General features: G+C 64.3%; 113 protein-coding genes, 2 tRNA genes and 3 pseudogenes. 68 read left to right on the top strand and 50 right to left on the bottom strand.

The features are described 5' to 3' along the window. Window positions 1-43 precede the first annotated feature (43 nt). On the bottom strand, window positions 44-2002 hold the full coding sequence (locus IVA88_RS12075) for an alpha/beta hydrolase domain-containing protein (protein ID WP_247497506.1): 1959 nt from the start codon (window positions 2000-2002) through the stop codon (window positions 44-46). 104 nt (window positions 2003-2106) lie between these two features. Between IVA88_RS12075 and IVA88_RS12070 the strand changes: the two genes are divergently transcribed. Continuing rightward, entirely contained in the window at window positions 2107-2421 is a 315-nt protein-coding gene (locus IVA88_RS12070) for a hypothetical protein (RefSeq protein WP_247497505.1), read from the top strand. A 128-nt stretch (window positions 2422-2549) separates the two neighbouring features. Continuing rightward, window positions 2550-2828 (top strand): twin-arginine translocation signal domain-containing protein, encoded by a 279-nt coding sequence (locus IVA88_RS12065; protein WP_247497504.1) that lies wholly within the window; start codon window positions 2550-2552, stop codon window positions 2826-2828. 146 nt (window positions 2829-2974) lie between these two features. Here the strand turns inward: IVA88_RS12065 and IVA88_RS12060 are convergent, their stop codons facing one another. From IVA88_RS12060 to IVA88_RS12050, 3 genes are all read right to left on the bottom strand, one after another. Beyond that, window positions 2975-3226: a hypothetical protein gene (locus tag IVA88_RS12060; RefSeq protein ID WP_247497503.1), complete on the bottom strand. Its 252-nt coding sequence runs from the start codon at window positions 3224-3226 to the stop codon at window positions 2975-2977. A 223-nt stretch (window positions 3227-3449) separates the two neighbouring features. Beyond that, on the bottom strand, window positions 3450-4460 hold the full coding sequence (locus IVA88_RS12055) for an alpha/beta hydrolase (protein WP_247497502.1): 1011 nt from the start codon (window positions 4458-4460) through the stop codon (window positions 3450-3452). A gap of 118 nt (window positions 4461-4578) precedes the next feature. Beyond that, entirely contained in the window at window positions 4579-5277 is a 699-nt protein-coding gene (locus IVA88_RS12050) for an ArsR family transcriptional regulator (protein WP_247497501.1), read from the bottom strand. Window positions 5278-5442: 165 nt separating this feature from the next. On the opposite strand from IVA88_RS12050, the gene IVA88_RS12045 reads away from it, so the two are divergent. Genes IVA88_RS12045 through IVA88_RS12035 form a run of 3 tightly spaced genes read left to right on the top strand, consistent with a single transcriptional unit; the run spans window position 5443 to window position 6999 of the window. Next, window positions 5443-5751 (top strand): NIPSNAP family protein, encoded by a 309-nt coding sequence (locus IVA88_RS12045; RefSeq protein ID WP_007603076.1) that lies wholly within the window; start codon window positions 5443-5445, stop codon window positions 5749-5751. A 36-nt stretch (window positions 5752-5787) separates the two neighbouring features. Then, a complete protein-coding gene (locus tag IVA88_RS12040; RefSeq protein ID WP_247497500.1) occupies window positions 5788-6138 on the top strand; it encodes an antibiotic biosynthesis monooxygenase in 351 nt (116 codons plus the stop codon). Window positions 6139-6189: 51 nt separating this feature from the next. Beyond that, window positions 6190-6999 carry an isocitrate lyase/phosphoenolpyruvate mutase family protein gene (locus IVA88_RS12035; protein WP_247497499.1) on the top strand — a complete coding sequence of 270 codons (810 nt, stop codon included), beginning with the start codon at window positions 6190-6192 and terminating at the stop codon, window positions 6997-6999. 59 nt (window positions 7000-7058) lie between these two features. On the opposite strand, the gene IVA88_RS12030 is transcribed toward IVA88_RS12035, so the two are convergent. Next, window positions 7059-7451 (bottom strand): hypothetical protein, encoded by a 393-nt coding sequence (locus IVA88_RS12030; protein WP_247497498.1) that lies wholly within the window; start codon window positions 7449-7451, stop codon window positions 7059-7061. Between the two features lie 164 nt (window positions 7452-7615). Between IVA88_RS12030 and IVA88_RS12025 the strand changes: the two genes are divergently transcribed. Further along, window positions 7616-8266, top strand: coding sequence for a trimeric intracellular cation channel family protein (locus IVA88_RS12025; RefSeq protein WP_247497497.1), 651 nt, complete (start codon window positions 7616-7618; stop codon window positions 8264-8266). Window position 8267: 1 nt separating this feature from the next. On the opposite strand, the gene IVA88_RS12020 is transcribed toward IVA88_RS12025, so the two are convergent. Further along, window positions 8268-9494 (bottom strand): c-type cytochrome, encoded by a 1227-nt coding sequence (locus IVA88_RS12020; RefSeq protein ID WP_247497496.1) that lies wholly within the window; start codon window positions 9492-9494, stop codon window positions 8268-8270. A 279-nt stretch (window positions 9495-9773) separates the two neighbouring features. Between IVA88_RS12020 and IVA88_RS12015 the strand changes: the two genes are divergently transcribed. Beyond that, complete coding sequence (locus IVA88_RS12015) at window positions 9774-13265, top strand: indolepyruvate ferredoxin oxidoreductase family protein (protein ID WP_247497495.1); 3492 nt, start codon at window positions 9774-9776, stop codon at window positions 13263-13265. A 219-nt stretch (window positions 13266-13484) separates the two neighbouring features. Then, a complete protein-coding gene (locus tag IVA88_RS12010; protein WP_249811182.1) occupies window positions 13485-14402 on the top strand; it encodes a putative nucleotide-diphospho-sugar transferase in 918 nt (305 codons plus the stop codon). Window positions 14403-14410: 8 nt separating this feature from the next. Here IVA88_RS12010 and IVA88_RS12005 read toward each other — a convergent pair whose 3' ends face one another. Further along, window positions 14411-15283 (bottom strand): radical SAM protein, encoded by an 873-nt coding sequence (locus IVA88_RS12005; protein ID WP_247497493.1) that lies wholly within the window; start codon window positions 15281-15283, stop codon window positions 14411-14413. A gap of 431 nt (window positions 15284-15714) precedes the next feature. Here IVA88_RS12005 and IVA88_RS12000 point away from each other — a divergent pair, with 431 nt between their 5' ends. The 8 genes from IVA88_RS12000 to IVA88_RS11965 all read left to right on the top strand — a co-directional run bounded on the left by IVA88_RS12000 (window position 15715) and on the right by IVA88_RS11965 (window position 25100). Then, window positions 15715-16872, top strand: a complete 1158-nt coding sequence (locus tag IVA88_RS12000) for a thiolase domain-containing protein (RefSeq protein WP_247497492.1) — start codon at window positions 15715-15717, stop codon at window positions 16870-16872. Beyond that, window positions 16872-17261, top strand: a complete 390-nt coding sequence (locus IVA88_RS11995) for an OB-fold domain-containing protein (protein WP_247497491.1) — start codon at window positions 16872-16874, stop codon at window positions 17259-17261. Before IVA88_RS12000 ends, IVA88_RS11995 begins: the two co-directional genes overlap by 1 nt. A 212-nt stretch (window positions 17262-17473) precedes the next feature. Further along, window positions 17474-18334, top strand: a complete 861-nt coding sequence (locus IVA88_RS11990) for a MaoC family dehydratase (protein WP_247497490.1) — start codon at window positions 17474-17476, stop codon at window positions 18332-18334. 178 nt (window positions 18335-18512) lie between these two features. Then, window positions 18513-19391, top strand: coding sequence for an SDR family oxidoreductase (locus IVA88_RS11985; RefSeq protein ID WP_247497489.1), 879 nt, complete (start codon window positions 18513-18515; stop codon window positions 19389-19391). A 129-nt stretch (window positions 19392-19520) separates the two neighbouring features. After that, window positions 19521-20474: a dihydrodipicolinate synthase family protein gene (locus IVA88_RS11980; RefSeq protein ID WP_247497488.1), complete on the top strand. Its 954-nt coding sequence runs from the start codon at window positions 19521-19523 to the stop codon at window positions 20472-20474. Window positions 20475-20478: 4 nt separating this feature from the next. After that, on the top strand, window positions 20479-21294 hold the full coding sequence (locus IVA88_RS11975) for an NUDIX hydrolase (protein WP_247497487.1): 816 nt from the start codon (window positions 20479-20481) through the stop codon (window positions 21292-21294). An 81-nt stretch (window positions 21295-21375) separates the two neighbouring features. Then, window positions 21376-22290: a DMT family transporter gene (locus tag IVA88_RS11970; protein ID WP_247497486.1), complete on the top strand. Its 915-nt coding sequence runs from the start codon at window positions 21376-21378 to the stop codon at window positions 22288-22290. A gap of 122 nt (window positions 22291-22412) precedes the next feature. Further along, the gene (locus IVA88_RS11965; RefSeq protein WP_247497485.1) at window positions 22413-25100 is read left to right on the top strand and encodes a PAS domain S-box protein; all 2688 of its coding nucleotides are present in this window, start codon (window positions 22413-22415) and stop codon (window positions 25098-25100) included. A 21-nt stretch (window positions 25101-25121) separates the two neighbouring features. Here IVA88_RS11965 and IVA88_RS11960 read toward each other — a convergent pair whose 3' ends face one another. After that, window positions 25122-25472: a GrlR family regulatory protein gene (locus IVA88_RS11960; protein ID WP_018455289.1), complete on the bottom strand. Its 351-nt coding sequence runs from the start codon at window positions 25470-25472 to the stop codon at window positions 25122-25124. Between the two features lie 257 nt (window positions 25473-25729). Here IVA88_RS11960 and IVA88_RS11955 point away from each other — a divergent pair, with 257 nt between their 5' ends. Continuing rightward, window positions 25730-26242 (top strand): hypothetical protein, encoded by a 513-nt coding sequence (locus IVA88_RS11955; RefSeq protein WP_247497484.1) that lies wholly within the window; start codon window positions 25730-25732, stop codon window positions 26240-26242. A gap of 46 nt (window positions 26243-26288) precedes the next feature. On the opposite strand, the gene IVA88_RS11950 is transcribed toward IVA88_RS11955, so the two are convergent. Then, window positions 26289-26672: a VOC family protein gene (locus IVA88_RS11950; protein WP_247497483.1), complete on the bottom strand. Its 384-nt coding sequence runs from the start codon at window positions 26670-26672 to the stop codon at window positions 26289-26291. A 179-nt stretch (window positions 26673-26851) separates the two neighbouring features. On the opposite strand from IVA88_RS11950, the gene IVA88_RS11945 reads away from it, so the two are divergent. The 3 genes from IVA88_RS11945 to IVA88_RS11935 all read left to right on the top strand — a co-directional run bounded on the left by IVA88_RS11945 (window position 26852) and on the right by IVA88_RS11935 (window position 28359). Then, window positions 26852-27421 carry a hypothetical protein gene (locus IVA88_RS11945; RefSeq protein ID WP_247497482.1) on the top strand — a complete coding sequence of 190 codons (570 nt, stop codon included), beginning with the start codon at window positions 26852-26854 and terminating at the stop codon, window positions 27419-27421. Window positions 27422-27580: 159 nt separating this feature from the next. Then, complete coding sequence (locus IVA88_RS11940; RefSeq protein ID WP_247497481.1) at window positions 27581-28129, top strand: hypothetical protein; 549 nt, start codon at window positions 27581-27583, stop codon at window positions 28127-28129. 153 nt (window positions 28130-28282) lie between these two features. Continuing rightward, a tRNA-Arg gene (locus tag IVA88_RS11935) sits at window positions 28283-28359 on the top strand. A 61-nt stretch (window positions 28360-28420) separates the two neighbouring features. Here the strand turns inward: IVA88_RS11935 and IVA88_RS11930 are convergent. After that, window positions 28421-29374: an AraC family transcriptional regulator gene (locus IVA88_RS11930; RefSeq protein ID WP_247497480.1), complete on the bottom strand. Its 954-nt coding sequence runs from the start codon at window positions 29372-29374 to the stop codon at window positions 28421-28423. Between the two features lie 435 nt (window positions 29375-29809). Continuing rightward, window positions 29810-30097 carry a hypothetical protein gene (locus IVA88_RS11925; RefSeq protein WP_247497479.1) on the bottom strand — a complete coding sequence of 96 codons (288 nt, stop codon included), beginning with the start codon at window positions 30095-30097 and terminating at the stop codon, window positions 29810-29812. On the opposite strand from IVA88_RS11925, the gene IVA88_RS11920 reads away from it, so the two are divergent. After that, a complete protein-coding gene (locus tag IVA88_RS11920) occupies window positions 30006-30212 on the top strand; it encodes a hypothetical protein (RefSeq protein WP_247498023.1) in 207 nt (68 codons plus the stop codon). The two genes, IVA88_RS11925 and IVA88_RS11920, sit on opposite strands and share 92 nt — an antisense overlap. Window positions 30213-30410: 198 nt before the next feature. Beyond that, window positions 30411-30886 (top strand): annotated as a pseudogene (locus IVA88_RS11915) (host attachment protein). A gap of 30 nt (window positions 30887-30916) precedes the next feature. Here IVA88_RS11915 and IVA88_RS11910 read toward each other — a convergent pair. Continuing rightward, the gene (locus IVA88_RS11910; protein ID WP_247497478.1) at window positions 30917-31180 is read right to left on the bottom strand and encodes a hypothetical protein; all 264 of its coding nucleotides are present in this window, start codon (window positions 31178-31180) and stop codon (window positions 30917-30919) included. Between the two features lie 302 nt (window positions 31181-31482). On the opposite strand from IVA88_RS11910, the gene IVA88_RS11905 reads away from it, so the two are divergent. The 3 genes from IVA88_RS11905 (at window position 31483) to IVA88_RS11895 (ending at window position 33748) form a co-directional block, all read left to right on the top strand. Beyond that, window positions 31483-31929 (top strand): hypothetical protein, encoded by a 447-nt coding sequence (locus IVA88_RS11905; protein WP_247497477.1) that lies wholly within the window; start codon window positions 31483-31485, stop codon window positions 31927-31929. A gap of 103 nt (window positions 31930-32032) precedes the next feature. Next, entirely contained in the window at window positions 32033-32905 is an 873-nt protein-coding gene (locus IVA88_RS11900; RefSeq protein ID WP_247497476.1) for a DMT family transporter, read from the top strand. A 96-nt stretch (window positions 32906-33001) separates the two neighbouring features. Beyond that, a complete protein-coding gene (locus IVA88_RS11895) occupies window positions 33002-33748 on the top strand; it encodes a hypothetical protein (protein ID WP_247497475.1) in 747 nt (248 codons plus the stop codon). A 56-nt stretch (window positions 33749-33804) separates the two neighbouring features. Here the strand turns inward: IVA88_RS11895 and IVA88_RS11890 are convergent, their stop codons facing one another. After that, window positions 33805-34125, bottom strand: coding sequence for a histone (locus tag IVA88_RS11890; protein ID WP_247497474.1), 321 nt, complete (start codon window positions 34123-34125; stop codon window positions 33805-33807). 68 nt (window positions 34126-34193) lie between these two features. Further along, window positions 34194-34349, bottom strand: a pseudogene (locus IVA88_RS11885) (FAD-binding domain-containing protein); the annotation flags it as partial. Between the two features lie 219 nt (window positions 34350-34568). Here IVA88_RS11885 and IVA88_RS11880 point away from each other — a divergent pair. Then, the gene (locus IVA88_RS11880; RefSeq protein ID WP_247497473.1) at window positions 34569-36299 is read left to right on the top strand and encodes a Cache 3/Cache 2 fusion domain-containing protein; all 1731 of its coding nucleotides are present in this window, start codon (window positions 34569-34571) and stop codon (window positions 36297-36299) included. Between the two features lie 56 nt (window positions 36300-36355). Here IVA88_RS11880 and IVA88_RS11875 read toward each other — a convergent pair whose 3' ends face one another. Further along, window positions 36356-37015, bottom strand: a complete 660-nt coding sequence (locus IVA88_RS11875) for a peroxiredoxin (protein WP_247497472.1) — start codon at window positions 37013-37015, stop codon at window positions 36356-36358. Between the two features lie 393 nt (window positions 37016-37408). On the opposite strand from IVA88_RS11875, the gene IVA88_RS11870 reads away from it, so the two are divergent. Further along, entirely contained in the window at window positions 37409-37981 is a 573-nt protein-coding gene (locus IVA88_RS11870; RefSeq protein ID WP_247497471.1) for a hypothetical protein, read from the top strand. Window positions 37982-38032: 51 nt separating this feature from the next. Here the strand turns inward: IVA88_RS11870 and IVA88_RS11865 are convergent, their stop codons facing one another. From IVA88_RS11865 to IVA88_RS11845, 5 genes are all read right to left on the bottom strand, one after another. Then, on the bottom strand, window positions 38033-39898 hold the full coding sequence (locus tag IVA88_RS11865; protein ID WP_247497470.1) for an alkaline phosphatase family protein: 1866 nt from the start codon (window positions 39896-39898) through the stop codon (window positions 38033-38035). A gap of 753 nt (window positions 39899-40651) precedes the next feature. After that, complete coding sequence (locus IVA88_RS11860; RefSeq protein WP_247497469.1) at window positions 40652-40969, bottom strand: LuxR C-terminal-related transcriptional regulator; 318 nt, start codon at window positions 40967-40969, stop codon at window positions 40652-40654. Window positions 40970-41018: 49 nt separating this feature from the next. Beyond that, window positions 41019-42242 (bottom strand): ABC transporter permease, encoded by a 1224-nt coding sequence (locus IVA88_RS11855; protein ID WP_247497468.1) that lies wholly within the window; start codon window positions 42240-42242, stop codon window positions 41019-41021. Beyond that, window positions 42239-42964 (bottom strand): ABC transporter ATP-binding protein, encoded by a 726-nt coding sequence (locus IVA88_RS11850; protein WP_247497467.1) that lies wholly within the window; start codon window positions 42962-42964, stop codon window positions 42239-42241. Before IVA88_RS11850 ends, IVA88_RS11855 begins: the two co-directional genes overlap by 4 nt. After that, on the bottom strand, window positions 42961-44388 hold the full coding sequence (locus IVA88_RS11845) for an efflux RND transporter periplasmic adaptor subunit (RefSeq protein ID WP_247497466.1): 1428 nt from the start codon (window positions 44386-44388) through the stop codon (window positions 42961-42963). The genes IVA88_RS11850 and IVA88_RS11845 overlap by 4 nt, the downstream gene beginning before the upstream one ends. A 601-nt stretch (window positions 44389-44989) precedes the next feature. On the opposite strand from IVA88_RS11845, the gene IVA88_RS11840 reads away from it, so the two are divergent. The 6 genes from IVA88_RS11840 (at window position 44990) to IVA88_RS11815 (ending at window position 47934) form a co-directional block, all read left to right on the top strand. Next, window positions 44990-45643, top strand: a complete 654-nt coding sequence (locus IVA88_RS11840) for a response regulator (protein WP_247497465.1) — start codon at window positions 44990-44992, stop codon at window positions 45641-45643. Between the two features lie 167 nt (window positions 45644-45810). Beyond that, window positions 45811-46209, top strand: coding sequence for a curlin subunit CsgB (locus IVA88_RS11835; protein ID WP_247497464.1), 399 nt, complete (start codon window positions 45811-45813; stop codon window positions 46207-46209). Window positions 46210-46327: 118 nt separating this feature from the next. Further along, entirely contained in the window at window positions 46328-46720 is a 393-nt protein-coding gene (locus tag IVA88_RS11830; RefSeq protein ID WP_247497463.1) for a curlin, read from the top strand. Window positions 46721-46752: 32 nt separating this feature from the next. Next, on the top strand, window positions 46753-47130 hold the full coding sequence (locus IVA88_RS11825; protein WP_247497462.1) for a curlin: 378 nt from the start codon (window positions 46753-46755) through the stop codon (window positions 47128-47130). A gap of 73 nt (window positions 47131-47203) precedes the next feature. Beyond that, a complete protein-coding gene (locus IVA88_RS11820; protein ID WP_247497461.1) occupies window positions 47204-47626 on the top strand; it encodes a curlin in 423 nt (140 codons plus the stop codon). Between the two features lie 20 nt (window positions 47627-47646). After that, window positions 47647-47934 (top strand): hypothetical protein, encoded by a 288-nt coding sequence (locus IVA88_RS11815; RefSeq protein WP_247497460.1) that lies wholly within the window; start codon window positions 47647-47649, stop codon window positions 47932-47934. 53 nt (window positions 47935-47987) lie between these two features. Here IVA88_RS11815 and IVA88_RS11810 read toward each other — a convergent pair whose 3' ends face one another. Continuing rightward, window positions 47988-48269 carry a hypothetical protein gene (locus IVA88_RS11810; RefSeq protein WP_247497459.1) on the bottom strand — a complete coding sequence of 94 codons (282 nt, stop codon included), beginning with the start codon at window positions 48267-48269 and terminating at the stop codon, window positions 47988-47990. 283 nt (window positions 48270-48552) lie between these two features. Between IVA88_RS11810 and IVA88_RS11805 the strand changes: the two genes are divergently transcribed. Beyond that, window positions 48553-49011, top strand: a complete 459-nt coding sequence (locus tag IVA88_RS11805; RefSeq protein WP_247497458.1) for a hypothetical protein — start codon at window positions 48553-48555, stop codon at window positions 49009-49011. Window positions 49012-49029: 18 nt separating this feature from the next. On the opposite strand, the gene IVA88_RS11800 is transcribed toward IVA88_RS11805, so the two are convergent. Further along, complete coding sequence (locus tag IVA88_RS11800; protein WP_247497457.1) at window positions 49030-49872, bottom strand: GNAT family N-acetyltransferase; 843 nt, start codon at window positions 49870-49872, stop codon at window positions 49030-49032. 109 nt (window positions 49873-49981) lie between these two features. Between IVA88_RS11800 and IVA88_RS11795 the strand changes: the two genes are divergently transcribed. Further along, window positions 49982-50686 carry an SDR family oxidoreductase gene (locus IVA88_RS11795; protein ID WP_247497456.1) on the top strand — a complete coding sequence of 235 codons (705 nt, stop codon included), beginning with the start codon at window positions 49982-49984 and terminating at the stop codon, window positions 50684-50686. A gap of 271 nt (window positions 50687-50957) precedes the next feature. Continuing rightward, window positions 50958-51791 (top strand): outer membrane protein, encoded by an 834-nt coding sequence (locus tag IVA88_RS11790; RefSeq protein ID WP_247497455.1) that lies wholly within the window; start codon window positions 50958-50960, stop codon window positions 51789-51791. Between the two features lie 71 nt (window positions 51792-51862). On the opposite strand, the gene IVA88_RS11785 is transcribed toward IVA88_RS11790, so the two are convergent. After that, entirely contained in the window at window positions 51863-52918 is a 1056-nt protein-coding gene (locus tag IVA88_RS11785) for a serine hydrolase (protein ID WP_247498004.1), read from the bottom strand. A 296-nt stretch (window positions 52919-53214) separates the two neighbouring features. Between IVA88_RS11785 and IVA88_RS11780 the strand changes: the two genes are divergently transcribed. Next, window positions 53215-53631: a metalloregulator ArsR/SmtB family transcription factor gene (locus IVA88_RS11780; protein WP_247497454.1), complete on the top strand. Its 417-nt coding sequence runs from the start codon at window positions 53215-53217 to the stop codon at window positions 53629-53631. Between the two features lie 2 nt (window positions 53632-53633). After that, window positions 53634-54125, top strand: a complete 492-nt coding sequence (locus tag IVA88_RS11775; protein WP_247497453.1) for an SRPBCC family protein — start codon at window positions 53634-53636, stop codon at window positions 54123-54125. 126 nt (window positions 54126-54251) lie between these two features. On the opposite strand, the gene IVA88_RS11770 is transcribed toward IVA88_RS11775, so the two are convergent. The 3 genes from IVA88_RS11770 to IVA88_RS11760 are packed head-to-tail and all read right to left on the bottom strand — an operon-like array spanning window position 54252 to window position 57383. Next, complete coding sequence (locus IVA88_RS11770) at window positions 54252-55472, bottom strand: ABC transporter substrate-binding protein (RefSeq protein WP_247497452.1); 1221 nt, start codon at window positions 55470-55472, stop codon at window positions 54252-54254. 21 nt (window positions 55473-55493) lie between these two features. Continuing rightward, window positions 55494-56468 (bottom strand): tripartite tricarboxylate transporter substrate binding protein, encoded by a 975-nt coding sequence (locus IVA88_RS11765; protein ID WP_247497451.1) that lies wholly within the window; start codon window positions 56466-56468, stop codon window positions 55494-55496. Window positions 56469-56504: 36 nt separating this feature from the next. Next, window positions 56505-57383, bottom strand: a complete 879-nt coding sequence (locus tag IVA88_RS11760; RefSeq protein WP_247497450.1) for an IclR family transcriptional regulator — start codon at window positions 57381-57383, stop codon at window positions 56505-56507. A gap of 201 nt (window positions 57384-57584) precedes the next feature. On the opposite strand from IVA88_RS11760, the gene IVA88_RS11755 reads away from it, so the two are divergent. After that, entirely contained in the window at window positions 57585-58427 is an 843-nt protein-coding gene (locus IVA88_RS11755; protein WP_247497449.1) for a hypothetical protein, read from the top strand. Between the two features lie 4 nt (window positions 58428-58431). On the opposite strand, the gene IVA88_RS11750 is transcribed toward IVA88_RS11755, so the two are convergent. Next, entirely contained in the window at window positions 58432-59094 is a 663-nt protein-coding gene (locus IVA88_RS11750; RefSeq protein WP_247497448.1) for a response regulator transcription factor, read from the bottom strand. Continuing rightward, on the bottom strand, window positions 59091-60476 hold the full coding sequence (locus IVA88_RS11745; protein ID WP_247497447.1) for a HAMP domain-containing sensor histidine kinase: 1386 nt from the start codon (window positions 60474-60476) through the stop codon (window positions 59091-59093). Before IVA88_RS11745 ends, IVA88_RS11750 begins: the two co-directional genes overlap by 4 nt. 191 nt (window positions 60477-60667) lie before the next feature. Here IVA88_RS11745 and IVA88_RS11740 point away from each other — a divergent pair, with 191 nt between their 5' ends. After that, on the top strand, window positions 60668-61543 hold the full coding sequence (locus tag IVA88_RS11740) for a DUF3280 domain-containing protein (protein ID WP_247497446.1): 876 nt from the start codon (window positions 60668-60670) through the stop codon (window positions 61541-61543). A 30-nt stretch (window positions 61544-61573) separates the two neighbouring features. Here the strand turns inward: IVA88_RS11740 and IVA88_RS11735 are convergent, their stop codons facing one another. From IVA88_RS11735 to IVA88_RS11725, 3 genes are read right to left on the bottom strand one after another with little or no spacing between them, the layout of a single operon-like run. Further along, the gene (locus IVA88_RS11735) at window positions 61574-62605 is read right to left on the bottom strand and encodes an L-idonate 5-dehydrogenase (protein WP_247497445.1); all 1032 of its coding nucleotides are present in this window, start codon (window positions 62603-62605) and stop codon (window positions 61574-61576) included. Between the two features lie 24 nt (window positions 62606-62629). Continuing rightward, window positions 62630-63397: an SDR family oxidoreductase gene (locus tag IVA88_RS11730; RefSeq protein WP_247497444.1), complete on the bottom strand. Its 768-nt coding sequence runs from the start codon at window positions 63395-63397 to the stop codon at window positions 62630-62632. Window positions 63398-63409: 12 nt separating this feature from the next. Next, on the bottom strand, window positions 63410-64609 hold the full coding sequence (locus IVA88_RS11725; RefSeq protein ID WP_247498003.1) for a mandelate racemase/muconate lactonizing enzyme family protein: 1200 nt from the start codon (window positions 64607-64609) through the stop codon (window positions 63410-63412). A gap of 180 nt (window positions 64610-64789) precedes the next feature. Here IVA88_RS11725 and IVA88_RS11720 point away from each other — a divergent pair, with 180 nt between their 5' ends. After that, window positions 64790-65554: a GntR family transcriptional regulator gene (locus tag IVA88_RS11720; RefSeq protein WP_247497443.1), complete on the top strand. Its 765-nt coding sequence runs from the start codon at window positions 64790-64792 to the stop codon at window positions 65552-65554. Window positions 65555-65578: 24 nt separating this feature from the next. After that, complete coding sequence (locus IVA88_RS11715; RefSeq protein WP_247497442.1) at window positions 65579-66943, top strand: MFS transporter; 1365 nt, start codon at window positions 65579-65581, stop codon at window positions 66941-66943. Window positions 66944-66952: 9 nt separating this feature from the next. Here the strand turns inward: IVA88_RS11715 and IVA88_RS11710 are convergent, their stop codons facing one another. From IVA88_RS11710 to IVA88_RS11695, 4 genes and pseudogenes are all read right to left on the bottom strand, one after another. Next, window positions 66953-68203: an arsenic transporter gene (locus tag IVA88_RS11710; RefSeq protein ID WP_247497441.1), complete on the bottom strand. Its 1251-nt coding sequence runs from the start codon at window positions 68201-68203 to the stop codon at window positions 66953-66955. Between the two features lie 24 nt (window positions 68204-68227). Further along, window positions 68228-69522, bottom strand: a pseudogene (locus IVA88_RS11705) (MFS transporter). Window positions 69523-69602: 80 nt separating this feature from the next. After that, window positions 69603-70043, bottom strand: a complete 441-nt coding sequence (locus IVA88_RS11700) for an EamA family transporter (RefSeq protein ID WP_247497440.1) — start codon at window positions 70041-70043, stop codon at window positions 69603-69605. A 10-nt stretch (window positions 70044-70053) separates the two neighbouring features. Beyond that, the gene (locus IVA88_RS11695) at window positions 70054-72531 is read right to left on the bottom strand and encodes a PAS domain S-box protein (protein ID WP_247497439.1); all 2478 of its coding nucleotides are present in this window, start codon (window positions 72529-72531) and stop codon (window positions 70054-70056) included. Between the two features lie 215 nt (window positions 72532-72746). Between IVA88_RS11695 and IVA88_RS11690 the strand changes: the two genes are divergently transcribed. The 4 genes from IVA88_RS11690 (at window position 72747) to IVA88_RS11675 (ending at window position 77344) form a co-directional block, all read left to right on the top strand. After that, window positions 72747-73841 carry a putative zinc-binding peptidase gene (locus tag IVA88_RS11690; RefSeq protein WP_247497438.1) on the top strand — a complete coding sequence of 365 codons (1095 nt, stop codon included), beginning with the start codon at window positions 72747-72749 and terminating at the stop codon, window positions 73839-73841. A gap of 171 nt (window positions 73842-74012) precedes the next feature. Continuing rightward, window positions 74013-76028: an acetyl/propionyl/methylcrotonyl-CoA carboxylase subunit alpha gene (locus tag IVA88_RS11685; protein WP_247497437.1), complete on the top strand. Its 2016-nt coding sequence runs from the start codon at window positions 74013-74015 to the stop codon at window positions 76026-76028. 153 nt (window positions 76029-76181) lie between these two features. Next, on the top strand, window positions 76182-77048 hold the full coding sequence (locus IVA88_RS11680; protein ID WP_247497436.1) for an isocitrate lyase/PEP mutase family protein: 867 nt from the start codon (window positions 76182-76184) through the stop codon (window positions 77046-77048). Next, window positions 77045-77344, top strand: a complete 300-nt coding sequence (locus IVA88_RS11675; protein WP_247497435.1) for an acylphosphatase — start codon at window positions 77045-77047, stop codon at window positions 77342-77344. The genes IVA88_RS11680 and IVA88_RS11675 overlap by 4 nt, the downstream gene beginning before the upstream one ends. Before the next feature lie 23 nt (window positions 77345-77367). Here IVA88_RS11675 and IVA88_RS11670 read toward each other — a convergent pair whose 3' ends face one another. Then, a complete protein-coding gene (locus IVA88_RS11670) occupies window positions 77368-78888 on the bottom strand; it encodes a PAS domain-containing sensor histidine kinase (protein WP_247497434.1) in 1521 nt (506 codons plus the stop codon). 155 nt (window positions 78889-79043) lie between these two features. Then, window positions 79044-79898 (bottom strand): LysR substrate-binding domain-containing protein, encoded by an 855-nt coding sequence (locus IVA88_RS11665; protein WP_247497433.1) that lies wholly within the window; start codon window positions 79896-79898, stop codon window positions 79044-79046. A gap of 113 nt (window positions 79899-80011) precedes the next feature. Here IVA88_RS11665 and IVA88_RS11660 point away from each other — a divergent pair, with 113 nt between their 5' ends. Then, a complete protein-coding gene (locus IVA88_RS11660; protein WP_247497432.1) occupies window positions 80012-80434 on the top strand; it encodes a 4-oxalocrotonate tautomerase family protein in 423 nt (140 codons plus the stop codon). Window positions 80435-80485: 51 nt separating this feature from the next. On the opposite strand, the gene IVA88_RS11655 is transcribed toward IVA88_RS11660, so the two are convergent. After that, window positions 80486-80902: a tautomerase family protein gene (locus IVA88_RS11655; RefSeq protein ID WP_247497431.1), complete on the bottom strand. Its 417-nt coding sequence runs from the start codon at window positions 80900-80902 to the stop codon at window positions 80486-80488. A 37-nt stretch (window positions 80903-80939) separates the two neighbouring features. Here IVA88_RS11655 and IVA88_RS11650 point away from each other — a divergent pair, with 37 nt between their 5' ends. After that, a complete protein-coding gene (locus IVA88_RS11650; RefSeq protein WP_247497430.1) occupies window positions 80940-81887 on the top strand; it encodes a LysR family transcriptional regulator in 948 nt (315 codons plus the stop codon). Between the two features lie 183 nt (window positions 81888-82070). Here IVA88_RS11650 and IVA88_RS11645 read toward each other — a convergent pair whose 3' ends face one another. Then, window positions 82071-82784 carry a DNA helicase gene (locus IVA88_RS11645; RefSeq protein WP_247497429.1) on the bottom strand — a complete coding sequence of 238 codons (714 nt, stop codon included), beginning with the start codon at window positions 82782-82784 and terminating at the stop codon, window positions 82071-82073. Window positions 82785-82981: 197 nt separating this feature from the next. Continuing rightward, a complete protein-coding gene (lipB, locus tag IVA88_RS11640; RefSeq protein WP_247497428.1) occupies window positions 82982-83728 on the bottom strand; it encodes a lipoyl(octanoyl) transferase LipB in 747 nt (248 codons plus the stop codon). An 80-nt stretch (window positions 83729-83808) separates the two neighbouring features. Here lipB and IVA88_RS11635 point away from each other — a divergent pair, with 80 nt between their 5' ends. From IVA88_RS11635 to IVA88_RS11625, 3 genes are all read left to right on the top strand, one after another. After that, a complete protein-coding gene (locus IVA88_RS11635; protein WP_085351347.1) occupies window positions 83809-84051 on the top strand; it encodes a FliM/FliN family flagellar motor switch protein in 243 nt (80 codons plus the stop codon). Window positions 84052-84234: 183 nt separating this feature from the next. Then, window positions 84235-84319: transfer RNA gene (locus IVA88_RS11630), tRNA-Leu, on the top strand. 305 nt (window positions 84320-84624) lie between these two features. Then, on the top strand, window positions 84625-85233 hold the full coding sequence (locus tag IVA88_RS11625; RefSeq protein WP_247497427.1) for a cysteine hydrolase: 609 nt from the start codon (window positions 84625-84627) through the stop codon (window positions 85231-85233). Between the two features lie 12 nt (window positions 85234-85245). Here IVA88_RS11625 and IVA88_RS11620 read toward each other — a convergent pair whose 3' ends face one another. The 5 genes from IVA88_RS11620 to IVA88_RS11600 form a co-directional block, all read right to left on the bottom strand. Then, complete coding sequence (locus IVA88_RS11620; RefSeq protein WP_247497426.1) at window positions 85246-86406, bottom strand: DUF305 domain-containing protein; 1161 nt, start codon at window positions 86404-86406, stop codon at window positions 85246-85248. After that, on the bottom strand, window positions 86403-86582 hold the full coding sequence (locus tag IVA88_RS11615; protein ID WP_247497425.1) for a CsbD family protein: 180 nt from the start codon (window positions 86580-86582) through the stop codon (window positions 86403-86405). The genes IVA88_RS11620 and IVA88_RS11615 overlap by 4 nt, the downstream gene beginning before the upstream one ends. 143 nt (window positions 86583-86725) lie before the next feature. Further along, complete coding sequence (locus tag IVA88_RS11610) at window positions 86726-88330, bottom strand: alpha-amylase family glycosyl hydrolase (protein ID WP_247497424.1); 1605 nt, start codon at window positions 88328-88330, stop codon at window positions 86726-86728. A gap of 27 nt (window positions 88331-88357) precedes the next feature. Then, window positions 88358-88897, bottom strand: a complete 540-nt coding sequence (locus tag IVA88_RS11605; RefSeq protein WP_247497423.1) for a hypothetical protein — start codon at window positions 88895-88897, stop codon at window positions 88358-88360. Between the two features lie 12 nt (window positions 88898-88909). After that, on the bottom strand, window positions 88910-90085 hold the full coding sequence (locus IVA88_RS11600; RefSeq protein ID WP_247497422.1) for a zinc-dependent alcohol dehydrogenase: 1176 nt from the start codon (window positions 90083-90085) through the stop codon (window positions 88910-88912). Between the two features lie 173 nt (window positions 90086-90258). Between IVA88_RS11600 and IVA88_RS11595 the strand changes: the two genes are divergently transcribed. Further along, the gene (locus tag IVA88_RS11595) at window positions 90259-91041 is read left to right on the top strand and encodes an SDR family NAD(P)-dependent oxidoreductase (RefSeq protein ID WP_247497421.1); all 783 of its coding nucleotides are present in this window, start codon (window positions 90259-90261) and stop codon (window positions 91039-91041) included. 343 nt (window positions 91042-91384) lie between these two features. On the opposite strand, the gene IVA88_RS11590 is transcribed toward IVA88_RS11595, so the two are convergent. Next, the gene (locus IVA88_RS11590) at window positions 91385-91789 is read right to left on the bottom strand and encodes a response regulator (protein WP_247497420.1); all 405 of its coding nucleotides are present in this window, start codon (window positions 91787-91789) and stop codon (window positions 91385-91387) included. An 87-nt stretch (window positions 91790-91876) separates the two neighbouring features. On the opposite strand from IVA88_RS11590, the gene IVA88_RS11585 reads away from it, so the two are divergent. The 4 genes from IVA88_RS11585 (at window position 91877) to IVA88_RS11570 (ending at window position 97417) form a co-directional block, all read left to right on the top strand. Continuing rightward, complete coding sequence (locus tag IVA88_RS11585) at window positions 91877-92884, top strand: chemotaxis protein CheB (protein ID WP_247497419.1); 1008 nt, start codon at window positions 91877-91879, stop codon at window positions 92882-92884. Between the two features lie 8 nt (window positions 92885-92892). Next, window positions 92893-93159, top strand: coding sequence for a hypothetical protein (locus IVA88_RS11580; protein WP_247497418.1), 267 nt, complete (start codon window positions 92893-92895; stop codon window positions 93157-93159). A 344-nt stretch (window positions 93160-93503) separates the two neighbouring features. Next, on the top strand, window positions 93504-96671 hold the full coding sequence (locus IVA88_RS11575) for a CheR family methyltransferase (RefSeq protein WP_247497417.1): 3168 nt from the start codon (window positions 93504-93506) through the stop codon (window positions 96669-96671). Next, entirely contained in the window at window positions 96671-97417 is a 747-nt protein-coding gene (locus tag IVA88_RS11570; protein ID WP_247497416.1) for a Crp/Fnr family transcriptional regulator, read from the top strand. Before IVA88_RS11575 ends, IVA88_RS11570 begins: the two co-directional genes overlap by 1 nt. A gap of 161 nt (window positions 97418-97578) precedes the next feature. Here IVA88_RS11570 and IVA88_RS11565 read toward each other — a convergent pair whose 3' ends face one another. Further along, on the bottom strand, window positions 97579-97902 hold the full coding sequence (locus tag IVA88_RS11565; protein WP_247497415.1) for a hypothetical protein: 324 nt from the start codon (window positions 97900-97902) through the stop codon (window positions 97579-97581). Between the two features lie 162 nt (window positions 97903-98064). On the opposite strand from IVA88_RS11565, the gene IVA88_RS11560 reads away from it, so the two are divergent. The 7 genes from IVA88_RS11560 to IVA88_RS11530 all read left to right on the top strand — a co-directional run bounded on the left by IVA88_RS11560 (window position 98065) and on the right by IVA88_RS11530 (window position 102131). Further along, a complete protein-coding gene (locus IVA88_RS11560) occupies window positions 98065-98271 on the top strand; it encodes a hypothetical protein (RefSeq protein ID WP_247497414.1) in 207 nt (68 codons plus the stop codon). A gap of 1 nt (window position 98272) precedes the next feature. Then, window positions 98273-98473, top strand: a complete 201-nt coding sequence (locus tag IVA88_RS11555) for a hypothetical protein (protein WP_247497413.1) — start codon at window positions 98273-98275, stop codon at window positions 98471-98473. A gap of 65 nt (window positions 98474-98538) precedes the next feature. Then, window positions 98539-99615 (top strand): flavodoxin family protein, encoded by a 1077-nt coding sequence (locus IVA88_RS11550; RefSeq protein ID WP_247497412.1) that lies wholly within the window; start codon window positions 98539-98541, stop codon window positions 99613-99615. Beyond that, window positions 99612-100517 (top strand): NAD(P)/FAD-dependent oxidoreductase, encoded by a 906-nt coding sequence (locus tag IVA88_RS11545; RefSeq protein WP_247497411.1) that lies wholly within the window; start codon window positions 99612-99614, stop codon window positions 100515-100517. The genes IVA88_RS11550 and IVA88_RS11545 overlap by 4 nt, the downstream gene beginning before the upstream one ends. 28 nt (window positions 100518-100545) lie before the next feature. Continuing rightward, the gene (locus IVA88_RS11540; RefSeq protein ID WP_247498002.1) at window positions 100546-101490 is read left to right on the top strand and encodes a cation diffusion facilitator family transporter; all 945 of its coding nucleotides are present in this window, start codon (window positions 100546-100548) and stop codon (window positions 101488-101490) included. Window positions 101491-101602: 112 nt separating this feature from the next. Next, the gene (locus tag IVA88_RS11535) at window positions 101603-101932 is read left to right on the top strand and encodes a four-helix bundle copper-binding protein (protein WP_247497410.1); all 330 of its coding nucleotides are present in this window, start codon (window positions 101603-101605) and stop codon (window positions 101930-101932) included. 10 nt (window positions 101933-101942) lie between these two features. Continuing rightward, the gene (locus IVA88_RS11530) at window positions 101943-102131 is read left to right on the top strand and encodes a hypothetical protein (protein ID WP_247497409.1); all 189 of its coding nucleotides are present in this window, start codon (window positions 101943-101945) and stop codon (window positions 102129-102131) included. A gap of 21 nt (window positions 102132-102152) precedes the next feature. Here the strand turns inward: IVA88_RS11530 and IVA88_RS11525 are convergent, their stop codons facing one another. After that, window positions 102153-102410 (bottom strand): hypothetical protein, encoded by a 258-nt coding sequence (locus tag IVA88_RS11525; RefSeq protein ID WP_247497408.1) that lies wholly within the window; start codon window positions 102408-102410, stop codon window positions 102153-102155. A 276-nt stretch (window positions 102411-102686) separates the two neighbouring features. Between IVA88_RS11525 and IVA88_RS11520 the strand changes: the two genes are divergently transcribed. Then, complete coding sequence (locus IVA88_RS11520) at window positions 102687-103061, top strand: hypothetical protein (RefSeq protein ID WP_247497407.1); 375 nt, start codon at window positions 102687-102689, stop codon at window positions 103059-103061. Between the two features lie 4 nt (window positions 103062-103065). Here IVA88_RS11520 and IVA88_RS11515 read toward each other — a convergent pair whose 3' ends face one another. Both IVA88_RS11515 and IVA88_RS11510 read right to left on the bottom strand, forming a co-directional pair. Continuing rightward, window positions 103066-104373, bottom strand: a complete 1308-nt coding sequence (locus IVA88_RS11515; RefSeq protein WP_247498001.1) for a polysaccharide deacetylase family protein — start codon at window positions 104371-104373, stop codon at window positions 103066-103068. A 179-nt stretch (window positions 104374-104552) separates the two neighbouring features. Then, window positions 104553-105326: a polysaccharide deacetylase family protein gene (locus IVA88_RS11510; protein WP_247497406.1), complete on the bottom strand. Its 774-nt coding sequence runs from the start codon at window positions 105324-105326 to the stop codon at window positions 104553-104555. A 116-nt stretch (window positions 105327-105442) separates the two neighbouring features. On the opposite strand from IVA88_RS11510, the gene mgtE reads away from it, so the two are divergent. From mgtE to IVA88_RS11490, 4 genes are all read left to right on the top strand, one after another. Next, the gene (gene mgtE / locus IVA88_RS11505; protein WP_247497405.1) at window positions 105443-106864 is read left to right on the top strand and encodes a magnesium transporter; all 1422 of its coding nucleotides are present in this window, start codon (window positions 105443-105445) and stop codon (window positions 106862-106864) included. A 96-nt stretch (window positions 106865-106960) separates the two neighbouring features. Further along, on the top strand, window positions 106961-107263 hold the full coding sequence (locus IVA88_RS11500; protein WP_247497404.1) for a helix-turn-helix domain-containing protein: 303 nt from the start codon (window positions 106961-106963) through the stop codon (window positions 107261-107263). Between the two features lie 188 nt (window positions 107264-107451). Continuing rightward, window positions 107452-108270, top strand: coding sequence for an aldo/keto reductase (locus IVA88_RS11495; RefSeq protein WP_247497403.1), 819 nt, complete (start codon window positions 107452-107454; stop codon window positions 108268-108270). Window positions 108271-108319: 49 nt separating this feature from the next. Then, on the top strand, window positions 108320-109306 hold the full coding sequence (locus IVA88_RS11490) for a hypothetical protein (RefSeq protein WP_247497402.1): 987 nt from the start codon (window positions 108320-108322) through the stop codon (window positions 109304-109306). Window positions 109307-109734 lie beyond the last annotated feature (428 nt).

The following is a 109734-nucleotide window of genomic DNA, read 5'->3' as shown; positions in this document are numbered from 1 at the left end:
AACCGCATCGTGAGCATTTAAACCGCGGTTGCCGTCGGCTCTCTCACTGCCCGAGCTTCGCCAGCTTGCCTTGCTTTGCCGCCTCGACCGCGCGCTCCGCATCCTCCGGCAGCAGCAATCGCTCCGCGACCTGCCGCGCGGCCTCGCGCCGCACCGCAGCGACATACGCGCCGTCATCCGCATATCGCTCTGCGATCGATAGCCGCGGGTCATGCACTTCCTTGCGCGCGGCCTCGGTTGGTGCGAACGGCACGACTGCGCCTTGCAGCGGATAGAGCGCTGTCGGGCCAAATCCCTGCGCCCGCGGATTCCACGCCGTGTAGGTCGCGCGCGGCACCGCCAATGCGAGCTGGCGGATCCCCGCAATCGCCATGCCGTCAGTGTCCGCCTTCGGCACGAACACGGGATAGCGGCCGATCTCCTTCGGTGGCAGCACGCTCTGGTCGGAGAAGGCGGCGAGCGTGTGGATGCCGGCGTAGGGCAGGCCGGGGATATCCGTCGGCACCGCACCTTGCGCGGTGACCAGCGTGCCGTGGGCGCGCATCGGAACGCGACTAGCGGGCGGCTTTGTACCGTCGCTGATCCAGGCGTTGAGGTCGGTGAGCAGGGCGCGCATCGGCCCGCCCGCATGCATCGGGTTTTGCGGCAGCGACATCGCCGGCAAGGCCCTGCGCATCACGTCGGAGGCTTCGGCGAAATGCGGCGTGCCCGCGATCATGTAGGCGCGGAGGTTGTCGGGGAGGTCGAGATGATTGCCGGCGAGATCGGTCACGAGCAGCGAGGCGTGCGAAGCCCACCATTCGTGCTCACTGTCGGTCTGCATCACCTTCGGACACGTCGCCGAGAGCGCGCAGCGGCGAAGCAGGCCGTCGGTCTTGCCGGAGTAGGGGTCGCTGAGGCTCGCATAGGTGAAGGGGAAGAGATCGGCTTGCCACGCCGGATCCTGCGGATGGCGCGGGTTGCGGCCGGGCTGGCCGAATCGAACGTTGGTCGCCATCCGCCGCGTGCCCGCGACATGCGGCATCAATCCGTCGAACACGGTGCGTCCCGAGAGATCCTCGTTGAAGCCGAGATAGAGGTAGTCGCGCAGGAAGCGGCCGGATTGCGAGACGCCGAAGCCGATGGCGCGGCTGACGGACGCATGCAGGCCGCTCAGCAGCGGGTTCGCCGACGTCTCGTCGTGGCGGAGGAAGCTGATGACGTCGCGCACGGCGGCATAGCCCATGCCGAGCGGCACCGGATCGCGTGCAGTGTAGGTGATCTCGTAGAGCGCGCCCGCGTCAAAACCGTCGGGCCTGGCAATCTCCACCGTCGCGGGATCGATCAGTTTCGCGGAGAGACCGGACGGTGTCTGCCGGGCGTCGGCCCAGGCGGCGCGCACCGTGATGTTGAGATTGGCGGGGTCAGCGGCGGGCCAAATCAGCGTCGCGCGCGCAGGATTGGTCGTGTTGTCGAAGACGAATTCTTCGCGCGCGGGTCCCGTGACGCTCTTGAGCACCGGCGCCGTCATCGCGAGCTGTCCCGGCCTGGAGGCGATGTCGCCCTGCCAGCCGACCCAGACCATCGTAAAACCCTGGCGGTGCAGGAAGCCGATGCCGGCGTCCTCGGCCTTGTCCGCATTGTTGGCGCCGGGCTGGGCGGAATCGTCGAACAGTTGCGGCGCCAGCTTGCGGCCGCGGTTGGGCACTTCCAGCAGCAGCGTGCCGTTGCCATGTGTGGGATCGCTGGGCCGGAGGATCACGACGTCGGCGGCGGCCTCGACCTTTCCGTTCGCATTGCGCGGCGCGAGCGCGAGATCGGTGATGACGGCGTTGCGGTCGTCGGCGGGGTTGAGTGCGATGGTCGCGCGTGCGGTGATGCGCTCGTAGGTTCCGACATTGCCGAAGTTGCGCCCGGCAAAGGCGGGCTCGCGCGCGAGGATGTCGAAGCGCACGATTTCGGCGGGTGAGGCGGCCGGCCACAGCGAGGCGATCGCAATGAGACCCGTGATGATCCTGCGCATGGCCATTCCCCCTTACAGGCGCGACGACAAAATCCGCCGCGCGGGCTTTTTGTTGCCGCCACTATAACCGGGTAAGCTAACGCCAAACAACAGGAGGAAATCCGATGCCGTCAGCCTTCTTCGTCGTCCGCGCCACCGTCACCGACGCCGGCAAGCGCGCCGCGTTCGACACATGGTACGAGACGGAACATTTGCCCGACGCGGTAAAGGCGTTTGGCGTCGCTAAGGCCTGGCGGTTCTGGAGCCTGGACGATCCCTCGCTGCATCAGGCCATGTATCAGTTCGACGATGAGGCCAAGCTAGCTGCGATGCTGAAGGGCGATGCGCTGACGCAGCTGGTGGCCGATTTCAAGCGCGATTGGCCCGACGTGACGCGCACGCGCGAGTTGCTGGTGCTGGCGCAGGAGTTTGGGGAGTAGTGCCCGGGCTACAGGCCGTCACTGCCCGTTTCGCAAGAATCTGAACGCACGATTCAGCTTCGGTTCATGTCGTCACCGCGACACTCGCCTCTGCATCACTGGCACGACCATCCAAGAGGAAAGAAGTCATGGAGCGCCGGAACTTTTTGAAATTTGCAATTGGTGTCGCGGCCGGAGCTGCCGCGTTCACGACCGCCGCACAGGCCGCGCCGCTGGCGCCGCAGCCGCTCGGTGATCCCAGCATGCCGCAACGCAATCCAGACGCTCATCCCGCCGTCACCAACAGCGAAGAGGCTACGCAGTTGAAGCCCGAGCAGGTGCACTGGCACGGCCGCCACCGTCATTGGGGCTGGCGCCGCCGTCACTGGGGTTGGCATCGCCGGCGCTGGCACCGCCGCCATTGGTAAGCTTCGCGCAAGCCGGGCTTGAAAGGGGATCGCGATTGCGGTCCCCTATTTGATTCGAAGCCGTCCGACGCGACGTCAGGCGCTCAAAAAGAAAATGGCCGCGCATGCTTCGCCGCGCGGCCATTTCGCAATGCGAAAAAACGAGATCAGTACGGGCGGCAGCGGCCGGCGTACCAGCGGAGGCCGTAGGGGCACGCGCGCGCGCGTGGCACGACGACGACAGGGGCCGGGGCAACCACGATCGGACCCGGGCGGACAACGACAGCACCGCGCATCGGGCGGCAGTTGCCATAGGCGCCGCGATACCAGCCGGGGCCGCAGCCGCCGGCGGCGCTGGCCGCTTCGCTGAAACCAACGACCGCGCTGGCGAGCATCGCGGCGGCGAGCAGATATTTCATTTGATCTTCCTTCTTGTCCTTGGGGCAGATTCTTGGGGCAGATTCTTGGGGGGAGGTTGGGCAGATTCTAGGAGGACTTGGCGCGTGCACAATGAATCAAAAGACACGCTTCGACATGTTAAATTTTGCAACATGCCGATACGGCGCACCCCAAATCTGCCAATCATGACCTGAATGCGGCATGAACGTTCCCCGCACGCGGCCTCGGACGACAGCAATGACGCTAGTGGCCGAGAAAGCCCAGCACCAGCTCATTGTACTTCTCCGGTGATTCCAGGAAGACGAGATGACCGGTGTCCGGGATCACCTCGGCCCGCGCATTCGGCATCTTCGCGGCCAGCGCCTTCGCCAGCTCGGCGTTCTGCCCCATCTTCGCGCGCAGCGCCTCCGGCGCGTTCGGCCGGCCCGGTGCGTTGTGATCGTCGGCACCCATGATGAACAGCGTCGGCGCGGTGATCAGTGCGACCTCGTGCGCCACCGGCTCGCGATAGATCATCTGGCCGGAGCTGACGAAGGCACGCAGCCAGTGCGGATAATCAGGACTGCCCTTGATGTTGAAGCGGGCGTCGATGAACGGCGTGATCGCCTCCGCCGGCAGTTTGATCGCATAATTGGTCTCGAGCTGCTTGCGATAGCCATCGGCGGTGAGCTTGTCCTCGGTCTCGATGATCTTCTCGGTCGGCGTCGGCGGCACATAGAGGCGGTAGTCTTCCAGCCCAATTGGCGCCGTCAGAACAAGGTGAGCGACGCGGTCGGGATAGGCGCGGGCGATGCGCACGCCCAGCATGCCGCCGAGCGAATGGGCGACGATCTCGGCCTTGTCGATTTTGAGATGATCGAGCAGTGCGATGGTGTTGCGCGCGAGCGTGTCGAAATGCAGCTCGCCCGTCGGCTTGGAGGATTTGCCGAAGCCGATTTGGTCCGGCACCACGACGCGGTAGCCGGCCTCGCTCAACATCTTGATGACGGGTGCCCAGTAGCTCGACGGGAAATTGCGCCCGTGCAGCAGCACGACGGTGCGGCCGTTCGGCTGCGCAGGCGGCACGTCCATATAAGCCATGCTGAGCTGCTCGCCATCGTTGAGAACGGGCAGCAGGTGCACGGGATAGGGATAGGCAAAACCTTCGAGCGCGATGCCGTAGGGCTCGCGCGGGGCGGTGTCGGCGGCGCGAGCGGAGGTGAATGGCGAAGCGAGCAGGGCGGCGGCAAGCGCGACCGGGAGGATACGGTTCATGGGCGTCTCTGATGTGTGGCACCGATGGCCATAAACCCGTGGATGGCGGGGTCAAGCCTCGCTCGCGCCGACGGCAGGCGCTCACACGCAAATGTGCAATCTCGCGCGGCTTGCGTGATCAGTTCTGCTCGTTGCCGAACAGCGCGGCAAACTGCTTCTCGCCGGTGCGCGTAAAATTCACCACGCGGCTGCCGGGCGTGGCGTCGCGGGCGGCCCATTTCAGCTCGGCGAAACGCTGCATCATGGCGGCACCGAGCGTGCCCGCGAGATGGTGGCGCCGTTCGCTCCAGTCGAGGCAGGCCTTGCAGACCGGGCGGCGCGGATGGGCGAGCATGTCGGGCGAGATCTGCAGGTGCTTCGCCAGGAAGCGCTCGCCCTCCGCCGTCAGCTCGATCTCCTGCTTCTTCTGCCGGACCAGGTTTCGCGCGCGCAGGGTGTCGAGCATCTGCACGCCGAGATCGCCGGCGAGATGGTCGTAGCAGATCCGCGCACGCCGCAGCGCCGGATCCTTTGGCCCGGTGCGCACGCGCATATGGCCGGTCCGCGCTGCGAGGCCCGCAAGGCCCTCCAGCACGCCGGCAACGTCGTCGTCGGTGAGGCGGTAGTAGCGGTGGCGACCCTGCTTCTCCGGCTCGATGAGGCCGCCGGCCTCGAGCTTGGAAAGATGCGAGCTCGCGGTCTGCGGCGTGATGCCGGCCTCCTGCGCCAGCTCGCTCGCGGTGAGCGCGCGCCCGTTCATCAGCGCCGTAAGCATGTTGGCGCGTGCGGGATCGCCGACGAGCGAGGCGACCAAGGCGATGTCCGGACCGGATTTCATGCTTCGATGGTAGCCGAAGCATTGTGGTGAGGCAAGCGCATAGCGTGGCTTTGCTCATCATTGCGAGGAGCGAAGCGATGAAGCAATCCAGGCTGCCTGCGCGGAGGGATTCCTGGATCGCTTCGCTGCGCTCGCAATGACGATGTGGAACCAGAGGAGCCCATCATGTCCGTCACCGTCTTTATCCGCTATCAGCTCGATCCGTTCAAGCGTGCGCAATTCGAGGAGTATTCGAAGCGCTGGCTCACCATCATCCCGAAATGCGGCGGCGACCTGATCGGCTATTTCATGCCGCACGAGGGCACCAACAACATCGCGTTTGCGCTGATCACCTTCGAGAGTCTGGCTGCGTACGAGGCCTATCGCGCCCGGCTGCGTCAGGATACGGAAGGCATGGCGAACTTCCATTTCGCGGAGGAGCACAAATTCATCCTCGCAGAAGAGCGCACGTTTCTGCGCCAAGTGGTTTTGTAAGTGGTATTGTAGGCCAGCAACTCAAGGAGACTGTCCATGATCGCCGTAATCTTCGAGGTCTGGCCGAAGCCGGAACACCGCCAGGATTATTTCGACCTCGCGGCCGACCTCAAGCCGATCCTGCAAACCATCGACGGCTTCATCTCGGTCGAGCGTTTCGAGAGCCTGACCGAGAAGGGCAAGATTTTGTCGGTGTCGTTCTGGCGGGACGAGGCAGCCGTGCAAGCCTGGCGCAACACGATGGAGCATCGCCGCACGCAAGCGAAAGGCCGCGCAATGATCTTCGCCGACTATCATCTGCGTATCGCCAGCGTCATCCGTGACTACAGCATGAATGATCGCGAGCAGGCGCCGAAGGACAGCCGCGCGGTGCACGACGCGCACTAGCGCCCGCGGCGGCACGTCCCCATCTCTGCGCGGCCAACAAGGGAGAGAAACATGCATGTGACAACTGCTGACAAGCGCGCGACCTTCAGGAAGATGCACGAGAGCGGCTGCTTCATCCTGCCCAATCCGGTCGACGTCGGCAGCGCGAAAGCGTTGCAGCATCTCGGTTTCAAGGCACTCGCGTCGTCGAGCGCGGGTTTTGCCTGGACCATCGGCAAGGCCGATAACCACGTCTCCGTCGAGGACGTCTGTCAGCATCTGGCGGCATTGAGCACGTCCGTCGACATCCCCGTGAACGCGGATTTCGAGGGCGGCTTTGCGGTCGAGCCGGATAAGGTCGCGGACAATGTCGAGCGCTGTGTGCGCACCGGCGTTGCCGGTCTGTCGATCGAGGATTCGACCGGCGACAAGGACAAGCCGATCTACGAGCGCGCGCTCGCAGTGGAGCGCATCAAGGCGTCGCGCAAGGCGATCGGCGATAGCGGCGTGCTGCTGGTCGGCCGCTGCGAGGCGTATCTGTGGGGCGTGACGGATCTCAAGCTCGTGATCGACCGGCTCGCCGCCTATGCCGATGCCGGCGCCGATTGCCTTTACGCGCCGGGCCTGAAGAGCCGTGAGGACATCGCCGCGGTGGTGAAGGCTGTCGCACCCAAACCGTTCAACCTGCTGATCGGCGGCTCCGGGCTGTCATTGCAGGAAGCCGCCGATCTCGGCGTGCGCCGGATCAGCGTCGGCGGTTCACTCGCGCGCGCCGCCTGGGGCGGCTTCATGCGCGCGGCGAAGGAGATGGCGGAGAAGGGGACGTTCACCGAGCTCGGTACCGGCTACCCCGGGGGCGAACTCAACAAGATGTTCAGCTAAAGACAAACGAAAGCGGCGGGATCTGAAATCCCGCCGCTGTCGCATATTGTTGCAAATCGTTACTTCGCGCCATCAGACGGCGCCGGCGTATCCGGGGCCGGCTTGCTCGGCGCGGCGCCCGTGGTTACGCCCGGTCCGGTGTTGGTGCGCGGCGTCACGTCACGCATGCCGGGAGGTGCGGCCGGATTGGTCGCGGGCGCCTGCTGCGCAGTCTGCGTCGCCGGCGCGTTGCTCGCCTGGTTACCGGTGTTCGTGTTGTTCAGGCCGTAGAAAACGGCACCCAGCACCAAGGCGATTGCCACTGCGAACAGGGCTACCTTGCCGCTGGAGGCGGGGCCTTCGCCAAGCTCCGGGTCGACCTGAAGCTGGGCATCCCGTCGCGCCGCGTTGCGATACTCATCATCGGCGAGATTCGGGCGGTACGGATCGTTGGTAAAACGGTCGTCAGCCATCGATTGGGTCTCCTCGATTATTGCGGCTGGACAACCCTTAGATGCGAGATTCAGTTCCGCGCTCCCTAAGGCTTTCGTCGCATGTTGCCCCCGCGCCGGGAATCGGGAACCTGTTCACTTGGGAACCCCAAGCATAAGTTCCGCGGGGGGAAAGGAACAAAACGATGTGGAGCTTGCCGCCGAGCGATAGCGTGCTGCATCTGTTGTCGCTGGTCGCGGTCGCGGCGCAAGGCATGACCGCCGCGCTCGCAGCCGGCCGCCGCAGCATGGACTGGCTCGGCGTCTGCTTCCTCGGCTGCATCACGGCGCTCGGCGGCGGCACCTTGCGCGATCTCTTTCTCGGTCACTATCCTCTGGCCTGGGTGCAAAATCCCATCTACCTCGCACTGGCTGGGGGCGCCGCCTTCCTCACCATTCTGACGGCTCGCCTCGTGCACAGGCTGAAAGTGGCCTTCATCGTGCTCGACGCCATCGGTCTCGTTGTCTTCACCATGGCTGGCTGCGATATCGCCTGGCAGATGGACGCCACGCTGCCAATCGTCATCGTCTCCGGCATGGTGACCGGCTGCGCCGGCGGCGTCTTGCGCGACGTGCTCTGCAACGACGTGCCGCTGCTGTTCCGCTCCGAGCTCTACGCCAGCGTCTCGGTGGTAACGGGACTGTTCTACGCGACCGCCTTCGGCCTCAAGCTGAACGCCGAGCTCTGGACCATTTTGACGTTCGTCCTCGGCATCAGCTTTCGCCTGCTGGCGGTGCGCTACAAATGGGAGATGCCGAAGTTCGTGTTCACAGAACAGGAGGAGCGGGAGCCCTAAACTACGGCTCCTGCTTCCGCGCCTTGGCCACCTGCGCCGGCGTCACCAGCGGGGCGGCATTGCCCCAGGAATTGCGGATGTAGTTCGTTACCGCCGCGATCTCTTCATCGGATAATTGCCTGGCATAGGCCGGCATCTCGCCGGTGTTGGGCGCGCGCGGCGTCGTCACGGTGTGGGCGCCGTCGAGGATGATGCGCAAGGTGGAGGACGGATTGATCGATTGCAGCAGCGCGTTGCCAGGCAGCGGCGGATAGATGCGCGGCGCGCCGGAGCCGTCGGCCTCGTGGCAGGCGATGCAGAGTTTTGCGTAGACGGCCTGGCCGGCTTTCATCTCGGGATCCTCAGGCGGCGTCACCTTCGGCTCGCGCCGCACCGGCGGCAGGTCTTTCAGATACACCGCGATGGCGCGCACATCGGCATCGCTCATCTTCGAGGTCGAGTTGACGATCACCTCCGCCATCGGCCCGCCGGCATGGCTTTTGGCGTTGCGGCCGCTTTGCAGATACTCCGCAATGTCCTGAGCGCTCCACGATTGCAGCCCGCTCCGTGTGGCGCCATCGAGTCGCGGTGCAAACCAGCCGCCGATCTCGTTGCCGGATAGGGCCTGCGCGGTCTTGTCCGCGCCAAAATAGTTCTTCGGCGTATGGCAGGCGCCGCAATGGCTGAGCCCGGTGACCAGATAACCGCCTCTGTTCCACGCCGCGCTCTTGGCCTGGTCCGGCTCGAAAAGGCCGGGTTTGAAAAACAGCAAGTTCCAGGCCCGCATCAGGCCGCGATAGCCAAACGGCCAGCGCAGCTCCGGCGGCTTGTTGCGGCTCGTGACGGCCGCGAGCGTTCCGAGATAGGCCCGGATCGCCAGCGTGTCGTCCTTCGTCATGCGCGTGAAATAGGGGTAGGGGAACGCCGGATAATAGTTCGAGCCGTCGGGTGCGACGCCGGTGCGCACGGCGCGGGTGAAGTCGGCGTCGGACCAGGCGCCGATCCCGGTGTCGCGGTCCGGCGTCAGGTTCGGCGCGTAGATGGCGCCGAACGGCGTGTCGATGCGCTTTCCGCCCGCGAACGGCTTTGTGGGATCGGCGGTGTGGCAGCCCGCACAGTCGCCGGCCTCCACCAGCGCCTTGCCGGAGGCGATCAGCTCCGGCGACGGCTCGGCAGCGACGGCTGCGCTCGCAACCGCACTGCACAACGCCAGACCCACAAGAGCCAAGCCAGCCAGAATCGTCCGCATGAAAGCCTCTCCTGCGACCCATCGACGTCGTCCCGGATGACCGGGCGTCAATTCGTTTCGCGGCGCCGGGGGTATGGTGACACAAATTGAAAATCGCCGATGCCATCGCCGCCACGAAATTGCGATTTTTACCCGGCGCCACCTTTGGTCCAGATTTGTGATGCGGAGCGTGAAATATCCGACATAGAGTGGCGGAGATGGTCGGCGCGCCCTAGCTAAAAACAACGGGCAGGCAACGGCTTAAGCAGCCAGGCGCTCAAAAGGGCGGAAGAGGACATAATGGGCATCAACCAGGGTCCGATCAGTCTCGATCAGAAGTACACCCAGGACACCGGACATATTTTCACGACCGGCATTCAGGCCCTGGTCCGCCTGCCGATGGCCCAGATCCGGCGCGACCGTGCCGCGGGGCTGAACACCGCGGGCTTCATCTCGGGGTATCGCGGCTCGCCGCTCGGCGGCTATGACCAGCAGCTCTTCGCCGCGCGAAAACATCTCGAGCAGTACAACATCAAGTTTCAGCCCGGCGTGAACGAGGATCTGGCCGCTACCGCCATCTGGGGCTCGCAGCAGCTCAATCTCTCGCCCGGCGCCAAGTATGACGGCGTGGTCGGCATCTGGTACGGCAAGGGCCCCGGCGTCGATCGCTGCGGCGACGTCTTCCGCCACGGCAATGCCGCGGGATCCGCCAAGAACGGCGGCGTCCTGTGTCTCGCCGGCGACGACCACGGCGCCAAATCCTCGACGGTCCCGCATCAGTCCGACCACGCCTTCATGTCGGCGCTGATGCCCTATCTCTACCCGTCGAGCGTCCACGAGATGATCGAGATGGGTCTTCTGGGTATCGCGATGTCGCGCTACTCGGGCTGCTGGGTCGGCATGAAGGTGATCACGGAGACGGTGGAGACCACCGCCGAGATCGACCTCACCGACGAGATGACGCCGTTCGTGATCCCGACCGATTTCGAAATGCCCGAGGGTGGCCTCAATCTGCGTTGGCCCGACGACCGCTTCGCCCAGGACCGCCGCCTGCAGGACTACAAGGGCTTTGCCGCGATCGCTTTTGCGCGCGCCAACAAGGTCAATCGCATCACCATGGATTCGCCGAACGCCCGCTACGGCATCATGGCGTCGGGCAAGAGCTACGAGGACATCCGTCAGGCGCTGCGCGAGCTCGGTATCACACCCGAGGTCGCCGCCAAGATCGGACTTCGATTGTACAAGATCGGTATGCCCTGGCCTCTGGAGCCGGAAGGCGTCAGGCAATTTGCTGTAGGCCTCGAGGAAATCTTCATCATCGAAGAGCGCCGCGAGATCGTCGAGAATCAAGTGAAGCAGGAGCTGTTCAACTGGCGCGACGACGTCCGTCCCCGCATCATCGGCAAAATGGACGATCACGACAAGCGCTTCCTTCCCTTTGCCGAAGAACTCAGCGTCGCCTCACTGGCCAGTTCGCTGACCGAGCGCCTGCTTCGACTTGATCTCAATCCCGAAATTGCAACGATGCTGCGTGCCAAGGCCGATTGGTTCAACGGCCGCCAGGCTTCGCAAATGCAGGCGAGCGCGCCTGTCGCCCGCACCCCGTATTTCTGCTCCGGCTGCCCGCACAACACCTCGACCAAGGTACCCGAAGGCAGCCGCGCTTTTGCCGGCATCGGCTGCCACTTCATGGCACTGTGGATGGATCGCTCCACCGAGACGTTCACACATATGGGCGGCGAGGGCGTGCCGTGGGTCGGCGTTGCCCCCTTCACCAAGGAAGAGCACGTCTTCGCCAATCTCGGCGACGGCACGTATTTCCACTCCGGCAGCCTCGCGATCCGCCAGGCGGTCGCCTCCGGCGCCAACATCACCTACAAGATCCTCTACAACGACGCGACTGCGATGACCGGCGGTCAGCATGTCGACGGCGAATTGTCGCCGCAGCAGATTACCTTCCAGCTCCATAGCGAAGGCATCCGCGAGATCTATCTGGTCTCGGAAAATCCCGACGCCTATCCGGCGAACGAGATCGCGCCCGGCGTCAAGACCGCGCATCGCGACGAGCTCGACGCGGTCCAAAGAACGCTGCGCAAGGTGAAGGGCGCATCCGCGATCGTGTTCGTGCAGACCTGCGCCGCCGAGAAGCGCCGCCGCCGCAAGCGCGGCACGTTGGAGGATCCGGCCCGCCGCGTGCTCATCAATCCCGCGGTGTGCGAAGGCTGCGGCGATTGCTCGGTGCAATCGAACTGCATTTCGGTCGAGCCGCTCGAGACCGAGTTCGGCCGCAAGCGCGCCATCAACCAGTCGACCTGCAACAAGGATTATTCCTGCGTCAAAGGTTTCTGCCCGTCCTTCGTCACCGTCGATGGCGGCAAGATGCGCAAGCGCGCGCCGGCGGGGGTTGGCGATATCGGCACGCTGCCTGAGCCGGCATCGCGCTCCAATTTGGACAAACCCTACAACATCGCAGTCGGTGGCGTCGGCGGCACGGGCGTACTGACCATCGGCGCGCTGCTCGGCATGGCCGCGCATATCGAGGGCAAGGCCTCGATGATCCTCGACATGTCGGGCCTGGCCCAGAAGGGAGGGGCGGTGCTGAGCCATGTGCGCCTGTCCGATCATCCGGCCGAGGTGACCTGTTCACGCATCGTCACCGGCACCGCCGACGTCGTGCTCGCCGCCGATGAGGTTGTCGCGGTCGCCAAGGACACCATTTCGCTCTGCGACACCAGCCGCACCCACGGCATCATCAACAGCCACGTCATCCCGACCGCCGACTTCATCCTCAACCGCGATTTCAACTTCCAGACCCGCAAGCTGAACGGGTTGCTCGAAACCGCGCTACACAAGGACTCGGTGTTCTTCGACTTCACCAAACCGGCCGAGCAACTCCTCGGCGACAGCATCGCCACCAACATGATGATGATGGGCTACGCCTATCAGAAGGGCCTCTTGCCGCTGTCGGCGGAGTCGATCGAGCAGGCGATCGAGGTCAACGGCGTCTCGATCAAGATGAACAAGGAAGCCTTCCGCCTCGGCCGCCTCGCGGTCGCGGACCCCCAGCGTCTCGCCGACATGCTCAAGGGAACGGAGGAGGTCGTCGCGCCCAAGACCCTGGACGCAATGACACTCGACGAACTCGTCGAGCACCGCGCCAAGCATCTCACCGCCTATCAGAACGGGCGCCTGGCAAAACGTTATCGCAAGCTGGTTAATCAGGTCAGCGAAGCTGCCCGGCAGGGCGGCTATGACGAGGCGCTGACGCGCGCGGTTGCGATCAACTACGCAAAACTGCTGGCGTACAAGGATGAATACGAGGTCGCGCGCCTCTACACGAGCGGTGCTTTCGAAAAGCAGCTCCGCGACCAGTTCGAGGGCGATTTCAAGTTCAACTTCAACCTGGCACCGCCGATCCTCAGCCGTGGCGTAGATGCGCTCGGTCGCCCGAAGAAGCGCGCCTTCGGCCCGTGGATGCTCCCGGTGTTCCGCGTGCTGGCGAAATTCAAGGTGCTGCGTGGCACGCCGCTCGACATCTTCGGCCGTAGCGCCGACCGCAAGCTCGAACGCGATCTGATCGCCGGCTACGAAAAGGACGTCGCCACCGTACTCGGCCTGTTGTCGCCGCTCACGATCGACACTGCTGTCGAACTGCTGTCGCTGCCGGACCGCATCCGTGGCTACGGCCCGGTGAAGGAGAAGGCGGTCGCGGACGCCAAGGCCCGCTACGCCCAGCTTGCCGCGGATCTCGCCAATCCGCCGCCAGCGCCAAGGCAGATCGCGGCGGAGTAGGGTGCTTCGCCCGACGGGGGAGGCGAACGTATCGCCCATCTAAACCCCGCCTCCAGCGGTGGCACGCGGAGCCTTCGATCGGGGGCGCGCTCGCGCGCTCCCTTGGTCTTGCCCCTTCAATTCCCGGCCCGATAGCCGACCATTGCTGGATGGCGGCGACAGTCTCAGTTTGCCAATTGGCAACATGCGTCTATCTTGGTAGGCGCCTGAGGGGGATCAATGAAGCCAAGTGTATGTCTTTTAACAGCGTACAACTCTGTTCAGCAGCCGCTTGCAGCTTTGACGGCTCCAAGCCTGCAGGCTTTCGCAAGGGCGCACGGATACACGGTGCAGACTGACTATCGGGACGACTGGGAGCGCCCGCGCGGATGGATCAAGATTGAGGCAATCCGCGCCGTCCTCGAAGACAATTTCGATTTCGTGCTCTGGGTCGATGTGGACGCCATCGTCTTGCGCCGTGATGTCGACGTTCGGACCGTTGCGATCGATGGCGCCTCTCTTCAGATGGCCTGGCACGGGCCTGAAACGTCAAAGATAGAAGCCGAGAATTTCGTGCCGCACTTCAACTCCGGCGTCATGCTGATCAGAGTTGGCGATTGGTCGCGCGATTTTTTCAAGCGAGTGTGGGAGGCCGGACAACTACCGCATCACTGGTCCGATCAGGCGACAATTCACCACCTTCTCGGATATGACGAATGCCTGGGGCTCGGACCAAACCGTCCTGAGGAGCCGGATCGAATCCGTCTCGCGCGCCTCGATACCATCTGGAATTCAGCTCCCGGCCTGGCTGTGGCCCCTGACGCGATCATCCATCACTACGCTGGCATCAGCAATCCCTCGACCCGTCTGAGGTTGGTCGAAGCCGACGTCAATACGGCGCCTCTGCGTGAAGGCGCGAGTCCCTCACTGCGGCAAGCATTTGCCGATCAACTAAGCCTGTGGCGTGAGGACGCGACCATGCGTGACTGGGTCACGGCGGAGCGTGATTCCGCGCTGGCCGACACGTGGAAGCTCAGGATCGAAAGGGATGCGGCGAGATCGGAAATGGTGGCTATCCGAAAGTCCACGTCGTGGAAGTCGACAGCGCCCTTGCGCTGGGGCAGCGAAATTTTCCAGCGCCTGCGCGGACGTGCCTGACTGTTCGGCTAAGGCGAACCGGCCGGCGCGTTGCTCGATGGCCGGCTCCGCAAGGGATTGGGAAGTGAAAAGCGGCGAACCTCCGCGGCGCACATCGAGCAGGCTTGCTCATCCTCCCGCTGCAAAAATTCAACGAGCTCGCGGTCGGTGCAGGTCGGGTCGAGCGGCTTGTACCGCAGATACGGATCCCACTTCGGCGACAGATCGTACTTCGCCTTTTGCAAGTTGAGGTAAGCGAGCGGCGGACATTTCCAAAGCTGGCCATCATGCAGCTGCTTGCAATACTTGGCGGGGCAGACTTCCCAACTTTGTCGGGACCGGTCGTCTTCGAACGGCAACATCTCGGCACCGGAGCCAAGGTAGCGGCGTGTCCAGCCCTGGTCGGATTGCCTGGTCTCGACGACCGTGCCGTGATCGCGTTGCCAAGCCGCCAGGAGATCGAAGGCGGGCCGCAGCTTTTCGAGATATGACGGATCGTTGTGATGCACCGACAATGCGAGGCTGGCGTTGCCATTGACCGCCAGCGTCGCTGGAAGCGCAGGGTGGCGATGCAGGAAAAACCCGTTGGTGATGATGCGAATATGCGCAGCCGGCCAATATTTCCGAGCCAGCACGACGAATTCACAAAGCCGGGGGTTCATGGTCGGCTCGCCCCCGAGCAAGTTCAATTCATCCAGAGTGAGGCGCTTGCTCCAGGCGCTTATCCAGCTTTCCGCCAGGGCCGGGTCCAGGATGCCTTTGTGCGCATGATTGGAATAATGGGAGCAACTCTCACAGGTCAGATTGCAGGTGTGGGCGACATGCAGCTCGATGAAGGAGACATGCCGGGGTGTTGGCTCCGGCCGGCGCAGGCGTCGATACATGTTGGTGAGGATGCCCATCTGATCCCTATAGCAGATAGGGGCGGTGGCGCCACGTTGTCCGGCAGGGCGGACAAGGGCAAGACGAGGCATTCCCGGCTCCGCCAGGACTGGACGGCGAGAGGTGGGTGCGCTTTTTCCGCCTTGCAAATTCCTCTTTGCAATCAACCACCGTTCTACTGTGCATGGGGTTGTTTTCGCGACATTTGGTTTTCGATAAAGCGAAACCGCCTGTGTCGTCGGGCAAATCACCTTTAGGATTTTGGCCATAGCTGACGAACCGTCTCCCTGAGGCGCTCGCCTCTTCGGCGAGATCGAGGGCGACGGGTCAAACGAAATATTTGCGCCAGTCCGCTGCCCTCTCGCGCGACGGAATATTTCCGCGCTTGCCAATCAGGCCACCGCGGTTCAGAAAAACGGAGCAAGAAGAAACGCGAGCGGAGACCTCTGTTTTGACCATCAAGGGCAAGGCCTACATTGCCGGGATTTTTGAACATCCGACCCGGCATGCGCCGGACAAATCCACCGCCCAGCTCCATGCCGAGGTCGCCAAGGGCGCGATCGAGGATGCCGGGCTCAGCAAGGACGATGTCGACGGCTATTTTTGCGCGGGTGACGCGCCCGGCGGCGCCTGGCCGATGGTCGACTATCTCGGTCTGAACACCAGGAAACTCCGCCATGTGGATTCCACCGAGACCGGCGGCTGTTCCTATATCATCCATCTCGGCCACGCCGCTGAAGCCATCGCGGCGGGCAAGTGCTCGATCGCGCTGATCACGCTCGCCGGCAAGCCGCGCACGGGGGCGATGCCGCCGCGCGCTGCCGGCGCCGAGGCCGACTTCGAGTCGGCCTACGGCGCGACCACGCACAATGCCTACGGCATTTGTGCCATGCGCCACATGCACGACTATGGGACCACCTCCGAGCAGCTCGCCTGGATCAAGGTCGCTGCCTCGCACCACGCGCAATACAATCCGCATGCGATGCTCAAGGACGTCGTCACCGTCGAGGACGTCCTGAACTCGCCGATGATCTCCGATCCCTTGCATCGCATGGATTGCTGCGTCGTCTCCGACGGGGGCGGCGCGCTGATCGTGACGACACCCGAGATCGCAAAAAGCCTGAAGAAGCCGCTGGTCAAGCTGATCGGCCACGGCGAGGCGATGAAGGGCCCGCGCGGCGGCAAGGATCTCGACCTCACATACTCCGCTGGCATCTGGTCGGGCCCGCGTGCGTTCGAGGAAGCCGGCATCACGCCGAAGGATATCAAATACGCCTCGATCTACGACAGCTTCACCATCACGGTGCTGATGCAGCTCGAAGACCTCGGCTTCTGCAAGAAGGGCGAGGGCGGCAAATTCGTCGCCGACGGCAATCTGATCTCGGGCGTCGGCAAGCTGCCGTTCAACACCGACGGCGGTGGCCTCTGCAGCAACCATCCCGTCAACCGCGGCGGCATGACCAAGATTCTCGAGGCCGTGCGGCAGCTGCGCGGCGAGGCGCATCCGAAGGTGCAGGTCAAGAACTGCGACCTTGCCATCGCCCACGGCACCGGCGGGCTTTTGGGAGTTCGCCACGCCGCCTCGACCGCCATTCTGGAGCGCGTGTGATGAGCGAAGCCAAGAAATATCCGGCCCCGGTGACCAATCCGGAGACCGCCGCGTTCTGGGACGCGGCCAAGCAGGGCAAGTTCATGATCAAGCGCTGCACGGCGTGCGGCGAGGCGCATTACTTTCCGCGCGCGATCTGCCCGTTCTGCTACTCCGACAAGACTGTGTGGGAGGAGTCTTCGGGCGAGGGAACGATCTACACCTGGAGCTTGATGCGGAAGTCGCCGACAGGTCCTTACGCGATCGGCTACGTCACGCTGAAGGAGGGGCCGTCGCTGCAGACCAATTTCGTCGACTGCGATCTGACGACGCTGAAGATCGGCCAGAAAGTGAAGGTAGTGTTCAAGCCAACCGATGGCGCTCCATTGCCCTTCTTCACGCCGGTCTAGTAGGCGCGGCGAGTTCTTCCCTTCCCCCCTTGTGGGGGAAGGTGGCGCGAAGCGCCGGATGAGGGGTATCTCTCCACAGAGAGATTGTTCGATGAGGAGCGAACCCCTCACCCAAACGAGTTTGTTGCGAGCACCTTGTAGCCCTCTCCCACAAGGGGAGAGGGCGCAACAATGGCGCCGCTCAGCTGAAGCTGCCGGGAGGAAACCAGAAAATGTCCGCCAGATACGACGAACTCAAAGCCCTGAAAAACCTCGGCCAGAAATACGCCTACACCGATCGCGAAGTGATGCTCTACGCCTGTGGCATCGGGCTTGGCGCCGATCCGATGGACGAGAACGAGCTCGCCTTCGTCAACGAGGGCACGTTGACGCCGCGGCCGCTCAAGGTGGTGCCGACCTTCGCGTCCGTTGCGGCGTGGGGCGCGGGTCCGGGCGAGATGAACCTCAACCGGGTGATGGTGGTCGATGGCGAGCGCGACATCACCTTCCACCAGCCGCTGCCGGTCGCCGCGCACATCACCGCCGATTCCTCCGTGGTCGAAGTCTACGACAAGGGCAAGGACAAGGGCGTCGTGATCAGCCACCAGACCGTGCTGAAGAACGAGAAGGGCGAGAAACTGGCGACGCTGGTCGCCTCGCGCTTCGCCCGCGGCGATGGCGGCTTTGGCGGACCGAACCTGACCCAGCCCGATCCGCACAAGATGCCGTCGCGCGCACCCGACACGACCATCGACATCGTCACGCGTCCCGACCAGGCACTGGTCTATCGCCTCTGCGGCGACCGCAACCCGCTACATTCCGATCCCGCGTTCGCCAAGAAGGCCGGCTTCCCGCGTCCGATCCTGCACGGCATGTGCACCTACGGCATCACCTGCCGCGGCGTGCTCCAGACCTATGCCGACTACGACGCCTCCGCCTTCCGCCAGCACGTCGCGCGGTTCTCCTCGCCGGTCTATCCCGGTGAGACCGTGACCATCGACCTCTGGAAGGACGGCAACGTGATCTCGTTCGAAGCCAAGGTGAAGTCGCGCGGCGTCACCGTGATCAAGAACGGCAAGACCGTGCTGGGTTAGGGACGCACCGGCGCTGCACTCCCTCGCCCCGCTTGCGGGGAGAGGGTGGGGTGAGGGGCTCTCACCACGAGCCGAGACGGTATTGAGACCTGTACCCCCTCACCCGGATCGCGAGGGCGATCCGACCTCTCCCCGCAAGCGGGGCGAGGTAAGGAAAAACAAGCAGGGAGACGCCACCATGGGACTGCTCGATGGCAAGGTTGCGCTGATCACCGGCGCGGGCGGGGGGCTCGGTGAGGCCTACGCAAAGCTGTTCGCGCGGGAAGGGGCGTCCGTCGTCGTCAACGACCTTGGCGGGCCCCGTGACGGCTCCGGCGCCGACAAATCGATGGCCCAGCTTGTGGTGGACGCGATCAAGGCGGAGGGCGGCAAGGCGGTCGCCAACGGTGCCGACATCTCCACGATGGAGGGCGGCCAGTCGGTGTTCGACGACGCCATCAAGCATTTCGGCCGCGCCGACATCCTCGTCAACAATGCCGGCATCCTGCGCGACCAGACCTTCGCCAAGGCCTCTGAGTCCGACTGGGACAAGGTCATCAAGGTGCATCTGAAGGGCACCTTTTGTTGCACCATGCCGGTGTTTCGCTGGATGCGGGAAAACGGCGGCGGCGTCATCGTCAACACCTCCTCGACCTCTGGCCTGATCGGCAATTTCGGCCAGAGCAATTACGGCGCGGCCAAGGGTGGCATCTGGGGCCTGTCCAACGTGCTGGCGATCGAGGGCCGCAAATACAACATCCGGATCTGGACGCTCGCGCCGGGCGCGATGACCCGCATGACCGCAGATCTGCCCCGCTATAAGGAGAACCCCGGTGCGGCGCTGGGGCCGGACGGCATCGCGCCGGCCGTGCTATACATGGTCAGCGACTTGTCCGGCGACCAGACCGGCAAGGTGCTGGGCGTGTCCGGGCCCCGCGGCGTACGCGAAATGCGGATGATGGAAATGGACGGCTGGAAGCCGCCGCACACGGGCTGGAACGCCCGGGACATCGCCGATCATGCCGAGGAGATCTTCTTCTCCGAAGAACAGATCAAGATGGGGGCGCGGCGGTTTTAGCCTGATTTCGTCGTTCCGGTGCACGCGAAGCGTGAACCCGGAACCTCGAGATTCTCAGGTGCGCAATTGCGCACCATAGTTCGATGCTGCGCATCGCCCCGGAATGACGAACAAGAGGATAGAGCACTGATGAAACTCACCGCCGATGCCAAGGGCACCTTCGCAATCGCGCCGACGCCGTTCCACGATGACGGCCGGATCGACGAGCGCTCGATCGACCGCCTGACCGATTTCTACGAGGAGGTCGGCTGCGACGGCGTCACGGTGCTGGGCATTCTTGGCGAGGCGCCGAAGCTCGATGCCGTCGAGGCCGAGCAGGTGGCGGTACGCTTCGTCAAGCGTGCCAAGAAGATGCAGGTGATCGTCGGCGTCTCCGCGCCGGGTTTTGCCACCATGCGCTCGCTGGCGAAGGCCTCGATGGACGCAGGCGCTGCAGGCGTGATGATTGCGCCGCCGCCGTCGCTTCGCACCGACGACCAGATCGTCGGCTATTACAAGCAGGCGGCCGAGGCGATCGGGCCTGATGTGCCCTGGGTGCTCCAGGACTATCCGCTGACCTTGTCGGTGGTGTTCACCCCCGCCGTGATTCGCAAAATCGTGATGGACAATCCGAACTGCGTGATGCTCAAGCACGAGGACTGGCCGGGGCTGGAAAAGATCTCGGCGCTGCGCAATTTCCAGAAGGACGGCTCGCTGCGGCCGCTCTCGATCCTCTGCGGCAATGGCGGACTGTTTTTGGACTTCGAGATGGAGCGCGGCGCCGACGGCGCCATGACCGGCTATGCCTTCCCCGAACTCCTGATCGACGTCGTGCGACTTTCGAAGGAAGGCAAGCGCGACGCCGCCCATGATTTGTTTGACGCACATCTGCCGCTGATCCGTTACGAGCAGCAGCCGGGCGCAGGCCTTGCCGTGCGCAAATACGTGCTGCAAAAGCGCGGCATCATCGCCTCCAGCGCCCAGCGCAAGCCGGCTGCGACCATCACGCCGGCGGCGAAGGCTGAGGTCGAGTACCTGCTGTCGCGCGTTGCCCGCGTCGACAAGCGCGCCAATCTCGGCCCGCAATCCAGCGCCGCAGGTTAGTTGAATGGCCGAGACCGCCGCATCACGTCCCGCGTCGACGATCCTCCTGTTGCGCGACCGCGCGAAGGTCGACAGCAAGAGTCGCGACGAAGTTGAAGTCTTCATGATGGTGCGCCATCACCAGATCGAGTTCAATTCGGGCGCGCTGGTGTTTCCCGGTGGGAGCGTCGATGCCGGCGATCAGGAGATCGTCGCCCGGTCCGACCTGTATTCGGGCGGCGAGGGCTTGAGCGCAGCGGACTGCGGCTTCCGGATCGCCGCGATCCGCGAGACCTTTGAGGAAAGCGGCATTCTGCTGGCACGGTCGAAGGATTCGGGCACGCCGGTCGATGCCAAGCGCGCCGGCGAGATCGCTGATGCACATCGCGTCGCGCTCAACGAGCACAAGATCAGCTTCATGAGCATTCTGTCCGACAACGGCCTCCAGCTCGCGCTCGATACGCTCGTGCCTTACGCGCACTGGATCACGCCCGAGGGCATGCCAAAGCGTTTCGACACCTGGTTTTTCCTTGCGGCAGCACCGCCCGACCAGCTCGGCGCGCATGACGGCCGGGAGTCGACCGACTCGATCTGGGTCTCGCCGCGCGAGGCGGTGGAGGGCGGCGAGAGCGGCCGCTTCAAGCTGCCGTTCCCGACCACGCGCAATCTGATCCGGCTCGCCAAGCAGGGCAGCGTCAGCGCCGCGCTCGAGCACGCCCGCGGCATGTCCGTCGTGACGGTGATGCCTGTCATGACCAAGACCGAAACCGGCCGTCAGCTCCGCATTCCCCGCGAGGCCGGCTATGACGGCGAAGTGTTCGAGGTCCGGGCCAGCGGCTAGGACACTTCGACAGAAAGCGAAGTATCGGCGAGGGCAGGCGCGCTAGGTTCCGTCCCCTGACAATGGGACGGAGCGCGCGACATGGACAACCGGCAGGACAATAACATTGTCGTCGAGCTGGCGCTGCTGCTCGCGCTGGCGACGCTCTGGGGCGGCTCCTACACCTTCATCAAGCTCGGCGTCGCCACCATTCCGCCGATCACGCTGATCGCGGCGCGCACCACGATTGCGGGCCTGCTGCTGCTCGCGATCATGTGGGCGCGGGGCATCAGGCTGCCGACGGATGCCGCGACCTGGCAACGCTTCGCCTTCCAGGCCGTGCTCAACAGCGTGGTGCCCTGGACGTTGATCGCCTGGGGCCAGCGCCATGTCGATGCCGCGCTCGCGACCATCCTCAACTCGGCCGGCCCGATCTTCACCTTCCTGCTCACGGCCGTTGTGACGCGTCACGAGGCGACGACACCGCGAAAGCTGGTCGGCGTGGTCGCCGGCATGGCCGGCATCCTGCTGATCGTCGGCGTCGATGCCTTCCAGGATATGGGACGCGGCCTCGTCGCGGAGGCCGCCATCGTTGCCGCCACGATCTGCTACGCCTGCGCCGCAATCTTCGGTCGCAGCTTCAAGAGCCTCGATCCCATGGCGCCGGCGGCCGGCTCGCTGCTGGCGGGGGCGGCGGCGCTGGTCCCGGCCTCGCTCATCGTCGAACAGCCTTGGACGCTGTCGCCCTCGCTGAGTTCCGTGCTGGCGCTGCTCGCGCTGGCGACCTTCTCGACCGCCGCAGCCTTCGTGATCTATTTCCGCCTGATCCAGACCCTGGGTTCGGTCGGCACCACGGCGCAGGCCTATCTCCGCGTGCCGATCGGGGTTGCCATCAGCGTCGCCTTCCTCGGCGAGAGCCTGAGCCGGACCGCCTGGATCGGGCTTGCCTGTGTGGTTGTCGGCGTCGCCGCCATGACCATCCCGGCCCGGCGGCCGGCCAGTGTCAAAACGTCATAACCCGAGGCCGAGGGGGCGGCACGGCTGTAATATTAAGGATATTCGGCGGCCAGACGCATGTTCCCCCGGGACCGCAATACGTCGTATATTGGGCCTCCAATAGACGGGTCCTCACATCACCAATGTCCGCCGAATTGACGCCGACCCCTGAGAAAAAGCGAACATTCTCACTCTCCATCGGCCAGCTCACCTTCGGCAGCTTCCTTCTGGTGCTGGCGGTGATCATCGTCACCTCGACCGCGAGCGTGATCGCGATCCGGCACATCGACACGACCTTTGCCGAGTTGCAACGGCTCCAGAGCGTCGGCGACCTGGCCGAGGACATTGACCGCCGCATGAACGAGTTGCGGCTCGCCGCGCGCGACTTCGTCACCGACCCCGGCGCCGGCATCCAGTTCAAGCAGGTGGGCGAGGCGGCCTCGACGCTCAGTGACATCCTGAAGAAGACCCGCATCGAACTCGTGCCCGAGCAGCAGGATATGATCGACGGGGTCACCGAGCGGCTTGCGACCTACCGCAGTGGTCTGGAGCGGATCTCGACCTTGATCGACCGCCGTGCCCAGCTGCTGGCCGGCCTGCCGCCGCTCCGCGACCAGTTCGACGCGGCTGTCTCCGGCACCGCGGACCGCGAGCTGGCGTCCCGCCTGTCGGAAGCGCAGAGCCGGATCGCGCTCGGATTGCTCGCGCGCAACCCATCCGCGGCCGAGCAGGCGGCGCAGAGCATGCGGGCGATGGGCTTCCCTGATGCCAAGCTGAGATCGGCTGTCAATGATTACGCGGAGGCGATCATCGCGGTCGCTGTCCGGGAACGGCAGATCGCCGACATCGACCGTGAGGTGCTGGGAACCGAGGGCCGGCTGATCGGCCGCGTCACCGAATTGCTGCGCGAGGTCAGCGCCCGGCGCGGCCACGTGCTGTCGCGCGACTTTGCCCGCACGCTGACGGAGGCGCGGTGGCAGAGCATCGTGCTCGGCAGCATCGGCGTGCTGATCGGCATCCTCGCGGCCGGCTTCGTGGTGCGGCGGACGGTGCGTCCGCTCGCCCAGATCGCGCGGTCGATTCGCGCGCTTGCGGCAGGCGAGAAAGACACCTCGATCCCGTCCGCCGACCTCGACAATGAGATCGGCGACATCGCGCGGGCGGCCGAAGTGTTCCGCCGCGCGCTGGAGGAGGCCGACACGGCGCGGGAGGCGGCGGTGCGCGCACTGACCGAGCAGCGCCTCGCCGAAGAGAGCTACCGAAAACTGTTCGAGGGCTCGGTCGACGGCATCTATGTCACGACACCGGCCGGTGATCTCCTCAACGCCAATCCGGCGCTGGCGCGGATGATGGGCTATGACAGCCCCAAGCACCTCATCGACAGCATCAACGACATCGCCCACACTATCTACCTCAATCCCGAAGCGCGCGTCGAATATCAGCGGCTGATGACCCGCGACGGCATGGTGCGCGAGTTCGAATACCAGGTGCGCCAGCGCAGCGGCGACATCCTCTGGCTGTCTGACAGCGCCACCGGCGTCCGCGACGAGGCGGGCAACATCGTCCGCTACGAGGGCACGCTGCGCGACATCACCGACCAGAAGCGCGCTGAAGACGCCATCGCCGAAGGACGGCGCCTGCTCCAGCAGGTTATCGACACGGTGCCGGCAGTGATCAACGTCAAGAACCGCGACCTGCGCTACGTGCTGATGAACCGTTACATGGCCGGCATCTTCGGCATCGAGCCCGGCGATGCGCTCGGGCGCACCACGGCGGACCTGATGTCGCGCTACGGCGCGGCCAAGTCCGACGAGAGGGACAAGCGCGTGCTCACGCTTCGAAAAGGTCTCGGCTTCTACGAAGAGGAGTACAAGGACGCTTCTGGCCACATGCGGCAATGGCTGGTCAACAAGCTGCCGCTGCTCGATGCCGAAGGCGAGATCGAGCGGATCGTCACCGTGGCGCTCGACATCGGCGAGCGCAAGCGCGGCGAGCAGGAGATGCGGAAAGCCAAGGAATCCGCCGAGACCGCGCTGCGCAATCTGCGCGAGACCCAGGCCTCGCTGATCGAGGCGGAGAAGCTGGCGGCACTCGGGCGCCTCGTCGCCGGCGTCGCGCACGAGGTCAACAATCCGGTCGGGATCAGCCTCACGGTCGCCTCCGCGCTGGAGCGCAAGACCGCGATGTTCACCGCCGAGGTCGAGCGCGGCGAGCTCCGCCGCTCCACGCTCAACGACTTCCTCAGCACCAGCCGCGACGCGTCATCGCAGCTCGTCTCCAATCTCAACCGCGCCGCCGAGCTGATCCAGTCGTTCAAGCAGGTCGCCGCCGACCGCAACTATTCGGACCAGCGCAGCTTCGATCTCGGTGACCTCACCGAGCAGGTGGTGATGAGTCTGCGGCCCGGCCTGCGCAAGCACAATCTGACACTCAATGTCGAGTGCCAGCCTGATCTGACCATGAACAGCTATCCCGGACCATACGGCCAAGTGCTGACCAATCTGTTTCTCAACGCGGTGGCGCACGCCTTCCCGGACGGTCGGCCGGGGACAATCGACATCCAGGTGCGCGAGTCCGGCAAGGACAATGTCGAGATCATCTTCTCCGACAATGGCTGCGGCATGTCGCTCGACGTCCGCCGCCGTGCGTTTGATCCGTTCTTTACCACAAGACGTGACCAGGGCGGCACCGGCCTCGGACTGCACATCGTCTACAGCATCGTCACGAACCGGCTCGGCGGACGCCTCGATCTCGATTCCGAACCGGGCGGCGGCACACGCATCCAGATCGTCCTGCCGCGCGTGGCGCCGCTCGAGCAGGCCGCGGAATAGCTCGAGCGTTTTCGAGGTGCTCTAGTCGACCTCCGCGAGCTTGTGCAGTGTCGCGCCGAAAATCTGGCTGGCCTTGCCGACCAGCGCGGTGCCCGTCATGTCCCCGCGCGTCTCGGTGAAGGTGCCGCTGACGCCGATGCCGACCGCAGCCGGGCCGCCGAACAGCGGATTGTCGTCGCCGCGCGGCGAGGTGTGACGCTGGACCAGCACCTCGCCCTTGAAGGTATTGTCCTTCACCGTGTAGCTGCCGGTGTAATAGAGGTAGGCATCGCCGCCGAGAATCTTGCCGTCACGAAAAAGAATCACGCCGCTGCCCTTGCCGACCCGACCATCGAGCAGGTTCACGTGAATCGAATAGAGGCCGTTCTTCATAACGTCCCGAGGCCGGCCGCCATCGCCCAATGCCGTAACCGGTAGGGCATTTATGCCAAAGCGCATCCGCTCACGCAACGCGGGAGTTTGGCCGCCGATCATGCGTGCCTGCCTGCGAGCCGTAGTTGTCCCAGCTTGTCTATGACACTGCCATGACGGTCTGATCATGAAGTGAGGCCAGTCGTTGCGAATCAAGTTGGCCCACGAAATGCATAACCATTGTTGCACTGGCCGCGGGGTGCTGGAGCAAGACAAACGTGAGCAACAGGATCGTTTCCGGCGGCGAGGAGCCGCGTCCGTGCAGTGTGCGTGCCACGAATTGCGAAACACGACAACGGCGGATTGGCGGCGTGGCACGCTGGCGAAGGATGCGCTGGCGAAGAATGGCGAGCCTCGCTTGCGCCCTGGCCCTGATCGCACTCGCAGCCCCGTTCGGGCACGCGCGCGACCGCGGCCAGTTCGCCAACATCAGTGCCGAATTGAAGGCCTGGTTCGACGGCCTGCGCAGCGGCAAGGGGCCTTGCTGCTCCGATGCCGACGGCTCGGCCCTCTCGGACGCCGACTGGGACAGCAAGGACGGACACTATCGGGTCCGCGTTCCGCGCTATGGCTACGTGATCGACGGCCGACAGCAGGAGCTCGTCTGGGTCGAGGTGCCCGAGGAGGCCGTGATCTCGGAGCCGAACCGGGTGGGGCGCACCATGGTCTGGCCGATCTACGGCTACATGGGGGTCGCCATCCGCTGCTTCATGCCCGGTAGCATGACTTAGGCGCAGCGGGCGGCACGTCGCCCGGTGGCCGATGCGGCGCGCCGTGTCAGGTATATTTCTTGTCGCGCTCGAGCAGCTCGACGGAGATGCCTTCGGGGCCGCGGATGAAGCAGATGCGCACGCCGGGACGGATCGTGGTCGGTTCACGCGTGAAGGTGACGCCCTTGGCCTTGATCTCGGCGGCGACGGCGTCGATGTCCTTCACAGTGAGCCCGAAATGGTCGAGGCCCTGATGGGGATGCGGCGGCGGCGGGTTGACCGGATTGTCGCCCTCGAGAGGCGCAATGAAGATTCTAGCGCCGCCGAGGTTCACGTCGATTCGTCCCGGTGCGTGCACGATCTCGCCGCCGAGGATGTCCCGCAGCCACGCCGCCGTCGCCGCCGGATCGGGGCTGCGCAGATGGACGTGATCCCAAGTGACGACTGGCATTTCATGTTCTCCCGACGGGTCTTTCGATGTTGCAGCGCATGTTAGCGGCCCCGGTCGACGACCGCCACCGCCCTTGCCGATTCATAGCTGCGCGGGAACCATAATTCGCCCTTTGGGATTAAGGTAAACGGCGCAGTGCGTCGTTCGAGCGCGCTTCGGCCGCTATCGGTGACGCAACCATGAACGCTCGGTTTGACTGGATCGGGTCAGGGCGTCTCGCTGGAACCGGCGAGCGTCTGGCGCGTGCCGTGACGATCGCGAGCGTCTCATTTGGCCGAAGCCTCCTGTGGCTGCTGGCGATCATCATCGTCGGTTGCGGCGTCTGGATGCTGCTCCCGCTTTCCAAAGGCAATAGTGCCGAGCCAGTGACGTCCGACGTGGCGGCGATCGAGACGCCGGCTGCGGGCAATGCGGCAGCCCTATCGCCGGCTTCCGAAGCCGAGACTCCGGCAATGGCAGAACTCGGTCGGCTGAGGATTTCATCGCAGACTTGGCGCCGCGGCGGGCTTGGCTCGAAAGCGCTGGTGACGTTCACGCTGCGCAACGATAATGACTATGCCGTAAAGGATATCGAGATCGTCTGCGCTTTTGCGCGGCGCGATGGCAGTCATCTCACCGACCGCAGCCGCGTTCTGGCGGACCCGGTCAGCATGAAGAGCCGCAAGACCTTTGCACGTATTCCCGTCGGATTCGTCAACGTGAATGCCGATCAGGCGAAGTGCTCGCTTGTGGCAGCACGTCGGACGTAAGGGCGGCATTTTCCGGTAGCGGAAAAGTTACTGTTCTGGGGCCTTGGTAAAAAACTTGACGTCGCCATTTGAACCGAACGGCTGGGCCCAGGAACCAATTAAATGATCGCCTGTTAAGGCGAAGAGCCCACGCGGGGATGCGGGGGCGGAGCGCGGCCTATGCCCATCTTTCGGTATTTCGTCTTTGTCGGTGGAGCTTTGCTCGCACTGCTGTTCGCGGCGAACTACGTTCTGCCGGGTTCGCCGGTGACGCCGGCTGTCGCAACCGCAAGCAACGAACAGCCGTTGATCCGGATCCGGTCTGATCGCCACCTGCCGGAGCGCGTCGTGCTCGACACCAGTCAGCCGACGCTCGCTGCCCCTGCGGGGAAGATCGCCGCCGTCGCGGCTCCCCAGCCGCCTGTGGAGGGCATGTCGCCCGCTTTGGCTGAGATGTCAGCCAAGGCGCGAGTCCGCGAGACGTTCGCCCAATTCACGCCGGCCGCGAAGACCGATGCCGCTGCGGTCAGGAAGACAGAAGCCGACGCGCAAGTTAAGGCGCAAGTTCAGGCACGGGCCCAGGTTCCTCAGGCCCAGCCCTCTCAGACCCCGGCGCAGCAGCAGCCCAAGCGCAAGGTCGCCAGAACGCATCCGGCGCCGCAGCAAGGTCGGCCGATGATGGTGATGGCGCAGCAGCCGCATTTCGGCTTCTTCAACAGCACTTGGTAGGAGCCTAGTCTGATCCGTCTCGAATCGAGGCGGGAAGGGCTTTTTATTGGGCGGCCTCTCTGCTAATTCGGACCTATCCAAACGTCGTCCGGCCTGCTGGCTGCCCAGCAGCGATCTGGGGCGTCTGGGTTGCGGCCCAACGTGTGGGCCGGGGCGCTCGTAGCTCAGCTGGATAGAGCATCGGATTTCGATTCCGAGGGTCGGGAGTTCGAATCTCTCCGAGCGCGCCATTTCCGGATATGTTCCGACGGCGGCGCTGACGCCGCATTGTCGTCGCAAGGGTTTGCGACCTTAGCCTGTGTGCCGACCCCGTGCCAGCGTGTCGGATGGCGCCTCGTGGAATGTCGCACGGTAAGCTGCGGCAAACTCGCCGAGATGATGAAAGCCCTGGGCGCGCGCGCATGTCGCGACCGTGGCGCCGCCGCCTTTGAGGAGGCGAGAGCGGGTCGCCCACAATTTTTTCAGGCGGATGTACTGGTGCAGGCTCATGCCGCGCACCTTGCTGACCGCGCCGCCAAGCGTCCGGATCGAGACGCCAAACTCACCGGCGAGATCGGCTGTATAGATCGGAGCAGTCGGATGGGCCGCGACGTAATCGTCGATCCGCTGCACGAGTTTGACCGACCGCGCGCCCTGGACCAAGGCACTCCGGTCCGAGAGCGGATCTATTCGAAACAGATCGTCGAGCGCGAGCAGCAGACCTTCCTGGAGATGGGCGGCGACCTCGGTGGTTTCGAACAGGACCGGCTGCACCGACGCGGTTCGCAGAATGTCGAGCAGGAGCTGCCGTGTGTGGAGCAAAGCGGGCCGGTTCGCGACATAGGCCCGCAGATCGTCGGCCTGATCGAACCAGCCCCGGTCTCTCAGGCCGGGTGAGAAGATGATCATCGCATGATAATTGGTCTGGGGCTCGACGAAATGGCATTCATCCTTGCCGCGGAGCGCGATGAAGAAACGCGCGTCGAGATCCATGCCCTTGGAATTGACCTGAAGGTCGTCCGTCATGGACAGGATCACCATCCCACCGGGCATCCGATAAGCGGCGTCGAGGATGCGCGCGAACGAACGCATCATGACGATGCGGCACGCCGGCAGGGAGACGACAGCGCGAGCCGCGGCGAAGTTAGAGACGTCGAGCGGAATGCTTCTCGCATCTTCCATCGACTCGATCGGCCGAAACGCGTCGACGTCGGCAAAGCCGATCAATTGAAGCGCCGAGGATGGGGCGAGGGCGTCGAACAACATGCGTGTGCCGGCTGTCGCAATGTGACAATCAAATGAACGTCAGTACATCGTCATCAATGGCGAAACATCGCGCTTCAGTAAACCGGATTCCGGGCCGTAGTATTGCGGACATCATGGCATGAAGCCCGGCGGATCGATGTCGTCGTCAACGGTCTCATCGGCTGGCCGGAGGTGAGGTCGATGAAATGGAGCCGCGTGCAGGCGGGACAGGCGAAGGAGGCCAAGCTCCGCCCCTCCTGTCTCTGTTGCTTCTCAAGATGCGTCTGCACATTCATGCCGTCTGAGGCATCGAAAAACGATCAAATCGGCCATCACCGCAGAATGACGGCGCGGCGGATTTCATCTTTGATCTAGATCAGTTTTGGGTTGACTCCAGACCAACCGCGACATCCATGATCTCGCAAAAGCGAAGGGCCCCGGAGGGGCCCTTTAGAATCACCAACCGCGATAGCGGGGACCGTAATAGCGCGGTCCACCATAATAGCGCGGCGCATATCGGGGACCGTAATACGGGGCCGGCGCGCCGTAGTACCCATAATAATTCGGACGCCAGAAACAGCGTCCCCAGGCGTCACAGACCATGCGGACCTGCTCGACGTCGGAGACCTGCGGCGCCGCAGGAGCAGGCGCGATGGGCATGGCATTCGCCGCCGGCGATGCCGCCAAGGCACCGAACATTGCACCCAACAAGGACGCGGCGACGAGGCCAGTTCTAAGCTTCATGATGTCTTCCTCCGCTTACGCAATACAGGATATCGAAGTTTGTTCTGATCAAATTGTGGCGGAACCGAAATGTAATGCTGATGAACAAATCCTCAGCCAGTCCGCCGCAGGCTGACCTTTAGCTCCGCCAGACTATCCCAGGTTCGTGCTCGTGACCAATACTGTGCTTGCATTGTGTTGTCCCGCGGGACATCGCGGCCATCCTTGATCCTGCGCAATTCGCTGGTGCGGCTTCCTCCCTAAGCTTGTCGTCGTGGCCAGCCTTTCGAGGAATTCGAAGAGCAGGCTCGCGAGATCGCTTTGGAGCTGTGCAATGGACAAGATGAGATTAGACAAGGGTGACTGGCTGGTCGTATGCGACGGGCGCTGGCGCTCATTCAGGAAAACCTCGGCGACGAGATGTTTCCGAACCTCCATACTAGGGAAGTGCACGAGCAGCCCAATCCCTCGAGCGCTGCGCAAGGGACCGACGCGCCGGGCAGGCTCCATCCGGGCAGGCTCCATGGCGCGGCCGGCGGCGCGCGCAGCTCGGTGAGGCAAACTGACTGGCACGACGAGGCCGAGCGCGCCTTTCTGCGCAGCCTGGCCGGCCGGCTCGATGCCGCCGTCAGCTCGGGCGAGACTTCGGCCTTGACCATGGTGGCCTCACCGCGTGCACTCGGGATGATCCGCGCCGACTATTCGGACGTGGTGCGCAAGGCACTCCAGGGCGAGGTCGGCAAGGACCTCGTCAAGCTGCCGGTCTGCGAGATCGAGAAGCAATTGCTGTTGTCAGGCGCCGCCAAATAACGGCCCCCGCGGAGGACGCGCCTGCGCCGCTCAGTAGCAGGGGTGCCGGCGGCGGTCCTGGCCGAGATAGGCGGCGGCGCTCTGTTGGCAATGGTTCGTCGACGGGCCGTCGTAAAAGGCGAAGGTCCCGGGGGTGATGCCGGGCCCGTAATTGTGCAGATAGCTGATCGGGTAGGGCAGCGGGTTCGTGTGGTGGCGGTGGTATCGGTGATGTCCCCGCGCCTCTGCGAGGCCAGGGGCGAGGATTGCGGCCGATAGGGCAGCAACCGCGGCTACAAGCTTCAACTTGCTCATCTCGAATCTCCGGAACCCGCACGAATAGGTCAGCCGTTTATAGCCATTTCGGGCGGCCGGAACACCCGTCCGGGGCCGGGAAATCGGGGCCAACCCCGCAGATTCCCGGGTAGGTGTGACAGAATTGCCGGACCTGCGGCCCAGACCTGCCCATTTTTGGCCTTTTCGGGATGCTTAACGAATTTCCCACACAAGTATGACCAAAGAGAATCCGGTTAAGAATCCTGTCGCCGGCCCAAGGGTTCATCTTGGGGTCCTTCGAGGCCGGTCCCATTCCTAAGGGCTTTCGCCGTCACCTCGCCATGCGCATCACGCTTCTGAGCCTGCTGTTGCTCTCGGTCGTCGCCGCCGCGCCGGCGCGGGCCGAGTTGCACATCACCCGCGATCACGGCGGCTATGTCGAGGAGTACAAGGTCAAGTACAAGCGCGTCCGCGAGAAGGGCGAGCGCGTCATCATCGACGGCATCTGCAACTCGGCCTGCACGCTGGTGCTCGGCATCGTGCCGATGAACAAGATCTGCGTGACGCCGCGCGCCAGCCTCGGCTTCCACCAGGCCTATTACGACAAGGCCTTCACCTTCGGCATCAAGGTCACGAGTGCGGAGGGGACGTCCGACCTGATGGCCTATTACCCGGATACGGTGAAGGACTGGATCCGCCGCAATGGCGGGCTCACCACCGACATGAAAAAGATCAAGAACGGCGTCGATCTCTGGAAGATCATCGATCCCTGCCCGGAAGAATGGTGAGCGGCTGAGCCGTCGCCGCCCGTCGCAGCGCAGCATCGTCCCGGACGAAATTGGCCGAAATTCGCATTGCCGCATTGGCCCCTGTGGGGCAATGAGGGCGGCAATGAACCAAAATCAAGAAGCCCTGGCCGCCCGCGCCGCGCCGATCCTGTTCGTCCTGCTCTGGAGCACCGGCTTCATCGGCACCAAATACGTCGTCAACAATGCCGATCCCTTGACTTACCTCGCCATCCGCATGGCGTTCGTGGTCGGTCTGATGGCGATCATCGCTGGCGTTGCACGACCAAAATGGCCGGACCGTATCGGCATCGCGCACAGTGCGGTCGCCGGCATCCTCGTCCACGGCTTCTATCTCGGCGGCACCGCAATCGCGATCGCGCATTCGATTCCGGCCGGGCTCTCCGCGCTGATTCCGGGCCTTCAGCCGATCCTGACCTCGACCATCGCCAACCGCTGGCTCGGCGAGAAGGTGACGCCGGTGCAATGGGCGGGGCTCGTGCTTGGCCTCGGCGGCGTGGTGCTGATCCTGCACGGCCGCCCCATGACCGGCGAAGCCGGGCTCGGCTGGCTCGCCTCGGTGGTCTCGCTGATCAGCATCACGCTCGGCACGCTCTATCAGCGCCGCTACTGCAACCAGATCGACTGGCGCGCCGGCAATCTCGTGCAGTACGTGTCTGTCACGATCTTCTTCGCGATCGGCGCCTTCCTGTTCGAGGACCGCGTGGTGCATTGGACGCGGGAGTTCATGCTCGCGCTGGCCTGGCTCGCCGTGGCGCTCTCGATCGGGTCGATCGGGCTGCTGTACTGGCTGATCCGTCACGCCGCTGCCACGTCGGTTGCGAGCCTGTTCTATATGGTGCCCGCCGTGACGGCGTTGATGGCCTATCTGTTGTTCGGAGAACAGCTTGATGCGCTGGCGATCGCCGGCATGGCGATGTGCGCGGCGGCGGTGGTCGTGGTCAACCGGCGCTTCTAGGCAGATGCGGCGGTACGCGGAATGCATCCCTGACGTGCATGGTGCTTCCATGTTAGGCTTGGGGCATTTCAGCTTCCCTTTCACACGGTGATTTCCATGAAGACAGCGCGTCGTGCACTGCTCGGCAGGTCCCTGAAGCCGGTCCGGATTGCCTGCATCAATTATGCAGGGGAGATGATGAGCGAGCGGATGATGGCGCGGCTCACGGCCGCGCTGCAGAAATGTTACGACGAGCACTTCCTGCCGGTCTGGGGCTACCCCGTCGATCTCGACGTCACCCGCAAGCCGAAACCTACCGACTGGCAGCTGGTCTATTTCGACGATGCGACCCACAAGAATTTCCTCGGGCGACATGAATTGACGCATCGCGGTCAGCCGATCTCGAAGATCTTCCTCAAGGCGCTGGCCGAGGACGATCCGGTCAGTCTGGCAGCCTCGCATGAGCTGTTCGAGATGGTGCTCGACCCCATGGCCAATCTGTGGGCCGACAAGACCCGGCACACTCAATATGCCTACGAGGTCTGCGACGCAGTTGAAGAGGATGCCTTCGTCGTCAACGGCTTCCCGATGTCGAACTTTGTCTATCCGTCCTGGTTCGAACCTTTCAAGCATCCCCGCGGCACCAAGTTCGACCACATGGGATCGCTCAAGGAGCCGTTCTCGATGACCGAGGGCGGCTACGTCATCAAGAAGGTGAACGGCAGGAGATTGATCAAGCAGTTCGGCTCACCCGAGAAGCGGCGGCGCTTCAACGCCGAGGACCGGCGCGGCCATCGCAGCGAATTTCGCGATCCGCAAGGTGAGCATCACCCGGGCCGGCGCGCAGCCAAACGGCGAGGGTAGGGTGCCGCTGCAGCCGTCTCCGGGCGCGTCCGCACCCGGAGACTTCGGCGTTGCGATCAGCGCTTGGCCTTCTTTTTCGATTTGACAGTTTTCTTGGCAGCCTTCTTCGCAGATTTCTTCGTGGCTTTCTTTGCCGTTTTCTTGGCCGCCTTCTTCGACGACTTCTTTGCAGCTTTCTTCGAAGACTTCTTCGAGGCTTTCTTCGAGGTTTTCTTGGCCTTCTTCTTGGAAGCCTTCTTCGGCGCGACCTTCTTCGTGACCTTCTTGGCGGCTTTCTTCACCTGCTTGACGGCGGTGACAGCGGCGTCCTTGGTCGTTTCCACGGCGGCGGTGATCGTGTCCATCGCCTGTTCGGTGATCGGCTTGTCGTCGTCCATATCGTGTCCCCCACGGTTTGCATGGAGCGATGACGATAGCGGGTTTCAAAATTGTGTCAAAGCGACGCTCAACCTTTGCGGATGTTTGCGTAGGCGGTGAGCGCGCGCTCGCGTCCCTTGGCGTGATCGATGCCGCAGCCGGCGACCCATTGCCAGTTGGCGGGATTGCTGCCGGCATCCGCATCGGCCAGCGTGTCCCAGAACCAGCTCTCGCCGTCGCGCCACCCACCAGCGCACCGCGGCGCCCGGCGCTCGCCCGGCGGCGTCATCCAGCACATAGGGGCAGATCACCGGCGCGCCGGTGAGGGGCGGCGCTTGGCGTGGTCGGGGGTGTCCTCGTTAACAATCTGGAAAGCATGTCGCACGCGGCGGTGGGAACCCTCGTTAATGGGACCGTAAGCCGATTGCACGAATATGCAGGGATTACGGGGGTAATTCCATTCATGTCCATTCCTGCAACGGCGAAGTTCCTGCCGCAATTCAAGCTTGGCACCAAGGCGGTCCTCTGCGCCGTGTTGCTGATCGCTGTGAATACAGCGCTCGTGGTTGGCGCCGGCTATTGGTCGCTCAACTCCGCTTTCAACGATCGTGCGCTCCGCGACATCGAGGTGAGCTTGCGCACGCTCGCGCTGGCCTTCGCCGAGGTCGTTCCTGACGCGAAGATCACCATGCGGGATGGTGCGGTGGCGCGCGCCGAGATTCCCAAGATGCCGGACTTCAGGGATCACGCCATCGTCGATCGGGCGGTGTCCTATGTCGGCGGCAACGCGACCCTGTTCGTGTTCGACGACGCGAGCGGGCAGTTCGTGCGACGCTCGACCAACGTGAAGAAGGAGAATGGCGACCGCGCCGTCGGCACCCAGCTTGCCGCCGACCATCCGGCGCAGGCGCCGCTACGTCGTGGCGAGGCCTACAAGGGCCCGGCTACCCTGTTCGGCAAGTCCTTCATGACCGCCTATTTCCCGGTTGCCGACGCGACAGGCAAGGTCGCCGGCATCCTCTATGTCGGCATTCCGATGGCCCAGTTCGAGAGCATGCTGGCCCAGACGATCGAAAGCATGGCGATCGCCGCCGGGCTCGCCGCGCTGCTGGTGCTGGTCCTGACCTTGCTGGTCGTTCGCCGCGTCACCAAGCCGCTCACCTCGGTCACGCGCTCGCTGACGGCGCTCGCCGAAGGCAAGAGCGACGTCGAGATCGAGTGCGAGGATCGCGCCGACGAGATCGGCGAGATCGCCCGGACGGTCGCGGTGTTCAGGAGCAATTCGCAGGAGCGGGCGCGCATGCGCAGCGAGCAGGCGGCGGCCTCGGCTGCAGGCGTCGAGCAGCGCAAAGCCGACCTGCGCAATTTCGTCGAGCAGTTCCGCGGCAGCGTCGGCGGCATTCTCGACAAGGTGCTGTCATCGTCAGGCGAATTCGAGCGGGCCGCGCGGCAGCTCACCGACACCGCGCGCTCCACCGCCGATCTGTCGGCGCGGTCGGCCGGAGCTTCCGAAAATGCCTCCGAGCACGTGCGTTCGGCGGCGTCGGCCTCCGACGAGCTGTCTCAATCGATCTCCGAAATCGCCCGACGGGTTCAGGAATCGAACGCAATTTCCGCTGAGGCCGTGCGGCAGGCCGAGGCGACCGACCAGCGCATCGCGCAGCTCTCCGAGGCGGGCGCGCGCATCGGCGATGTCGTCAAGCTGATCACCTCGATCGCCGAGCAGACCAACCTGCTGGCGCTGAATGCGACCATCGAGGCCGCGCGTGCGGGCGATTCCGGCCGCGGGTTTGCGGTGGTGGCCCAGGAGGTCAAGACGCTGGCCGGTCAGACTGCCAAGGCGACCGACGAGATATCGAACCAGATCGCCAGCATGCAGCTTGCGACCGAGGAATCGGTCGTCGCCATCAAGGCGATCAGCCAGACCATCGAGCGCATCAGCGGTATCGCCGGCTCGATCTCGGCGGCGGTCGAGCAGCAGAAGAGCGCGACCCACAACATCGTCGCCAGCGTTCGTGCGGCGGTATCAGGCACGGCCGATGTCGCCATCAACGTCCGACAGGCCGCCGAGGGCGCGAACGAGACGGGTGAGACGTCCAGCCGGATGTTTGCCTCCGCCCAGGCGCTGTCGGGCGAGAGCCTGCATTTGAAGGCCGAGGTCGACGGTTTCCTCGACCGCGTGCATGCGGCGTGAGAGCCAATGTCGTCATTCCCGGGCGAGGCTAACGCATCGCCCGGGATGACGTTGGGTTATTTCGGCTGCGGCACGATCCGGATGTAGGGCTTCGGCTCCTTCCAGCCCTGCGGGTAGATCGTCTTGGCCTCGTCGTTGGAGACCGAGCCCGCGATGATGACGTCGTCACCCTGCGACCAGTCGGCCGGAGTCGCGACGCGATGCTTGGCGGTGAGCTGGAGCGAGTCGATGACGCGCAGGATCTCCTGGAAGTTCCTGCCTGTCGTCATCGGATAGACCAGCACCAGCTTGATCTTCTTGTCCGGGCCGATGACGAAGACGTTGCGAACGGTCTGGTTGTCGGCGGCGGTGCGGGTGAGGGGATCGCCCGAGATCGCGGCCGGCAGCATGCCGTAGAGCTTCGACACGTTGTAATCGGTGTCGCCGATCATCGGATAGTTCGGAGCCGTGCCTTGCGTCTCCTTGATGTCCTCCGACCATTTGGAGTGACGGTCGACCGGATCGACCGAGAGGCCCATCAGCTTGACGCCGCGCTTGTCGAATTCCGGCTTCAGCTTGGCGAGCGCGCCGAGCTCGGTCGTACAAACCGGCGTGAAGTCCTTCGGATGCGAGAACAGCAGCGCCCAGCTGTTGCCGATCCAGTCGTGGAACTTGATCTTCCCTTCGGTGGTCTCGGCTTCGAAGTCGGGGGCGGTGGCGCCGATCGGAAGTGTCATGCTTCTACCTCATCGCATTGAATTTACTTGATAATTCATCCTTGGCCGTCACCGTCAGTATAGGGTCTTCGGGACCCCAAGTGAACGTCAAGTGAACCGCTTCAAGTAAAATGTGAATTCCTTCTTTGAAGGCCTGATTTCCTAGCACCTTTTTGTTACAGCGGCGCCTGCGGCGAAACATCTCCACCGGGGGCCACACGGGCTCGGTTGCCCCGATAAAGCCTTTTATGACTCCCATCACGCTCGCCCGGCGCTTGCTAGAACCAAAATGGTCCTGACAGCGACCAATTGGCAACTATCTAGAAAAGTCGCGATCCCCGTGCCGAATCATTAACCACCCCTTTACGCCGGCATGAAAATGCTGGCCGATCAGAAGAAATCTGGAAGTGAACTATGTCTGCCGCTGCGCATAAGTCTGTTGAGTCACCGTCCCTCGAACCGTCCTGCCGCGATACCTCGGTCCACGCACTGACCATCGTGCGCGACGGCGTGATCACGGGCGAAGGCCCGACCACCAAGGGGAGGGTGCACTTCTCCCGCTCGCTCGATGCCGATGACACCGCCTGGTGTGTCCGCATCCTGACCGCCACAGCCGTCAACGACCAGCCGGTCAGCCGCGCCGAAGCCGAAGTGCTGTTCGAGATCAACGAAGCCGCGACCGAACGCACCGATGGCGGCCGGTTCGACGACCTGCTCGCCAAGGCAGTGGCCCATTATGCCGCGAGCGCCTCCGGCCTCAAGGTGCCGCCGCGCAGCGTCGCGCTGTCGGCCGAGTCCGATATCGAGGGCTGGGCGCCGTCCTATGCCTCCAAGGTCAACAGCGAAATGCTGGAGTGGATTGCCGGTCAGATGCGCGGCAAGCGCCAGAACAACCGTCGCCTGATGGCGATGGTGGCGACCTTCCTGGGCGCCACCGCGCTGCCTCTGGCGGGCCAATTGCCGAACGTGTTCGACATCGGCATGTGATATCCGAGATAGTCTCGCGCCCCTTGCGAGGCGCGAGAGACAACGGCGGGGTTATTTCCCCGCCGTTTTTTGTTTACCGGCGTCCGGCTCCAGCCCGAGCGTGCGGCCCGGGAAGCCGGCGGCGTCGAAATAGCGCTGGCTGCCGACGCGCTGGACGTTCAGCACGGTCTGCAGGCCGTTCTCGGACTTCTTGGACTTCTCAACCCCCTTGTACGCCTTCGGCACGACGCCGTTGGGCAGGGCCTCCGACATCACGCGGCCGACGAGGCCGCCGTTCTGCGAAGCGCGCAGACCGAGGAGCTGGGCGGCCGTCATGCCGACGTCGGCATTGCTGACCGGGATCTCGCTGACATAGCCGGCTTTGAAGTCCGGACCGATCGCGGCCATGAAGTTCATGGTGTCGCCGCGGCTGAAGCTGCCATGCATGCCCTGGCCCTGGCGCAGCACGGTGTCGGCAACCTGCACCGAGCAGTTGGTCGGCGCCTCGCCGCAATCGCTGGCATAAGAGCGGAAGTTGACGACGATCGCCGGCGTCGGCGTTGCCGCCTTGCCGCGGAGACTGACGCTCGACAGTGGCAGCGTGCCGGGGAAGCGGCCGAGGGAATCGTCGACGAATAGGCCGGAGACGTAGTCCTGCTCGAGCAGCACCTTGACGGTTTTGGCCGCCAGCTTCTTGTCCTTGCTCGGCAGATAGATCAGGTCGGAGCCGCCATTGGTGGCGACGACGAGATCGGGTTTTTCCGGATCCTTGCCGAGCACGCCGTTGCCGGCTTTGGGATGCTTGTTGCCCTCGACCTTGGCGTTCTTGTCGTTGGGATCAAACAGCGGCAGGTCGAGCGCCTTGGCAAGGTCGAGCGCCAAAAAGCCCATCGGCAAAAAGTCCTTCGGCGTGTCGTCATAGCTGACCTTGGCCGAGGGGCTGGTCTTGCTTTCCTTGGAGATGGTCGAGAAGCCGTGGTCGGCCTGGACCATGATGTTGGTGTTGGCGGCAAGGCCGAGCTCGTCTAGCGCCTTGCGGAGCTGGGCGAAGTTGTCGTCGGCATTCTTGATGCCGGCCATGGAGGTCGGCCCGTTGATGCCAGGCATGATCTGGTTGAGGCTGTCGCCGGTGTTGTGCTGACTGCCGTCGGGGTCGCGCGACCAGAACACCAGGACGAACGGCTTGTTGCGCGCCTTGAACATCGGCAGCACGACCTTGGCGGCGACATCGGCGAAATAGGCCTGCTGGGCGACGTTGGCGACGGTGGTGCCCGGCGTCTTGGCGTCGCCCGCCTTGGAGTTGTCGCCGCGCGGCGGCGTCGCGAGGGGCAGGCCGGCCTTGGTCAGAGCGGCCTTGACCTCATCCGACAGCGCCACGCCATTCTTGCCGCCGGTGGCATCGTCGAACACGACCGAATGCAGGCCGGCCTTTTCGGGCTTGTCAGTGTGGTCGAATTGATAGGTCGGGCCGTGCTTGCCGAGCGCGGCGGTGCTGTAGCCCTTGTCGCGGGCCAACTTCAGGATGGTGTCTTCATTGAGATAGTCGCCCTTGAAATGCTCGTCGATGTCGCCGAGCACGGCGTCGTTCTCGATGAAGGGGACCACCGTGTCGCCTGCGGGGACAGAGGTGTAGCCGGTCCAGATCGTGTTGGAGAACACGCCGGTATCACCGAGATAATGCCCGGTCGACATCGCCGAGCCGTTGGCCATGGTGAAGGTCGGGAACAGCGAGTGCGAATTCTTGAAATTGACGCCCTTGTCGCGGATTTCGGCCATCGCGGGGGCGGTCTCGGGTGTGACCTTCAGCGCCCGCAGACCGTCCGGAATGAACAGGATCAGGTTGCGGGGCGTGTTGTTCTCGGCGGAGGCAAGTCCAGTCGACAGTCCGGTGGACAGCACTGTCAGTCCGGCTGACAGCAACACCAGTGAACGGCGCATCAAAATCTCTCCCTGCGAGGCAGCTTGGCCGCCAACCGCGGCGCCCGGCTTCGTTTAGTTTCGCTGCATGACGGTTTTGTTACAAGAGCGGAGCGGCATGCAAAGTGATGGAGAGAGCCGGGGCACGAGACTGTTGTTGAATAACTGACATGGGTTGGCATCGTCGCGGCGTGTTCGCCCGAGCTTTGCTTCGTCGTCTCACCCTCGAAATTGAAAAGGGCGCAGGGAAGACCGGGTGCCGGCTGGCACCCGCGGTCCACTGTGCGAGGTTGCAGTCAAAAAATCTGCACAGCGGCATACAGGTGAAGCCAAACATCCGGCCTTCCCTGCGCAGTGGCTTTACGACTTATGTCGCGCTCTCCCCGGGGAGCGATGCACTATTGCCCCCGTCGCCTTGCGGATGGCTGATGCGCGTGCCCGGTCGGGCCGCCACATCACCGCAACACTTGGCGCACAGACCCCGGGCGCCAGGACCACACGATTTCGCCGTACGCCGATCGCACCGGTCGTGCGCGCGACGCCTTCGCTCACGGCTCTCCGCCCTGCGAAACCATTCGCGCCGATGTTATCAGCGTCCACCGCCGTCCGGCCCGCGTTCGTGACGATCGCGATACGCCCCTCTTCCTTGGGCCGGAGTGAGTAATCCCTATCAAAAATCCGAATTCGAATAAAGGGAAATATTTGTCGCCGTTCCGTTGACCACGGATTTGGGTGTTTCGCCCGAAATGACGCAAGGGGTTGTGGCCGGAGCGGTCAATCCGGCGCGGTCGGCACCCGCGTATTCTGCGCGAGCGCCTTGGCCGGCGCTGCCGTCGTCGAATAGCCGCCACCATTGGCCAGATCGCGGCGGAGCGATGGCGGCGCCGCATGCAGGGCGAAGCTGATTGCGATCTGGGTCCGGTTCTGAAGGCGGTATTTGCGCATGATGTTGCCGATATGCGCCCGCACCGTGTTCTCCGAGATCTTGAGTTCGTAGGCAATGTTCTTGTTCTGCATTCCCCGTGCAATCAACATCATCAGCTCGCGCTCGCGCGGTGTCGGCGTAATCGAAGCCTTTGGATCCGGGCTCATGGTTAGTGCCTCCCTGGCCTTGGTTGGTGCGAACACCCCAGCAATGTTCTCACTCCGTCTTGAGTGCCTCGATCGGGCTGAGTTTGGATGCCTTGTGGGCAGGATAAAAACCGAAAATCAGGCCGGTCGCGATCGAGAAGGCGAGGGCAAGGCCGATCGCTTGGCCATCAATCGAGGTGATCCATCCTGCCATGCGGGCCACCGTCATCGAGAGCGTGACTCCGGCACCGACGCCGATCGCGCCGCCGAGCAGGCAGAGCACGAGTGCCTCGCAGAGGAACTGAAGACGGATGTCCCCCATCCGCCCGCCAAGCGCGCGGCGGATTCCGATCTCCCGCGTGCGTTCGGTGACCGACACGATCATGACATTCATGATGCTGATGCCGCCAACGAGCAGCGAGACCGAGGCGATGGCGACGAGCAGAAGCGCAACGGTGCGGATCGCTCCCTGCTGCGCTTCCATGGCGGCGGCCGGATCCTGGACCTTGAAGTCGTCCTCCTGGCCAACGGGGATACGGTGGCGCTGCCGCAGCAGGTTTTCGATTTCCGTTCGCGCCCCCGCCATCTGTCCGTCCGCAGCCACCTTGGCGATGATGTAGGCCACCGAATCCCGGTTGATGTTGCTTGCGCTGCCGAGGAAGCGCAACTTGGCCGTGGTGAGCGGCACGAAGGCGACGTCGTCCTGCGCCGGTCCCTTGCGATCGAGAACGCCGACCACTTCGAGCGGCACCTTCATGATCCTGATCTGCGCGCCGATCGGGTCGTCGCCGGGGGCGAACAGCTCGTGTGCCACCGTGCTTCCGAGGATCACGACCTTGCCGGCTCCTGCTTCCTCGGTGCCTGAAAAATAGCGCCCAGTCGCAAGCTGCCAGTCGCGAACCATGAAGTGCCCAGTCGTCGTTCCGTTGATGGTCGTGTTCCAGTTCTTGCTCTCGTGAATGACCTGCGCGGTTCCTGCAATCGAGCCGGCCGCTGCCTGGATCTCGGGAATCTGTTCGAGGATCGCCTGCACGTCGCTCTCGGTCATCGTCAGCTTGCTGCCATCCTTGAGACGCACGCCGCCCTGGTACACCGCGCCGGGGTTGATCATCAGCACGTTGGCGCCGATCGAGCGGATCTGCTCCTGAAGGCGAAGCTGCGCGCCGGACCCGATTGCAAACACGGTTACGATGGAGGCGACGCCGATCACGATGCCGAGCATGGTGAGGATGCTGCGCAAGGGATTGAGACGCAAGGCGTGCAAAGCGATCTGAAAGCCCTGGAGCATCGTCATGGCGCGCCGCTCCGTGTCGGCAGGATCGGAGCCAGCGTTTCGTCAGCGACGAGCTCGCCGTCATGCAGGCGGATCGTACGTCGGCACCGGGTCGCGATGCCGGGATCATGCGTGATCATCACGATGGTCTGGCCGGTCCGGTTGAGCGCGGCGAACAGGGCCAGGATCTCGGCGCCGGTACGGCTGTCGAGCGCGCCTGTCGGCTCGTCGGCGAGCACGATCAGCGGGGAGGCGATCAGTGCGCGCGCGATCGCGACGCGCTGCTGCTCACCGCCCGAGAGCTGCCGTGGGAAGTGGTGGGCCCGGTGCACCATGCCGACCGCCTCCAGGCTCTGCTCGGCGCGGGCCAGACGTTCCTTGCGCCCGATCCCGCAATAGACCAGGGGCAGCGCGACGTTCTCAATCGCATTATGGCGAGCGAGCAGATTGTAGGACTGGAATACGAAGCCGATGCTGCGGGCGCGCAGGGACGACCGGCGATCTTCCGAGAGATCGGCGACGTCGGCTCCCTGGAGATAGAGCGCGCCCTCACTCGGCAGGTCGAGCAGCCCGATCATGTTCATCAGCGTCGACTTTCCTGAGCCGGACGGTCCCATCACCGCGACGATCTCGCCTTGCTCGATCTCGAAGCTGACATTGCGCACCGCAGCCACCGCTACTCCGTCGGTGCGATAGGTCCTGGAGACCGACTGCAGGCTGATGAGGGGCGGGAGGGCCGTCATGATCCGAACCTGATTCCGAGAAACTCCATGCCGGCCGGCCGGATTGCCTGACCAACGGCAACCTGACTGCCCTCGACGAGGTCTCCGCTCCTGAGCGCGACCTGTTCGGTGCCGGCTGCGCCGACGGTCACGGCAATGCGCCGGAGTGAGCCGCTTGCGGTGCGCGCCCACACCCCGCTGCGTGCAGCGGCATCCGGCTGCGTGCCGGAGGGCTGGAAGCGCAACGCGGCAAGCGGCACTTTCAGCACGTCGTCCTGCCGCTCGATCACGATCTTCACCAGGGCGGTCATGCCGGGCAGCAACGCGCCGTCGAGATTGGAGGTCGCCAGGACGACGGTGTAGGTCACGACGTGCTGCTGGTTCTGCGGTGCCTTGCGCACCTGCCGCACCACCGCCTCGAAGCGGCGGTCCGGGTAGGCATCCACCGTGAAATGGGCGCGCTGGTCGGGGGCGATGCGCCCGATATCGGCTTCGTCGACCTGCGCGTGGATTTCCATGTCCTCCAGTCGGTGCGCGACCACGAAGGTGGTGCGCGATTCCAGTCCGACCGCGAGCGTCTGGCCCTCGTTGACGAACCTGCCGACGACAACGCCGTCGATCGGCGAGCGGATCACGGTGCGGTCGAGATCGGCCTGGGCCGCAGCGAGAACGGCCGCCTTCTCCGGCACGGCCATTCGGGCCTGCTGCAGCTCCGCTTCGATCCGGCGGACGTCGGCCTGCGCCCCGTCCACCGCATAGGAGTTGAGGGACATCAGGACCTCGGCTTCGCGCTCCTGGGCCAGACGGGCGGTGAACTCCGTCTGCGCGTCATCGACCGCCGTCGTGGCCACCACGTTCTGCGACTGGAGTGCCAGCTTCCGCTGCAGGGTCTTCTGCGCCGAGCTCTTCACCGCCTGAGCGCTGTCGAGCTTGGCGGCGAGCACGTCCCGGCTGCCCCTCGCGTTTTGCAGATCGATCCGGGTGCGATCGAGCTTGGCCCGCGCGATGTCGACCAGGGAATTGGCAACGGCCAGAGAGGCCCTGGCTTCGTCGACCTTGGCCGCAAAGCTGCGCGGATCGATCAGGGCGAGCGGCTGGTCCTTGGTGACAGTGTCGTTGAAATCGACATAGACCCGGGCGAGCTGCCCGGACAGCTGGGAACCCACCTCGATCGTCTTGACCGGCTGCAAGGCGCCGGTGACGGTGATGGTCTGCTCGACGCTGCCGCGCTGGATCGAGGCGTAACGGAACATCGGCGCATCGGAGCCGAAGGTCGGAGCTTCCAGTCCGGAAGGCGTGAGGAACTTCCTCGTCGATTGATAGGCGCGAGCGGCGCCGTCCGCGGCGTGTCCGCCAGCGCTGGTGAAGATGCCCGGCCCCGCGCTGTAAATCGCGGCGAGGCCACATGCAGTCCCGAATAAGGCAATGACAGGTGCAAATCGCATATCAAAAGCCCGCCTTCCTGAAATGACTTTGCTGGCGGAAAGGTCGCTAATCGCGCTATGGTTGTATTTCATCCGAGACGACAATGGCGTCTCGGCAGTATGTCGTCGTTCCCAGTGCGACGGACGGGCGCGCTCCACGATCCAAAAGTAAAAGGCGCAGCCGAGAGCTTTCACAACTTGCACGGATCGCATACTGGGCGTATTCAAAACGGAGCGCGCGGTATCGAAACTCGATAGCTGACTGAACGTCCCGGCAGGTTTGCAGGCGATTGGCGTTCGATTGGCGTATGGGTGGCGACGCCATGACGCAGAGGGCGATATCTCGGCGGCAGCGCTGGACTGCCGCAACCCCCAAAACCCCCAAATGGCATCGCGCCGTGACGCCGCCTATCGCCGCGTCGAACTCTTTCAATCACGAAGTCCGATATGTGAACGCCTTCACTCGTCGCCACGGAGTGTTGGCCCTAAGACGTGAGATCTGCGGACCGATGGGATTCGCTCGGTCATCGCGCATGCCTTCCAAGCACCTTGTTGTCGCGTGCAAGAACGATGGATGGCTCGTTGCTGGATCATCGAGCGCCAAGTCCGGGAGCTTGTTGGAATGAATTTAAATCAAGCCACAGTTTATGTCGTTGATGATGAAATTCAGATACGAAACGCGATCGGAAGTCTCTGCGAGGAAACCGGGCACCAGGTGAGATTGTTTGCCTCGACCGACGACTTCCTCACGGAGACGCTCACGAGCGGACCGTCCTGCCTTGTTCTCGACATCCGCTTTCCCGGAACATCGCCGACCGGGCTCGAGCTTCAGCGCAAGCTGGCGGAAACCGGCGTGCCGATACCGATCGTCTTCATCAGCGGACACTTGGACGTGCGTGTCTCGGTCGAGGCCATGAAGCGCGGCGCAGTCGAGTTTCTTCCAAAGCCCTTCCGCGAGCAGGAGATCCTCGATGCGATCAGGCACGGTATCGAGCGCGATCGCCGGCGGCTGGAGCGTGAGGACGGCGTGCGCGAGGCGCGGCAGCGCATCGAGACACTGACGGCGCGGGAGCGCGAGATCATGCTGCTGATGGCCGAAGGGCTTGTGGCCAAGCAGATTGCGGCAAAGCTTGGCGTCAGCGAGGTGACAGTGAAGGTCCATCGCGCCCGGATGATGCGAAAGCTGGGGCTGCGTTCGCCGATCGAGGTGGCGCGATTGATCGACAGCGTCGGACTACAGGCGGAGCATTTCGACGTCAGACATGCGCAGTCCTAGACGAGCCGGCGGCGATATTATCGCGCGACGTCTAGTCCGTATCGACTAGCATGAACTGCAGTCTATCGAACCAGGCAAGATCGGTTCAGAGTTATCCCTACGATGTCGGCCTCCTCCAAGACGGCATCCGAATCCAGTCAAACATCTTTGCTAGAAAGGGATACTCCATGCGCAAATTGTTTTTTGCTTCCGTTGCCGTGCTCGCCCTGTCCTCCGCCGCGCAGGCCGCCAACACCTCGACCACGGTACAAGTGGGCCTCGTGAACGGTTCCAGCGTCTCGCAGCAGGGCCTCACCAATGACACCTCGTCGACCAGCCAGCTCGGCCTCGTGAACAGTGCGACCACGATGCAGGGGACCAGCGCCGCCTCGCTCAACAACGGCAGCACTGTGAACCAGATCGGCGTGCAGAACTCGGCGACCACCGGCCAGGTGGCATTCGGCAACAACGGCAGCGCGATCACCCAGAACTCGTTCGGGCCCGCCGCGCTCCAGAACAACGCCGCCGCCGTCGGTCAGCTCGGATTCGGCATCAACACGAGCACCGTTTCGCAGACGGCGCACTAAGCCAGCCCCGTTTGGCCGGACGCGTCAACTGCGGCGCGTCCGCGCCATTCCTGAAAGCACCGCCTCGGGCGGGACGACTCGGTGAGAGATTGTCCGCCGACTTCGCGGAGGAAATGTCATGCAGAGCAAATATCTCGTTGCCACAATCGTCACGTTCAGCTTGCTGAGTATTGTCGATGCCCGGGCCGGCAACTCGGCCAGCGTGCTGCAGTTCGGCACGACCAACAGCTCCTTCATCTCGCAGAGCGGGTCCACCAGCAACAGCGCCACCACGATGCAGTTCGGTGCGACCAATACTGCGACCACCTTGCAGACGGGCTCGCTTCTCACCGTCAACACATCGGTGATCGGGCAGGGCGGCACGACCGCGACGGCGTCCAACACCGCGTTACTCGGCCAGGCCGGCGGCTCCAATTCGAGCCTGATCGGCCAGATCGGCGCGAACAACGCGGCCGGAGTTGGACAGCTCGGAATCCTGAACGGCTCGACGATTCTTCAGCAGACTCCGTGATGGCAAATCCATTTTCAGTTGCGAGGCATGTCATGAGACATTTTTCAGGCGCCGCTGGTGGCGCATTTCTCACCTTGTGTTGCATGGGCGGCGGATCTGCCGGTGCGCAGACCGCCGACATCAAGACCATCGTGTCGCTCGGCGGCCCGCCGGTCGTGCTCAACCAGAACAGCCAGCTCAACATGGCCGGCGTGTTCATGATCGGCGGCAGCACCAGCGCGACCGTCACTCAAAACGGCACGAACAACGCGACCGGAATCCTGCAATTCGGCGGAACGGCGTCGGCATCGGTCGGGCAGGCGGGCGTGAGCAATTTCGCGTTTGTCGGCCAGGCCGGCCAGTCCACCAGCAGTTTCCTGTCCCAATTCGGTGCGTTCAACTCGGCGACGGTCGTCCAGAATAGCCATTGAGCCGGGCGCGACCCCGCCGTCGTCGGAAATGTAATGGGGCAAGGCGATGAAATACAGTAGACTGCTCCTGGCAGTGGCGGCGTTGCTCGCCGCCGTCAGCGTCGCGTCCGAGGCATCCGCCGGATCGGTCCAGCGCGGCGTGACGAACCGGAACGTGAGCATCGAAACGGTCGTGCAGTTCGGCAACAATGTTCAGCCGGTCACGATCGAGGAGAACAGCCGCATCAATATCGCGCGTGTTATCCAGATCGGTGGCACGGGAACGGTCGATGCGACGATCATCCAGAACGGCACGCGAAATTATGTCGATGTGGTCCAGGTGGGTGGCACGACCAATGTGGCGATCGGTCAGTCGGGCGTGAGCAACATTGCCGATATCACTCAGGCCGGCAATTCCACGAACGCCCTCCTGCTCCAGATCGGAGATATGAACACGGGAGCGGTGCGGCAATTCGGGCGCTTCAACTGGCTGTCGATATTTCAGTTCGGCCGGTGATCGAGTAGGTGAGGTGCAACATGAGGTTCATCGTACTCGCAGCAGGAATGAGCATCATGGCAATAACAAGCGGGCCGGCCGGAGCCGGCGAGCCAGGCGACGGCCATACCACTGTCGTTCAGGACGAGAACGGCACGTCGGTCATTACCCAGAGTGGCGATCCGGCGCAGGTCGAGGTCAAGATCGAGAAGGAGCCCGGGCGCACCACGGTCTATCGTCGCAGCGGTGGCAACACCGCCATCGTGACGCAGGGCACCGGAAATGCGCAGGACATGCTGGACTGGCTGCGCAAGCAGCAGGGCCGCTGACACACGAAGGCCCATCGTCCGTCATGGACGATGGGCCACATCGTGAGCGGGCGTTACCAGCGATAGACGCCGGTCAGGGTGCCGTTGTTGTTGCCTTCGGGGCCGACATCGCCCTGCGTCGAGCTCGGCGCCGGATGGCGCGTGCCGTTGAGCGCCCCGTACGGTCCGGCGACATCGGGATAGTACGCGCGTGGCTGCACCGGCTCGTAGGCGGGGGCGGTGCGGTCCCATCCCACGCGCGGTCCGTTCCAATCATAGCCTTGGGCCGAGGCAGCCGCCGTGCCCGCGACGAGTGAAGCCGTGATCAGGCACAGGAGTTTTGACTTGTTCTGCATTCGAGATGCTCCTTGCTTGGTGTCGGGGGCCAACGACCGCAGTGCGGGAGCGTTCCGGGCCTAATCGGCTGAAGCGATCAACTCCGATCAACTGGTTTTGAAGTCCGTCGTCCGCGGAACAAGCGCGACATTGGCGGGGAATCGGGCGTCTTGCCGCACCGTGTTCCGCGTTAATCCCGTGTCTTAACCAATAATTAATTATACGTTTGCGGGCGGGCGACAGCCCGGCCTAGCGTGCGGTGGGGAGCCGCTGTTCGCGAAGCCAAACGAGTTGGTGCGTATCATGATGTCCAGATCATATGGCAGATCACTTGGGGCCTTGCTCGCCTCGCTCAGCGCAGCTGCGCTCTTCCTTGCCTCCAGCGACAGTTTTGCCAGGCCCGGCGGCACTGCCGCGCACGCGCTGGCCGGCGCGCCTTCCGGTCCGACGGCGCGTTCATCGATTGCGCCAGGCGCCAGGTTCCGCGGCCGCAACACGCCCTGGGTCTACTGGCCGGGCGGTGGCGGGTTCTTCTATGACAACGCAGGCTACGGCCAGCCTTTCGCCGATACCTCCCAACCCGTCTCCAACGACGTGCGCTACACCTATACGTACGACGTTCCCTGGGACTGGACGCATCGTTTTCCGCCGAACGTGGTCCCGTCCGACCGGCCCTACGTGCCGAGCTGTCCGACGGAGCAGGTAACTGTGCCCGGCCGCGGCGGCGGCGAGCACACCGTCAACATCATGCGCTGCTACTGAGCGGCGCATTCCGCTCAGCTAGCCCAGCTCAAAACTGGTCACGCCGAAGACGCGGTCGATCCGCAGCGGAGGGATCGGTCCTGTGTACATTCGCGCCGTCTCGAACACCGGCTTCAGCCCGAGCGATTCCGCAAGTGCAATCGCCTCGCGATTGACGGCGGGGAGGTCGAGGAAGATTTCGCCGCCACCTGCGCTCGCGAGCAAGGCTTGCACGATCGCGTCCGCTGCCGCACGGTCGTCGGCGACGAGCGGGCCGATCTTGCGGCCGGTCCGGCACGGCCGGATCACGCCCCATGCAGCAAGCTTGCCGTCGCGCAGCAGCGCGCGACCGACATGTCCTGATGTGCCGATCCAGGCACGCAGGAAGGCGCTGCGCGGAGCCGGGAATACCGTTGCATCGTCGGCTTCAACGAGCGCGAACGGGATCGTGTCGAGCGCAACGACATCGACGGGCGGCCTCGATGGCGCGGCGACGATGCCACCATAGCGGATATTGGCGTAAGCAAGCTGGAAGCCGGACTTTTTGTAATTATCCTGCTGCGCCACGACGCCGTCGAGGCCAATCACGCGGGCGCCCGCATGCGCGATCGCCGCGTTCCAGATGCGCAGGCCGTGGCCTCTGTCGCGAAAACCGGATCGCACGATGTAGAAGCCGAGAAAGGCGAAGCGGTCGGCGTAGTTGACGCAGGAGACGGTCGCGACCGGCTCGCCGGCGATCTCGCCAACGAAGAACCCCTTCGCGTCCGGGATCGCGAAACAGGCGGCATCGGAGAGCCCTGGATTCCAGCCCTCGGCCGCGGCCCAGTCGATGGCGACGGCAATCTCTTCGGGGCGCAAATTGCGGATCTGCAAATCGCTCATCTTTCAAATCGTTTCGACGGTGGACCTTCCGGCTGGTCCGACGGTAGAAGGCCTCATGATAGGCCGGGCCTGCGGCTCGCCTCAACGATATCACAGAGGATGATCGGTCATGGCAGCAGAGAAGGTCGCACTCGTTACCGCGGGCGGCAGCGGCATGGGAGCAGGGGCCGCGCGCAGGCTCGCAGCCGACGGCTTTCGTGTCGCCATCCTGTCCTCCTCCGGCAAGGGCGAGGCGCTTGCCGCCGAGCTCGGCGGGATAGGGGTCACCGGTTCCAACAAATCGAATGACGATCTGAAGCGGCTTGTCGACGGGGCGTTGGCCAGATGGGGACGCATCGACGTGCTCGTCAACAGCGCCGGCCATGGACCCCGGGCGCCGATCACGGAGATCACCGACGAGCAGTGGCACACCGGCCTCGACACCTATCTGCTCAACGTCATCCGTCCGACCAGGCTGGTGACGCCTTTGATGCAGGCGCAGAAGGCCGGCGCCATCATCAACATCTCGACCGCCTGGGCGTTCGAGCCGAGCGCGATGTTTCCGACCTCCGCGGTGTTCCGCGCCGGTCTTGCCGCCTTCACCAAGATCTTCACCGACACCCATGCCGCCGACAACATCCGCATGAACAATGTGCTGCCGGGCTGGATCGACAGCCTGCCGCAGCTAGATGCACGCCGCGACAGCGTGCCGATGCAGCGCTACGGCAAGGTCGAGGAGATCGCCGCGACGATCTCGTTCCTGGCGTCCGACGGCGCGGCCTACATCACCGGCCAGAACATCCGCGTCGACGGCGGACTGACGCGTTCGGTCTGAGACGCGGAGACTCGAATCGGGTTTCGTGCATTTGTCGTGATGCGACACGGGCGTGCTTCGTGCGCCGCGGAGGAGGGATAAAATGTGGCCCTTGGGTTACACCTACCGCGCGTTCGCGCGCCGCACGGCTCACACTACGTCACAGTCCCTATGAACTTCGCCGCAGCCCAAGACGGCACGGGACCGGCGGCCTATGCCCGATCTGCGCCGGACGCGTTCCGCCTGCGCGCATTCGAAACGCGAGATCAATCGCGTGGGCAAGGAGACTGGAATGAAGAAGCTTTTGCTGGCGGTTACCGCGGTTGTGTTGGGCTCCGCATCCGTGCAGGCGGCCGACCTCGCGGCGCAATACACCAAGGCGCCCATGATGGCGGCGGCCTACAACTGGACTGGTTTCTATGTCGGCGGCAATGTCGGCGGTGCATGGGGCAGCTCCGATCCGAGCACATCGACCGTGTTTTCTCCGGTCGGCTATTTCGCCGCCAGCAGCGTCCCCGCCATCAACACGGTCGGCGCCCAAGGCGTCAACAGCTCCAGCGTGACCGGCGGGTTTAGCGCAGGCTACAACTGGCAGGTCAACCACGCCGTGCTCGGCCTCGAAGGCGACATCAACTATTTCGGCTTCAAGGGCAGTGCTACGGGCTCGGCGCTCTATCCCTGCTGCGCCCCGACCAGCTTCACCGTGTCTTCGCAGGTCTCGGCCGACTGGCTCGCCACGATTCGCGGCCGGATCGGCTTCCTCGCGGCTCCGACCTGGCTGCTCTACGCCACCGGTGGCGCGGCGATCGCCGAGGTGAAGGGCAATTTCAACTTCACCGATACCTTCTCGCTGGCGACGGAATCGGCTGCGATCCGCGACACGCGGGTGGGTTGGACCGCAGGCGTGGGGACCGAATATGCCGTTGGCGGCGGCTGGTCGCTCAAGGCCGAATATCTCTATGTCGATCTCGGCCGCAGCACGGTCACCAGCACCAATCTGACCGGCTTCGCCGGAACGGCGCCGTCCCCAAGCAACGTCTACACCCACTCGATCGATCTCAAATCGAACATCGTGCGCGTCGGCGTGAACTACAAGTTCGGCGGACCGGTCGTCGCCAGATACTGAACTTCCCGTTCCGATCCTGGCGTGGAAAGCCCCGGTTCAGCCGGGGCTTTCTGTTTCGCGCGGCGCGCTATTCAATGCGAAGCCACGAGGCGCGCCAGCGCCGGCAGGATCTTGTAGCGCGCGATCTCGTGGGGATATTCGCCCCGATTGGCGAGCAGGACGATCCCGATCCGCCGCGCCGGTACGAGGCCGATATAGCCCGATGCGTTGTTGAGGCCGCCCGGCTTGTCGACGACGGTGACCCCTGGAAGACGTACCGTCTCCCAGGCCATTCCCTGTCCAAACTTTTCGTCGATGCGGAAGATCTCGTGCTGTGTCATCCGCAATGCCTCACGCAAGTGAGGGTCGATCGACCGCCCGTCGACGCAGGCGGCAACAAATTTGGCCAGATCCCGCGGCGAAGAAAACATCTGGCCCGTACCGGGAAAATCAAAATAGCTCTGCTGATCGCCGATCGGGCCGATCGCCATGCCCTGATCCGAATAGCCCTGGACCGCGCGCTGCATCCAGGCCTGGTCCATGACGGCACGGCCATCCTCGCCGCGTTCGGGCACGGTGGTCGCGTTCATGCCAATCGGCTTGAGGATGCGTTGCCCGAACTGGGTTGCGATCGGAGCGCCGTAACAGCGCTCGAGCACGAGCTGAAGCAGCACGTAGCCGGCGTGGCTGTAGACGCGCTGCTTGCCGGACACTTCGCCGGCTTGCGGTCGCCAGCTGTTGAACATGTCGATGAACTGCGCGCGGGAAAAAGTTTCGCTCGGCCAGGGCGGATGGTCGGTCGGCAGCAGCATGCCTGAGGTGTGCGTGACGAGCTCGCCGACTGTGACGCGGCGGATATAGTCGCCGGTAAGCTCGGGGAGATATTTCGCCAGACGATCGTCGAGCCGCAACTCGCCGCGGAGGGTGCCGAGCGCGACCAGCGTCGCCTCGAACGGCTTGCGCAGGGAGCCGAGGTTGAACAGCGTGTCCGGCGTGACCGGCCTTTGCGTGGCGTTGTCGGCAAAGCCGTAGTTGAAGAATTCGACATGGCTGCCGGCATAGAGCGCGGCGGCAAGGCCGCCCGGCTGGTCCGACGTCACGGTCGGCGCCAGCTCGTTCGCGACGATGTCGCGCATCTGCGCGATCATGTCGGAATCCGCGGCGGCGCCGCGCGGCCAGGCAAGCGCGAGCGGAACGAGCGCAGCCCGGGCGAGCGCCCGTCGGGTGAGGTGCGATGAGGTGACAACAGACGGCACGGCTCTGACGCATGATGCGATGCTCCCCCGGGTCTCTTTAGCGGGAAGGGCCGTGTCTCCCAATTCACGATTGCGCGTGGTGGGTTCCGTTGACTGCCTCATCCGGGCCGCAAACCGAGCTGAAATTAACTTAGCCAATTGGCTAACAATAATTGACGCCGGACGACGGTGGTCCTATAGTTAGCCCCATGGCTAACCAATTATCCCGGCTCGATCAGGTTTTCGCGGCCCTTGCCGATCCCACCCGGCGGGCGATCGTGATGCGGCTCTGCGCCGGCGAGGCGTCGGTCGGCGAGCTTGCCGATCCCTTCGCGATGGCGCTGCCGAGCTTCATGAAACACATCCACGTGCTGGAGACGAGCGGGCTCGTTCTGTCGGAGAAATCCGGCCGGGTGCGCACCTGCCGTCTCAGTCCTGACGCACTCCTCAGCGCGGAGGACTGGTTCCAGCACCAGCGTGCGATCTGGGAGGCGCGGCTCGATCGCTTCGAAACCTATGTGATGAAGCTGAAGAAAGAGCGGGCGGCTGCCAAACGGTCGTCCAAGATGATCAAGAAGACAACTAACAAGACAATCAACAAGACGACCGAACGGAAAGGTTCCTGACGATGACGAATTCTGCCAATCCCGCCCTGTCGCAATGGTCGCTCGACCGCGAGATCGTGATGTCGCGCGTGATCGACGCGCCGCGCGATCTGGTGTTCGAGGCGTGGTCCGACCCGAAACATCTGCCGCAATGGTTCGGCCCCAGGGGGTTCAAGATCGAGACCTTCGAGATCGACGTGCGGGTCGGCGGGGTCTGGCGCTTTAACATGACCGGCCCGGACGGCACCGTCTACCCGAATCGCATGCGCTTCCGCCGCATCGAGCGGCCGTCGCTGATGGAGATGGACCACGGCGCCGACCAGGACGAGGATCCCGGACTGTTTCGCTTCACCATTACCTTTGCCGAGCAAAGCAACGGCAAGACCGTGCTGATGATGCGGCAGTTGGCGTCGAGCACGGCGCAGCGCGACGGCATGATCAGCTTCGGTGCCGTCGAATACGGCTACCAGACGCTGGACAAGCTCGCCGCGTATGTGGGTGGGATGAAGAGGTAGGTCGAGCAGCCACCTTCCTCCTTCATGCTGAGGAGGCCGCGGAGCGGCCGTCTCGAAGCACGAGGGCCACCGGCGTGGTCCCCATCCTTCAAGACGCGTTCCACACTCCTCAGGATGGGGGTTGCTTCATTCCTTCGCTTCGTCCGTGACGATGTCGCCGAGTTTTTGCCAGCGCTGGCCGTCGAACTGCACCATCTGGAACTGCTTGTTGACGCGATAGTCGGTCGGCGTCGTCGTCACCGAGATGCCCGGCAGCGTCAGGTCGAGTTCGATGTTGTTCAGGCTGGCCGCCTGGCGCATCACGTTCTCGCGCGTGAGATCGTCGCCGCATTGATTCAGCACCTGCACCAGCAGCTGCGCGGTGATATAGCCGTAGACGTTCAGGTTCGAATCCTTGTCGCCCTCAGGGTAGTACTTGGCCATGAAGGCGAGATATCGCTTCATGCCGGGATCGTCCTTCCATTCGGGATCGGCTGAATCCTTGACATAGCCGACGCTGACGAGGCCCCTGGCGTTGTCGAGTCCGGCGGGTTTCAGCACGGCGCTGACCGAGGAGGCGTTGATGTCTATGATGTGCAGCGGCTTCCAGCCGATCTCGGCGACCTTCTTGATCGCCTGCGCGGCCTGTTTCGGCGTCGTGGCGCTGAACAGCACGTCGGAGCCTGCATCCTTCAACCGCAGGATCTGCGAGTCGATGGTCGGCTCGCTGATCTCGTAGGATGTTTCGGCCACGATCATCTTCGCCTTGTCACCGAGACCTGCCTTGAAGCCGGCGAGGTAATCCTTGCCGAGATCGTCGTTCTGATAGAGCACGCCGATCCTGGCGTTCGGATAGTTCTTCAGAAGATATTGCGCGTAGATCCGGCCCTCGACGAGGTAGGAAGGGTTGAAGCCCATGGTCCATGGGAAGTTCTTCGGATCGGTGAAACGCGCCGCGCCCGTTGCCGCGAAGAGCTGCGGGACCTTCTTCGCGTTGAGATATTTCTGCACGGCGACATTCGGCGCCGTGCCGATGATCTGGAACGTCAGCAGCACCTCGTCGCTTTCGACCAGCCTGCGGGTCTGCTCGACCGTCTTCGGCGGGGAGTAGGCGTCGTCATACTGGATCAGCTCGACCTTGCGGCCGGACACCCCGCCCTGATCGTTGATCATCTTCATGTAGGCGGCCTGGGTCTTGCCAATCACGGCATAGGCCGAGGCCGGACCGCTGAGCGGGACGGTTTGGCCGACCTTAATGGTGGTGTCGGAGGCGCCGGGATCGTATTTCTTCTGCGCTTGTGCTGCCGAGATAGACAGCGCGAGAACGATCGCGGATGCCGCGAGGCGTTTGAGACGTACGTTTTTCATTTCCATTCCTGTTCGTGACTGTCACTCGCCCTTGAGACCGGCCTCCCTGATCAGCGCGGTCCACTTTTTTGTCTCGTTGTCGATGAACTGGCCGAATTCGGCCGCAGTGCCGGCGTGCACCTCAAGACCCTGGGCCGTCAGCTTGTCCTTCACCACGGGATCGGCGAGTGCTCGCAGAATCTCGGCCTGCAGCTTGTCGATGATTGCGCGCGGGGTCGTCATTGGCGCCATGAAGCCGTACCAGCCCGCGGCGGCCACGTTGGGAAAACCCTGCTCGCGCAGGGTCGGCGCCTGCGGGTAGAGCGCGCTGCGTTCGCTCGAGGCAACGCCGAGCACGGCGAACTTGCCGCTCTGGATGTAGGGCAGTGCGGTCGGCAGCGCTGTCAGCGTGGCGTCGACGCGACCGGCGAGCAGCTCCGTGTAGGACGCCGCATCGCCACGGAAGGGAATGTTGAGTCCCTTGACGCCGGCATCCCTGAACAGGAGCTCACCGGCGAGATGCGGCTGCGAGCCGGCGCCGGGTGAGGCGAAGGTCAGACCATCCGGCTTCGATTTGCCGTAGGCGATCAATTCGGGGAGCGTCTTGAACGGCGCGTCCGCGTTGATGATCAGGAACAACGGTGCGATCACCGCCATCGCGACCGGCTGCAGATCCTTGCGCTCATAGGTCAGCTTGCCGAACAGCGCTTCGGCGGTGGCGTAGGGAGCCGCGACATAGAGGAGGGTGTAGCCGTCACCCGGCGCATGCGCGACCGTGTCGTTGGCGATGCGCGTGCCGGCGCCCGGCTTGTTCTCGACGATGAACTGTTGGTGCAGGCTGCGGCCGAACTCTTCGGCCAGCAGCCGCAGCGAGATGTCGTTGGAGCCGCCGGGCCCGTAAGGCGAGATCAGCCGCACCACACGCGACGGCCAGGCGTCCTCAGCGCGTGCAGAGAATGGAAGCCCGGATAGCGAAAGGGCGAGGGTGCCCAAGAATGTCCGCCGTGTCACGGTCATGATGGCCTCCCGGTGGCGGAGCGCCAATTGTGTTGTTCATCTCTTGGCGCTCTTCTTGTTTTGCATTTGTGTCTCGATCGGTCCCGCCGCGCCAACGATGGCGCGGATACTGTCGGCAAGGGCGGCAATGCGCGGGCCGATCTCGCTCTCCAGCTGGCCGGGCTGGAGCCGGAACGCGGGAATGCCGCAATTGATAGAAAAAGTCTGCTTCTCCTCACGCGCATGAAACAGCGGCGCGGCGACGGCATGGATCGAGGCCATGTACTCGCCGAAGCAGGTGCAGAAGCCGCGGCTGGCGCATTGTACGAGGCCGGCGCGGTATGTCTCGCGGAAGGCCGACCACAGCTCGGTGTCCTCGCTGGCAATGCGCTCTTCGAGCAGCGCGGCATCGGCCTGCGGCAAGGTCGCCGCTGCGGCGCGGCCCATCGCCGTCATGACCACCGAGATGGGCATGCCGATGTCGGGAACGTGCGCGCCGACGTCGCCGGAGCGCGCGGTCTCGACATAGATCATGGAGGTCGCATCGAGCAGGCCGATCGAAACCGTGCCGCGCACGCTCTGCGCCAATTCCTGCATCATCGGCCGCGCGAGCTGGCGGAACTGCATGTCGGCGAGCAGTGGATGCGCCATCCGAAGTGCGCGCGCGCCGATGCGATATTTGGCGCGTTCGGGATCGTAGCGGAGGTAGCCGAGCTCGGCGAGCGTATGCGTCAGCCGCGCCACCGTCGGGCGCGGAATCCCCGTCAGCGTCGACAGCTCCATGTTGCCGAGCTGCGTCGCCCCCGCCTTGAACGCTTCGAGCACCACGAGACCCTTTGCCAGCGTCGTTGCAAAGGCGGCGTCATCGGCGCTGTCCGCCAGCACGGCGGCAGCGGACGAGGAGGCGCGGATTGGTTTGGACGCGGTTTTGGCCATGCGGCTTTAATGAACCCGGTCATGGCGATTGTCCAATAGATTCAGAAAATAGGGCTTATGTGTCCACTATGCGGACGGCCTGCAGCTGGGACGAATGTGAGCGAAGAGCAACTCCGCACACCGATTTTTGTCCTGATTGCGTGGCTTGTTGTGACAGGATTATTACGACCAGATGTCATATCGGTTACGGCGGAGCAATTCATGTTGCAGTGGTGGGCGCGGTCAAATCCCCTCGCGTGGTGGTGGGGGTCCCTGACGCTGGCCAGTGCTGTCAACATTCTCGTCTGGTTCATGCTGTACCGCGCGTTCTACCCGACGCCTGCGGGGAGTCTCGGTGGGGGCTCCGACATCGGGCTGATGTTCCTGCTCTGCGCCGGCTATGTCTTCGGCTGCGCCTTCCGCTCGTTCCTGCCGCGCGCCGACGTGCAGCGCATCTGCCTGTTCGACACCTGGCTCTCCAGCGTCTTCGTCGGCCGCACCGTCGCGACCGTGGCCGAACTGTGCTTCGCCGCGCAATGGGCGGTTACCCTGCATCAGCTCGGGACCATCACGGGCGCCGAGACGGTCGTGAACATCGCGTGGGTGATCGTGCCCATTATCATCATCGCGGAGTGCTTCTCCTGGTACGCGGTGGTGACGACCAACTTCCTCTACAACGCGATCGAGAACTCGCTGTGGGCGGTGACTTTCTTTCTCGCGGGCATCGTGCTGTGCCGGCTAATGCCGGAATTCCAGGGACCGGTGCGCTGGGCGCTGATTGCCGGCATCGTCGGCATCGCCTGCTTCCTGGCCTTCCTCGTCACCGTCGACGTGCCGATGTACCTGAGCCGCTGGCGGGCAGGGCATGAAGAGGGCAACAGATTGCTCGGCTTCCTCGAAGGCCTGCATGACGTCTCGACGCGCTGGGTCGTGACCCACGACATCGCGCACTGGAAGGGCGAGCTGACCTGGATGTTCCTGTATTTCACCGCCGCCGTGTGGTCGAGCCTCGCGCTCTGTGCGCTCTACGCGATGGAAGGTTATCTGACGCGCTATCTCGCCTGAGCGATCAGGCCTCGCCGAGATCGACGTCCGTCAATATTCCCTGGCGCAGCGCCAGCCGGACCAGCTCGATGTCGGACCCGACGCCGAGCTTGTCCTTGATCAGGGAATGCAGGTTCGCCACCGTCTTCGGGCTGACATGGAGCGTCTCGGCGATCTCCTCCGTCGTGTTCTCGGCGAGCAGCAGCCGCAGCACCTCGAACTCGCGCGGGGTGAGGACATCGGCGGCCGAACTTTCCCCGGCGAGCCGGCTCAGCGCGAGCTCATGGTCGATGTCGGGGCTGATGGCGATCTTGCCGGCGAGCACGTCCATTACGGCGCGCACCAGCGTCTCCGGCGGACTGGTCTTGGTGACGTAGCCCCTGGCGCCGGCGCGGATCGCCTGCACGGCAAAGCCGGCATTCTCGTGCATCGTGAAGACGAGGATCCTCGCGCCCTTGTCCCACTGCCTGATGCGCCTGACCGCCTCGATGCCGCCGATGCCGGGCATGCTCAGGTCCATGATGACGAGGTCGGGCGCCTCCGATTTGTAGAGACGGTAGGCCTCGGCGCCGTCGGCCGCTTCGGCGATGACGCGCAGTCCAGGCTGCTTCTGGAGCACGGAACGATAGCCCTCGCGGACGACGGAATGGTCGTCGACCAGCAGAATGGTCGCGTCGGCCGCGCTCATGCGGCATGCTCCAGCGGCTGCCGATCGGCGGCTGCGAGTGGAATGACCACGCGCAGTGCGGAGCCGCCGTTCGGCGCGGCCTCGAAGCTCAATTGGCCGCGCAAGGCTGCGACGCGCTCGCGCATCCCGAGCAGGCCCATTCCGGATTTCGCGACGGGATCGCTCGCGCGTCCGTCATCGTCGATCGCAAGCGCGATCTCGCTGGCCCCCATCGTCAATTCCAGGCTGACCCGCGTGGCGACGGCATGCTTGGCGGCGTTGGTGAGCGCCTCCTGCACGATCCGGTAGAGGCTGGCGCTGATCGTAGCCGGCAGGGTCTCGAATGCGCCGTCGAACCGGATCGAGAAGCGGGTCTCGCCGCGGCTGCGCCCGTTCCAACCCGCGACCAGGCCTTCGAGGCTGGCGACCAGCCCGAGCTCCTCGACATCGGGCGGCCGCAGCCGGAACAGCGTGCCCCGCAACGTCTCCATCATGCCGGTTGCGGTCCGCGCGATGCCGTCACATTCGCCGAGCAGGGCAGGGCAGTCCTGCGCGGCGGTCTGGCGGGCGGAGGAGGCGAGCGCGCGGATGGCGGCGAGCGACTGGCCGAACTCGTCGTGCAGCTCGCGCGCGAGATGGCGGCGCTCCTCGTCCTGGAGCGCGATCAGCTTCCGCGTCAGTTCGCTGCGCTCGGCGAGCGCGGTCTCGAGGCTTTCGGCGAGATGGTTGAAGCCGTCGCGGATCGCGGAGAGCTCGGCAAGATCGAACGGCGGCAGCCGGGTGGTGAGGTCGTTGGCGGCGATCCGCTCGAGGCCGGTGCGGATCAAGCGGGTGGGGCGTAGCGCCCGTGCCAGCGCGGCGTAGACCAGCGCGCACAGCAGCGGCAGCGCGATCGCCAGCGCGAGCATCAGGCGGCCGGCCTCGTGCCAGGCGTCCGCTGTCTGCACGGCCGGATCGACCGAGACCACGGTGTCGCCGAGCTTCGTACCGCGCACGATCACTGGCCGTGCCGCTTCGCGGCCGGGGTCGAACAGGCCGCGATAGAAGGCCGCGAAGGCTTGCGGCGGCGGGCTCGCCGGAGCAGGCGCGCCGCTGCAGAAGCGCTGGAGGATGTCGCCGCTCGTGCCGCGGAACGCCAGACACAGACCGGGCGTCATCACATAAGCCGAAACGGGGTCGAGATTGGGAAAGTCCGAGCGCGGGCTGGCGACCCACTGGATTTTGCCCTGTTGCAGCTCCAGCGTCTTCGCCACGATGACGGCGATATCGTCGAGGCGCGCATGCGCCGCGCGGTCGGCCGTAATCAGGAAATAGGCGGAGATCGCGGCGAAGCAGGCGGCAGATATCGCGGCCACGCGCAACGTCAGACGGACTTTGAGATCGAACCTCGGGCGGTTCCACATCGGCGGGCACCTGGTGCGAACGGGTTTGTCGCGCCCGCATTAAACGGCAGAACACATCCGGCGCAAAGCCGCCAGGCCCGACTGCGGTGCAGCGTCGTGAAATTTTCCCGGTCATCGGCGGGACTTGCGCCGCTGCATGGCCAGATTCCGCCGTCCAGATTGCGGGCCGCTGCGTCACACGAGGCCCGCTCATGCACCTGCGCCGGTTGATCCTCTCTGCTTGCCTCTTGTTCGTCCTCCCGGCGTCTCATGCGCCGGCCGCCACCGAGACGGCCATCGGCGTCGCCATGGACGACTTCAGTTATACCGATACGTCGGCTGAGCCGGCCAACCAGAGCGCCGCCCACGAGCGACGGCTGTCGGCCTTCATGGCCGCGCTCCGGCAAGACATCGGCGGCGACGGGCGCTACCGGCTCGTTCCGTCGGCCCAGCACGGCGCGGCGTTCAAGGTCATCGGCGGCATCCAGAAGACGAGCACGCTGGTCCAATGGGCCAAGGTCGCCGTGATCGACGTCGGTACCAAAAAGATCGTGATGGACAAGCTCTACACCTTCCGCGGCGACAATGATGAATCGTGGCAGCGTGCCGAGATCTTCTTGTCCCGCGAGGTCATGGTCGCACTCGGCACACCCGCGCCGATTGCGCTGACGGTGTTCGAATTCGAGCTCGAGGACAACACCGCGGCACCGGCCGCCGGCCTCGCCGCCGCAGATGCATCCTATCTGGCCGAAGTGACCGGCAGCGTCCGCGACGCCCTCGGCCAATCCGGCCGCTACCGGATCGTCGATGTCGGCAGTGCAAACGAGGAGGCGGTGAAGGCGCGCGCTTTACGCGACTGCGGCGGCTGCGAGGCGCCAATTGCGCACGGGCTCGGTGCAGATCAGACGCTCATCGGCGTGGTGCGGCGGGTCAGCCGCACCGAATACACGCTCGGCTTCCAGGTGCGCGATGCCAGGACCGGCGCGGTGCTGGCACGCGGCGACAGCGGCCTGCGCCTGGGCGCGGACTATTCGTGGAAACGGGGCGCCGTGCGGCTGGTCAGCGACCGGCTGATCGAGAACCAATAGCAGCGGTCTTCGCTAAGAACGTGACCTGGCTCAGAACGTCAGTTGCACCTTCATCGACTGCGAGCGGTCACTGGCGAGCTCGAACGCTGCGACCGCGTTCTCGAACGGCATGGTCGCCGTGATCAGCGGCTTTACGTCGATCAGGCCTTCGCCCATCAGCCGCACGGCCAGCTCGAACTCGGGATCGAAGCGGAAGGTCCCGCGCAGCTGCAATTCCTTGGCGACGATGGAGTTGATCGGCAGCGTCATCTCGCCGCCGAGGCCGAGCTGCACCAGCGTGGCACCGGGCCTGAGCACGTCGAGCGCAGTGCGCAATGCGGCCTGGTTGCCCGAGGCTTCGAACAGCGTGTCGAACACACCTTTGCCGGTGCGCCAGGGATCGAGCGCCGCGGCGTTGGACGATACATTGATGGCGTGCGTGGCGCCGAGCTTCCTGGCGACCGCAAGCGGCGCCTCCGCGACATCGGTGACCACGATCTCGGCTGCGCCACCGAAGCGCGAGACCAAAATCATCAGCGCGCCGATCGGGCCGCAGCCGGTGATCAGCACGCGCTTGCCGAGCAGGGGCCCGGCCTGCCTGCCGGCGTGCAGGCACACAGCGAGCGGCTCGGCGACCGCGGCTTCCGCCAGCGACAGCTTGTCCGCGATCGGAACGGCCTGCGTCGCATCGACCGTGATGAATTCGCGAAAACCGCCCTGCACATGGGGAAAGCGCATCGCGCTGCCGAGGAAGCGCATGTCGAGGCACTGGTTGCGCATGCCTTCCTGGCAATGCAGGCACTGGCCGCACGGCTTGCTCGGATTGACCGCGACGCGGGTGCCGGCCTTTACGCCGGTGACGCCGTCGCCGGCATCAGCGATCACGCCCGCGATCTCGTGCCCCAGTGCCATCGGTTGCTGGATGCGCACGACGCCGAAGCCGCCGTGGTGATAGTAGTGAAGATCGGATCCGCAGATGCCGCCATTGGCGATCTTGACGCGGACCTCGCCCGGACCGGGCGCTGGATCCGGATAGAGGTCGATCCGCAAATCTTTCGGTGCGTGAATGACGACGGCGCGCATGGCGGGCTCACTGGGCGTTTCGGATCACATCGCAGCGATCATGCCGCCATCGACATAGATGATCTGGCCGTTGACATAGGTGGACGCATCGGACGCGAGGAAGATCGCGGCGCCCACCAGCTCGTCCGGTCGGCCCCAGCGCTTGGAGGGAACGCGGCCCATCAGCCAATTGTTGAAGTCGATGTTGTTGACCAGCGCCTCGTTCATGTCGGTCAGCATGTAACCGGGGCCGATCGCGTTGGCCTGGATGCCATGCTGGGCCCATTCCACCGCCATCGAGCGGGTCAGGTTCTTGATGCCGCCCTTGGCGGCGGTGTAGGGCGCTATCGTCGGACGCGCGAGCTCGCTGCCGAGCGAGCCGATATTGATGATCTTGCCGTGCTTGCGCGGGATCATGCGCTTGGCCGCCTCGCGGCCGATCACGAAGGCGCTGGTGAGATTGGTCTCGATCACCTTGCGCCACTCGTCGGTGGTGAACTCCACCAGCGGCTTGCGGTGCTGGATGCCGGCATTGTTGACGACGATGTCGACGGCGATGCCCTTCTTGTCGAGATTCTCGAAGGCGGCGAGTATCGCGGGCTCGTCGGTGACGTTGAACGCGGCGCCTTCGGCCTGATGACCGGCGGCGCGAAATTCGGCGACGGCCTGCTCGACGCGGTTGGGATCGACGCCGTTGACGATGATCCTGGCGCCGGCCTTGGCCATGCCCTCGGCGATGGCGCGACCGAGGCCGCGGGAGGAGCCGGTCACCAGCGCGGTGCGGCCGGAAAGGTCGAAGAGGGCGGTGCTCATCTCAAATGATCCTCAGACGTTGGAACGGCGCACGGTCAGATCGGAGCGGTCGAATACGGCGGGCAGAAGGTCGACGCCGAGGCCGGGGCCTTCCATTGGATAGACAAAACCATCCTTGATCGTGGGCATGGTGGTGACGAGCTCATTGTACCAGCCCTTGTAGAAAGCGCGCACCGATTCCTGAATCAGCGTGTTGGGCTGGCTGAACGACATGTGGATGGCGGCGATGAAGCCGATCGGGCCGATGCAGTCGTGCGGTGCGAAGGGCCGGTGATAGGTCTCGGCCATCGCCGCGATCTTGCGACCCTCGGTGAGGCCGCCGGTCCAGCACAGATCCGCCATCACCACATGCATGGCGTCGCGGTCGAGCATGTCCTTGTAAGGGAAGCGCGAGCCCAGCGTCTCGCTGGCGCAGACCCAGACGTCGGTGCAGCGGGCGTATTCGGCCAGTGCCTGCGGCGAGTTCATCCGGATGGGGTCTTCGTACCAGGTCGGCTTGTAGGGCTCGAGCGCGCGCGCGATCTGTTTTGCGGTCGGCAGGTTCCAGAGCGAATGAAGCTCGACCATGATCTCCATCTTGTCGCCGACTGCTTTTCGGATCTTCTCGAACGGCTCGATCGCCTGCTTCATCTGCGCGGCGCTGATGTAGAGACCCTTGTTCTCCTGCGCCGCCGGATCGAACGGCCAGATCTTCATGGCGGAGATGCCGCTCTCCAGCAGATTTTCTGCGAGCGCGTCGGCGCGGTGCATGAAACCGTCGAGATCCTCGTAAGGACTTTTGGAGGCACCGAGATTCCAGTTGGCGACCGGGCTGATATTGGTCGAGCGGACATATTGGGTGCCGGCGCAGGTGTTGTAGATGCGCTGCTTGTCACGGCAGAGGCCGCCGAGCATCTGGTGCACCGGCTGATTGCAGACCTTGCCGAACAGGTCCCACAGCGCGATGTCGATCGCCGAAGCCGCGCGATATTCGACGCCGGTGGACGACTGCGCCATCGGCAGGTTCAGCATGTCGCGGTGGATCGCCTCGATGTGCAGCGGATTGCGGCCGAGCAGGCGGCCGGCAAAGGTGTCGTGGATCTGCGCCTCGACTGCACCGGCGCCGTAGAAGGTCTCGCCGAGACCGATCATGCCGGTGTCGGTGTGGACGCGCACCCAGATGACGTTGGAGAATTCTTCGGTGCGCAGCGTCTCGATCGACGTGATCTTCACAGCCATGGTCCTCCCGTCGCAGGCGCGCGCCGCGCCGTCTTGTTGTCATTGCGCACCGCAACATGGTGCGGGCAAGCGCGAGTCTTACGCCCGCTTGTAATATATCACAACATGTTTTAAGGATATCACCAACAAGGCGCCGCCCTGCAACGGCGGCGCAGGCTAAGGGGAGAGGACAACATGGCAAGGCGCAAGCGCGCGCTCGAGGTGGTGAGGAACGACGACGGCGACGGCAAGCCCTCGCGGCGCAACCGCCTCAACTTCTTCGAGCTGGCCTATCAGAGGATCGAAGAGCTCCTCGTCCATTGCGAGCTCAAGCCCGGCCAGTTCATGACGATGCTGGAATTGCAGCACATCACCGGCTTCGGCCGCACGCCGGTGCATCACGCCGTCAATCGTCTCTCCGCCGATACGTTGATCATCATCCGCCCGCGCCACGGCCTGCACATTGCGCCGATCGATCTGGCGCGCGAGCGCATGCTGCTCGGCCTGCGCCGCGACATCGAGCGCTTCGTGATCCGGCTTGCGGCTGATCGTGCCAGCCTCTCGCATCGCAATCAGGCGCTGCATATCGACAGGCTGTTGCGCGAGCGCCGCGCCAGCCTGACCCTCGACGAGTTCAACAGTATCGACCGTCGCATCGACGCGCTGGTCCTGGACGCGGCCGGCGAGCCGTTTCTGGTGCATACGCTGCGGCCTCTGCACACGCTCTACCGCCGCATCGGCTACATCCACCATCGCTTCATGCCGGGGCAGGGGGAGCTGTCAGGAACAATCGATCATCATCTCGCTATTCTCAATGCGGTTGCCAATCGCCGGGTCGAAGACGCGGTGAAGGCGAGCGATGCGCTGATCGACTACATGGGTGAGATGTTCACGGGCATGGAGGCCGGGATCGACCCGCGGCTGCTCGATTGCAGCATCGAGCCGCTGCTCGGCACGTAAGAGAGTTTGAAAAGAGGACCAGACATGTCAACGATGGCGATGCCACAACCGACCGCGAGCGAAGCCGCGGTCCGCTACCTCATCACGAACTACAGTCCCAAGGGCAACAAGGTCGGTTGGCTGATGATGGCCTCGATCCTGGTCGAAGCCTGGGATCTCTATTCGATCGCCTTCGTGCTGATCTTCATCAAGGAGCAATACAATCCCGATCCGCTGATGCTCGGCCTCGCCGCGGCCGGCACGCAGGGCGGCGCCCTGATCGGCGCGCTGCTCGGTGGCTGGCTCTCCGACAAGATCGGCCGCCGCGTCATGTTCCTGGTGACGATGGTATTGTTCATCGTGCTCGCATTGGCGCAGGCCTTCGTGCCCAATGTTTTCTGGCTCGTCGTGATCCGCTTCCTGCTCGGCATTCCGCTCGGTTCGGATATCTCGACCGGCTACACCTACATCATGGAATCCATGGCCAAGGGTGAGCGCGAAGTGATGGGCAACCGCTGGCAGTTCATGTTCGCGGTTGGTGAAGTCCTCACCATCGGCGTCATCGTGATCTTCCTGCTGATCGACATGCAGCACGAGATGCTGTGGCGCGTGACGCTCGGCCTCGGCGCGCTGCCGGCGCTGATCATCCTGGTGATGCGCCACGACGTGCCGGAGACGGCGGTGTGGCTGGTTCAGAAGGGGCGCTACCGCGAGGCCAAGCAGGTCGCGCGCGAGATGTTCAACGACGATCTCGCCATGCTGCCGGACCATGACGTGGAGATGCCCAAGGTTTCGACCCGCGCCTTCCTCGCCGACCTCAAGAAGGACCCGATCCGCTGGCGCGCCACGGTCTACGGCTGGATCGCCTGCTTCGCGCAGGCCAGCGAATTCTCGACCTTCGCGTTCTACCTGCCGGTGCTCTTTGTCATGGTCGGCGTGTCGAGCGTGCTCGGCATCAATCTGGTGACGATGGCGCTATTTTCCTTCGCCGCCGTGTCGGGCTGGGTCGGTCCGCTGCTGACGCCGAAGATCGGTCACCGCGGCATCTCGATCGCGGGCTTCTCGATCGTGCTGGTCTCGCTGCTGGTCGCCGCTTTCGCGCTCTACACCGACAACAAGATCCTGCTGCCGTTCGCGGCTGCCGCGATGCTGTGGGGCCATTATTGGGACGCCTCGAACTGCATGACGATCCCGACCATGGTGGCCAGGCCGAAATATCGCGGCACCGCCAGCGGCTTCGCCTATATGTTCGTGAAGCTGCCGTCGTTCCTGGCGATCTTCCTGTTCCCGACGCTGTTCGCTGCGATCGGGCAGGCGAATGCCACGCTGTACGTCGCGATCTTCCCGCTGATCGGATTGCTCGCCGCGATCTTCATCCTGCCGGAAGTCTACGGCTACGAGAACGACTGACGACGCGCGTTACCTGATCGCGGCGGCCAACGCCGCGATCAGGGCCGGCGGCGTCACCAACAGCCCGAGCTTGAGGAAGGGCCAGGCGCCGACCTCGATCTTCTCCCGCCGCAACGCCACCAGCCACAGGATGGTGGCGAGCGAACCGGTCACCGACAGATTGGGCCCGAGATCGACGCCGATCAGGATGGCGCTGACGACCGCCGCGGGCAAATGATCGCTGGCGGCGACCGAGCCTGCGACGAGGCCGACGGGCAGATTGTTGGCGATGTTGTCTGCGATCGCGGTGGCGATGCCGACGCTCCAGGCCGCCTGCGTCACGGATTGCCCTACAGCTTCATGCAGCAGCGCGCTGAGCTGCCCGATCACGCCGGTCTTGATCAGCGCTTCCACCATAACGAACAACCCGCCGACCAGCGGCAGCACGCTCCAGGAGACGCCGCGCAGCACGGGTAGCGGCGATTGCCAGCTGAGCAGCAGCACGATCGCCGCTGTCACCACACCGCAGACGAAAGTCGGCAGGCCCAATTGCTTGTCCAGCGCGGAGGCCGTGACCAGCACGACGCCGATCGCCACGATGCCGATTGCCGTCAGCTTACCGCCGCGGCCGAGCTTTGGATGCGGCACGCGGCGCGCGATCGTCTCTTCCTTCAGGGCGCGGTGCTGGGTCAGGCGCAGCACGATGTAGGTCAAAAGGATCGAGGCCGCCGAGGGCAGGGCGAACAGGCGCAGCCATTGGGTCAGCTCAGGCATGCGCGCCCCGAACACGACGAGATTGGCCGGGTTGGAGATCGGCAGCACGAAGCTCGCGGCGTTGGCGATGAAGGCACAGACGAAGAGATAAGGCAGCGGCTTGGCGCCGGCCGCCCGCGTCGCGGCATAGACGGCCGGCGTCAGCACGATCGCGGTGGCGTCGTTCGAGAGCAGAACGGTGACGAGTGTGCCGACGATGTAGATCAGCAGGAACAGCCGTTGCGGCGAGCCGCCGGCATATTCCACGGCGAGCGCCGCGAGGTAATCAAACAAGCCTTCGAGGCGGGCGAGCTCGGCGATCAGCATCATGCCGATCAGGAAGAGGTAGACATCGATGCCCTTTCCGATGCCCGTCAACGCATCCTGCCACGGCAGCAAGCCGAGTAACACGAGCGCGCCAGCGCCGATCACGGCCCAGATCGCCTCGGGCAGCCGGAAGGGTCGGATGATGACGCCTGCGGTCGCGGCTACGATGATGCTCCAGGCCCAGATGGCGTCAGACGGCACGTTTAGTCCTCGAAATGGCAAGGCTCATTCGGCAGCGATAGCGGAAGCCGATGCCGCTGTCTTCCCCCGCGGCCGCGGACCGCCATCTGCGATTTGCCGCGTCTCGGGCAGGGCGACAAGACAGGCAACTGCGCCAATCGCTGCGACTGCGCCAAGCGTGAGGAACGCCGCGCTGTAGCCCGCGCGGATCACGACGAAGCCAGCCAGTGTCGTCGACAGCGCCGCCCCAATGCTCTGGGCGGTGATGACGATGCCTTGCGCCACGTTGAAGCGGCCGGTGTTGCGCATGAGGTCGGCAACGATGACGGGAAAGATCGCGCCAAAAATGCCGGCGCCGACCCCATCAAGAAGCTGCACCCCAACCAGCCAGTACGGATCGTCGGAGAACGTATAGAGGGCGCCCCGAAGCGGCAGGATCAGGAGCGCGGCGAGGAAGAAGCGCTTGTGGCCCCAACGGTCGGCCTTTGCGCCGACCAGCATTGCGAACGGTACCATCACCAATTGCGCCGCAACGATACAGGCCGACATCAAGCTGGTGCCCATGTTCTCGTCTTGCAAGGCGAGCTTTTGCCCGACAAGAGGTAGCATCGCGGCATTGGAGAGATGGAAGAGCAGGACACAGATTGCGAACACGAGCAGGGGACGACAGGTAAGGAGCACGCTGAGGCCCGAGAGATGGTCTCGTTGGTCGCCCGGATGGGCATCGTGCAACCCGCGGGCAAGATCGTGATCGATGGCGCGGGCGGAAATCGCAAGGATGCTGACGAGGCTCGCGATCGCCATGGCGCCGAAAATGTAGAACACGACGGCTGCGCCGAACCAATAGGCGGAGAGACCTGCGAGCCCGGCTGCGGCCGCATTGCCGGCGTGATTGAATGTCTCGTTGCGGCCGATCCGCCGGGTGAAAGCGGCATGGCCAAAGATCCGAGCGAGACGGCAGCAATCGCCGGCGGAAACACCACGGCGGCGGCCTGCGCCATGCCTTGCGAGATTGCGACCGGCAGGAAGCTCGGAAAAAGCGGTAGCGACAACGAGGCGAACGTCACAATGGTGGCGGCGACGACCATCACCAGCCGCTTGGACCGGGTTGCATCGACCAGCGCCCCCGCCGGCGTCTGCGCCACGATGCCGGCGATCGTCGCGATCGACATGAAAAGGCCGATCCTGGCCTCGTCCCAATGCTGCTCGGTGAGGAGATAGACGGCGAGATAGGGGCCGAGCCCGTCGCGGACGTCGGCGAGGAAAAAATTCGCCGCATCCAGCGCGCGCCCTGCACGCTTTGCCTGATCGGCATCTTGATGGGGCTTTTGACTCGACATCGCGCTCTCGATCGAGGCTCAAAATCGCCCCGCCAGCAACCCTCGTGATGCCGGTCTGGTTCCGCGGATCGGAAGGCTCCTCAAAACTTGACCGCCAGCAGCACCGCGCCGGCGCCGATCATGGCGATGCCGAGCCAGCCCTGTGCGGTCGGACGCTCGCCGAGAAAGGCGAACGCGAACAGGGCAACGAGCACGACGCTGAGCTTGTCGATCGGCGCCACCAGCGTCGCGGGGCCGAGCTTCAGCGCGCGAAAATAACACAGCCAGGACGCACCGGTCGCAAGCCCTGACAGCACCAGAAACAGCCAGGTCTTCGACGAGACCGCCGAGGGCACGGCAAACTGCCCGCTGAAGAACAGCAGCACCGAGAAGGCGAGCAGCACCACGATGGTGCGGATGAACGTCGCCAGATCCGGATTGATGTTCTCGACGCCGACCTTGGCGAAGATCGCAGTCAGCGCCGCAAAGCAGGCGGAGAGCAGTGCCCAAATCTGCCAGGCCGAGAGGAGGGCGGGTTTCACGAGATTTCTCTCACCGCGTCACCGACAGTTTTGCCGTGATCGCCTTACGCAAAATGCGCGAAAGCGATTCCACCGAATACGGCTTCTGAATCAGCTCGAAACCGCGATCGGCGTTCTCGGCGAGCACGTTGCTGTAACCGGAGGTGAGCACGACGGGCAGGCCCGGATAACGTTCGCGGATGATGCCGGCGAGGTCCACGCCGTTCATGCCGGGCATGATGACGTCGGAGAAGACGAGGTCGACGGCGAACTCGTTCTCGCCGAGGATGGCCAGCGCCGCATTGGCGTTGGCGGCGCGGCGGACGACATAGCCGAGGTCTTCCAGCAGCTCCGTGGAGAAGCGGCCGACCTCGTCATCGTCTTCCACCACGAGCACGCGATAACCGCGCCCGGTGGCCGTGGCCTCATGGGTCAGCGCCGCCGCTTCCTGGTCCGTGGCGGGGCTTTGCGCTCGCGGCAGATAGATGGTGAAGGTCGCGCCTTCACCATGCGTGCTCGTCACGGCGATGTCGCCCTCGGACTGCTTTGCGAAGCCGAAGGCCTGGCTCAGGCCGAGGCCGGTGCCCTTGCCGACCTCCTTGGTGGTGAAGAACGGCTCGAAGATGGCCTCGATGTTTTCGGGCGCGATGCCGCTGCCGGTGTCGGCGACCGAGATCGAGACATAGTCGCCGCCGCGCGCCGATTGCGCGCGCAGGGTAGGGATGCCCTGAACTTTTCGGACCGCGATGGTGAGGCGGCCTTCGCCGTCCATGGCGTCGCGGGCGTTGATCGCGAGGTTGATCAGCGCGGTCTCGAATTGCGCGATATCGGCGACCGTGAAGCAGTTGGCATCATGAACCTCCACCGCGATCTCGATGCGGCCACCGACCAGCGGCCTGATCAGTTGCGCAACGCCCTCGACCTGGCTGCCGACGTTGAAGATCTGCGGTTTCAGCGGCTGCCGGCGCGCAAACGCCAGCAGCTGTGCTGTCAGCTTGGAGGCACGCTCGACGGTATCGGAAATGGCGTCGACATAACGGCGGCGGCGCTCCTCCGGCAGCTCGCGGCGGCGCAGGAAATCGGTGGCCGAGCGGATGATGGTGAGCAGATTGTTGAAGTCGTGCGCGACGCCGCCGGTGAGCTGGCCGATCGCCTCCATCTTCTGCGACTGCCGCAGCGCTTCCTCGCCGCGGCGGCGCTCCGTGACGTCCACCGCCTCGGGCACCGCGCCCGTGATGTTGCCGTGGCGGTCGAGCACCGGGCGCATGCCGAACTCGAAATCGCGCTCGCCGACGGGAAGGCGCAGGCGCATCTCCAGCCGCACAGCTTCGCCTTTGAGCACGGTGTCGAAGGCCTCGCGCACCAGCGTGCTCATGCCCTCCGTTGCGCTGAACCAGGGTGTCTGCCACAACGGCTTTCCGATCACGTCCGCAGAGCTCGCCTTGATGCCGTCCAGTGCGGTCTTGTTGGCGTAAAGCAGCTCGCCCCTGAGATTGACGAGGCCTTGATACTGGTTGCTGGTCGCCAGGATCGCGCGCAGCCGCGCCTCGTTGGATTCGAGCTCGGCGGTGCGCTCGACGATGCGTTCTTCCAGCGTCTCGTTGAGCTGCCGGAGCTCGATCTCGGCCTGCTTGGCCACGGTGATGTCATGGGCAACGCCGATGAAGCCGATGTGCCTGCCGGTCGGGTCCCAACGCGGCTGCGATTCCGAACGCAGCCAGCGCCATTCGCCGGCGGCGTTCTTGTAGCGCGCTTCCAGCACGAACGGCTTGAGCGATGCTTCGCCCTGGACGGACTGCTGCAGCACATGCGGCAGGTCGTCCGGATGCAGCACCTTGCGCCAGTCGAAGGCAATCGCCTGGTCGTAGGGCAGGCCGACGAAATCGACATAGGCCTGGTTGGCGAAGGACCGTGTGCGGTCGAGTTTGGTGACCCAGATCGGTACCGGCGCGCTGTCGGCGATCAGCCGGAAGCGCTCCTCGCTCTCGCGCAGGGTCTCGCGCACCAGCATCTGGTCGGTGACGTCGATATGGGCGCCGACGAGGCGGAGGGCGCGGCCGTCATCGTCGCGCTCGATCTTGGCGACGACGCGGATCCAGCGGATCTCGCCGTCGCTGGGGCGGATGATGCGGTATTCGGCGGTGTAGTCCTCGCTGCTGCCGGACAGCGCATCGAAGAAGTGCCTCACCGTGGCGTCCCGGTCGTCCGGATGAATGCGATTGATCCAGTCCTCGTGCGACTCGCCGGCGGCTTCCGGCGGCAGGCCGTGGAGCAGCAGATATTCCGGCGAACGGCGGTTCTTGAAGCCTTCGCGGAAGTCGACTTCGAGACCGCCGACCTTGCCGATGCGCTGGATGCGCGCAAGCTCGGCTTCGCGCTCCTGGAGCGCACGATAGGCGTTGTCGCGCTCGCGCGCGACGTCTTCCAGGTGCTGGCGCAGCCTTTCTGCGGCGATGGTCTCGGGCAAAGGATCGGTCAAGGCGTCGGCCGTTGTGATGCGAGAGCGCACGTGCCCGACCGATATTCACACAGACGAAGCGTGATGGCCATTGTTCAAAAAGGGAATTGGAAGGAAAGACGTCGCCGAATGCAGCGACGGGCATGAACGAACGCAGGGTCTGGCTATTTGTTCCGAACCTTGGAACGATGAGCCCTCCGCGCGCGTATCTGCGGGGAGCACAACTTTCATTCACAAAAAACTCCCTTTTCCGAAGAGGCTAGAACTTGAAGCTCTTTGTCTGCCAGGCCTGCCGCAACGTTCTCTATTTCGAGAACCGCGCCTGCGAACGCTGCGGCCATCGCGTCGCGTTCCTGCCGGAGAAGGAGACGATGTCGGCGATCGAGCCCGACGGAGAGGCTCAAGGTGGAGCTTGGAGGACGCTGGCCACCAAAGGCGAAAGCCGCATGCTGTGCAGCAATGCCGAACACGACTCCTGCAACTGGCTGACGGACGCAGGTGATACCACCGGCTATTGCCGCGCCTGCCGCCACAACGGCATCGTGCCGGATCTGTCGGATCAGGCGCAACTCGCCGGCTGGCGCGAGCTGGAGGTGGCGAAGCACCGGCTGTTCTATTCCTTGATCCGCTGGAAGCTGCCGCTCCAGACCCGGCAGGACAATCCCGAACACGGCCTGATCTTCAATTTCCTCGCTGACGATCCGCAGAGCGGGCAGAAGGTCCTGACCGGTCACGACAACGGCCTGATTACGATCGCGCTGACGGAGACCGACGACATCGAGCGCGAGCGGCGCAGGCTGGAGATGGGTGAGCCCTACCGGACGCTGCTTGGGCATTTCCGCCACGAGGTCGGGCACTATTTCTGGGATGTGCTGGTGCGCGACGGTGGCAAGCTGGATGAATGCCGCGCCGTGTTCGGCGACGATTCCGTCGATTACGGCCAGGCATTGCAGCGCCATTATGCCGAAGGCGCCCCGCCGGACTGGCAGCAGAACTACGTCTCGGCCTACGCGACCATGCATCCCTGGGAGGATTTCGCCGAAACTTGGGCGCACTATCTCCACATCGTCGACACCCTGGAGATGGCCTCGGAATTCGGCATGGAGGTGCGTCCCAAGGTCGACCGCGACGGGGAGTTGACGACGCGCATCCGCTTCAACCCTTACGAGGCGAGGGACGTCGAAGCGATCGTCAGCGCATGGCTGCCCTTCACCTTCGCCATGAACAGCGTCAACCGCGCCATGGGGATGCGCGACCTCTATCCGTTCATCCTCTCGCCGGCCGTCGTCGGCAAGCTCGGCTTCATTCACGGGCTCGTCCGGGACGTGGCCAAGGACAAAGCCAAGGCCGGGACGCCGTAGGCCGTCGGGGGCTGCCGGGCCCATTTCGGTCTTGCGCTGGTACGCCAGAGGGGCCGGATTTTGACCGTTGCCTCCGGCCTATTTTGATGTACCACGGGAGCCACACGGCCCGTCCCATAGGCTCCAACGGCCAGGGAAGGGTCCCGCCCAAGGTCGAGACTCAAGAAAAGCATGTTCAAACGCATTCTGATCGCCAATCGCGGCGAAATCGCCTGCCGGGTCATCAAGACCGCTCGCCGCATGGGAGTTCAGACGGTCGCGGTCTATTCCGAGGCCGACCGCGACGCCCTCCATGTCGAGATGGCCAACGAGGCCGTGCTGATCGGCCCGCCGGCGGCGGCCGAGAGCTATCTGGTGATCGAGAAGATCGTGGAAGCCTGCCGCAAGACGGGCGCCGAGGCCGTGCATCCGGGTTACGGCTTCCTGTCCGAGCGCGAGGCGTTTCCGCGCGCGCTGGAGGCGGCCGGCATCGTCTTCATCGGCCCCAACCCGGGCGCGATCGCGGCGATGGGCGACAAGATCGAATCCAAGAGGGCCGCCGCGAAAGCCAAAGTCTCGACCGTGCCCGGCTATCTCGGCGTCATCGAGGACGCCAAGCACGCGGTCAAGATCGCCGACGAGATCGGTTATCCCGTGATGATCAAGGCTTCCGCCGGCGGCGGCGGCAAGGGCATGCGCATAGCGCATTCGACGTCAGAGGTCGCAGAGGGTTTCAACCTCGCCAAGGCCGAGGCCAAGGCCTCGTTCGGCGACGACCGCGTCTTCATCGAGAAGTTCATCGTCGATCCCCGCCACATCGAGATCCAGCTGCTGGGCGACAAGCACGGCAACGTGATCTATCTCGGCGAGCGCGAATGCTCGATCCAGCGCCGCAACCAGAAGGTCATCGAGGAAGCGCCGTCGCCGCTGCTCGACGAAGCCACCCGCCGCAAGATGGGCGAGCAGGCCGTCGCACTCGCCAAGGCCGTGAATTACGACTCTGCCGGCACCGTCGAATTTGTCGCGGGGCAGGACAAGAGCTTCTACTTCCTGGAGATGAACACGCGCCTCCAGGTCGAGCATCCCGTCACCGAGCTCGTCACCGGCGTCGATCTCGTCGAGCAGATGCTCCGCGTCGCCGCCGGCGAGAAGCTCGCGATCACGCAGAAGGACGTCACGCTGACGGGCTGGGCAGTGGAGTCGCGTCTCTACGCCGAAGACCCGTTCCGCAACTTCCTGCCCTCGATCGGGCGTCTGGTGAAATACCGTCCGCCGGCGGAAGCGAGCCAGGACGGCATCACCGTGCGCAACGACACCGGCGTGCAGGAAGGCGGCGAGATCTCGATCCATTACGATCCGATGATCGCCAAGCTCGTCACCCACGCGCCGTCGCGCGCGGCCGCGATCGAGGCGCAGGCCACCGCGCTGGACTCGTTCTATGTGGACGGTATCCGTCACAACATCCCGTTCCTGTCGGCACTGATGAACCATCCGCGCTGGCGCGAGGGCCGGCTCTCCACCGGCTTCATCGCCGAGGAATTTCCCAAGGGCTTTGCGGCGCGGATGCCGGAAGGCGAGGTCGCACGAAGGATTGCCGCGGTCGGCGCCGCCATCGATCACGTGCTCGGCGAGCGCAAGCGGCAGATCTCGGGCCAGATGGGCGGCCGCATCGTTCAGCGCGAGCGTCGCCGTGCGGTCTGGCTCGACCGACAGGAGATCCTGCTGGAGATCGCGCGCGAGGGCGAGGCGGTCGCGGTGCGTTTCGTCGATGCCGACGGCAAGACCGGCCATTCGCATCCGTTGCAGTCGCGCTGGAAGCCGGGCGATCCGGTCTGGCAGGGCACAATCGACGGGCACGTCGTCGCGGTGCAGGTGCGTCCGATCGCGAACGGCATCCGCCTCGCGCATCAGGGCGTCGAGGTGCCGGTCTATGTCTGGACCGAAGCGGAAGCAGCCTCGGCGCGGCTGATGCCGGTGACCACGGCGGCCGATACCGGCAAGAAGCTGCTCTGTCCGATGCCCGGTCTCGTGGTCTCGATCGCGGTGACCGAAGGGCAGGAGGTCAAGGCGGGCGAGACGCTCGCGGTGGTCGAAGCCATGAAGATGCAGAACGTGCTGCGCGCCGAGCAGGACGGCACGGTGAAGAAGATCCACGCCAGCGCCGGCGCGACGCTCGCGGTGGACGCGCTGATTTTGGAGTTTGCGTAGGCGTTGTAAGATTACTGGCGGCGCCACAGGCGCCGTCATTGCGAGCGCAGCGAAGCAATCCAGACTGCCGCCGCGGAAAGATTCTGGATTGCTTCGCTGCGCTCGCAATGACGGAGTATGTTGCGGCTGCGTCGCAACAGTTGAGAGGGCGCCATGGCCTTTCGTTCCCGCCGCGAAAAACTGCGATCGATCCTGTCGGGCGGGACTTGCGTCCATCCCGGCTCGGTCTACGACGCCATCTCGATCCGCATCGCCGAGGATCTCGGTTTCCCGCTCGGCATGTTTGGCGGCTCGGTGGCTTCGCTCGCGGTGCTCGGCGACCCCGATATCACGCTGATCACGCTCACCGAGCTGGCCGAGCAGATGCGGCGGATGTCGCGTGCGGCAGCACTTCCGGTGCTGGTTGATGCCGATCACGGCTATGGCAATGCGCTCAACGTGCGCCGCACGGTGCAGGAGCTGGAGACGGCGGGCGCCGCCGGCCTCACTATCGAGGACACGCTGCTGCCGGCTGGCTTCGGCGAGGCGAAGACGCAGCTGATCTCACTGGAGGAGGGCGTCGGCAAGATGAAGGCGGCACTCGACGGCCGCGGCGATCCCTCGCTCGTGATCATGGGTCGCACCGGTGCGGCCGCGATCACCTCGATCGAGGATGCGATCCGCCGCGCCCGGGCCTATGAGGCCACCGGCGTCGATGCTCTGTTCTTTACCGGCATCAAGTCGCGCGCCGAACTCGAGGCGATCGCATCTGCGACGCGCCTCCCGATCGTGCTGGGCGGTGCGCCAGAAGAGTTGAACGTGCTCGATTATCTCGCTAGCCAGCGCGTGCGCATCGCGCTTCAGGGCCACGCGCCGATCGCGGCCGCAACGCAAGCCGTCTACGAGACGCAGAAGGCGCTGCGCGACGGCACTGCGCCGAAGAATCTCAAAGGCCTGCCATCGTCGGACTTGACCAGCCGCGTCACGCGCGAGGCCGACGTCAAGGCGCGCAGCGCCGATGTCCTCGGACTGAAAACATGAGCCGGGCGATCCTCCAGGTCACCATCCGCGGCCGCGTGCAAGGCGTCGGCTATCGTGCCTGGGTCGAGCACCAGGCGACGACGTGCGGCCTCGAAGGCTGGGTCCGCAACCGCCGCGACGGCAGCGTCGAAGCGCTGTTCGCGGGATCGCCGAAGCACGTCGCCGACATGGTTGCGCTGTGCCGCCACGGCCCGCCGTCCTCGCGCGTAGACAGCGTCACCAGCGAGACGGCCGACGTCGACGAGCTGAACTTGCGCCGGGCAGGGGAGGCGTTTTCGGTGTTGCCGACGGTGTAGGTGCCGAAAGGCTAGCTAAAGACTCACCGCGGCAGCTTGGCGATCGCTTCGCTCAATTCGTGGATCTCGTAGGGCTTGCGCAGGATCGGGAAATCGCCGCGCACGCCGGCGGCGACCTCGCTGTAGCCGGTAGCGAGCAGGATCGGCAGGCCGGGGCGGATCTGGCGGAGGTGATGGGCGAGGCTGAGCCCGTCCATCTTGCCGGGCATGACGATATCCGAGAACACGAAATCGACGCCGTTCTTCTCGATCTCGCGCAATGCGGCCTCGGCGTCGGCCACCCGGCGCACCTGGTAACCGAGCTGCTCCAGAAGGCCGATGCTGACGAGCGCGACGTCCGGATTGTCCTCGACCAGCAGCACCGTGCCGCTGCCCTGGAACGCCGGTTCTCCCGCCGCCTCGCGCGATGGTGTGTCTTCTCCGCGGGGCAGGAGGATCGTGAAGGTCGTGCCCTTGCCGAGCGTGCTCGCGACCTGCACCGTGCCGCCGGCCTGATGGGCGAAGCCGTGCACCTGGGAGAGACCGAGGCCGGTGCCCTTTCCGATCGGCTTGGTCGTGAAGAACGGCTCGAAGATCTTGTCGAGAACGTCTGAGGGAATGCCGAACCCGGTATCTGTGACGTCGATCGCGATGAATTCGCCGGCGAGGGGCGCCTCGTCGAGCACGAGATTGCGCGCGCCGATCGTCACCGTGCCGCCGTCGGGCATGGCGTCGCGGGCATTGATCACGAGGTTGAGCAGCGCGGTCTCGAGCTCGGAGACGTCGGCCTTGATCGGCCAGACGTCGGCGCTGATGTCGAAGCCCAGGCGCACGGAGCTGCCGACCCCGGCATCGAGCACCTCGCGGATCGCCGCGATACGGTCGGCCAAGTCGATCGCCTGCGGATTGACGCTCTGCCGCCGTGCGAAGGTGAGAAGCTGGTTGGTCAGCGCCGCGCCGCGCTTGGTGGCGGTCTCGATCGCCGAGATCGCGCGCTGAAGCTTGGCCTCGTCGTCGGCTCCTCGCTTCAGCATGTGGAGGCTGCCGCTGATGATCATCAGGAGATTGTTGAAGTCGTGGGCGACCCCGCCGGTGAGCTGGCCGAGCGCATCGAACTTCTGGGATTCGGCGAGCTGCTTCTGCATCGCCTCGAGTTTGATCTGGGTGTTGCGGCGCTCGGTGATGTCGCGCGTGATCTTGGCGAAGCCGACCAGCTTGCCGTCCTCATAGATCGGATCGATCACGACGCTCGCCCAGAAGAAGGTGCCGTCCTTGCGGACGCGCCAGCCTTCCTCCTCATAGCGGCCCTTTTCCCGTGCGATGCCGAGGGCACGGGCAGGCTTGCCGTTGACGCGGTCGGTTTCGGTGTAGAAACGGGAAAAGTGCTGGCCGAGGATCTCCGCGGGCGAATAGCCCTTGATGCGCTCGCCGCCGATATTCCAGCTGGTGATGATCCCGGTGGGATCGAGCATGTACAGGGCGTAGTCCGCAACCCCTTCAACCAACAGGCGGAAACTGCGTTCGCTTTCGAACAAGTCTCTCTGCTGACTGAACTTCTCGACCATTCCCGGACCCTGCCTCGATCGGATCAAACGCCGCAGGGGGCGGATTGTTCCCCGAATCTGGAACCTTTTTAGGCAAATATCGGGTCCCGTATGCAGGACGCAAGCCAGCAGACGCTCACAGGGCGTTCGAGGCAATGTCGTAAAGCCGTGCGGCGTCAGACGGCCGCCACGCTCCGAAACGTCGCGGCCACCGCGCGCAGCGCCCTCAGCTTGACGGGATCGCTGACCTTCGAATGCAGCATCACCTTCGAGCTGCCGAGTTTAGGCAGCTTGTGGGCGGGGCCGATATCGGCCAGTCCGGGAGGTGCAATCCGCCGCGCCAGTGGCGCGATCGCAAGTCCGGCAAGCGCGGCTGCGACCACCGCGGTGACGCCGCCGCCGACAAAACGCTCGCGCCAGGCGAAGCCGGCCTTGTCGAGCGCGCGCACGGCGATGGCGCGGACGCCGCAGGGCGGGGCGAGCGTCGCAAGCGGCAGCTGTTCGCCTTTCGGCAGAGAGAAGTGTCTTGACGCGAACCAGCCGAACTCGTCCTCGGCCAGCTTCTCGCCGCCGCGCCGGCTGCCTTCCTGGCGCACGATCACCGCATCCAACTGGCCAGCGTCATAGGCCTCCTGCATCTCGCGCGAGAAGCCGATCGTGACGGCGAGCATGAGATTCGCAGACATCGCGTGCAGCCGTTCAAGCAGCGGTATCAGTTCCGGCCCCGCAGCATGGTCGGAGATGCCGAGCGAGAGCGACTGCGCGACTGAGGCCTCGCCCGACAGCGCGCGGTCATGTGCCGCGATCAGTGCGCGGGCGCGATCGAGGAACGTCGCGCCGTTCGCCGTGAGCCGGACCGCGCGCGGCGAGCGCTCGACGAGGCGCTTTCCGAGCAGCGTTTCCAGCCGTTGCAGCTTGAGGCTGATCGCCGCCTGGGTCGTGCCGAGTGCCTCGGCTGTGCGGGTAAAGCTCTGGAGGTCGGCGACCAGCAGGAAAGCCTGGACGGTGGCGATGTCGAGTGTTGCTGTCATTATGATATCTTATCACTAGTATCAACAAAGATAAGGTACCAAAATGACGGCGGGAGGTCTAGCTTCTCGTCAACGCCGCACGAACCCCGCGCGACATTCTGAGGAGAACGACCATGCCGCTGATCACCGTGTCCTACACCACCTCGCGCCAGTCGCCGTCGCTGAAGGCCGATATCGCGAGCGCCGTGTCCGAGCTCACAGCAAAAATCCTGCACAAGGATCCTGAGGTTACCGCCATCATCGTGAAACCAGTCGAGGCGGGCGCCTGGTTCGCCGGCGGCAAGTCGCTCGCCGAGCAAAAGCTGGCGAGCTACTGGATCGACATCCACGTCAGCGAAGGCACCAACACCAAGGACGAGAAGGCCGCCTATCTCGCCGCGATGTTCAAGCGCATGGCCGGGATCCTGGGCCCGCTGCATCCCGAGACCTATCTGCACGTCGACGAGGTCAAGGGCGACGCCTACGGCTTTGGCGGCCTGACCCAGGAGCGTCGCTACATCGCCGGCAAGCTCGAGGTTTCGCCGGAGAAGGCGTGAGGATTGCCTGCCTTGCGGACGGCGCGTCCGGCGCCGTCCGTGCATTCGTTATCAGCGAGTGGATGCAGGACTGGCGGCCATCGGAGCGTGGTTATCGCCAAAGCCAAGGCCACGACCGAGCGACCAATCCGCCGGCGCGTTCTCGGTGAGCGCGATCATGACGTCGTCTCCGGAAAATCCCGCACGGACCGCCCGATCAGCGATCCGCCGAAATAGATTTCTCTTCTGATCGACCGTGCGTCCTTCGAGAAGCACAATCTCGATGATCAACGCGTCCGGCGTGCGGGCGACGTCAGGGAAAGTCGGGTCGATGAGCATCATTTCCGGCGCATAGGCCGAAACGAGCTGAAATCGATCCTTGGGCGGCACACCACAGGTCTCGACGAGACCCTCGTGCACGGCATCGGCAAGGGCGCGGATTTGGGCCAGCGCCAGATGGGCCGGAACGGAAATGCGGGCGAGGGGCATAGGGAGGTCTCCGGATTTGGGGACCTCCGTCATATTCATGCTAGGGATCGAGATAAATCTCGCTTTTGATAGTCACTCATACCTAGAAGTCATGAATATGCTGATGCACCCGGTGTCGGACCTCGCGGTTTTTGTCCGGACGGTCGATTTGGGGAGTTTTGCGGCCGTGGGCACTGAGGTCGAACTGACAGCCTCAGGCGTCTCTCGCATCGTGACCAGGCTGGAGCGCCGTATCGGGGCCAAGCTTCTGCATCGGACGACACGGCGGCTGGTGCTGACCCAGGAAGGCGAAACGTTCCTCGTTCATGCAAGGAGCATCCTGGCTGCGGTCGAGGCCGCCGAGGCAGATGTGGCCTCCGTCCATGCGCGGCCGCGCGGGCATCTGCGGATCAACAGCGGCACCGCGTTTGCAAGACACCGGCTCGCGTGGCTGCTGCCGCAATTCATGGACCAGTTTCCGGAAATCACCGTCGACCTCTCAGTGGGGGATCACCGCATCGATCCGATCGCCGATCAAGTCGACGTCACGATCAGGGTCGGGCCGCTGGGCGACAGCGAGCTGATCGCGGTCCGCCTTGGTGAAGTCAGGCGCATTATCGCCGGCAGCCCGCGATATCTGGAGCGTCATGGCATTCCCCAGCAAGCGGCCGATCTCGCGCGGCATAATTGCCTGCAGCTCCGCGGCTTCTCGCGCCTCGCGCAATGGCCGATGGTCGAACAAGGCAAGCGCATCATGGCGCCGGTGAAGGGATCGATCCGCTCGGACAGCGCCGACTTCCTGCTCGACCTTGCGTTGGCTGGCGCCGGGCTCGTGCGGTTTGGCGATTTTCTGGGTGAGGCGGCCTTGAAGGACGGCCGGCTGGTGCCGGTGCTGTCGCACTGTCATGAACCCGACCCACAACCGATCACGGCTTTAATCCTGCCCGGTCGACAAAACATTCCGCGGGTTCGCGCTTTCGTCGATTTCCTCAAGGCAAGCGTTTGACGACCGTCAGATCGTTGCTTCCGGCAGCCGGGCGCCGGTTGCGCCGAAACATCTTCAAACGCCCGCCGAAGACGTCGACACCGGCCATCGCCGGCAAGCTCGAGGTTTCGCCGGAGAAGGCGTGAGGACGAAGGCCGCGGGTGAACAAACGTACCCGCGGCTTGAACTGGTTGCGAGGGATCGTCAGCTCGCTATTCGGAATTGAACTTCGGAATTGTTCAGGAAACAGGTCTTGTCGAACAGCTTCAGGTCGAGCGGATTCGGCAGCCTGACATCGTCGAGGTCAGGGCAGGGCTTGACCGAGGGATCATAGGAACGGTCGATCTGCGAGATGAAGACGACGATCAATCCCTTGTCGCGTGCGAATGATTTCAACGCGGGTACCTGGACGGTGAGGTCAGGGTTTTTCCGCCGCTGGTCGAGCAGTTGCAGATAGTCGATCACCACGACTGTGCCGCGCGGTGCTGCGGCCATCTGCTTGACGACGTAATCGGCACTGATAGCGTCGGAGCAATCGACCTCGAAGAGTTTTTCGAATTCCGCCGGGTCCGCGCCGATCACCCGAAAGCGATCCAGAACGTCTTTCTCGGTGTATTCGAGCGAGAAGAACGCGGCGCGGCGGCCGGACCGCATCGCCTCCACGGCAAGTTCGAGGCTCATCAGGGTCTTGCCCTGGCCGGGGCGCGCGCCGACCAGCACCAGGTCACCCGGTTGGAATTGCGGGAACAGCCTGTTGGCCGGAGTCGCCGCGGCAGCTTTCGCCGCAAGCATGCTCCATGCGGAAAATCCTTCCGTGCCGGCGATGCGGTCAAGCGCATCGTGCAACGGAATGCCTTCCTCGCGGGACATGCGCTTCGCTCTCCGCTTCAGATGATAGATGGGTGCAGACAGCTTCATCGTGAGAACCTCCCATTGCGAGCATGATCGCAACCCCTCCTTATGCCTGACGCTCGAACAGTCGGTCCGATGATCAATTCGCCCGGCATGACATCTACTTTCCCGGCGGAGGGGGGAGGCGTGGGCGACACCGGGATCAAGCGTAGCGATTCCGCGTCGGCGGAGAATGAGAGAGGCGGAGCACTCTGCAGAAAGCGTTAGACGGCTTCCGGCAGCAGCGCCCGGGTCGGCCCGAACAGTTCCTCGAAGGCTTGCCGGAGCGCGACGTCGACGTCGGCCATCGTCACGAGCTGGCCGAGATCGACCAGCGAGGTAACGCCGTAGCGGGGATCGGCGACGCCGCAGGGCACGATGCCGGCGAAATGCTCCAGCTCCGGCTCGACATTGATGGCGATGCCGTGGAACGAGACCCAGCGTTTCAGCCGGACGCCGATCGCCGCGATCTTGTCCTCGTGCTCGGGTCCCTTGTCGGGCCGCTTGACCCAGACGCCGACCCGGTCCTCGCGCCGCTCGCCGCGGACATTGAAGGCGCCGAGCGTCCGCAGGATCAATTCCTCCAGGCTCGCGACATAGGCCCGCACGTCCGGCCGGCGGCGCTTGAGGTCGAGCATGACATAGGCCACCCGCTGGCCGGGCCCGTGATAGGTGAGCTGGCCGCCGCGTCCGGTGGCAAAGGTCGGGAATCGCGCATCGAGCAGGTCGGTGGCCTTGCCCGAGGTGCCGGAGGTGTAGAGCGGGGGGTGTTCGAGCAGCCAGACCAGCTCCGGGGCGTCACCGGCCGCGATCGCCGCGACGCGCGCCTCCATTTCGGCCACGGCCTCGGGATAAGGCACGGGCGCGTTCGAAATCCGCCACTCCACGGGTTCGGCGTCTGCGGCGGAAAACGACGCCAAATCGAGGTCTTGACGTTGATCTTGGCGGAGGGTTTTGGGTGAATTAACCATTGGCTAACCATAACCGGGTGATGATCCCAGGCGCAAATGCCGAGTCCTTAGTCCAAGTCCCAAGTTGCGGTGGTGCTGAAGTGCCTACTCTCGACAAAGTCACCGTGGATCTCATGGTCGTCCTCGGGACGACCACCATGCCGATCCATCAAGTATTACGTCTTTCCCGCGGTGCCATCATCGAGCTGGACGCAACCGAGGCCGACGAGGTCAAGGTTTTGGCCAATAATCTGCCGGTCGCCTCCGGCGTGGTGCTGGTCGATCGCAACCGGATCGCGGTCGAGGTCAAGCAGATGCTGCCGCGCGTGCCGGGCACGCGGTAGCGGCCCGGGCACACGGTAGCGGCCTGGGCAGGCGGTAAGGCCGATCCCGGGCAAGAGGCCGGAACTTTCCTGCAAAGCTTGTGGAATTCAGGGCCTTTGGAGGCTTGTACCCCTCTGATGGATTTGTTAGATCGGCGCCGTTGATCCGGTTGGCCTTCAAGCCTCAAGCCGGCATCCCCAAAAGCGCTCGTGGCGGAATTGGTAGACGCGCTGCCTTGAGGTGGCAGTGAGTAAAATCGTGGGGGTTCGAGTCCCTCCGAGCGCACCATTTGGCCATGTCGGCCTTGATATCCTTCAGTTATTTGATGACGCCCGGGAACGTGACTAGTCCGTTTCCGCGCAAGGCCCGCATGCCGACTGCCTGGCGTGAGCCGGGCTCCCAAGCACGGTGCCGATTAAAGCGACGGTGGTCCCCAAACCCACGAGCGCCGGGCTCGTTCGACTCGGCGGTGCGACTGGATCGCGCCTCCCGGTGATGGGGAACGATGATCGTCGGGATCGCATTGCCACCGGCGAGGTCGCCGCGCAAATGCCGGCTGCTGGCGCGTGGCTATGGTTCGATGGTGAAGCACGATGAGGGACAGCGCGTCGGAGGTTGCGGACATCAGAGATGCCGTTCATCTCTGCATCGACATGCAGAACATTTTCGCTCCGGGTGGCCTTTGGGCGACGCCCTGGATGGCGAGAGTTTTGCCGACGATCGCCTCTATCGTTTCGCGCCATCAGGTCAGAACGATCTTCACGCGATTCATCACGCCGGAAGATCCGGAGGATCGTCCCGGACAGTGGCAGAGCTATTTTCGTCATTGGCGCAAGGCGACCCGCAAGCATCTTCCGCCGTCTGCTCTCGACCTCGTGCCGGCTCTGAGCCACTTCGTTCCGCCCGCTGCTGTCGTCGACAAGCCGGCCTATTCCGCGTTCAGCAATCCCGGCCTCGCCAGCCTGCTCATCGAGAAGAACGTCCGCACGGTCGTGATCACGGGCGCAGAGACCGACGTCTGCGTGCTCTCGACGGTCCTGAGCGCCGTCGATCTCGGCTTCAGGGTCGTCATCGTCGAGGATGCGCTGTGCAGCTCGTCGGACGTCGGCCACGATGCGCTCATGACGATGTACCGCACCCGCTTTCACGGCCAGGTCGATCTGATGACCGCCGAAGAATTGGCGGAGTATTGGCGAGAGTAGGGGACGATCCGCTCAATTGACGTTATCGCCGAGCATATTGCGGAATGCCGTGGTGACGGCGGCGATGCCGCTGGCGCCGTGCATCAGCGCGATCTCGCCCTGCTGCTCGTGGCGGATGGCGTGGGCCATGACACGCAAGCGCAGATCGCCGCCGCTATGCCACATCTGGTCGGCCATCTTGACCGCGCCGGCGTGATGCTTGCTCATCGTCTGGACGAACACCGCATCGAATTGGTCCGCCGGCGCGGTCTTGACCTGTCGCATCTCGGCCTGTGTCAGGAAGCCCGGCATCGCGGCACGTTCTTCCGTGTTGCAGTCGGGCATCTCGGTGTCGAACCAGCTCAGCCACCAGGTCTCGAAAATCTGGTTCTCGCCGGTCTGGCTCGCGACCATCAGCATCGCCAGCTTGCGCAGATGCGGATCCTGCGCGCGCTCCGCGCCGATCCGCGCCAGTTCGATGCCCTGGGCATGATGCGCGGTCATATGACGGATGTAAGCTTGGTCCGCGTCCCTGTCGCGGCCCATCCACGGCGGCTCATAACCATGGCTGCCGAACAACGCGGTCGCCCCGAGCAGCATCATTACCGCCAGTGCGCCCGTGGTCCAGGCATTGGTGAAGCGAACATCGCGCTCGGGTGCCGCGCCCCGCGTCCAGCGCAGCCGGGCGAACAGGGGATACATCACGGCCGAGGAGCCGTGGACGAGCAGGCCGATCCAGTAGGGCTGCTGCAGCGTGAACAGCGGCTGCCAGAACGGAAACAGCGGCACCAGCACGAACCATTCCATGCTTGAAGAGAACACGGCCCAGGGCAGCGCGAGCAGCAGGATCGTCAGCGGCCGCAGGTCGGCGGTCCAGCGCCCGAGCACGCCGAAGAAGACCAGCGCCCAGGAAAAGTCCGCCCATTGGTGAAAGGCAATCCCGGCAAGGATCGCGCTCCACGACGGCTCCGCGCTGATCGCCCAATCGCGCGCGGGAATGGCCGCGACCGTCATCCAGTCGACGGCGGCATCGCGTCCGATGCGCGCGGCGAAGAGCTGGCTGACAATGGTCGAGAAGGTGCTGCTGATCAGGCCGAGTTCGGCAGCGGCGATCCAGCGCGAGCGTTGCCGTGAGGCGCCTTCATCACCGGGGCGAATTGGATTGGAAATGGTTGACGGCGCGGCGGCGTTCACGTCAGCTGATTGAGTTTCTTCAACGGATTGAGCTCGCTCGGCTTGCTCTGTTCGTCCCGGCCGCGCTCCGCTTGCTCCTTGCCTTCCTCATGGAGATCCTGATCCCCGACGATCTCGCCGACGACCTGTTTCGTCTTGCCGGCGATCCGCTGACCGAGGCCCTTAGTCTTGCTCATGGTCCGCCTCCTGGCTCACGCCGCTACCCCGGTGCTTGAAGGGGGTGAGCGCCGGGGCCGCGGTTTCGTCTATTCAGCCTCCGGCAGGGGGGACGCCGGAAGCGTTGAAGAGACTCTCCGAGGCGCGGATGGTTCCTCGGCCCTCATCTTGCATCGAGCGCGATGATCACGCCTTCATTGCCGCGGAGCAGGATGGAGGCGTCCGGCATGGGCTCGGACGGCCGGTCCAGATGCGTCGAGATCAGCAGGCGGCCGCGACCTTGCCAGTGCCATTTCCGCGGCTCGGCGGCGATGTTGAGCGCGACCAGGAGCTCGCGGCCGCCATCCGCCCGCCTGAAGGCAAGAACATCGTTCTGTGAGCGTAGCGGCTCGTAATCGCCGCGGCGCAGGCACGCATGCTCGCGCCGCAGTCCCATCAGCGCGCGAAACAGCGCCAGGATCGAACGCGGGTCGCGCCGTTGCCCTGCCACGTTGGCCGCGCCGTCGGGCGGCTCCAGCGGCAGCCATGGATTGCCGATGGTGAAGCCGCCGTTGACGCTGTCATCCCATCGCATCGGCGCGCGTTCGGGATCGCGGCAAAGGCCGTAGCCCGGCACGAGCTTCTCGAAGGGATCGCGGACCCGGTCGGGCGGAATGGGAACGCGCTTGCGGCCGATCTCGTCGCCCATGAAGAAGAACGGCGTTCCCCGCAGCGTCATCAGCAGCATCGCCAGCACCCGCATCTGCGCGTCGCCGAGCTTGGTCGCGATCCGCTGCTTGTCGTGGCCACCGATCACCCAGACCGGCCATGCATGATCGGGGATGGCGTTGAAATACGCGTCGATCGTCGCTTGCAGCGACAGCGCGTCCCAGGGGGCGTCGAGCAGCGCGAAATTGAGCGGCAAATGCAGGCGCGGTCGGTCGTTGCCGTAGAAGTGCCCGATGCGGTCGGTCTTGCCCTGGACTTCGCCGCACAACATCCGGCCCGGATAGCCGTCGATCACCTCGCGAATGAACTCGATGCAACTCATCGTCTCCGGCCGGTCGTCGGTAAAAACGGGGGACTGACGCTGCGGCGGCGGCTTGCCTTTGGCTTGCGGGTTCTGTGGATTGTCGCGCAGGAGCGCGTCCTTGATCAGGACCGCGCTGGCGTCGACGCGAAAGCCGTCGACGCCGCGATCGAGCCAGAAGCGCATGACATCGGCGATCGCGGCGCGCAGTTGCGGGTTGCGCCAATTCAGATCGGGCTGCTCGACCAGGAAGGAGTGATAATAATATTGCCGCCGCGCCTCGCACCATTCCCAACCGCTGCCGCCGAAGCGGCTCAGCCAGTTGTTGGGCGGACCGCCGTTCTCGGCCGCGTCGGCCCAGATGTACCAATCGGCCTTCGCGCTGTTTCGTGAGCTGCTGCTCTCGACAAACCATGCATGATCGTTCGCAGTATGATTGGGCACGAGATCGAGGATCAGACGGATATCCGCCGCGTGCAGCGCCTTGAGCAGGCGGTCGAACGCGTCAAGACTGCCGAACGCAGGGTCGACCGAGCAGTAATCGGAGATGTCGTAGCCGAGATCGCGGAACGGGCTCTTATAGATCGGCGTCAGCCACACCGCGTCGACGCCGAGCCATTTCAGGTAATCGATGCGCGATATCAGGCCGGCGAGGTCGCCCTTGCCGTCGCCGTCCGAGTCCTGGAACGAGATGAGTGCGATTTCGTAGATGACGGCGGATTCCCACCATGCACCGTCGTTACGGGACTCGTCGCTCATTGGCTTGCATCACCTCGTCGTACTTGCTCAGGTTCGTCCCGCGGCGTGCGCTGCGATCTGCTTTGCCGCGGTTCTGGCGCTCTCGATTCCTTTGGGAAAGCCGCTGCGGTTCGGATACAGCTTGCGCCGTGCATCGCGGGGCGGCCGCCGCGGCTTGGTGTCCTGCGCGGCGCGGTAGTCGAGCATCGCGATGCCGCCTACCATCAGCAGCGCCAAGGCGATATTGCCCTTTTTGGGATTGTCCGCCGTCAGACCCGAGAGCAGCGCGGCGGCATCGAGGCCGTCGCCACCGACGCGGGCCCACAGGCCGGCGTTCTTGTCGACCGAGAGCGACATGATCCCGGCCATGATCTCCCGCACGCCGAAGGCGCGAACCAGCGTCTCATGGCCTTCCATGCCCAGCGTTTCCGTGACGCGCCTCGGCGCGAAGAATTCCACGACGCCGAGACCGATGCTGAACCAGCCTAGCGCACGGGCAAGCTGGTCTTCGGGCCGCTTCAGGCTCGGCCCGCCCGCGACGATCTTAGGGTCGCCCTTGGTACGCACGATGTTGGAGAAATGAAACATTGATCTAGCTCCTCAGGGCCTCAGCACGACCTTGACGCAGGAGTCGCGCTTGTCGCGAAACACCTGGTACATCTCGGGGCCTTGGCTGAGCGGGACGGTGTGGGTGATGACGAAGGACGGATCGATCTCGCCTTCCTCGATGCGGCGGAGCAGGTCGTCGGTCCAGCGGTTGACGTGGGTCTGGCCGGTGCGCATCGTCAGGCCCTTGTTCATGAAGGCGCCCATCGGAAGCATGTCGGAGAATCCGCTGTACACCCCCGGCACCGAAATGATGCCGCCGGGACGGCAGACATAGATCATCTCGCGCAGCACATGCGGCCGGTCGCTCTCCACCATCATCATCTGCTTGGCGCGGTCGAGCAGCGTGTCGGGCAGGGAGGCCATCACATGCGACTCCATCCCGACGCAATCGATACATTTTTCAGGGCCTCTGCCGTCGGTGAGCTCCTTGAGCCGCTCCAGAACGCTTTCGCTTTCGAAATTGATGGTGGTGGCACCGCCGGCTTCGGCCATGCTGAGCCGCTCGGGCAGGCAGTCGATTGCGATCACCTGGTTCGCACCGAGCAGGATGGCGCTGCGGATCGCCATCTGCCCCACGGGACCGCAGCCCCAGATCGCAACCGTATCGGTCGGCTCGATGTCGCATTGCACGGCAGCCTGCCAGCCGGTCGGGAAGATGTCGCTGAGAAACAGCAATTGCTCGTCGGGAATGCCGGCGGGCACCTTGATGTGGGTGGCGTCGGCAAACGGCACGCGTAGATATTCCGCTTGGCCACCGGGATAGCCACCGGTCAGATGCGTATAGCCGAACAGGCCGGCGCAGGAATGACCGAACACCTTTTCAGCGAGATGACGCTTGCGGTTGGTGGTCTCGCAGACCGAGAAATTGCCGCGCTTGCACTGGTCGCATTCGCCGCAAATGATCGTGAAGGGCACGACGATGCGGTCGCCCTTTTTCAGCTTGCCGTCAACTCCCGAGCCGACCTCGACCACTTCGCCCATGGTCTCGTGGCCCATGATGTCCCCGGGCAGCATGCCGGGAATGTAGTTGTGAAAGAGGTGCAAGTCTGAGCCGCAGATGGCGCAGCTCGTGACCTTGATGATGGCATCGCGCGGGTCCTGAATCTCCGGATCAGTGACGGTGTCGCAGCGAATGTCCTCCTTGCCGTGCCAAACCAGCGCCTTCATCTCTGTCCTCCCGCGAGCTACGAGGCATCCAAGTCGAACAACGAACGATGGTTGCTATTGCACGCGGAAAATCTTCGCACCGCACAGGCTTTGACCTGAGGTTTGGCTTGGATAGGAACGAGAGGCGGTCGCAGCCATTGGAGCGTCGTCAACGCCATCCCAAGGATTCGCTCATGCCCGCCAATCAACTCGCCGTCGTCACCGGCGCCTCCACCGGCATCGGCCTGGAACTCGCAAGATGTTGTGCCCAGGCAGGTTTCAACCTTGTCATCGCGGCGGACGAACCCGAGATCGAGCGGGTGGCCGTCGATCTCCGCAGGCTTGGGGCCAGCGTCGAGCCTGTCGAGGCCGATCTCGCCACCACAGAAGGGGTCGACAAGCTCTGCGCCGCGGTCGGCGACCGGCCGATCGACGCGCTGCTGGCCAATGCCGGCGTCGGCCTCGGCAAGGCCTTCCTCGATCAGGATTTCCAGCGCGTCAGGCGCGTGGTTGACACCAACATCACCGGCACGCTTTATCTGATCCATCGCGCCGGCAACGAGATGCTCCGCCGCAACTCGGGGCGCATCCTGATCACGGGCTCGATCGCCGGATTCACGCCGGGTAGCTTCCAGGCGGTCTACAACGCCAGCAAGGCCTTCCTCGATTCATTCTCATTTGCACTGCGCGAGGAGCTGCGCGACAGCGGCGTCACCGTCACCTGCCTGATGCCGGGCGCCACCGAAACGGAATTCTTCCGCCGCGCCGACATGATGGACACCAAGGTCGGCACCGAGCAGAAGGACAGTGCCTACGAGGTCGCGAAGGCCGGCTTCGACGCCATGTTGGCCGGCGAGTCCGACATCGTGACTGGAATGAAGAACAAGATCCAGACCACGGTCGCCAACGTCACGCCGAACGAGATGTTGGCGAAGCAGCATCGCAAGATGGCAGAGCCTGGCACGGCGAAGTCGTAGAACGATGCCGTCGCAATCTTCGCTGAGCGGCGCGGCCAATCCCGCGGACCGACAAAGGGGGATGATGATTCACATAGCCTAATGCGCAAGGCTCCCTGAGCCGTCAAGCTGGTTCGGCTCGAAGAGGGGGCCGTGATGGCAATGGATCGTGTCGAACAGGCCTTTGTCGCAACGGCCATCACGGGTTTCCTCGTGATGATGGCGGCGATCGTCTGGATGATGATGGACTGAGGGCGGGAGGCCTGCCGATTTGCGGATCGCGCTGCCCTATGCTGCGGTGCTCCTGTGCATGGCGGTGGCCGCCTGGATCGCTTTCGCACATCTGTTCTGATCGTCGTCCTGCTCAACAGTGCAGATCGGCGATCAGCGCGGCCAGCTTCTGTCCCATCGCCGGCAGATCGATCGGTTTTTCCAGGATCGGCACGTCGTGGAATTCCGGACTGATGGTGACCTTGTCGTATCCGGTCGTGAAGATGAAGGGTACGTTCCTTGCCTTCAGTTCACGGGCGACCGGAAAGATCATCTGACTGCGGATGTTCACGTCGAGCACGGCGGCATCGAGGATGCTGCCGTCGTGCAGAATCCTGAGCGCGTCGTCGAGATCACCCACCGGGCCCGCGACATCTGCGCCGAGCGCGCGACATGCCCTGCCAATGTCATCGGCGAGAAAATATTCGTCCTCGACAACGAAGATCCGCCGCCCGCTGAGCGGCGACAGCGGACGTGACGACGTGGGCGATATCGCCATGGTGCCTCCCATGCCTTCCTTTCCGGTCCTAGGAACATAGGGCGGTGACCCGCCTTGGTACAAACGATACAAAAGAAAGCGGGTTCCATGAGCAACCGCGACATCATCGTCATAGGTGGCTCGGCCGGTGCGACCGCACCGCTGAAGCAGATCCTCGGCCGCCTGCCGCCCGATCTGCCCGCGGCGGTGTTCATCGTCCTGCACATCCCGGCGCAGGGCATCGGCATTCTCTCGACGGTGGCCAGCAGCGCCGGCCCACTTCCGGTCCGGCAGGCCGAAAGCGGCATGAAGATAGAGCCGGGCCAGGTTTATCTGGCCGCACCGGACCATCATCTGCTGCTGTCCGAGGATCGCGTGTTCCTCGGGCGCGGCCCGCGCGAGAACATGGTCCGGCCGGCCATCGACGCCTTGTTTCGCTCGGCCGCCATCAATTACGGCCCGCGCGTGATCGGCGTGCTCCTCAGCGGCCTGTTGTCCGACGGTGCGGCCGGTCTCAACGCGATCAAGCGCTGCGGCGGGATATCCGTGGTTCAGGACCCCTCGGACGCCATCGCCGATGAGATGCCAAGGAGCGCCCTGGAGGCGACCATCATCGATCTTTGCGTCGCCGGCGCCGGAATGGGTGATGTCCTCTCTGATCTTGCCAGGGAGGCTGCCGGCGCCGCGCTGCCGATCCCGCCGGAGATCCGGCTCGAGGTCGAGATCGCGGCCGGCGAACGGATCGGCAGCGACAATCTCCTCGCCGTGGCTGATCCGGTTGCGCTGACCTGTCCCGCCTGCGGGGGCGTGCTGTCTGAGATCAAGGAAGCGCGTCCGATGCGCTTCCGTTGCCAGGTCGGTCACGCCTTCACTGGCGACGTCCTCGCAAAAGAGCAGGAGGGGCGAGTGGATGAAGCTCTGCGGGTCGCGCTGCGCATCATCGAGGAGCGGGCTGAGCTGGTGCAGCGCATGGCCGCCGACGGCCGCCGCAGTGGCCGGCCTGCGGTCGCCGAGATGTACCAGGCGCGGGCTGCCGAATATCGCGAATATGCCGACATGATCCGGCGGGTTGTGCTAAAGTCGCTCGATCCTCCGGTTCGCAAGCGGGACGCTTGAGGGTCGCCATGAACATTTCTCTCGCCGAATGGACCGAGCAGCTCGACACCGAGCGCCGCCATCTGATCAAGGCCGATCAGGATATTGAAGAGGGTTGGCAGCGCATCCGAGACCAGGAGGATCGGATCCGTCAACTCAGTGCCGGCAGCCATGAGGCGGCCCAGGCGGAACGGTTGGCGGAGGCCCTGAAGCAGACCCTGACCGAATGGCTGCGCCATCGCGTCCTGATCGAGCAGCGGATTGCCTATCTTCGGCAGCAAGTCGGTCCGGAGTGATCCGGGCGGCAGGCCGCCCGAAATCTGCGCCGAGCTCATACATGAAGTCGAGTTGCCGCTCGGCGTTGCGGCGCAAACGATCGTTCTCGCGGAGCAGCCGGCGCGCGGTCGCGATGGCGTCCTCGGCCCGTCTGATCAGGGTCGCAAGGTCTACGGACGTCTGCATCACGGGGCTCCTGCCGCACGTAACTATGGGCCTTTGGTCGGGAATTGACAACGATGCTCGCTGTATGGAACGCAGCGCGACGTTTCCGCCTTTCTCCTGTTGGGATAACATCAATTCTGTTATTTGCGGCGAGCGGGCGTCCGCTGGTCCCCGTCACTGAATGAGAGCTACCGAGACCATGCATGAAATCGGCGACCAGCCGGTCGAAAGAGAGCGCCAGATCAGATCCCCGCTGATCATCGGCGTGGGCGCCCCGCCGACAGCCCTGGATAGCATCGAGCGCTTCTTTGCCAAGCTGACCCTAGGCGCCGACCAAGCCGTCGTGCTGGCGCTTCAACATCATGAGACGCTCGACGAGCCGCGGCTGCGCCAGATCGTGCGAAATTCCAACGGCGGCAAGATCGCCGACGTCAGCGACGGCCAGACCATCGAGGGCGGCACGATCTACCTATGCCCGCCGGCGATGATCACCACCATCCGTGGCGGGCGCTTCGCAGTCCGAGAGGCCGAGCAGGCGCCGGGCGAGCGGGCCACCATCGACAGCTTCCTGGTGTCGCTGGCTGAAGAACGCGCCGAGCAATCGATCGGCGTGATCCTGTCAGGCATCGGCGGCGATGGCACGCTGGGTACCGCGACGCTGAAGGATCACGGTGGTCTCGCCATCGCTGAAAAGGGCGCCAGTGACGAGGCTGATCATCTGAAGGACGCCAACACGCCGGCAGCGATCGCCGACTACGTGCTGACCGCGGAAGAGATCGCCGAGCACATCCAGGTCTATGCCCGTCATCTGCGGCGGCTGGAAGAGAAGCAGGGGTTCGATGAGGTCTTGGCCGCTGCGGCGACCTCGCTGTCGCGCATTGCCGACATCCTGCGCAGCAAGACCGGCAATGATTTCCACGGCTACAAGCAGAATACCTTTCTGCGCCGCGTGCAGCGACGCATGCAGGTGGTTCAGATCGCCGATATTTCCGCCTATGTCGATTTCCTGCGCAACGACCAGGACGAGGTGCAGCACCTCTTCAACGATCTCTTGATCGGCGTCACCGAATTCTTCCGCGACAAGCGCGAATTCGAGGTGCTGGAGAGCCAGATCGTCCCGAAGATCTTCGAAGGCAAGAGCGCGGGCCAGCAGGTTCGCGTCTGGGTGCTCGGCTGCGCCACTGGAGAGGAGGCCTATTCGATCGGTATTCTCCTGCGCGAGCACATGGCCAAAATGGACTCCGCGCCGCAGGTTCAGATCTTCGCTACCGACATCGACGGACGGGCGCTGGCGACCGCGCGCGTCGGCCGTTACCGCACCAAGATCGAGGCGGAGATGACCAGCGAGCGGCTGGCGCGCTGGTTCGTGCGCGAGGGTGACACCTATTGCGTGGTCAAGGAGCTGCGCGAAATGTGCATCTTCTCGCAGCATAACGTGATCAAGGACGCACCGTTCTCCAAGCTCGATCTCGTCTCCTGCCGCAACCTGCTGATCTATCTCAATGCCGAACTGCAGAACCGGGTGATCCCGCTATTCCATTTCGCGCTTCTGCCGGATCGCTTCCTGTTCCTCGGCAATTCCGAGAACGTGACGCGGCATCCAAAACTGTTCGTGCCGATCGACCGCCGCGCCCGCATCTTCAAGAAGCTCGAGACCGGAACGCGGCTGCCGCCGGAATTTCCAATCACGACCGCCGCGGGCAGGGCGCCCGCCGAGGTACCGCCGTCGCGCTCGTTCCGCCCCGACGTCGGGCTCGAGCGGCGCGCGCAGCGGGTCGCGGAACGCTACTCGCCCGCCTATGTCATTACGGACAGCAACTTTCAGGTCCTGCATTTTTCCGGGCGCACCGGCCGCTTTATCGAGCCGACGGCAGGCGCCGCCACGCTCGACCTGCTCCAACTTGTCCATCGCGATCTCCGCCTGGAGCTGCGCGCGGTGCTCAACCGCGCGACGGAGACCAACGAGCCCGCACATGTCGAGCAGGTGCAACTCGGCGCCAACGGCCATCGCGTTCTCGTCGATATCACGGTGGAGCCGATCCAGGATGGCGGCAGCGGCCAGCGCAATTTCGTCGTCCTGTTCAAGGACGGCCCGGTGCGCGTCATGGATGCCGACGAGGGCAATTCCAATGCGCTGGTGCAGACCGAGCATGTCGAGCGTATCGAAGGCGAGCTGAGGGCGACGCGCGAGCGCCTTCAGGCGACCATCGAGGAGCTCGAAAGCACCAATGAGGAGCTGAAGTCCTCGAACGAGGAGTACCAGTCGCTCAACGAAGAGCTTCAGTCCGCGAACGAAGAGCTCGAAACCTCGCGCGAGGAATTGCAGTCGGTGAACGAGGAACTGACCACTGTCAACGGCGAGCTGGCCCACCGCGTCCAGGAATTGACGCGCGCCACCAGCGACCTCGAGAATTTCCTGGAGAGCACCCAGATCGCGACCGTGTTCCTCGACAACGATCTGCGCGTGATGAACTTCACGCCGGCGATCACGCAGGTTCTGCATCTCGTCGAAACCGACACGGGCCGCCCCATCGCCCACATCAAGGCGCGCATCCCGATCGAGGAGCTCTATGACGACATCCGCGGGGTGCTGCGCACACTCGCGATCGCCGAGCGCGAGCTGAGGGACCCGGACGGCGGCACGCGCTACATCGTGCGCATCCTGCCCTATCGCAGCATCGACAATTTCATCGCCGGGGTCGTCATCACCTTCGTCGACATCACAGCCATTACCCGCGCCGAGGAGCGGCAGCGCCTGCTGCTGGCCGAGCTCCAGCATCGGGTCCGCAACACGCTCGGCGTGGTGCGCTCGATCGCCCGTCGCACGGCCGATACGAGCTCGACGGTCGAGGAGTTTGCTTCCCATCTCGATGGCCGGCTCAACGCATTCGCCCGTACCCAGGCGCTGGTGACCCGCGATCCCGAAGGCGGAGTTGATCTCGAATACCTCGCCGTCGAGGAGCTGCTGGCCTATAATGCCAGGGAAGGCGAGCAGGTGCGTGTCAGCGGTCCCACGGTGCGTTTTCACTCGAAGGCAGCGGAGACGTTCGCGCTTGCCATCCACGAGCTCGCGACCAACGCGCTGAAATACGGTGCCCTGAGCCGGCCGATAGGTCGCATCGAGATTTCCTGGCGCATTGAGCAGGGCACCGAGCCGGCGGAGCTGGTGTTCGAGTGGCGGGAGCGCGGCGGGCCGCCGGTTGCGCCGCCGCCGCACAAAGGATTTGGGACGGAGCTCCTGGAGCGCACACTCGCGTTCGAGTTCAAGGGGCAGACCACGATGGCATTCAATCCGAGGGGTGTGGAATGCACGATCACCATTCCCCTCAGTAAACGGGCGTTCCATACACCGGCGGTGGCCAGCTAATGCCCTTGTCGACGCTAGATCGCAGTCTGGTGGAGCCGGTCATTCGCCGGCTGAACGTGCTGAGGCCCCTCTCGACGGAGGCGCGCACCTCGCTCGAATACGCCATGCTCGAGGGAATCCAGCGCGCAGAGTCGGGCGAGGATCTGATCTCGGAGGGAGATCCGGTCGACAGTGTCCGCCTCGTGCTGTCGGGGTGGCTCTGCCGCTACAAGACGCTCGAGGACGGTCGGCGCCAGATCGTCAACTTTCTCTTTCCCGGCGAAAGTTGCGACGCGCATGCGTTCCTGCTGTCGGTGATGGATCATTCCATCGCGGCGATGACTGCGGTGGTCTACACCGAAATCAAGCGCGCGCGGTTCGAGGGTCTGGTGGCGGGCGACCGCGCGTTGGCGGAAGCGTTCTGGTGCGAGACCCTCGTCAACAACGCCATCCAGCGCGAATGGGCCATCAATCTCGGCCGCCGGGTGGCGTTCGAACGCGTGGCCCATCTGTTCTGTGAGATTATCGAGCGGCTGCGTCCGGTCGGCATGGTCGACGGCAATTCCTGCGTGATGCCGGTGACGCAAATGGATCTTGCGGACGCCACCGGGCTGTCGGTGGTCCATCTCAACCGCACGGTTCAGGAGCTGCGTGCCTCCGGCCTGATCGTGCTGCGCGATCGCACGCTGACCATCACCGATCTCGATGCGCTCAAGGACGCGGCGCTGTTCTCGCCGAGCTATCTGCAACTCTATCGGCGGGGCTGAGCGCTCTCTCGCTTGGAAACGGCACGCCGATCCTCTGCCGAAGACGGTCGACGGGTTCCGAGATACTTGATCCAAGTTAGCGTTCGCGGATGTTTTTGAGCGGATCACTGGTTTTGAGTAACTTACGTAACTTACGTAAAGGCGCTGTCGTCGCGAAGCTTTTATACTCTGGCTCCATGAATGACGTCCTGCTTGCCCGCGCTGAGCGCGCGATCGAAGCGAGCCGCGCCCTCCGGGCGCAGCACAGAGCGGTCGCGGATCAGCTTGATAATGCCACGCGCGAGGTGCGCCGAGTGGTGATGGAAAGCGCGATGCTGCGTGCGGAGCTCAAGGCTCTTCGCGATAACCGCGAAGAGCAGGCCCCCCCAAACTTGTGCCGCCGAAATAGAACCGCCGATAGCTAACGTGCAGCACGCGTCGGGATGGCGCCCGACTGCACGCATCCAGCGCTGCTCGGGCGCTGTCCTTCGCACCAGCAAAATCACGCACCGTTAACTTATTGAAATGCTGGAACCTGCCGTTGCGGCCGAAGCTTCGAACGCTGCCGGGCTGGGCCGCCCCCAAACCGGCATGGAAACCTGGGCCCCGGCGCCAGACCTCCCGCCGGGGCCAATTTCCTTCCATCCAAAGGGCTTTGTGAAAGTACAATGACCGCCAAACGCAACCGCAGGAAACAGACCCAATCGCTCCAAGAGCGATTAGCGGCATTTGCCGAAACCGCTCGCGAGCGCGCGCGCAGCCTGCCGCCCGGCAAGGAGCGCGACATGCTGCTTCGGCGCGCCAAACAAAACGAGGTGACCTCGAATCTGACGGACTGGCTGACCGAACCCGTCTACCCGAGACGAGGACCGTAACGTGCGGAGCATCAAGCATTACCGCGCGTTCCAGATCGATCCGGACGGGCATGTGTTCGGATGCATCAATCTGGTCTGCGACGATGATGAGCAGGCCAAGCGCGAGGCCGCCTCGCTCGTGCTGGTGCACCGCATCGAACTGTGGCGGCTGAATCAGCGCATCGCGCAATTCGATGTGCCGCCGGAAGTTGTTCGCCAGTAGAGCGACGAGGAACCCCGCGCTGCGCCCCGGGTTGGTCGGACTGTATCGACCCGCGAGGAGCCAGCATGACGGAAGCCGACGTTCGCAAGGGGATGCCGCCCGTCAAGCTCTCGCGCGAGGCTTTCGAGCGCCGCTACAGGAGCGGCTTCGTCGATCCCGTCTTCGCACCGCTCCAGCGCGAGCTCGAAGCCATCGTCGGCGCTGCCTGGGATGCCTATAGCCATTCGCGCAAGGCCCCGCTGACGCGAAAGGCGGGCGCCGGATTCTCCGATCCCGACTACGACATCGCCATCGACTGGCTCGATGCTCGCGCGAAAATCCTGGCTGCGCAGCGACGCCATGACGATGCGGACGAGGCACCGCGCATCCTCATCATCAACGGCTCGGCCCGCAGCGAGCACACCTGTCCCGGCGAGATGTCCAAGACTTGGCGTCTGGTCGAGCTCGCCGAGCCCGTTTTCATCGAGATGGGGTTTGCCGTCGACATCCTCGATCTGTCGCGCCTGGCGTCGGAGTTCGGCAAGCATATCCATCCCTGCAAGTCCTGCGTCGGAACCGCGATGCCGCTCTGCCACTGGCCGTGCAGCTGCTATCCGAACTATTCGCTGGGGCAGACCGGCGACTGGATGAACGACATCTATCCGCTGTGGGTCGCGGCCCGTGGCATCCTGATCGTGACGCCGGTGAACTGGTATCACGTGCCCGCCGGGCTCAAGGCGATGATGGACCGCATGGTCTGCGCCGACGGCGGCAATCCCGATCCCACCTCGACCCACGGCAAGAAGGCCGCCGAGGCGAAGGCGATGGAGCTGAGGGGCTGGTCCTATCCGCGCCATCTCGCCGGCCGTCATTTCGGTCTCGTCGTTCACGGCGATGCGGTCGGTGCCGAGGGCGTGCGCAGGGCCCTGTCGGATTGGTTGACCGACATGCAGCTGGTCTCGGCCGGCCGCCACGCCGAGCTCGATGGCTATGTCGGCTACATGGAGCCATACGCCACCTCGCACCGCGATCTCGATGACGACAGCGCATTCCAGAAAGAGGTGCAGAACGCCGCGCGCGCACTGGGCAACGCGGTCCGGTTGGCGCGGAGCGGACACCTTCGGCAGCCCGGTGCGGGCCTTTCCGATCCAAATCCCAAATGACCGGGGCTGATCAGTCGTATGATTGCCTGATCGTCGGCGGCGGCCCCGCCGGGCTGATGGCCGCGATCTACCTTGCGCGATTCCGCCGCCGCGTCTGCGTCGTGGATGCAGGCGCGAGCCGGGCGGCGCTGATCCCGCGCAGTCACAATGTGCCGGGCTTCGTCCACGGCTTGTCCGGCAACGACCTGCTCGCGCGCATGTCCGCGCAACTGGGCGAGCTCGCCGTCACGCGCGACGATGCCGAGGTCACCGCCTTGCGGCGGTGCGAGCAGGGTTTTCAGGCGATCTGGAACGGCAGCGCGCATGAGGCTGCCACCGTTATCCTTGCTTGCGGCATCGTCGACACCCATCCGCCGTTCGACGAATGGCGCGCCGCGGTCGCGGACGGGCTGTTGCGCTACTGTCCCGTCTGCGACGCCTTCGAGGCGATCGGCCGTCGCATCGGAATCGTTGGCCCGCTTCACGGTGCCGCCGGCAAGGCGCTGTTCATGCGCGGCTACTCGCGCGACGTGACGCTGCTCGCAACGGGCGAGGATGACGGAAACGCCGCAGCGTCGGAGCTGGCCGACGCGGGCGTCGAGGTCGTCGTCGCGCCCGGCCTGCGTCTGAGGCGAAAAGACAACGGAGTCGAAGCCGTCTTCGCCGACGGCCGGACGGCGCAATTCGAGATCGTCTACCCCGCGATGGGTGCGCAGGTGCGATCGCATCTCGCGATGACGCTGGGCGCCGAACATACCGCGGAGGGGTACCTGAAAGTCGACGACCATCAGCGCACCTCGGTCGACGGGCTCTACGGGATCGGCGACGTCGTCACCGACCTGCACCAGATCTCGGTCGCGTTCGGCCACGCCGCGCTCGCCGCCTGCACGATCCACCACGGCCTGCCGCGGCGGCTGGCATGAGGAGCGGGGTATCGGGACATTGGCAGACATAGCGGCAGAATTGTCCTCGAAGACCTCGGTCTATGCGGCCCTGCTCGGCAACGTCCTCGTCGCGGTCACGAAGATCGGCGCCGCGGCCTGGACGGGAAGCTCGGCCATGACGAGCGAAGCGGTGCATTCGCTCGTCGACACGACCAACGAGATCCTGCTGCTCTACGGCTACCGGCGCGCGAGCCGTCCGCCGGACGAATCCCATCCGCTCGGTTATGGACGCGAGCTGTATTTCTGGAGCTTCATCGTTGCGCTGCTCATCTTCGCGCTGGGTGCCGGCGTCTCGCTCTATCAGGGCATTCTGCACGTCGCTGCTCCCAAGCCGATCGAAAATCCCATGGTCAGCTTCGTGGTGCTCGGGCTGTCGTTCCTGTTCGAAGGCGGCTCCTGGCTGGTTGCTTTGCGGCGCTTCAGCGCGGATGGGCGGCGATTTGGATATTATCAGGCCTTCGTGCGCAGCAAGGATCCTCCGGCCTTCATGGTGCTGCTCGAGGACAGCGCGGCTTTGATCGGCATCGTCATTGCCGCCGCAGCCGTTGCGGCCGCCGTTTGGCTGGACGAGCCGGCCTGGGACGGGATCGGTTCGATCCTGATCGGATTGTTGCTGGCGATTGTGTCTATTGGCCTTGCCCGCGAGAGCAAGAGCCTGCTGATCGGCGAGCCGGCCGATCCGGAGCTTGCGCGGTCCGTCCTCGACATCGCCAGGCGCTCACCCGGCGTGCTCCGGGCCAACGGTCTACTGACGGTGCAGCTGTCGCCGGTCGAAATCGTGGCCGCCTTGAGCATCGAGTTTGCGGATGACAAGCGCGCCGACGACATCGAGAAATGCGTCATTTCGATCGAGACCGAGATCCGCAAACGCCATCCGAGCGTGGCGGCGCTCTTCGTCAAGCCGCAGACCGACGTCCGCTACCGGGCGGTGCGCGCGAGACGGTACGGCTAGCGCGCGGCCCTGCAGGGTTTCTCCGGTGTCAATTCACCGGAACCGGGAACGAAGGGCGTTGCCTGGTCTTGGTGGTGCGGCGGGCTGGGTGACGCGCAACTGGAGAAAACGGATGGCTCAATCCGAAGACATGACGCGCTGCATCGCGCTCTGCATGAGCTGCTACCAGACCTGCCTCGGCACGGCGATGAATCGCTGCCTCGAAACCGGCGGCAGGCACGTCGAGCCCAAGCATTTCCGCCTGATGATGGCGTGCGCCGAAATGTGCCGGACGGCGGCGCATTTCATGCTGATCAACACGCCGCATCACCGGCATACCTGCGGCGAATGCGCCGAAATCTGCACCGAATGCGCCGAGGATTGCGAGCGGGTCGGCGGCATGGACGAGTGCGTCGCCATGTGCCGCTCCTGCGCACAATCCTGCCGTGCGATGGCGGCCTGAGGACGAAGCCATGCTCGAAGAGAAGCTCAAGGAAGCCATCATTGGCGAACTGCAGCGGCAGGCGGCGAACCGGCCGCAATCGCTCGAGGTCCAGGACGGCGACGCTCTGAAAAACTCGGAGGAGTTGATCGTCAACGGCAAGATCGACCTTGCCGCGCTGGTCATGGTGATCGCGGGATCGGTCGCGGGCGGACCCTAGTTCGGCCGGTCAACGGCGCCCTCAGCCATATTCCTCGCCGATGCCGTATTCCCGGTAGATCTCCAGCGGATCGAGGTCGGGAAACAGGCGGCATTTGGCCTGGGCGAGGTGCAGGCTCACCGCCGCCGGCTCCTTGCCGTTCGAGAGCATCTTGCGGATATCGTCCATATGCGCGTTCGGCTGGTGCTTGGCTTCGAGCTGCTCCAGCGCGACCAGCGCAGTCGCCAGCGCCTCGGTCAGAACCCAGTCGTCGTGGCCGGTGATTCCCTTCTTCGGCATCGGCAGACCCCACATGTGGCGGCGGTAGTCTATCGCGGCTTTCGCCAAATCTCCATTGAGCCGTTGCGGGCGCCGAGCGGCCGACGGCCGTGCTCCGGCTTGCATTATGGCCGGCCGTGGCTAAAAGGCGGCAATTGCAGGGGCGATAGTATCTTTGTTGAAACAAAATTGGCGTAGACGGGCCTGCACCGTATCCAGGCCGGCTGTTCCGGTCAGGCCCCGATCCCCGCATTCGCAACACGATCCGGTTGCGCCACCTTCAAGGCTTGAGCCCGCATGGTCTTTTTAAGCTTCGTCTATCGCTTCGTGACCAACTTCGCATTCATGGCGATGGTCTATTTCAGTCTGAACTTCATGGAGAAGTACCAGAACCGGGCGATCATCGCGATCCTGGTGCTGGTCTATACAGGCATGCGCGCAGCCTCGACGCTGCGGGCGTTCTACTTTTATCAGAAGATCGAGAAGCTGGAAGCCGAGACCAAGCGCCTTCAGGCCCCGATCAATGACGGCGCGGGCGGAACGAGCGCGCGCAAGCAGGTCGTGGTCGACGTCGCGCGGCTGCGGCGCGACGGCGAGCTCAAGTCCTATATGGACCTGTTGTTCCTGGCGCTGATCGTGTTGCTCTGCGTCGCCAACATCATGCGGCAGTAGGGCTTTACGGCGCGCGCTTCTTCAGGCTCGCCACACGGGTCGGGCGCGGCACAGTGCTCTTGAGGGCAGTGCTCTTGGGAGCAGTGCCGTTGGCCTCTGCTGCATGCTTCGGTGTGACATGAGCAGCGCGCGCGGTGCGGGGGGCGTGCGACTTGCCGGCCTTGCTCTTGGCGGCGCGAGGCGTCTCGGCCGCCATTGCCAGCCGCGTCGCGGCGCGCCGCGACAAGGTCGTCGACAGCAGCACCTCGACCGAGCCCTCAGGGATCGCAAAGAGATCACGGCCGGGCACGGGCAGGGTGGCTGCGACATCGGCGAGCGCCATGGTTTTGCGCGGCAGCAGCGCTTGATGCTCGGTCCGCGCGTTGAGGTCTGCCAGCGCGGGGGCCGGAAGCGTTTTGGTCTGCGCGAACACGAAGTTGGGCACGGCCGGCCAGCGCGCGATCGGCGTGGTCTCGGTCGGCGGGTGCAGCAGCCATTCCACCGGCGTCGTCGGCGTCGCCGGCAGGTCGGCGGTCGCGGGCACCACATGCACGATGCGATAGCCGCGAGCCTTCAAATCGCGGATGATCTTCGGCAGCGCCGCCACCGTGCGCGGCTGGATATCGTGCAGCAGCAGAATGCCCTTGCCCTTGGCCTCAAGCCGCTGCATCGCGAGCTGATAGACGCGATCGGACGACACATGGCGCCAGTCGTCGGCCGGGAAATCGGCGCTCCAGACCTGGATGCCGCGCGAGATCAGAAGGTTTTCGACGCCTTCGGCGCGCATCAGGCCGGGAATGCGGAAGAACGGCGCCAGCTTGGACGGATCGCTCATCGCCGCCGAGGTCCACTCGATGCCGCCGTTGATCTGGGTCTCGGCCTTGTCGAGCGGCATCCGGTCGAACGTCAGTGGATGGTTCATGCTGTGCGTGCCGACGGTGTGGCCCGCCGCAACCAGCTTGCGGACGCCTTCCGGGTTGGCCTTGGCCTGTTCACCGATGATGAAGAAGGTCGCCTTGATGCACTCGTCGGCGAGGATCTGCAGCACCTGATTGGAATATTTCGGCAACGGACCGTCGTCGAAGGTCAGGACGACTTCGTGGTCCTTCAGCGGCAGCGTCTCGCGGTACTGCATGGTGCCGATGCGGGGATGCGCGCCCGGATCGACGATGAGAGTGCGGGAGGTCCCGAGCGCGTCCGGATGGCCGGGGCAGTCGGCGGCAACGGCCGCCGGCGAGCCGATGGTCAGCAAACCAAGCAATCCGCCAAGCAATCTGCCAAGGCAAAGGACGATCCACGATCGCGTCCGAACGACAACGCTACTTTCGATCATGAACCCGGTCTGCCCTCTTATGCGATTGCCGCCATAGTAGGTCGGAGACATCAGGAAACGGTTCAGGCGCAAGAACCCATCCCGTTACAAGCACCCTTTAATACTTGCATGGCGTAGCATGAACAGACTGTTAATAGGGCCCAAATCACCCCATTTTGCGCCGGCGTGACATTCGGGCATCAATGCGCGTCGGCATTCTTCTGTGATGTGCCCGCGGGCACGACGTGAACCACCCGATAGCCGTTCTCCCTCAGATACCGCAGGAAGGCCGGCATGATCGCGGCCGTGCGCGCCTTGGGATCGTGGAAGAGGATGATACCCTTGCGGGCGGCGGCGAGGCGCTCGGTGACGAGCTTCAATTCCTGCTCCGGCGTCATCTCGTTCCAGTCGCTGGCCCACAGGTCGGCTCCGAAAACGACGATGCCGCGGGACTGGAGCAGGTCCAGCCCGGCTTGCGTGGCTTCGAAATAGGGAAACCGGAAGAACGGCGTCGATGGTGTCGTCGTCGACGTCCCGTGCAGGGCCATCTCGTCGGCGGCAATGCCGCGGTCGATCTCGCTCTTCGCCTTATCGAACGGGATCCGCGCCATGAACGGATGCGAGAAGGTGTGGTGGCCGATGCTGTGGCCTTCGCGGGCGATGCGCTTGACCATGTCAGGGTGTTCGGAGGCGTGCAGGCCGATCAGGAAGAAGGTCGCGCGCACGCACTCCTGCGCCAGCGCGGCCAGCACCTTCGACGTCGTCGGCGGATGCGGTCCGTCGTCGAAGGTCAGCACGACCTCGTGATCGACCAGGGCCAACGTGTGCGGAAAGCTCTTCAGGCCCACGCGCGGCGTGGTTTTGGCGTCGACGCTCAGAATGCGGGAGGTGCCGAGCGTGTCCTTGCGCGGGCACTCGGCGGCTTCGGTCGAGGCGATACCGGTGAGGGCGGCGAGGGCTGCGCCTGCCGCCATTGCGGTCCACCTCAGTCGAAGCATCTTTGTCATTGCGCTCAGAGTTGCCTTGTGGGTATTGCCTGAACCGTCAGCTCAGACAACCCGATCCAACCTGTCAAACGGCGAGGCGCGCCATGGATGAACATATGGACGGTGCCGCCTCTGCCGCGGATTCGGTACTCGACCACGTGCCGATGCGCAATGAAGACGGCGAAATTCGTCACGAATTCGTCGCGGAAATTGCCCATGCGATCGAGGCCGGCAACAGCGCCGCGCTCCGTGCCTGCGTTGCCGAGCTGCACGAGGCCGATCTCGGCGATCTGATCGGGGCTCTCGAGCCCGACGACCGCGTCCGCCTGGTCGAGTTGACGGGGCGCGATTTCGACTTCTCCGCGCTGAACGAGCTCGACGAGGGCGTGCGCGAGGAGATCCTCGAGGAACTGCCGCCGGAGACCGTCGCGGAGGGTGTCCGCGAGCTCGAATCCGACGACGCGGTCGAGCTGCTGGAAACCCTCGACGAGGCCGAGCAGGAGGAGATCCTCGAGAAGCTGCCGCTCAAGGAGCGCGTCGCGCTCGAGCGCAGCCTGCTTTATCCGGAAAATTCCGCCGGCCGCCGGATGCAGACCGAGTTCATCGCAGTGCCGCAGGATTTCACCGTCGGCCAGGCGATCGACTACATGCGCGAGACGCCGGATCTGCCTGACCGCTTCTACGAGATCTACGTCGTCGACAAGGAGCAGCACTGGCAGGGCGCGGTCTCGCTCGACGTGCTGCTGCGCGCCCGCCGCCCGGTGGCGCTTGCCGAGCTGACCGACGAGGATCGCCGCCGCGTCTCCGTCCTGGAGGACCAGGAGGAGGTGGCGCGCATGTTCGGCAAGTACAATCTCGTCGCAGCACCGGTGCTCGACACCCAGGATCGCCTCGTCGGCGTCATCACCGTCGACGACGTCGTGGACGTCATCGAGGAAGAGGCGGACGAGGACCTCAAGGCGCTCGGCGGCGTCAACAGCGACGAAGAGCTGTCCGACACCGTGTTCACCATTGCACGCGCGCGGTTCAACTGGCTGCTGGTCAATCTCGCCACCGCCTTTCTGGCCTCCTCGGTGCTCGGCCTGTTCGAAGGCCAGCTCGAGAAGATGGTGGCGCTCGCCGTGCTGGCGCCGATCGTCGCGAGCCAGGGCGGCAATGCCGCGACCCAGACCATGACCGTCGCGGTGCGCGCGCTGGCGACGCGCGAGCTCGGCTCCTCCAATGCCTGGCGCGTGGTGATGCGCGAGGGGCTGGTCGGCCTCGTCAACGGTCTCGCCTTCGCAGTGATCACGGGCGTCGCCGCGGTGGCCTGGTTCAGGATCCCGGGCCTCGGCATCGTTATCGGGCTCGCCATCATCGTGAACCTCTTCGCCGGCGCGCTCGGCGGCATCCTGATCCCGATGGCGCTCGAACGTGTCAGGGCCGACCCGGCCGTGGCCTCCGGCACGTTCGTGACCACGGTCACCGACGTCGTCGGCTTCTTCTCCTTCCTCGGCATCGCGACCTTGTGGTTTGGGCTGAGGTAGATCTCGCGTCCCGGGCGCGCTGCGTCCGGGGCACGATGCCGCTATCTTTAATCCGAACTTAAGCGACCTGCCGCATCATCGTCCGCGCTTGGGGGAATGAGCATGCGGTTGCGGCTGAAGGCAGACGGACGGATCGTCGAGTTGCGGGACGGGCAGGAGTGTCCGGTCCAACCCACGATCCAGAATCCGCCAAGCCACACCAGCTCGCTCGCTGTGCGCGATTTGCGCCGCCGCGCCTGCCTGACCCAGATGGAGTTCGCGGCCAAACTCGGCGTTCCCGTCGAGACCATCCGCAACTGGGAGCAGGGCAAACGTGCCCCGCGGGGACCGGCCCGCGCGCTGCTCGCGGTGATCGCGCATGCGCCCGACACCGTGTTCCAGGCGCTCGCCAAAGCCTGAGCTCAAGGCTTGACGTAAAAAAGCCTGACAGAAAAGGCCTGACAGAACAGGCTTGGCGCGAACCTCCCGTTAGGATTGCGCTGAAGATCTGGCCCGGCGGCCGGCGTCGTCCGTTGGCAGTTTCGCCAGCCGGGTTCATAATGACGCCTGGGTGAAGATTTGGGCGACCGCGACAGAGAGGATTCCTCATGCTGTTCGTCGAAACCAATGGCGCAAGGATACCGGCGATCGGGCTGGGAACCTGGGAGCTGAGCGGGCGCATGTGCGCCCGTGTGGTCGAGCAGGCGCTGCGGCTCGGCTATCGCCACATCGACACCGCACAGGTCTACGACAATGAGCGCGAGGTCGGCGATGGCTTGCGCGCCTCCGGCGTGCGCCGCGACGATATCTTCCTGACGACAAAGGTCTGGACCAATCATTTCGCGCCCCACGACCTCGAACGCTCGGTCAAGGAGAGTCTGGCGCGCATGCGGCTTCCCTCCGTCGATCTCCTGCTGCTGCACTGGCCCAATTCGCACGTGCCGCTGGAGGAGACGCTGGGCGCGCTGTCGCATGCCAAGCGCATGGGCCTGACCCGCCACATCGGCGTCTCCAATTTTACCGTGGCGCTGATCGAGCAGGCGGTGGCGTTGTCACCGGAGCCGCTGGCTTGCAACCAGGTCGAATACCACCCCTATCTCGACCAGACGAAGGTGAGGGCGGCCTGCGACCAGCACGGGCTCGCGCTGGTCGCCTACAGCCCGATCGCCAAGGGGCGGATCAAGACCGACCAGACGCTCGCCGAGATCGGGCGTCTCCATCGCAAGACGCCGGCGCAGGTCTGCCTGCGTTGGTTGGTGCAACAGAATGTCGCTGCGATCCCGCGCACCTCGCGCGTCGAGCGTCTGTCGGAAAACATCGAGATCTTCGATTTCGAGCTTTCGGACGACGAGATGGCCCAAATCGCCGCGCTGGCCAATCCAAGGGGCCGCCTGACCGATTTCGGCTTCGCGCCAAAATGGGATTGAGAGGGGGCTGCCGTATGCTAGGACCAGCTTGGCAACCTGAAGTCAGGCAATGGAACTGCGGAAGATCATACGGACAGATATTGCAGCGTCAGCGATCGCCCATTTGACGCTGGTCGCGCTGATCATCGTGATCAGCGAAGTCCATCCGTTTCACGCCAGCCCGCCCGAATCGGTTTCCGTCAGCATCGTGACGCCGGAGCAGGTGAAGCAGGAGGAGGCCAAGGCCGAGGAGAAGGTCAAGCAAGAGCTCAAGGAGAATCCCCCGGAGCCGCTGCCTGACCTGAAACTGCCGAAGTTTGATCTCACCGACAAGACGGACGGGGCGACGAAGTCCGCGGCCAAACAGCGGGCCGCATCGCAATCATCGCAGCAGCAGGCGTCGCCCGAACCGCAGCAGCCGACGCAGCAGAAACAGCCACAGCCGCAACCCTCGCAGGCGCCAAAGCCGAGCGAGGCCAACGCACAGCCGCAACAGCCGCCGCCGCAAGCCCAGCCTCAACCGATGCAGCAACCGCCACTTCAGGCGACGCCGCAGCTCCCAACACCGCAGCCACTGCCACAAGCGATGCAGCAGCCAGAGGCCGCGCCGCCGCCGGCCTATCAGGCGCCGGAGGCTGACGTCACCGTCAAGTACGGCGTCATGCTGGGCCTGCCGCCGGAATTGCCGCCGGAGCTGCCGAAAGACGCGCCCAAGGACGATGGCGGCGATGCCAAGGATTCAATCGCAGCCAAGCTGCCGGCCGAAATCATCGCCGAGCTGCGTCGCCACTTGCGAACCTGCGCCAAGCTGCCGGCTGGCCTCGCGCCGACCGACAACGTCCGCATCAAGCTGCGCACGGTGCTCGCCACCGACGGAACGCTGGCGCGCGAGCCGATCTTGATCGAGGCCCCGCCGTCCGTGAAGGGCGTCGCCCTGGTGAAGTCCGCAATGAGCGCGCTGCAAGCCTGCCAGCCCTACAAGATGCTGCCGGCCGACAAATACGAGGAATGGAAGATAATGGATTTGCCGTTCAGCCCACGGGATTTCGGCGGATAGCTCTCGCGCAGCCGGATGGAGTCTTCCTGGCCACGCCTCCTCGCCTGTGTCGCCGCGCTGTCAATCTCCCGTCACGAAAACATTCCGCTTTACCGAAATTCGGAAACGGCGTATGTGTCGCCCATCCCGGCTCACCCAAGAGGGGCGATCGTACGTCGTCACGATATGCGAGCCGGGCTTGCGGTGGACGCGGCAGCGTCGGGCGCGAGGCTAAGGGCAGGGCGGATTGCTCTCCGTGAGCCCAAGGCGTCGCGCGGACGGACGGCGCTGTCAGGTTCGTCTCGCCAGTAAGTTTCCGGCTCCGTCGACAGGGCTGGAAAAACTGCGGCGAAATGGCGGGCCGTGCGTACGGCAAAACCGTGTGGTCCTGGCCGTCGTTGCTACGGTCAAGCTCTTGCGGAGGCGGCATTCGCGTCAACCGGCGCGGT

Source organism: Bradyrhizobium sp. 149, from assembly GCF_023073915.1.
Taxonomy (GTDB): Bacteria; Pseudomonadota; Alphaproteobacteria; order Rhizobiales; family Xanthobacteraceae; genus Bradyrhizobium.
The sequence above is the reverse complement of the archived record's forward strand: the minus strand, read 5'-3'. Positions and strand labels throughout refer to the sequence as shown.

What these genes read in the sequence shown, in the direction of transcription:
- IVA88_RS12075 (WP_247497506.1), bottom strand. Translation starts at nt 2,002, where the DNA reads ATGCGCAGGATCATCACGGGTCTCATTGCGATCGCCTCGCTGTGGCCG.
- IVA88_RS12070 (WP_247497505.1), top strand. Translation starts at nt 2,107, where the DNA reads ATGCCGTCAGCCTTCTTCGTCGTCCGCGCCACCGTCACCGACGCCGGC.
- IVA88_RS12065 (WP_247497504.1), top strand. Translation starts at nt 2,550, where the DNA reads ATGGAGCGCCGGAACTTTTTGAAATTTGCAATTGGTGTCGCGGCCGGA.
- IVA88_RS12060 (WP_247497503.1), bottom strand. Translation starts at nt 3,226, where the DNA reads ATGAAATATCTGCTCGCCGCCGCGATGCTCGCCAGCGCGGTCGTTGGT.
- IVA88_RS12055 (WP_247497502.1), bottom strand. Translation starts at nt 4,460, where the DNA reads ATGAACCGTATCCTCCCGGTCGCGCTTGCCGCCGCCCTGCTCGCTTCG.
- IVA88_RS12050 (WP_247497501.1), bottom strand. Translation starts at nt 5,277, where the DNA reads ATGAAATCCGGTCCGGACATCGCCTTGGTCGCCTCGCTCGTCGGCGAT.
- IVA88_RS12045 (WP_007603076.1), top strand. Translation starts at nt 5,443, where the DNA reads ATGTCCGTCACCGTCTTTATCCGCTATCAGCTCGATCCGTTCAAGCGT.
- IVA88_RS12040 (WP_247497500.1), top strand. Translation starts at nt 5,788, where the DNA reads ATGATCGCCGTAATCTTCGAGGTCTGGCCGAAGCCGGAACACCGCCAG.
- IVA88_RS12035 (WP_247497499.1), top strand. Translation starts at nt 6,190, where the DNA reads ATGCATGTGACAACTGCTGACAAGCGCGCGACCTTCAGGAAGATGCAC.
- IVA88_RS12030 (WP_247497498.1), bottom strand. Translation starts at nt 7,451, where the DNA reads ATGGCTGACGACCGTTTTACCAACGATCCGTACCGCCCGAATCTCGCC.
- IVA88_RS12025 (WP_247497497.1), top strand. Translation starts at nt 7,616, where the DNA reads ATGTGGAGCTTGCCGCCGAGCGATAGCGTGCTGCATCTGTTGTCGCTG.
- IVA88_RS12020 (WP_247497496.1), bottom strand. Translation starts at nt 9,494, where the DNA reads ATGCGGACGATTCTGGCTGGCTTGGCTCTTGTGGGTCTGGCGTTGTGC.
- IVA88_RS12015 (WP_247497495.1), top strand. Translation starts at nt 9,774, where the DNA reads ATGGGCATCAACCAGGGTCCGATCAGTCTCGATCAGAAGTACACCCAG.
- IVA88_RS12010 (WP_249811182.1), top strand. Translation starts at nt 13,485, where the DNA reads ATGAAGCCAAGTGTATGTCTTTTAACAGCGTACAACTCTGTTCAGCAG.
- IVA88_RS12005 (WP_247497493.1), bottom strand. Translation starts at nt 15,283, where the DNA reads ATGGGCATCCTCACCAACATGTATCGACGCCTGCGCCGGCCGGAGCCA.
- IVA88_RS11995 (WP_247497491.1), top strand. Translation starts at nt 16,872, where the DNA reads ATGAGCGAAGCCAAGAAATATCCGGCCCCGGTGACCAATCCGGAGACC.
- IVA88_RS11990 (WP_247497490.1), top strand. Translation starts at nt 17,474, where the DNA reads ATGTCCGCCAGATACGACGAACTCAAAGCCCTGAAAAACCTCGGCCAG.
- IVA88_RS11985 (WP_247497489.1), top strand. Translation starts at nt 18,513, where the DNA reads ATGGGACTGCTCGATGGCAAGGTTGCGCTGATCACCGGCGCGGGCGGG.
- IVA88_RS11980 (WP_247497488.1), top strand. Translation starts at nt 19,521, where the DNA reads ATGAAACTCACCGCCGATGCCAAGGGCACCTTCGCAATCGCGCCGACG.
- IVA88_RS11975 (WP_247497487.1), top strand. Translation starts at nt 20,479, where the DNA reads ATGGCCGAGACCGCCGCATCACGTCCCGCGTCGACGATCCTCCTGTTG.
- IVA88_RS11970 (WP_247497486.1), top strand. Translation starts at nt 21,376, where the DNA reads ATGGACAACCGGCAGGACAATAACATTGTCGTCGAGCTGGCGCTGCTG.
- IVA88_RS11965 (WP_247497485.1), top strand. Translation starts at nt 22,413, where the DNA reads ATGTCCGCCGAATTGACGCCGACCCCTGAGAAAAAGCGAACATTCTCA.
- IVA88_RS11960 (WP_018455289.1), bottom strand. Translation starts at nt 25,472, where the DNA reads ATGAAGAACGGCCTCTATTCGATTCACGTGAACCTGCTCGATGGTCGG.
- IVA88_RS11950 (WP_247497483.1), bottom strand. Translation starts at nt 26,672, where the DNA reads ATGCCAGTCGTCACTTGGGATCACGTCCATCTGCGCAGCCCCGATCCG.
- IVA88_RS11945 (WP_247497482.1), top strand. Translation starts at nt 26,852, where the DNA reads ATGAACGCTCGGTTTGACTGGATCGGGTCAGGGCGTCTCGCTGGAACC.
- IVA88_RS11940 (WP_247497481.1), top strand. Translation starts at nt 27,581, where the DNA reads ATGCCCATCTTTCGGTATTTCGTCTTTGTCGGTGGAGCTTTGCTCGCA.
- IVA88_RS11930 (WP_247497480.1), bottom strand. Translation starts at nt 29,374, where the DNA reads ATGTTGTTCGACGCCCTCGCCCCATCCTCGGCGCTTCAATTGATCGGC.
- IVA88_RS11920 (WP_247498023.1), top strand. Translation starts at nt 30,006, where the DNA reads ATGGGCATGGCATTCGCCGCCGGCGATGCCGCCAAGGCACCGAACATT.
- IVA88_RS11925 (WP_247497479.1), bottom strand. Translation starts at nt 30,097, where the DNA reads ATGAAGCTTAGAACTGGCCTCGTCGCCGCGTCCTTGTTGGGTGCAATG.
- IVA88_RS11910 (WP_247497478.1), bottom strand. Translation starts at nt 31,180, where the DNA reads ATGAGCAAGTTGAAGCTTGTAGCCGCGGTTGCTGCCCTATCGGCCGCA.
- IVA88_RS11905 (WP_247497477.1), top strand. Translation starts at nt 31,483, where the DNA reads ATGCGCATCACGCTTCTGAGCCTGCTGTTGCTCTCGGTCGTCGCCGCC.
- IVA88_RS11900 (WP_247497476.1), top strand. Translation starts at nt 32,033, where the DNA reads ATGAACCAAAATCAAGAAGCCCTGGCCGCCCGCGCCGCGCCGATCCTG.
- IVA88_RS11895 (WP_247497475.1), top strand. Translation starts at nt 33,002, where the DNA reads ATGAAGACAGCGCGTCGTGCACTGCTCGGCAGGTCCCTGAAGCCGGTC.
- IVA88_RS11890 (WP_247497474.1), bottom strand. Translation starts at nt 34,125, where the DNA reads ATGGACGACGACAAGCCGATCACCGAACAGGCGATGGACACGATCACC.
- IVA88_RS11880 (WP_247497473.1), top strand. Translation starts at nt 34,569, where the DNA reads ATGTCCATTCCTGCAACGGCGAAGTTCCTGCCGCAATTCAAGCTTGGC.
- IVA88_RS11875 (WP_247497472.1), bottom strand. Translation starts at nt 37,015, where the DNA reads ATGACACTTCCGATCGGCGCCACCGCCCCCGACTTCGAAGCCGAGACC.
- IVA88_RS11870 (WP_247497471.1), top strand. Translation starts at nt 37,409, where the DNA reads ATGTCTGCCGCTGCGCATAAGTCTGTTGAGTCACCGTCCCTCGAACCG.
- IVA88_RS11865 (WP_247497470.1), bottom strand. Translation starts at nt 39,898, where the DNA reads ATGCGCCGTTCACTGGTGTTGCTGTCAGCCGGACTGACAGTGCTGTCC.
- IVA88_RS11860 (WP_247497469.1), bottom strand. Translation starts at nt 40,969, where the DNA reads ATGAGCCCGGATCCAAAGGCTTCGATTACGCCGACACCGCGCGAGCGC.
- IVA88_RS11855 (WP_247497468.1), bottom strand. Translation starts at nt 42,242, where the DNA reads ATGACGATGCTCCAGGGCTTTCAGATCGCTTTGCACGCCTTGCGTCTC.
- IVA88_RS11850 (WP_247497467.1), bottom strand. Translation starts at nt 42,964, where the DNA reads ATGACGGCCCTCCCGCCCCTCATCAGCCTGCAGTCGGTCTCCAGGACC.
- IVA88_RS11845 (WP_247497466.1), bottom strand. Translation starts at nt 44,388, where the DNA reads ATGCGATTTGCACCTGTCATTGCCTTATTCGGGACTGCATGTGGCCTC.
- IVA88_RS11840 (WP_247497465.1), top strand. Translation starts at nt 44,990, where the DNA reads ATGAATTTAAATCAAGCCACAGTTTATGTCGTTGATGATGAAATTCAG.
- IVA88_RS11835 (WP_247497464.1), top strand. Translation starts at nt 45,811, where the DNA reads ATGCGCAAATTGTTTTTTGCTTCCGTTGCCGTGCTCGCCCTGTCCTCC.
- IVA88_RS11830 (WP_247497463.1), top strand. Translation starts at nt 46,328, where the DNA reads ATGCAGAGCAAATATCTCGTTGCCACAATCGTCACGTTCAGCTTGCTG.
- IVA88_RS11825 (WP_247497462.1), top strand. Translation starts at nt 46,753, where the DNA reads ATGAGACATTTTTCAGGCGCCGCTGGTGGCGCATTTCTCACCTTGTGT.
- IVA88_RS11815 (WP_247497460.1), top strand. Translation starts at nt 47,647, where the DNA reads ATGAGGTTCATCGTACTCGCAGCAGGAATGAGCATCATGGCAATAACA.
- IVA88_RS11810 (WP_247497459.1), bottom strand. Translation starts at nt 48,269, where the DNA reads ATGCAGAACAAGTCAAAACTCCTGTGCCTGATCACGGCTTCACTCGTC.
- IVA88_RS11805 (WP_247497458.1), top strand. Translation starts at nt 48,553, where the DNA reads ATGATGTCCAGATCATATGGCAGATCACTTGGGGCCTTGCTCGCCTCG.
- IVA88_RS11800 (WP_247497457.1), bottom strand. Translation starts at nt 49,872, where the DNA reads ATGAGCGATTTGCAGATCCGCAATTTGCGCCCCGAAGAGATTGCCGTC.
- IVA88_RS11795 (WP_247497456.1), top strand. Translation starts at nt 49,982, where the DNA reads ATGGCAGCAGAGAAGGTCGCACTCGTTACCGCGGGCGGCAGCGGCATG.
- IVA88_RS11790 (WP_247497455.1), top strand. Translation starts at nt 50,958, where the DNA reads ATGAAGAAGCTTTTGCTGGCGGTTACCGCGGTTGTGTTGGGCTCCGCA.
- IVA88_RS11785 (WP_247498004.1), bottom strand. Translation starts at nt 52,918, where the DNA reads ATGATCGCGCAGATGCGCGACATCGTCGCGAACGAGCTGGCGCCGACC.
- IVA88_RS11780 (WP_247497454.1), top strand. Translation starts at nt 53,215, where the DNA reads ATGGCTAACCAATTATCCCGGCTCGATCAGGTTTTCGCGGCCCTTGCC.
- IVA88_RS11775 (WP_247497453.1), top strand. Translation starts at nt 53,634, where the DNA reads ATGACGAATTCTGCCAATCCCGCCCTGTCGCAATGGTCGCTCGACCGC.
- IVA88_RS11770 (WP_247497452.1), bottom strand. Translation starts at nt 55,472, where the DNA reads ATGAAAAACGTACGTCTCAAACGCCTCGCGGCATCCGCGATCGTTCTC.
- IVA88_RS11765 (WP_247497451.1), bottom strand. Translation starts at nt 56,468, where the DNA reads ATGACCGTGACACGGCGGACATTCTTGGGCACCCTCGCCCTTTCGCTA.
- IVA88_RS11760 (WP_247497450.1), bottom strand. Translation starts at nt 57,383, where the DNA reads ATGGCCAAAACCGCGTCCAAACCAATCCGCGCCTCCTCGTCCGCTGCC.
- IVA88_RS11755 (WP_247497449.1), top strand. Translation starts at nt 57,585, where the DNA reads ATGTTGCAGTGGTGGGCGCGGTCAAATCCCCTCGCGTGGTGGTGGGGG.
- IVA88_RS11750 (WP_247497448.1), bottom strand. Translation starts at nt 59,094, where the DNA reads ATGAGCGCGGCCGACGCGACCATTCTGCTGGTCGACGACCATTCCGTC.
- IVA88_RS11745 (WP_247497447.1), bottom strand. Translation starts at nt 60,476, where the DNA reads ATGTGGAACCGCCCGAGGTTCGATCTCAAAGTCCGTCTGACGTTGCGC.
- IVA88_RS11740 (WP_247497446.1), top strand. Translation starts at nt 60,668, where the DNA reads ATGCACCTGCGCCGGTTGATCCTCTCTGCTTGCCTCTTGTTCGTCCTC.
- IVA88_RS11735 (WP_247497445.1), bottom strand. Translation starts at nt 62,605, where the DNA reads ATGCGCGCCGTCGTCATTCACGCACCGAAAGATTTGCGGATCGACCTC.
- IVA88_RS11730 (WP_247497444.1), bottom strand. Translation starts at nt 63,397, where the DNA reads ATGAGCACCGCCCTCTTCGACCTTTCCGGCCGCACCGCGCTGGTGACC.
- IVA88_RS11720 (WP_247497443.1), top strand. Translation starts at nt 64,790, where the DNA reads ATGGCAAGGCGCAAGCGCGCGCTCGAGGTGGTGAGGAACGACGACGGC.
- IVA88_RS11715 (WP_247497442.1), top strand. Translation starts at nt 65,579, where the DNA reads ATGTCAACGATGGCGATGCCACAACCGACCGCGAGCGAAGCCGCGGTC.
- IVA88_RS11685 (WP_247497437.1), top strand. Translation starts at nt 74,013, where the DNA reads ATGTTCAAACGCATTCTGATCGCCAATCGCGGCGAAATCGCCTGCCGG.
- IVA88_RS11680 (WP_247497436.1), top strand. Translation starts at nt 76,182, where the DNA reads ATGGCCTTTCGTTCCCGCCGCGAAAAACTGCGATCGATCCTGTCGGGC.
- IVA88_RS11675 (WP_247497435.1), top strand. Translation starts at nt 77,045, where the DNA reads ATGAGCCGGGCGATCCTCCAGGTCACCATCCGCGGCCGCGTGCAAGGC.
- IVA88_RS11670 (WP_247497434.1), bottom strand. Translation starts at nt 78,888, where the DNA reads ATGGTCGAGAAGTTCAGTCAGCAGAGAGACTTGTTCGAAAGCGAACGC.
- IVA88_RS11665 (WP_247497433.1), bottom strand. Translation starts at nt 79,898, where the DNA reads ATGACAGCAACACTCGACATCGCCACCGTCCAGGCTTTCCTGCTGGTC.
- IVA88_RS11660 (WP_247497432.1), top strand. Translation starts at nt 80,012, where the DNA reads ATGCCGCTGATCACCGTGTCCTACACCACCTCGCGCCAGTCGCCGTCG.
- IVA88_RS11655 (WP_247497431.1), bottom strand. Translation starts at nt 80,902, where the DNA reads ATGCCCCTCGCCCGCATTTCCGTTCCGGCCCATCTGGCGCTGGCCCAA.
- IVA88_RS11650 (WP_247497430.1), top strand. Translation starts at nt 80,940, where the DNA reads ATGCTAGGGATCGAGATAAATCTCGCTTTTGATAGTCACTCATACCTA.
- IVA88_RS11645 (WP_247497429.1), bottom strand. Translation starts at nt 82,784, where the DNA reads ATGAAGCTGTCTGCACCCATCTATCATCTGAAGCGGAGAGCGAAGCGC.
- lipB (WP_247497428.1), bottom strand. Translation starts at nt 83,728, where the DNA reads ATGGTTAATTCACCCAAAACCCTCCGCCAAGATCAACGTCAAGACCTC.
- IVA88_RS11625 (WP_247497427.1), top strand. Translation starts at nt 84,625, where the DNA reads ATGAGGGACAGCGCGTCGGAGGTTGCGGACATCAGAGATGCCGTTCAT.
- IVA88_RS11615 (WP_247497425.1), bottom strand. Translation starts at nt 86,582, where the DNA reads ATGAGCAAGACTAAGGGCCTCGGTCAGCGGATCGCCGGCAAGACGAAA.
- IVA88_RS11610 (WP_247497424.1), bottom strand. Translation starts at nt 88,330, where the DNA reads ATGAGCGACGAGTCCCGTAACGACGGTGCATGGTGGGAATCCGCCGTC.
- IVA88_RS11605 (WP_247497423.1), bottom strand. Translation starts at nt 88,897, where the DNA reads ATGTTTCATTTCTCCAACATCGTGCGTACCAAGGGCGACCCTAAGATC.
- IVA88_RS11600 (WP_247497422.1), bottom strand. Translation starts at nt 90,085, where the DNA reads ATGAAGGCGCTGGTTTGGCACGGCAAGGAGGACATTCGCTGCGACACC.
- IVA88_RS11595 (WP_247497421.1), top strand. Translation starts at nt 90,259, where the DNA reads ATGCCCGCCAATCAACTCGCCGTCGTCACCGGCGCCTCCACCGGCATC.
- IVA88_RS11590 (WP_247497420.1), bottom strand. Translation starts at nt 91,789, where the DNA reads ATGGCGATATCGCCCACGTCGTCACGTCCGCTGTCGCCGCTCAGCGGG.
- IVA88_RS11585 (WP_247497419.1), top strand. Translation starts at nt 91,877, where the DNA reads ATGAGCAACCGCGACATCATCGTCATAGGTGGCTCGGCCGGTGCGACC.
- IVA88_RS11580 (WP_247497418.1), top strand. Translation starts at nt 92,893, where the DNA reads ATGAACATTTCTCTCGCCGAATGGACCGAGCAGCTCGACACCGAGCGC.
- IVA88_RS11575 (WP_247497417.1), top strand. Translation starts at nt 93,504, where the DNA reads ATGCATGAAATCGGCGACCAGCCGGTCGAAAGAGAGCGCCAGATCAGA.
- IVA88_RS11570 (WP_247497416.1), top strand. Translation starts at nt 96,671, where the DNA reads ATGCCCTTGTCGACGCTAGATCGCAGTCTGGTGGAGCCGGTCATTCGC.
- IVA88_RS11560 (WP_247497414.1), top strand. Translation starts at nt 98,065, where the DNA reads ATGACCGCCAAACGCAACCGCAGGAAACAGACCCAATCGCTCCAAGAG.
- IVA88_RS11550 (WP_247497412.1), top strand. Translation starts at nt 98,539, where the DNA reads ATGACGGAAGCCGACGTTCGCAAGGGGATGCCGCCCGTCAAGCTCTCG.
- IVA88_RS11545 (WP_247497411.1), top strand. Translation starts at nt 99,612, where the DNA reads ATGACCGGGGCTGATCAGTCGTATGATTGCCTGATCGTCGGCGGCGGC.
- IVA88_RS11535 (WP_247497410.1), top strand. Translation starts at nt 101,603, where the DNA reads ATGGCTCAATCCGAAGACATGACGCGCTGCATCGCGCTCTGCATGAGC.
- IVA88_RS11530 (WP_247497409.1), top strand. Translation starts at nt 101,943, where the DNA reads ATGCTCGAAGAGAAGCTCAAGGAAGCCATCATTGGCGAACTGCAGCGG.
- IVA88_RS11525 (WP_247497408.1), bottom strand. Translation starts at nt 102,410, where the DNA reads ATGCCGAAGAAGGGAATCACCGGCCACGACGACTGGGTTCTGACCGAG.
- IVA88_RS11520 (WP_247497407.1), top strand. Translation starts at nt 102,687, where the DNA reads ATGGTCTTTTTAAGCTTCGTCTATCGCTTCGTGACCAACTTCGCATTC.
- IVA88_RS11515 (WP_247498001.1), bottom strand. Translation starts at nt 104,373, where the DNA reads ATGATCGAAAGTAGCGTTGTCGTTCGGACGCGATCGTGGATCGTCCTT.
- IVA88_RS11510 (WP_247497406.1), bottom strand. Translation starts at nt 105,326, where the DNA reads ATGGCGGCAGGCGCAGCCCTCGCCGCCCTCACCGGTATCGCCTCGACC.
- mgtE (WP_247497405.1), top strand. Translation starts at nt 105,443, where the DNA reads ATGGATGAACATATGGACGGTGCCGCCTCTGCCGCGGATTCGGTACTC.
- IVA88_RS11500 (WP_247497404.1), top strand. Translation starts at nt 106,961, where the DNA reads ATGAGCATGCGGTTGCGGCTGAAGGCAGACGGACGGATCGTCGAGTTG.
- IVA88_RS11495 (WP_247497403.1), top strand. Translation starts at nt 107,452, where the DNA reads ATGCTGTTCGTCGAAACCAATGGCGCAAGGATACCGGCGATCGGGCTG.
- IVA88_RS11490 (WP_247497402.1), top strand. Translation starts at nt 108,320, where the DNA reads ATGGAACTGCGGAAGATCATACGGACAGATATTGCAGCGTCAGCGATC.